At 74.1% G+C, this 110,921-nt stretch carries 113 protein-coding genes; 49 read left to right on the top strand and 64 right to left on the bottom strand.

Annotated elements, in window-relative coordinates; all coding sequences use genetic code 11:
• Window positions 1–69 precede the first annotated feature (69 nt).
• Both ACWEPX_RS17235 and ACWEPX_RS17230 read right to left on the bottom strand, forming a co-directional pair.
• A complete protein-coding gene (locus tag ACWEPX_RS17235) occupies window positions 70–1,419 on the bottom strand; it encodes a phosphomannomutase/phosphoglucomutase (RefSeq protein WP_451898162.1) in 1,350 nt (449 codons plus the stop codon).
• A 58-nt stretch (window positions 1,420–1,477) separates the two neighbouring features.
• Window positions 1,478–1,837, bottom strand: coding sequence for a DUF3499 domain-containing protein (locus ACWEPX_RS17230; RefSeq protein ID WP_189209799.1), 360 nt, complete (start codon window positions 1,835–1,837; stop codon window positions 1,478–1,480).
• A 108-nt stretch (window positions 1,838–1,945) separates the two neighbouring features.
• On the opposite strand from ACWEPX_RS17230, the gene ACWEPX_RS17225 reads away from it, so the two are divergent.
• Window positions 1,946–2,410 carry a metallopeptidase family protein gene (locus ACWEPX_RS17225; RefSeq protein ID WP_451898161.1) on the top strand — a complete coding sequence of 155 codons (465 nt, stop codon included), beginning with the start codon at window positions 1,946–1,948 and terminating at the stop codon, window positions 2,408–2,410.
• Here the strand turns inward: ACWEPX_RS17225 and ACWEPX_RS17220 are convergent.
• Complete coding sequence (locus ACWEPX_RS17220) at window positions 2,407–5,691, bottom strand: glycosyltransferase (protein WP_451898160.1); 3,285 nt, start codon at window positions 5,689–5,691, stop codon at window positions 2,407–2,409. The two genes, ACWEPX_RS17225 and ACWEPX_RS17220, sit on opposite strands and share 4 nt — an antisense overlap.
• A 142-nt stretch (window positions 5,692–5,833) precedes the next feature.
• A complete protein-coding gene (locus tag ACWEPX_RS17215; protein ID WP_451898159.1) occupies window positions 5,834–6,145 on the bottom strand; it encodes a WhiB family transcriptional regulator in 312 nt (103 codons plus the stop codon).
• Between the two features lie 228 nt (window positions 6,146–6,373).
• Between ACWEPX_RS17215 and ACWEPX_RS17210 the strand changes: the two genes are divergently transcribed.
• From ACWEPX_RS17210 to ACWEPX_RS17190, 5 genes are read left to right on the top strand one after another with little or no spacing between them, the layout of a single operon-like run.
• On the top strand, window positions 6,374–7,123 hold the full coding sequence (locus ACWEPX_RS17210) for a site-2 protease family protein (protein ID WP_451898158.1): 750 nt from the start codon (window positions 6,374–6,376) through the stop codon (window positions 7,121–7,123).
• A 35-nt stretch (window positions 7,124–7,158) separates the two neighbouring features.
• The gene (gene cofD / locus ACWEPX_RS17205) at window positions 7,159–8,157 is read left to right on the top strand and encodes a 2-phospho-L-lactate transferase (protein ID WP_451898157.1); all 999 of its coding nucleotides are present in this window, start codon (window positions 7,159–7,161) and stop codon (window positions 8,155–8,157) included.
• Complete coding sequence (locus ACWEPX_RS17200) at window positions 8,150–9,478, top strand: coenzyme F420-0:L-glutamate ligase (protein ID WP_451898156.1); 1,329 nt, start codon at window positions 8,150–8,152, stop codon at window positions 9,476–9,478. The genes cofD and ACWEPX_RS17200 overlap by 8 nt, the downstream gene beginning before the upstream one ends.
• Entirely contained in the window at window positions 9,475–10,011 is a 537-nt protein-coding gene (locus tag ACWEPX_RS17195) for an NUDIX hydrolase (protein WP_451898155.1), read from the top strand. Before ACWEPX_RS17200 ends, ACWEPX_RS17195 begins: the two co-directional genes overlap by 4 nt.
• 7 nt (window positions 10,012–10,018) lie before the next feature.
• A complete protein-coding gene (locus ACWEPX_RS17190) occupies window positions 10,019–10,381 on the top strand; it encodes a GntR family transcriptional regulator (protein WP_451898154.1) in 363 nt (120 codons plus the stop codon).
• Window positions 10,382–10,390: 9 nt separating this feature from the next.
• On the opposite strand, the gene ACWEPX_RS17185 is transcribed toward ACWEPX_RS17190, so the two are convergent.
• Window positions 10,391–11,299, bottom strand: a complete 909-nt coding sequence (locus tag ACWEPX_RS17185) for a DNA-3-methyladenine glycosylase family protein (protein ID WP_451898153.1) — start codon at window positions 11,297–11,299, stop codon at window positions 10,391–10,393.
• A 43-nt stretch (window positions 11,300–11,342) separates the two neighbouring features.
• Between ACWEPX_RS17185 and ACWEPX_RS17180 the strand changes: the two genes are divergently transcribed.
• Both ACWEPX_RS17180 and ACWEPX_RS17175 read left to right on the top strand, forming a co-directional pair.
• Window positions 11,343–12,440: a mannose-1-phosphate guanylyltransferase gene (locus ACWEPX_RS17180; RefSeq protein WP_451898152.1), complete on the top strand. Its 1,098-nt coding sequence runs from the start codon at window positions 11,343–11,345 to the stop codon at window positions 12,438–12,440.
• Window positions 12,441–12,522: 82 nt separating this feature from the next.
• Window positions 12,523–12,885, top strand: a complete 363-nt coding sequence (locus tag ACWEPX_RS17175) for a hypothetical protein (protein ID WP_451898151.1) — start codon at window positions 12,523–12,525, stop codon at window positions 12,883–12,885.
• On the opposite strand, the gene ACWEPX_RS17170 is transcribed toward ACWEPX_RS17175, so the two are convergent.
• From ACWEPX_RS17170 to ACWEPX_RS17160, 3 genes are read right to left on the bottom strand one after another with little or no spacing between them, the layout of a single operon-like run.
• Window positions 12,882–13,739: a glycosyltransferase family 2 protein gene (locus ACWEPX_RS17170; RefSeq protein WP_451898150.1), complete on the bottom strand. Its 858-nt coding sequence runs from the start codon at window positions 13,737–13,739 to the stop codon at window positions 12,882–12,884. The genes ACWEPX_RS17175 and ACWEPX_RS17170 overlap by 4 nt on opposite strands.
• 20 nt (window positions 13,740–13,759) lie before the next feature.
• A complete protein-coding gene (locus ACWEPX_RS17165) occupies window positions 13,760–14,911 on the bottom strand; it encodes a glycosyltransferase family 4 protein (protein WP_451898149.1) in 1,152 nt (383 codons plus the stop codon).
• 50 nt (window positions 14,912–14,961) lie between these two features.
• Window positions 14,962–15,984 (bottom strand): glycosyltransferase, encoded by a 1,023-nt coding sequence (locus tag ACWEPX_RS17160; protein ID WP_451898148.1) that lies wholly within the window; start codon window positions 15,982–15,984, stop codon window positions 14,962–14,964.
• 23 nt (window positions 15,985–16,007) lie between these two features.
• Here ACWEPX_RS17160 and ACWEPX_RS17155 point away from each other — a divergent pair, with 23 nt between their 5' ends.
• The 3 genes from ACWEPX_RS17155 to ACWEPX_RS17145 all read left to right on the top strand — a co-directional run bounded on the left by ACWEPX_RS17155 (window position 16,008) and on the right by ACWEPX_RS17145 (window position 21,115).
• Window positions 16,008–16,877, top strand: a complete 870-nt coding sequence (locus ACWEPX_RS17155) for a glycosyltransferase family 2 protein (RefSeq protein ID WP_451898147.1) — start codon at window positions 16,008–16,010, stop codon at window positions 16,875–16,877.
• A 131-nt stretch (window positions 16,878–17,008) separates the two neighbouring features.
• Window positions 17,009–19,504 (top strand): glycosyltransferase, encoded by a 2,496-nt coding sequence (locus ACWEPX_RS17150; protein ID WP_451898146.1) that lies wholly within the window; start codon window positions 17,009–17,011, stop codon window positions 19,502–19,504.
• A 531-nt stretch (window positions 19,505–20,035) separates the two neighbouring features.
• Entirely contained in the window at window positions 20,036–21,115 is a 1,080-nt protein-coding gene (locus ACWEPX_RS17145) for a glycosyltransferase family 4 protein (RefSeq protein ID WP_451898145.1), read from the top strand.
• Window position 21,116: 1 nt separating this feature from the next.
• Here ACWEPX_RS17145 and ACWEPX_RS17140 read toward each other — a convergent pair whose 3' ends face one another.
• The 4 genes from ACWEPX_RS17140 to rfbB all read right to left on the bottom strand — a co-directional run bounded on the left by ACWEPX_RS17140 (window position 21,117) and on the right by rfbB (window position 25,126).
• A complete protein-coding gene (locus ACWEPX_RS17140; protein ID WP_451898144.1) occupies window positions 21,117–22,544 on the bottom strand; it encodes a M28 family peptidase in 1,428 nt (475 codons plus the stop codon).
• Window positions 22,538–23,104: a carbohydrate-binding protein gene (locus ACWEPX_RS17135; protein WP_451898143.1), complete on the bottom strand. Its 567-nt coding sequence runs from the start codon at window positions 23,102–23,104 to the stop codon at window positions 22,538–22,540. Before ACWEPX_RS17135 ends, ACWEPX_RS17140 begins: the two co-directional genes overlap by 7 nt.
• A 166-nt stretch (window positions 23,105–23,270) precedes the next feature.
• A complete protein-coding gene (gene rfbD / locus ACWEPX_RS17130) occupies window positions 23,271–24,146 on the bottom strand; it encodes a dTDP-4-dehydrorhamnose reductase (protein ID WP_451898142.1) in 876 nt (291 codons plus the stop codon).
• Window positions 24,143–25,126, bottom strand: coding sequence for a dTDP-glucose 4,6-dehydratase (rfbB, locus tag ACWEPX_RS17125; protein ID WP_451898141.1), 984 nt, complete (start codon window positions 25,124–25,126; stop codon window positions 24,143–24,145). Before rfbB ends, rfbD begins: the two co-directional genes overlap by 4 nt.
• A 161-nt stretch (window positions 25,127–25,287) precedes the next feature.
• Here rfbB and ACWEPX_RS17120 point away from each other — a divergent pair, with 161 nt between their 5' ends.
• The 4 genes from ACWEPX_RS17120 (at window position 25,288) to ACWEPX_RS17105 (ending at window position 29,534) form a co-directional block, all read left to right on the top strand.
• Window positions 25,288–26,817, top strand: coding sequence for an LCP family protein (locus ACWEPX_RS17120; protein ID WP_451898140.1), 1,530 nt, complete (start codon window positions 25,288–25,290; stop codon window positions 26,815–26,817).
• A 103-nt stretch (window positions 26,818–26,920) separates the two neighbouring features.
• On the top strand, window positions 26,921–28,090 hold the full coding sequence (locus ACWEPX_RS17115) for an LCP family protein (RefSeq protein WP_451898139.1): 1,170 nt from the start codon (window positions 26,921–26,923) through the stop codon (window positions 28,088–28,090).
• 8 nt (window positions 28,091–28,098) lie between these two features.
• A complete protein-coding gene (locus tag ACWEPX_RS17110; protein WP_451898138.1) occupies window positions 28,099–28,761 on the top strand; it encodes a TIGR03089 family protein in 663 nt (220 codons plus the stop codon).
• Window positions 28,758–29,534, top strand: coding sequence for an SDR family NAD(P)-dependent oxidoreductase (locus ACWEPX_RS17105; protein WP_451898137.1), 777 nt, complete (start codon window positions 28,758–28,760; stop codon window positions 29,532–29,534). Before ACWEPX_RS17110 ends, ACWEPX_RS17105 begins: the two co-directional genes overlap by 4 nt.
• A 311-nt stretch (window positions 29,535–29,845) precedes the next feature.
• On the opposite strand, the gene ACWEPX_RS17100 is transcribed toward ACWEPX_RS17105, so the two are convergent.
• Both ACWEPX_RS17100 and ACWEPX_RS17095 read right to left on the bottom strand, forming a co-directional pair.
• Window positions 29,846–30,352, bottom strand: a complete 507-nt coding sequence (locus ACWEPX_RS17100; protein WP_451898136.1) for a DinB family protein — start codon at window positions 30,350–30,352, stop codon at window positions 29,846–29,848.
• A 68-nt stretch (window positions 30,353–30,420) separates the two neighbouring features.
• Window positions 30,421–31,575 carry a right-handed parallel beta-helix repeat-containing protein gene (locus ACWEPX_RS17095; RefSeq protein WP_451898135.1) on the bottom strand — a complete coding sequence of 385 codons (1,155 nt, stop codon included), beginning with the start codon at window positions 31,573–31,575 and terminating at the stop codon, window positions 30,421–30,423.
• 157 nt (window positions 31,576–31,732) lie between these two features.
• Between ACWEPX_RS17095 and ACWEPX_RS17090 the strand changes: the two genes are divergently transcribed.
• Both ACWEPX_RS17090 and ACWEPX_RS17085 read left to right on the top strand, forming a co-directional pair.
• Window positions 31,733–32,086 carry a hypothetical protein gene (locus ACWEPX_RS17090; RefSeq protein ID WP_451898134.1) on the top strand — a complete coding sequence of 118 codons (354 nt, stop codon included), beginning with the start codon at window positions 31,733–31,735 and terminating at the stop codon, window positions 32,084–32,086.
• Window positions 32,087–32,182: 96 nt separating this feature from the next.
• Window positions 32,183–33,400 carry a helix-turn-helix domain-containing protein gene (locus ACWEPX_RS17085; protein ID WP_451898133.1) on the top strand — a complete coding sequence of 406 codons (1,218 nt, stop codon included), beginning with the start codon at window positions 32,183–32,185 and terminating at the stop codon, window positions 33,398–33,400.
• 19 nt (window positions 33,401–33,419) lie between these two features.
• Here ACWEPX_RS17085 and ACWEPX_RS17080 read toward each other — a convergent pair whose 3' ends face one another.
• From ACWEPX_RS17080 to ACWEPX_RS17065, 4 genes are read right to left on the bottom strand one after another with little or no spacing between them, the layout of a single operon-like run.
• Window positions 33,420–34,574: an acyl-CoA dehydrogenase family protein gene (locus tag ACWEPX_RS17080; RefSeq protein ID WP_451898132.1), complete on the bottom strand. Its 1,155-nt coding sequence runs from the start codon at window positions 34,572–34,574 to the stop codon at window positions 33,420–33,422.
• 51 nt (window positions 34,575–34,625) lie between these two features.
• Window positions 34,626–35,114, bottom strand: a complete 489-nt coding sequence (purE, locus tag ACWEPX_RS17075) for a 5-(carboxyamino)imidazole ribonucleotide mutase (protein ID WP_451898327.1) — start codon at window positions 35,112–35,114, stop codon at window positions 34,626–34,628.
• Window positions 35,115–35,146: 32 nt separating this feature from the next.
• Window positions 35,147–36,322: a 5-(carboxyamino)imidazole ribonucleotide synthase gene (locus tag ACWEPX_RS17070; protein ID WP_451898131.1), complete on the bottom strand. Its 1,176-nt coding sequence runs from the start codon at window positions 36,320–36,322 to the stop codon at window positions 35,147–35,149.
• Window positions 36,323–36,339: 17 nt separating this feature from the next.
• Complete coding sequence (locus ACWEPX_RS17065) at window positions 36,340–37,167, bottom strand: GGDEF domain-containing protein (RefSeq protein ID WP_451898130.1); 828 nt, start codon at window positions 37,165–37,167, stop codon at window positions 36,340–36,342.
• Between the two features lie 159 nt (window positions 37,168–37,326).
• On the opposite strand from ACWEPX_RS17065, the gene ACWEPX_RS17060 reads away from it, so the two are divergent.
• Genes ACWEPX_RS17060 through ACWEPX_RS17050 form a run of 3 tightly spaced genes read left to right on the top strand, consistent with a single transcriptional unit; the run spans window position 37,327 to window position 40,751 of the window.
• Complete coding sequence (locus tag ACWEPX_RS17060) at window positions 37,327–39,621, top strand: sigma-70 family RNA polymerase sigma factor (RefSeq protein WP_451898129.1); 2,295 nt, start codon at window positions 37,327–37,329, stop codon at window positions 39,619–39,621.
• 57 nt (window positions 39,622–39,678) lie between these two features.
• Complete coding sequence (locus tag ACWEPX_RS17055; protein WP_451898128.1) at window positions 39,679–40,218, top strand: GtrA family protein; 540 nt, start codon at window positions 39,679–39,681, stop codon at window positions 40,216–40,218.
• A 26-nt stretch (window positions 40,219–40,244) separates the two neighbouring features.
• A complete protein-coding gene (locus ACWEPX_RS17050; protein ID WP_451898127.1) occupies window positions 40,245–40,751 on the top strand; it encodes a GtrA family protein in 507 nt (168 codons plus the stop codon).
• Here the strand turns inward: ACWEPX_RS17050 and ACWEPX_RS17045 are convergent.
• Both ACWEPX_RS17045 and ACWEPX_RS17040 read right to left on the bottom strand, forming a co-directional pair.
• Window positions 40,748–42,025, bottom strand: a complete 1,278-nt coding sequence (locus ACWEPX_RS17045; protein ID WP_451898126.1) for an ATP-binding protein — start codon at window positions 42,023–42,025, stop codon at window positions 40,748–40,750. The genes ACWEPX_RS17050 and ACWEPX_RS17045 overlap by 4 nt on opposite strands.
• 2 nt (window positions 42,026–42,027) lie before the next feature.
• On the bottom strand, window positions 42,028–42,702 hold the full coding sequence (locus tag ACWEPX_RS17040; RefSeq protein WP_451898125.1) for a response regulator transcription factor: 675 nt from the start codon (window positions 42,700–42,702) through the stop codon (window positions 42,028–42,030).
• Window positions 42,703–42,735: 33 nt separating this feature from the next.
• On the opposite strand from ACWEPX_RS17040, the gene hisN reads away from it, so the two are divergent.
• On the top strand, window positions 42,736–43,506 hold the full coding sequence (gene hisN, locus ACWEPX_RS17035) for a histidinol-phosphatase (protein WP_451898124.1): 771 nt from the start codon (window positions 42,736–42,738) through the stop codon (window positions 43,504–43,506).
• On the opposite strand, the gene ACWEPX_RS17030 is transcribed toward hisN, so the two are convergent.
• The 10 genes from ACWEPX_RS17030 to ACWEPX_RS16985 form a co-directional block, all read right to left on the bottom strand.
• Complete coding sequence (locus tag ACWEPX_RS17030; protein ID WP_451898123.1) at window positions 43,492–43,761, bottom strand: hypothetical protein; 270 nt, start codon at window positions 43,759–43,761, stop codon at window positions 43,492–43,494. The genes hisN and ACWEPX_RS17030 overlap by 15 nt on opposite strands.
• A complete protein-coding gene (locus tag ACWEPX_RS17025) occupies window positions 43,758–47,000 on the bottom strand; it encodes a glycohydrolase toxin TNT-related protein (RefSeq protein ID WP_451898122.1) in 3,243 nt (1,080 codons plus the stop codon). Before ACWEPX_RS17025 ends, ACWEPX_RS17030 begins: the two co-directional genes overlap by 4 nt.
• 2 nt (window positions 47,001–47,002) lie before the next feature.
• On the bottom strand, window positions 47,003–47,311 hold the full coding sequence (locus ACWEPX_RS17020) for a WXG100 family type VII secretion target (RefSeq protein ID WP_451898121.1): 309 nt from the start codon (window positions 47,309–47,311) through the stop codon (window positions 47,003–47,005).
• Window positions 47,308–47,742, bottom strand: coding sequence for a YbaB/EbfC family nucleoid-associated protein (locus ACWEPX_RS17015; RefSeq protein ID WP_451898120.1), 435 nt, complete (start codon window positions 47,740–47,742; stop codon window positions 47,308–47,310). Before ACWEPX_RS17015 ends, ACWEPX_RS17020 begins: the two co-directional genes overlap by 4 nt.
• 1,105 nt (window positions 47,743–48,847) lie before the next feature.
• The gene (locus ACWEPX_RS17010; RefSeq protein WP_451898119.1) at window positions 48,848–50,152 is read right to left on the bottom strand and encodes a M20 family metallopeptidase; all 1,305 of its coding nucleotides are present in this window, start codon (window positions 50,150–50,152) and stop codon (window positions 48,848–48,850) included.
• 193 nt (window positions 50,153–50,345) lie between these two features.
• Window positions 50,346–50,609 (bottom strand): hypothetical protein, encoded by a 264-nt coding sequence (locus tag ACWEPX_RS17005; RefSeq protein ID WP_451898118.1) that lies wholly within the window; start codon window positions 50,607–50,609, stop codon window positions 50,346–50,348.
• A 35-nt stretch (window positions 50,610–50,644) separates the two neighbouring features.
• Window positions 50,645–51,334: an alpha/beta fold hydrolase gene (locus ACWEPX_RS17000; RefSeq protein ID WP_451898117.1), complete on the bottom strand. Its 690-nt coding sequence runs from the start codon at window positions 51,332–51,334 to the stop codon at window positions 50,645–50,647.
• Window positions 51,335–51,364: 30 nt separating this feature from the next.
• Window positions 51,365–52,348: a methylmalonyl Co-A mutase-associated GTPase MeaB gene (gene meaB / locus ACWEPX_RS16995; protein WP_451898116.1), complete on the bottom strand. Its 984-nt coding sequence runs from the start codon at window positions 52,346–52,348 to the stop codon at window positions 51,365–51,367.
• Window positions 52,341–54,521 carry a methylmalonyl-CoA mutase gene (gene scpA, locus ACWEPX_RS16990; protein ID WP_451898115.1) on the bottom strand — a complete coding sequence of 727 codons (2,181 nt, stop codon included), beginning with the start codon at window positions 54,519–54,521 and terminating at the stop codon, window positions 52,341–52,343. The genes meaB and scpA overlap by 8 nt, the downstream gene beginning before the upstream one ends.
• Window positions 54,518–56,314, bottom strand: a complete 1,797-nt coding sequence (locus ACWEPX_RS16985; protein ID WP_451898114.1) for a methylmalonyl-CoA mutase family protein — start codon at window positions 56,312–56,314, stop codon at window positions 54,518–54,520. The genes scpA and ACWEPX_RS16985 overlap by 4 nt, the downstream gene beginning before the upstream one ends.
• A gap of 153 nt (window positions 56,315–56,467) precedes the next feature.
• On the opposite strand from ACWEPX_RS16985, the gene ACWEPX_RS16980 reads away from it, so the two are divergent.
• The gene (locus ACWEPX_RS16980) at window positions 56,468–58,120 is read left to right on the top strand and encodes a serine/threonine-protein kinase (protein WP_451898113.1); all 1,653 of its coding nucleotides are present in this window, start codon (window positions 56,468–56,470) and stop codon (window positions 58,118–58,120) included.
• Here ACWEPX_RS16980 and ACWEPX_RS16975 read toward each other — a convergent pair.
• The 6 genes from ACWEPX_RS16975 to ACWEPX_RS16950 form a co-directional block, all read right to left on the bottom strand.
• Window positions 58,095–58,847, bottom strand: a complete 753-nt coding sequence (locus tag ACWEPX_RS16975) for an ESX secretion-associated protein EspG (protein WP_451898112.1) — start codon at window positions 58,845–58,847, stop codon at window positions 58,095–58,097. The two genes, ACWEPX_RS16980 and ACWEPX_RS16975, sit on opposite strands and share 26 nt — an antisense overlap.
• A 9-nt stretch (window positions 58,848–58,856) precedes the next feature.
• Window positions 58,857–60,092 carry a PPE domain-containing protein gene (locus ACWEPX_RS16970; RefSeq protein WP_451898111.1) on the bottom strand — a complete coding sequence of 412 codons (1,236 nt, stop codon included), beginning with the start codon at window positions 60,090–60,092 and terminating at the stop codon, window positions 58,857–58,859.
• On the bottom strand, window positions 60,089–60,427 hold the full coding sequence (locus ACWEPX_RS16965; RefSeq protein ID WP_451898110.1) for a transcriptional regulator: 339 nt from the start codon (window positions 60,425–60,427) through the stop codon (window positions 60,089–60,091). Before ACWEPX_RS16965 ends, ACWEPX_RS16970 begins: the two co-directional genes overlap by 4 nt.
• Window positions 60,428–60,557: 130 nt before the next feature.
• Complete coding sequence (locus ACWEPX_RS16960) at window positions 60,558–61,070, bottom strand: GNAT family N-acetyltransferase (RefSeq protein ID WP_451898109.1); 513 nt, start codon at window positions 61,068–61,070, stop codon at window positions 60,558–60,560.
• A 39-nt stretch (window positions 61,071–61,109) separates the two neighbouring features.
• Window positions 61,110–61,511: a DUF1707 SHOCT-like domain-containing protein gene (locus tag ACWEPX_RS16955; protein ID WP_451898108.1), complete on the bottom strand. Its 402-nt coding sequence runs from the start codon at window positions 61,509–61,511 to the stop codon at window positions 61,110–61,112.
• A gap of 37 nt (window positions 61,512–61,548) precedes the next feature.
• Window positions 61,549–63,309, bottom strand: coding sequence for an acetyl/propionyl/methylcrotonyl-CoA carboxylase subunit alpha (locus ACWEPX_RS16950; RefSeq protein WP_451898107.1), 1,761 nt, complete (start codon window positions 63,307–63,309; stop codon window positions 61,549–61,551).
• Window positions 63,310–63,441: 132 nt separating this feature from the next.
• Here ACWEPX_RS16950 and ACWEPX_RS16945 point away from each other — a divergent pair, with 132 nt between their 5' ends.
• Entirely contained in the window at window positions 63,442–64,119 is a 678-nt protein-coding gene (locus tag ACWEPX_RS16945) for a hypothetical protein (protein ID WP_451898106.1), read from the top strand.
• Window positions 64,120–64,174: 55 nt separating this feature from the next.
• Here ACWEPX_RS16945 and ACWEPX_RS16940 read toward each other — a convergent pair whose 3' ends face one another.
• The 6 genes from ACWEPX_RS16940 to ACWEPX_RS16915 all read right to left on the bottom strand — a co-directional run bounded on the left by ACWEPX_RS16940 (window position 64,175) and on the right by ACWEPX_RS16915 (window position 69,791).
• Window positions 64,175–65,515 (bottom strand): dicarboxylate/amino acid:cation symporter, encoded by a 1,341-nt coding sequence (locus ACWEPX_RS16940; protein ID WP_451898105.1) that lies wholly within the window; start codon window positions 65,513–65,515, stop codon window positions 64,175–64,177.
• Between the two features lie 46 nt (window positions 65,516–65,561).
• On the bottom strand, window positions 65,562–65,645 hold the full coding sequence (locus ACWEPX_RS16935; protein ID WP_451898326.1) for a putative leader peptide: 84 nt from the start codon (window positions 65,643–65,645) through the stop codon (window positions 65,562–65,564).
• Window positions 65,646–65,715: 70 nt separating this feature from the next.
• Window positions 65,716–66,333 (bottom strand): Maf family protein, encoded by a 618-nt coding sequence (locus ACWEPX_RS16930; protein ID WP_451898104.1) that lies wholly within the window; start codon window positions 66,331–66,333, stop codon window positions 65,716–65,718.
• A gap of 11 nt (window positions 66,334–66,344) precedes the next feature.
• On the bottom strand, window positions 66,345–67,898 hold the full coding sequence (locus tag ACWEPX_RS16925; protein WP_451898103.1) for a DHA2 family efflux MFS transporter permease subunit: 1,554 nt from the start codon (window positions 67,896–67,898) through the stop codon (window positions 66,345–66,347).
• A 43-nt stretch (window positions 67,899–67,941) separates the two neighbouring features.
• Entirely contained in the window at window positions 67,942–68,157 is a 216-nt protein-coding gene (locus tag ACWEPX_RS16920) for an acyl-CoA carboxylase subunit epsilon (RefSeq protein ID WP_451898102.1), read from the bottom strand.
• A complete protein-coding gene (locus tag ACWEPX_RS16915; protein ID WP_451898101.1) occupies window positions 68,154–69,791 on the bottom strand; it encodes an acyl-CoA carboxylase subunit beta in 1,638 nt (545 codons plus the stop codon). Before ACWEPX_RS16915 ends, ACWEPX_RS16920 begins: the two co-directional genes overlap by 4 nt.
• Window positions 69,792–69,992: 201 nt before the next feature.
• On the opposite strand from ACWEPX_RS16915, the gene ACWEPX_RS16910 reads away from it, so the two are divergent.
• The 3 genes from ACWEPX_RS16910 to ACWEPX_RS16900 are packed head-to-tail and all read left to right on the top strand — an operon-like array spanning window position 69,993 to window position 72,297.
• The gene (locus tag ACWEPX_RS16910) at window positions 69,993–70,814 is read left to right on the top strand and encodes a biotin--[acetyl-CoA-carboxylase] ligase (RefSeq protein WP_451898325.1); all 822 of its coding nucleotides are present in this window, start codon (window positions 69,993–69,995) and stop codon (window positions 70,812–70,814) included.
• Between the two features lie 39 nt (window positions 70,815–70,853).
• Window positions 70,854–71,372, top strand: coding sequence for a PH domain-containing protein (locus ACWEPX_RS16905; protein WP_451898324.1), 519 nt, complete (start codon window positions 70,854–70,856; stop codon window positions 71,370–71,372).
• Complete coding sequence (locus tag ACWEPX_RS16900; RefSeq protein WP_451898100.1) at window positions 71,359–72,297, top strand: hydroxymethylglutaryl-CoA lyase; 939 nt, start codon at window positions 71,359–71,361, stop codon at window positions 72,295–72,297. Before ACWEPX_RS16905 ends, ACWEPX_RS16900 begins: the two co-directional genes overlap by 14 nt.
• Before the next feature lie 4 nt (window positions 72,298–72,301).
• Here the strand turns inward: ACWEPX_RS16900 and ACWEPX_RS16895 are convergent, their stop codons facing one another.
• Window positions 72,302–72,871, bottom strand: coding sequence for an AMIN-like domain-containing (lipo)protein (locus ACWEPX_RS16895; protein WP_451898099.1), 570 nt, complete (start codon window positions 72,869–72,871; stop codon window positions 72,302–72,304).
• A 77-nt stretch (window positions 72,872–72,948) separates the two neighbouring features.
• Window positions 72,949–73,413 (bottom strand): gamma-glutamylcyclotransferase, encoded by a 465-nt coding sequence (locus ACWEPX_RS16890; RefSeq protein WP_451898098.1) that lies wholly within the window; start codon window positions 73,411–73,413, stop codon window positions 72,949–72,951.
• Window positions 73,414–73,528: 115 nt separating this feature from the next.
• Here ACWEPX_RS16890 and ACWEPX_RS16885 point away from each other — a divergent pair, with 115 nt between their 5' ends.
• Window positions 73,529–74,932 carry an NAD(P)H-quinone dehydrogenase gene (locus tag ACWEPX_RS16885; RefSeq protein ID WP_451898097.1) on the top strand — a complete coding sequence of 468 codons (1,404 nt, stop codon included), beginning with the start codon at window positions 73,529–73,531 and terminating at the stop codon, window positions 74,930–74,932.
• Window positions 74,933–75,116: 184 nt separating this feature from the next.
• Window positions 75,117–75,257, top strand: coding sequence for a hypothetical protein (locus ACWEPX_RS16880; protein ID WP_451898096.1), 141 nt, complete (start codon window positions 75,117–75,119; stop codon window positions 75,255–75,257).
• 55 nt (window positions 75,258–75,312) lie between these two features.
• Here the strand turns inward: ACWEPX_RS16880 and glpK are convergent, their stop codons facing one another.
• Both glpK and ACWEPX_RS16870 read right to left on the bottom strand, forming a co-directional pair.
• Window positions 75,313–76,827 (bottom strand): glycerol kinase GlpK, encoded by a 1,515-nt coding sequence (gene glpK, locus ACWEPX_RS16875; protein WP_451898095.1) that lies wholly within the window; start codon window positions 76,825–76,827, stop codon window positions 75,313–75,315.
• Window positions 76,828–76,844: 17 nt separating this feature from the next.
• Window positions 76,845–77,591, bottom strand: coding sequence for an MIP/aquaporin family protein (locus ACWEPX_RS16870; protein ID WP_451898094.1), 747 nt, complete (start codon window positions 77,589–77,591; stop codon window positions 76,845–76,847).
• Window positions 77,592–77,783: 192 nt separating this feature from the next.
• Here ACWEPX_RS16870 and ACWEPX_RS16865 point away from each other — a divergent pair, with 192 nt between their 5' ends.
• Window positions 77,784–79,520 (top strand): glycerol-3-phosphate dehydrogenase/oxidase, encoded by a 1,737-nt coding sequence (locus ACWEPX_RS16865; protein WP_451898093.1) that lies wholly within the window; start codon window positions 77,784–77,786, stop codon window positions 79,518–79,520.
• Window positions 79,521–79,527: 7 nt separating this feature from the next.
• Here ACWEPX_RS16865 and ACWEPX_RS16860 read toward each other — a convergent pair whose 3' ends face one another.
• Together ACWEPX_RS16860 and ACWEPX_RS16855 are read right to left on the bottom strand one after the other, a co-directional pair.
• Window positions 79,528–79,992, bottom strand: a complete 465-nt coding sequence (locus tag ACWEPX_RS16860; protein ID WP_451898092.1) for a GNAT family N-acetyltransferase — start codon at window positions 79,990–79,992, stop codon at window positions 79,528–79,530.
• On the bottom strand, window positions 79,967–80,602 hold the full coding sequence (locus tag ACWEPX_RS16855) for a MerR family transcriptional regulator (RefSeq protein ID WP_451898091.1): 636 nt from the start codon (window positions 80,600–80,602) through the stop codon (window positions 79,967–79,969). Before ACWEPX_RS16855 ends, ACWEPX_RS16860 begins: the two co-directional genes overlap by 26 nt.
• A 102-nt stretch (window positions 80,603–80,704) precedes the next feature.
• On the opposite strand from ACWEPX_RS16855, the gene ACWEPX_RS16850 reads away from it, so the two are divergent.
• Genes ACWEPX_RS16850 through ACWEPX_RS16835 form a run of 4 tightly spaced genes read left to right on the top strand, consistent with a single transcriptional unit; the run spans window position 80,705 to window position 84,465 of the window.
• Complete coding sequence (locus tag ACWEPX_RS16850) at window positions 80,705–81,616, top strand: hypothetical protein (protein WP_451898090.1); 912 nt, start codon at window positions 80,705–80,707, stop codon at window positions 81,614–81,616.
• Window positions 81,613–82,035: an ABA4-like family protein gene (locus ACWEPX_RS16845; protein ID WP_451898089.1), complete on the top strand. Its 423-nt coding sequence runs from the start codon at window positions 81,613–81,615 to the stop codon at window positions 82,033–82,035. The genes ACWEPX_RS16850 and ACWEPX_RS16845 overlap by 4 nt, the downstream gene beginning before the upstream one ends.
• 10 nt (window positions 82,036–82,045) lie before the next feature.
• Window positions 82,046–82,852, top strand: a complete 807-nt coding sequence (locus ACWEPX_RS16840) for a purine-nucleoside phosphorylase (protein WP_451898088.1) — start codon at window positions 82,046–82,048, stop codon at window positions 82,850–82,852.
• Window positions 82,849–84,465, top strand: coding sequence for a phospho-sugar mutase (locus ACWEPX_RS16835; protein ID WP_451898087.1), 1,617 nt, complete (start codon window positions 82,849–82,851; stop codon window positions 84,463–84,465). The genes ACWEPX_RS16840 and ACWEPX_RS16835 overlap by 4 nt, the downstream gene beginning before the upstream one ends.
• Here the strand turns inward: ACWEPX_RS16835 and ACWEPX_RS16830 are convergent.
• A complete protein-coding gene (locus ACWEPX_RS16830; RefSeq protein ID WP_451898086.1) occupies window positions 84,462–85,508 on the bottom strand; it encodes a cobalamin-independent methionine synthase II family protein in 1,047 nt (348 codons plus the stop codon). The two genes, ACWEPX_RS16835 and ACWEPX_RS16830, sit on opposite strands and share 4 nt — an antisense overlap.
• A 144-nt stretch (window positions 85,509–85,652) precedes the next feature.
• On the opposite strand from ACWEPX_RS16830, the gene ACWEPX_RS16825 reads away from it, so the two are divergent.
• Window positions 85,653–86,102: a flavodoxin family protein gene (locus tag ACWEPX_RS16825; RefSeq protein WP_451898085.1), complete on the top strand. Its 450-nt coding sequence runs from the start codon at window positions 85,653–85,655 to the stop codon at window positions 86,100–86,102.
• 117 nt (window positions 86,103–86,219) lie between these two features.
• Complete coding sequence (locus ACWEPX_RS16820; RefSeq protein ID WP_451898084.1) at window positions 86,220–87,716, top strand: FG-GAP-like repeat-containing protein; 1,497 nt, start codon at window positions 86,220–86,222, stop codon at window positions 87,714–87,716.
• Between the two features lie 252 nt (window positions 87,717–87,968).
• Here ACWEPX_RS16820 and ACWEPX_RS16815 read toward each other — a convergent pair whose 3' ends face one another.
• Window positions 87,969–88,091 carry a hypothetical protein gene (locus ACWEPX_RS16815; RefSeq protein WP_451898083.1) on the bottom strand — a complete coding sequence of 41 codons (123 nt, stop codon included), beginning with the start codon at window positions 88,089–88,091 and terminating at the stop codon, window positions 87,969–87,971.
• Window positions 88,092–88,225: 134 nt separating this feature from the next.
• Between ACWEPX_RS16815 and ACWEPX_RS16810 the strand changes: the two genes are divergently transcribed.
• Together ACWEPX_RS16810 and ACWEPX_RS16805 are read left to right on the top strand one after the other, a co-directional pair.
• Complete coding sequence (locus tag ACWEPX_RS16810; protein WP_451898082.1) at window positions 88,226–88,900, top strand: polysaccharide deacetylase family protein; 675 nt, start codon at window positions 88,226–88,228, stop codon at window positions 88,898–88,900.
• Between the two features lie 43 nt (window positions 88,901–88,943).
• A complete protein-coding gene (locus tag ACWEPX_RS16805; protein ID WP_451898081.1) occupies window positions 88,944–90,179 on the top strand; it encodes an extracellular catalytic domain type 1 short-chain-length polyhydroxyalkanoate depolymerase in 1,236 nt (411 codons plus the stop codon).
• On the opposite strand, the gene ACWEPX_RS16800 is transcribed toward ACWEPX_RS16805, so the two are convergent.
• The 10 genes from ACWEPX_RS16800 to ACWEPX_RS16755 form a co-directional block, all read right to left on the bottom strand.
• Entirely contained in the window at window positions 90,176–90,556 is a 381-nt protein-coding gene (locus ACWEPX_RS16800) for a type II toxin-antitoxin system death-on-curing family toxin (RefSeq protein ID WP_451898080.1), read from the bottom strand. The two genes, ACWEPX_RS16805 and ACWEPX_RS16800, sit on opposite strands and share 4 nt — an antisense overlap.
• Window positions 90,553–90,759, bottom strand: coding sequence for a ribbon-helix-helix protein, CopG family (locus tag ACWEPX_RS16795; protein ID WP_451898079.1), 207 nt, complete (start codon window positions 90,757–90,759; stop codon window positions 90,553–90,555). The genes ACWEPX_RS16800 and ACWEPX_RS16795 overlap by 4 nt, the downstream gene beginning before the upstream one ends.
• A 29-nt stretch (window positions 90,760–90,788) precedes the next feature.
• The gene (locus ACWEPX_RS16790) at window positions 90,789–91,298 is read right to left on the bottom strand and encodes a DUF3558 family protein (protein ID WP_451898323.1); all 510 of its coding nucleotides are present in this window, start codon (window positions 91,296–91,298) and stop codon (window positions 90,789–90,791) included.
• A 60-nt stretch (window positions 91,299–91,358) separates the two neighbouring features.
• Window positions 91,359–91,880: a DUF3558 family protein gene (locus ACWEPX_RS16785; RefSeq protein WP_451898078.1), complete on the bottom strand. Its 522-nt coding sequence runs from the start codon at window positions 91,878–91,880 to the stop codon at window positions 91,359–91,361.
• Complete coding sequence (locus tag ACWEPX_RS16780; protein ID WP_451898322.1) at window positions 91,877–92,401, bottom strand: DUF3558 family protein; 525 nt, start codon at window positions 92,399–92,401, stop codon at window positions 91,877–91,879. Before ACWEPX_RS16780 ends, ACWEPX_RS16785 begins: the two co-directional genes overlap by 4 nt.
• Window positions 92,402–92,406: 5 nt before the next feature.
• Window positions 92,407–92,919, bottom strand: a complete 513-nt coding sequence (locus ACWEPX_RS16775; protein ID WP_451898077.1) for a DUF3558 family protein — start codon at window positions 92,917–92,919, stop codon at window positions 92,407–92,409.
• The gene (locus tag ACWEPX_RS16770) at window positions 92,916–93,848 is read right to left on the bottom strand and encodes a hypothetical protein (RefSeq protein ID WP_451898076.1); all 933 of its coding nucleotides are present in this window, start codon (window positions 93,846–93,848) and stop codon (window positions 92,916–92,918) included. The genes ACWEPX_RS16775 and ACWEPX_RS16770 overlap by 4 nt, the downstream gene beginning before the upstream one ends.
• A 14-nt stretch (window positions 93,849–93,862) precedes the next feature.
• Window positions 93,863–94,147 carry a hypothetical protein gene (locus ACWEPX_RS16765; RefSeq protein WP_451898075.1) on the bottom strand — a complete coding sequence of 95 codons (285 nt, stop codon included), beginning with the start codon at window positions 94,145–94,147 and terminating at the stop codon, window positions 93,863–93,865.
• A gap of 67 nt (window positions 94,148–94,214) precedes the next feature.
• Window positions 94,215–94,838, bottom strand: a complete 624-nt coding sequence (upp, locus tag ACWEPX_RS16760) for a uracil phosphoribosyltransferase (protein WP_451898074.1) — start codon at window positions 94,836–94,838, stop codon at window positions 94,215–94,217.
• 10 nt (window positions 94,839–94,848) lie between these two features.
• Entirely contained in the window at window positions 94,849–95,625 is a 777-nt protein-coding gene (locus ACWEPX_RS16755; protein ID WP_451898073.1) for a methyltransferase domain-containing protein, read from the bottom strand.
• Window positions 95,626–95,647: 22 nt separating this feature from the next.
• On the opposite strand from ACWEPX_RS16755, the gene ACWEPX_RS16750 reads away from it, so the two are divergent.
• The 10 genes from ACWEPX_RS16750 to ACWEPX_RS16705 all read left to right on the top strand — a co-directional run bounded on the left by ACWEPX_RS16750 (window position 95,648) and on the right by ACWEPX_RS16705 (window position 103,818).
• The gene (locus tag ACWEPX_RS16750) at window positions 95,648–96,286 is read left to right on the top strand and encodes a DUF1707 SHOCT-like domain-containing protein (RefSeq protein WP_451898072.1); all 639 of its coding nucleotides are present in this window, start codon (window positions 95,648–95,650) and stop codon (window positions 96,284–96,286) included.
• Between the two features lie 44 nt (window positions 96,287–96,330).
• Window positions 96,331–97,290 (top strand): deoxyribose-phosphate aldolase, encoded by a 960-nt coding sequence (deoC, locus tag ACWEPX_RS16745; RefSeq protein ID WP_451898071.1) that lies wholly within the window; start codon window positions 96,331–96,333, stop codon window positions 97,288–97,290.
• 1 nt (window position 97,291) lies between these two features.
• Window positions 97,292–98,722, top strand: a complete 1,431-nt coding sequence (locus tag ACWEPX_RS16740) for an aldehyde dehydrogenase family protein (protein WP_451898070.1) — start codon at window positions 97,292–97,294, stop codon at window positions 98,720–98,722.
• Complete coding sequence (locus tag ACWEPX_RS16735) at window positions 98,715–99,575, top strand: aldehyde dehydrogenase family protein (RefSeq protein ID WP_451898069.1); 861 nt, start codon at window positions 98,715–98,717, stop codon at window positions 99,573–99,575. Before ACWEPX_RS16740 ends, ACWEPX_RS16735 begins: the two co-directional genes overlap by 8 nt.
• 60 nt (window positions 99,576–99,635) lie before the next feature.
• The gene (locus tag ACWEPX_RS16730) at window positions 99,636–99,959 is read left to right on the top strand and encodes a hypothetical protein (protein ID WP_451898068.1); all 324 of its coding nucleotides are present in this window, start codon (window positions 99,636–99,638) and stop codon (window positions 99,957–99,959) included.
• Entirely contained in the window at window positions 99,956–101,059 is a 1,104-nt protein-coding gene (locus ACWEPX_RS16725) for a bifunctional WXG100 family type VII secretion target/C40 family peptidase (RefSeq protein ID WP_451898067.1), read from the top strand. The genes ACWEPX_RS16730 and ACWEPX_RS16725 overlap by 4 nt, the downstream gene beginning before the upstream one ends.
• Window positions 101,056–101,595 (top strand): MOSC domain-containing protein, encoded by a 540-nt coding sequence (locus tag ACWEPX_RS16720; RefSeq protein ID WP_451898066.1) that lies wholly within the window; start codon window positions 101,056–101,058, stop codon window positions 101,593–101,595. The genes ACWEPX_RS16725 and ACWEPX_RS16720 overlap by 4 nt, the downstream gene beginning before the upstream one ends.
• A gap of 30 nt (window positions 101,596–101,625) precedes the next feature.
• Window positions 101,626–102,000, top strand: a complete 375-nt coding sequence (locus tag ACWEPX_RS16715) for a YbaB/EbfC family nucleoid-associated protein (RefSeq protein WP_451898065.1) — start codon at window positions 101,626–101,628, stop codon at window positions 101,998–102,000.
• Entirely contained in the window at window positions 101,997–102,506 is a 510-nt protein-coding gene (locus tag ACWEPX_RS16710; protein WP_451898064.1) for a YbaB/EbfC family nucleoid-associated protein, read from the top strand. The genes ACWEPX_RS16715 and ACWEPX_RS16710 overlap by 4 nt, the downstream gene beginning before the upstream one ends.
• Window positions 102,507–102,597: 91 nt before the next feature.
• On the top strand, window positions 102,598–103,818 hold the full coding sequence (locus ACWEPX_RS16705) for a primosomal protein (RefSeq protein WP_451898063.1): 1,221 nt from the start codon (window positions 102,598–102,600) through the stop codon (window positions 103,816–103,818).
• Here the strand turns inward: ACWEPX_RS16705 and ACWEPX_RS16700 are convergent.
• Complete coding sequence (locus tag ACWEPX_RS16700) at window positions 103,808–104,896, bottom strand: adenosine deaminase (RefSeq protein WP_451898062.1); 1,089 nt, start codon at window positions 104,894–104,896, stop codon at window positions 103,808–103,810. The two genes, ACWEPX_RS16705 and ACWEPX_RS16700, sit on opposite strands and share 11 nt — an antisense overlap.
• Window positions 104,897–105,132: 236 nt before the next feature.
• Between ACWEPX_RS16700 and ACWEPX_RS16695 the strand changes: the two genes are divergently transcribed.
• Window positions 105,133–106,389 (top strand): hypothetical protein, encoded by a 1,257-nt coding sequence (locus ACWEPX_RS16695; protein WP_451898321.1) that lies wholly within the window; start codon window positions 105,133–105,135, stop codon window positions 106,387–106,389.
• A gap of 87 nt (window positions 106,390–106,476) precedes the next feature.
• Here the strand turns inward: ACWEPX_RS16695 and ACWEPX_RS16690 are convergent, their stop codons facing one another.
• The gene (locus tag ACWEPX_RS16690; RefSeq protein ID WP_451898061.1) at window positions 106,477–107,985 is read right to left on the bottom strand and encodes an MFS transporter; all 1,509 of its coding nucleotides are present in this window, start codon (window positions 107,983–107,985) and stop codon (window positions 106,477–106,479) included.
• Between the two features lie 66 nt (window positions 107,986–108,051).
• Here ACWEPX_RS16690 and ACWEPX_RS16685 point away from each other — a divergent pair, with 66 nt between their 5' ends.
• Window positions 108,052–108,789: a TetR/AcrR family transcriptional regulator gene (locus ACWEPX_RS16685; protein WP_451898060.1), complete on the top strand. Its 738-nt coding sequence runs from the start codon at window positions 108,052–108,054 to the stop codon at window positions 108,787–108,789.
• A gap of 1 nt (window position 108,790) precedes the next feature.
• On the opposite strand, the gene ACWEPX_RS16680 is transcribed toward ACWEPX_RS16685, so the two are convergent.
• Together ACWEPX_RS16680 and ACWEPX_RS16675 are read right to left on the bottom strand one after the other, a co-directional pair.
• Window positions 108,791–109,411 (bottom strand): TetR/AcrR family transcriptional regulator, encoded by a 621-nt coding sequence (locus ACWEPX_RS16680; RefSeq protein WP_451898059.1) that lies wholly within the window; start codon window positions 109,409–109,411, stop codon window positions 108,791–108,793.
• A gap of 4 nt (window positions 109,412–109,415) precedes the next feature.
• Window positions 109,416–109,949, bottom strand: a complete 534-nt coding sequence (locus ACWEPX_RS16675) for a D-alanyl-D-alanine carboxypeptidase family protein (protein ID WP_451898058.1) — start codon at window positions 109,947–109,949, stop codon at window positions 109,416–109,418.
• Between the last annotated feature and the right edge of the window lie 972 nt (window positions 109,950–110,921).

Here is a 110,921-nt window from a genome sequence, read left to right as displayed (position 1 = left end):
CCTCGATGTCCAGTGTCTCAAGCGCCGGTTTCCGGCGCGGTGCCGGTGCGCGCGGGGGGCTGGCCGCGCTCAGGCGCGCACGATCGCCAGCACCTCGTCGCGCAGCGCGGCGACCGCGGCCGCGTCCCGGGCCTCGACGTTGAGCCGCAGCAGCGGCTCGGTGTTGGAGGCGCGCAGGTTGAACCACGACCCGTCGGGCAGGGTGACGGTGAGCCCGTCGAGCTCGTCGACCTCGACGCCGTCGCGGGCGCCGAACTCGGCCTTGATCGCGCCGATGCGGCCCTGCTGGTCGGCGACCGTGGAGTTGATCTCGCCGGAGGCGGCGTAGCGGGCGTAGGCGCTGGTCAGCTCGGACAGCGGCCGGTCCTGCTCGCCCAGGGCGGCCAGCACGTGCAGCGCGGCGAGCATGCCGGTGTCGGCGCGCCAGAAGTCGCGGAAGTAGTAGTGCGCGGAGTGCTCGCCGCCGAAGATCGCGCCGGTGCGGGCCATCTCCTCCTTGATGAAGGAGTGCCCGACGCGGGTGCGCACCGGCACGCCGCCGTGCTCGCGGACGATCTCGGGCACCGCGTGCGAGGTGATCAGGTTGTGGATGATCGTGCCGCCGGGGTCCTTGGCCAGCTCGCGCACCGCGACCAGCGCGGTGATCGCGCTGGGCGAGACCGCCTCGCCGCGCTCGTCGACGATGAAGCAGCGGTCGGCGTCGCCGTCGAAGGCCACGCCCGCGTCCGCGCCGACCTCGCGGACCTTGGCCTGCAGGTCGACGATGTTCTTCGGGTCCAGCGGGTTGGCCTCGTGGTTGGGGAAGGTGCCGTCGAGCTCGAAGTACATCGGGGTGACCTCAATGGGCAGGCCGTCGAACACCGAGGGGACGGTGTGCCCGCCCATGCCGTTGCCCGCGTCGACCACGATGCGCAGCGGGCGGGAGCCGGAGAGGTCGACCAGCGTGCGCAGGTAGGCGGCGTAGTCGGCCAGCATGTCCTGCTCGGTGACCGTGCCCCGGGGGCCGTCGGCGTCCGGGATCCCGGCCTCGACGTCGGCGCGGATCTGGGCCAGGCCGCTGTCCTGGCCGACCGGGGCGGCGCCCGCGCGGCAGAGCTTGATGCCGTTGTACTTGGCCGGGTTGTGGCTGGCGGTGAACATCGCGCCGGGCAGGTCGAGCTTGCCGGAGGCGAAGTACAGCATGTCGGTGCTGGCCAGGCCGATCAGCACGACGTCGACGCCCTGGGCGGTCACCCCGTCGGCGAAGGCGGCGGCCAGGCCGGGCGAGGAGTCGCGCATGTCGTGGCCGATCACGACGGCGGGCCCGCCGACCAGTCGGGCGAAGGCCGCGCCGGTGGCGCGCACCAGCTCGGCGTCGATCTGCTCACCCACCACACCGCGGACGTCGTATGCCTTGAAGACCCCGGACAGGTCGCGCACGTGGTACTCCCCTGGTCGGCTGCGTGTGCCGGATGGAGCCTACCGATTTCGCTACCGGTCAGTCCGATACCGGGTCGGGGAGCACCCGCAAGTGGCCCCGGCGGGGGCCGCTGGGACCGGGCTCGGGCTCGGGCACCGGGCGGTCGACCCGGCCCGCCTCGCGCACGGCCTCGGCCAGCGCGGTCAGGTCGTCGACGCTGGGCTCGGGCATCGCGAACTCGCCGTCGTGGCGCACGACCTCCCAGCCGCGCGGGACGGTCAGCCGCAGCGCGTGCTCCTCGCAGAGGTCGTAGCTGTGCGGCTCGGCGTAGGTGGCCAGCGGGCCGACGACGGCGGTCGAGTCGGCGTAGGCATAGGTCAGCGTCGCGACGGCCGGGTTGATGCACCCGGTTCGCGAACATCGACGCACGCTCCGCACGATCGCTGACGATAGCGCTTCCGGGGGCCGCCGCGCCGCAATAGCTCCCGCGACACGCCCCGATGCGGCCATCCGGGGCAGTCGGGGGCGGCCGCTACCCTTCTGGACGTGGTCACCGCCCGACGTTCCCGCCGCTCCCGCGGCCGCAGGCACCGCGATCGGCACGGGCGCGGCCTGCGCGGCCCGCTGATCCCGTCGTCGCTGCCCGCGGCCAGCACCCGGGCGGAGAAGTTCGACGCGGTGGTGCTGGAGGCGCTGGAGCCCATCGAGGCCCGCTGGCGCACCGAGCTGACCAAGCTCGACGTCGCCGTGGACGACGTGCCCGAGGTCCCGACCGGCGAACCCCCGGACGGCCTGATCGCCGACGCGGGCGTCCCCCTGTCCCGCCTGGTCCGCGCGGGCGTGGACCGCCGCGGCCAGCCGACCCGCGCGCGCGTGGTCCTCTACCGCCGCCCCCTGGAAGCCCGCGCCAAGGACGGCGCCGACCTCGCCGACCTCGTCCACGACGTCCTGGTCGAGCAGATCGCCGCCTACCTGGGCCTGGACCCGGGCGTCGTCGAGGGCGGCGACTAGTCCGGCCGCCTCCCCGGGATCGCCGTCAGCACGGTGAACAGGACCACCGCGCCCTGGACCAGGAGCAGGACGCCGCGCAGGGCGGCGGGTTGTTCGACGGTGACCAGGGCTGAGCGGGTGGGGAGGGGGACGGCGACCTGGTGGTTCCAGGCGCGGGTGGTGGGGACCTGTTCGCCGTTGACGGTGGCTGTCCAGCCGGGTTCGTCGTTGGCGCTGATGACCAGGAGCCTGCCCTCGGGGCCGTCGGAGACGCGGGCGGCGGCGGTGGGCGGGGTGGCGTCGACGGCGACCACGCCCTCCGCGCCCGCCGAGGTCGGGGGGACGCCGCCGGTGACGGCGGTGCGGGCCAGCTCCGGGGAGAGCAGGGTGGCCGGGCCCGCGGTGAGGCGGACGCGGTAGACCGGGCGGCCGTCGGTGGTCGGCGGGGCCGGGCCGACGAGGTCGCCAGCGGCGGCCTGGAAGCCCGCGTCCTCGGGCAGCACGATGAACAGCACGCCCGCCGCGGCCGCCCTGGCCACGGCCGGGCGCACCAGCGCGCCGTCGCCGCTGCGCAGGTCGGCGGCCCAGTCGGCGAGCCGGGCCACCGCGGCGGGCGGGGGTGCGAGGTCGTCGTCGCCGAAGGCGGGCAGCCGGCCCGCGGTCAGCCGGGGGTGGTCGTCTGCGGTCAGCACCCAGCGCTGGGTCTCGGCCAGCTCCGCGGTCAGCGGGGCGGTCAGCCGCGGGCCGCCGTCGGCGGCGAGCGGACCAGCCCGGCCCGCCACGACCACCCCGCAGGCCAGCGCCCCCAGCGCCGCGACGCCGAGCACCGCGACCGGCCGCGCGAACGACACCTTGCCGCCGGTGCGGCACAGCCCGACCAGCGCCAGCACGAGCCCCCAGCCCGCGATCAGCAGCGGCGTCCCCGTCCAGCCGCGTTCGGGCTCCAGGCCGCCGAGCGGCGTCATGGGCACGACGTGGACCAGCGCCACGGCCAGCGCGCCCAGCAGCGCCAGCCCGAGGCCGGGCAGCACGGCCCGGCTCGGCCGGACCGCGACGCCGACGAGCACCGCGAGCACCACGACCGCGCCGAGGTAGGGCCACGCGCCCGGCCCGCCTGCCGAGAGCGCCAGCAGCTCGGGCAGCCCGACGCCCGGGGTCGGCACGGGCGCGCCGAAACCGTGCACGACCACGCCGGGATGCTGGATCACCACGGCGGGCCAGGGCAGCAGCAGCGCCAGCGGCATCAGCACCAGCAGGAACAGCGCCGCGCCGCGGCGGCGGCCGTCGCCGGGCACCAGGACGAACCCGCCCAGCGCCACCACGACCAGCACCAGGTGGGCCAGCGGCGCGAACGCGCCGACCACGGCCAGCCCGGCCGCCGTCGCGGCCGCGGTCGACAGCCAGCGCCCGCCCGCCGCAGGCCGGGCCAGCAGGGCGATCACCCCGGCGGTGACCAGCGGCAGCAGGATGTGCACGACGACGGCGTCGATCCTGCCCTGGGCCACGGCCGCCGACGCGGGCGGCAGCAGCGCGTAGCCGGTGGCCAGCAGCGCCCGCACCCAGCGGCGCACCGGCGCGCGGCGGGTGGCCAGGTAGGCCGACAGGCCCGCCAGCGGCAGGTCGGCCAGCAGCAGCACGGCCACCGCGGCCTGCGCCCCGCCCAGCGGCGCCAGGACCACGCCCAGCGCCCCCACCACCGCCAGCGCGGCGGGCGCCGGGGCGGCCGTGCCGCCCGCGACGCCGTGCCAGGCGGCCAGGTACTGCTCCCACACCGAGCCCAAGTCGCCGACCGGGAGCAGCCGCCCGCCAGCGAGCGGGAGGCCGAGCCGGGCGTGGTTGACCACGAGCGCAAGCCCGACCAGCCCGGCGAGCAGCAGCAGCGGCGGGGACAGCAGGAGCTGGCGGACGACCCGGCCGCGGTCGACCGACACCAGCACGAGGTCGGGCGCGGGCGGCGGCCCGCTTCCGTCGCGCGGGGTCGGCGACGGCCGCGGGCGCGGGCTCGGCCGGGGAACCTCGGCGTCCGGGATCGACGCCGGGATCGACACGGCCACGGCGCGACTCGGCCGCCGCAGCCCGGCGTGGCGGGGCCGCCCGGACGCGCCCGCGGGCAGCGCCTGCGGGCCGGTGGGCGGCTTGCGCAGCTCGGTGGGCGGCGGCAGCCACGCCGACTCCTGGGGCAGCCTGCCCAGCGCGGCGTCCGCGGCGACCCGCCGCCGCACCAGCGTGGCGACCACGCCGCGCGCGGTGTTGCGCAGCCGGGTCAGCCTGCTGGTGAACAGCCCGGGCACCGGTCCCGGCCCGCCGCTGACCGCGCGGGCGGCGCGGCCTGCCCGCAGCCCGGCCCGCCCGCCCAGCACATAGGACAGCGCGCGCAGCTCGGCCCGGCTCTCCGCCAGCCGCCGCTGCATGGCGAAGCCCAGCGCCCGCAGCAGGCATAACGCGGTCAGCCGGGGCACCCCGATGAGGAACGAGAGCAGCCCGCAGTTGACCAGGAACGTGCGCAGCCCCATCGCGCGGTCCAGCGCCATCCCGCCCAGCCCGGCCACCTCGGTGTCGACCCCGCGCAGCTGCGCGGCCACCGCGCGGGCGTGCCGGATGCGGGCGGACGGGACACAGAGGACGATCCGCCCCGACCGGTTGACCCGCCAGCCGAAATCGATGTCCTCGCGCAGGGCGGGCACGGCCCGGTCGAAGCCGCCCAGCTCCTGCCAGACCGCGCGGCGCACCAGCATCCCGGCCGAGGACACCGCGAGCGCCTCGGTGCTCTGCTCGAACTCCCGGCCCAGCCGGGTCCAGTCCAGTTCGGATGGTCCGATGCCGGTCTGCCGGTGCCCGGACGCATCGGTGGACAGCCCGGCGCCCACCACCATCCGCGGGTCGCGCCAGTCCACGGCCACCGGGCCGAGCACCGCGGCCGATGCGGCGATGTCGGCGGCGTCGAGCAGGTTGGCCAGGCAGTCCGGCTCGGGCGCGGAATCGTCGTGCAGCAGCCAGATCCAGCCGCCCGGGTCGCCCCAGCGCTCCACGGCGTGGTCGACCGCGGCGTGCACGGCGTCGGTGTAGCCGGTGGTCCGGTCGAGGGTGAGCACGCCGTCGAGCACCCGGTCGGGTCCGGTGGCCGCGGCGGCCAGCAGCTCGGGGGTCTCGTCGGCGGAGCCGGTGTCGACGGCGACGACGTGCCGCGGGCGGGGGGTGGCGTGGCGCAGCGCGGAGAGCGCCAGCCGCAGCCACTCGGCTCCGTCGTGGCAGACCAGCACGGCCAGCACCGGCACCGTGGTCACGTGGGGCCTGGGCGGCACGGCGCGCACACCTCCCGTGGTCGGGTGGCCCCACCGGCCACTGCCGACACGGTAGTTCGGCGCCCCGGCGGCGCGTGCCAGGGGGAGGCGATCCGCGGGCGCCCACCGGCCGCCGCCGCCCCGGCCGCCGGTCAGCCGGGCGTCAGACCGCCCGCTTCTTCAGCTTCCTGCGCTCCCGTTCGGACAGCCCGCCCCAGATGCCGAAGCGCTCGTCGTGCGCCAGGGCGTACTCCAGGCACTCGGCGCGCACCTCGCAGCCGAGGCAGATCCGCTTGGCCTCCCGGGTCGAGCCGCCCTTCTCCGGGAAGAACGCCTCCGGGTCGGTCTGCGCGCACAGGGCGCGCTCCTGCCACTCCTGTTCGTCGGCCTCGTCGCCGAAGCCGGGCAACCCGGCCTCCTGGCGTTCCCACTCCGCCGGCTGCACGACGTTGCCCCTGTCTCCGAATCCCTGCATTGCGCCCGCCTCCTCGCCTTCCGCACTCCCCGGCTGGCGGATGCCATAGGCCGTCCCCGTGGCGAATGACATCGATGTGATTACACCCGTGTCGCGGCGGCGGGTCAAGCGAAGCCCCCAGGTGGGTGATGAGGTATGCGCGGCCTACACCCATTCGGGTACCAGCGGAAACACGGCCAGATACCACTCCGGCGGCCCGAGTTCCGCGAAACTTGCCACACTGGAGGCGTGCAGAGATCAGCGATCCGCCCCTCGCCCGTGTTCCTCGGCCTACTCGCCGTCACCGTCGGGGGCGCGCTGCTCACCCTGCTCGACGACGACACCGCCGTCAAAGCCGGGGTCTTCCTGCTCGTGCTCGGCGGGTGGGCGGTCTCGCTGTGCCTGCACGAGTTCGGCCACGCCATCGTCGCCTTCCGCGGCGGCGACCGCGAGGTCTACTTCAAGGGCTACCTGACGCTGGACCCGCGCCGCTACAGCGACCCCGTCCTCAGCCTGCTGCTGCCGCTGCTGCTGCTGGCCGTCGGCGGCATCCCGCTGCCCGGCGGCGCCGTGTGGATCAACCACTACGCGCTGCGCTCCCGAGCGGTGGAATCACGGGTGTCGCTGGCCGGGCCGCTGGCCAACCTCGCGCTCGGGGTGCTGCTGGTGCTGGCGGTCGCGGTGTTCTCCCCGCCAGCCAACCTCGCCGCGGGGCTGTCCTTCCTGGCGCTGCTCCAGCTGGCCGCCTTCGTCCTCAACATCCTGCCGGTGCCCGGCCTGGACGGCTGGGGCGCGCTGGAGCCCTACCTGTCCCACGACGCGCGGCGCATCGGGGCCAAGGCCCGGCCGTGGGCGCCGCTGATCCTGTTCGCCGTGCTCATCGGCATCCCCGGCGCGTCCGCGGTGTTCTGGGACGTGGTGCTGTCGGCCTACGGGGCCATCGGCGGCGACGCGCTGCACGCCGGGATCGGGCAGGGGCTGTTCTTCTTCTGGCGCTGACCCCGGTTTCACCCCGGCGTGGGAGGATCGCGCGCGTGAAGGTTGTCGCAGTCGTCGGCGGGGTCGGTGGAGCCCGGTTCCTGCTCGGCGTCAAACACCTGTTGGGGCTGCCCGCCGTCGGCGAGCCGCCGGAGCCGTCCGCGCACGAGATCACCGCGATCGTCAACACCGCCGACGACATGTGGCTGCACGGGCTGCGCGTCTGCCCGGACCTCGACAGCTGCATGTACACCCTCGGCGGGGGGATCGACACCGAGCGCGGGTGGGGTCGGGCCGACGAGACCTGGACCGTGGGCGCCGAGCTGGCCGCCTACGGCACCGAGGGGACCTGGTTCAACCTCGGCGACCGGGACATCGCCACCCACCTCGTGCGCACCAGGATGATGCGCGCGGGCTACGAGCTCTCCGACATCACCGCCGCGCTGTGCGACCGCTGGAAGCCGGGCGTGCGGCTGCTGCCGATGACCGACGACCGGGTCGAGACGCACGTGGTGATCGACGCCCCGGACACCGGCGAGCGCAAGGCGGTGCACTTCCAGGAGTGGTGGGTGCGCTACCGGGCCGAGCCGCGGGCGCAGTCGATCGTGCCGGTGGGCGCGGACGAGGCGACCCCGGGCCCGGGGGTGCTGGAGGCGATCGAAGGCGCCGACATCGTGCTGATCGCGCCGTCGAACCCGGTGGTGAGCGTCGGCTCGGTGCTGGCGGTGCCGGGCGTGCGCACGGCGCTGCGCAAGACGGACGCCCCGGTGGTCGGCCTGTCGCCGATCGTGCGGGACAAGGCGGTGCGCGGGATGGCCGACGCCTGCCTGTCCGCGATCGGGGTGCCCACGACCGCCGAGGCCGTCGGCCGCCACTACGGCTCCCGGGCGTGCTCGGACCAGGGCATCCTCGACGGCTGGCTGGTGCACACCGGCGACGCGGCGGACGTGCCGAACGTGGCGGTGCGCGCGGTGCCGCTGCTGATGTCCGATGTGGACGCGACCGCGGCGATGGCGCGGGCGGCCTTCGACCTGGGCGGGGTCGACGTTGGCTGAGCACGGCGCCCGCGGGAAGGTCGAGGTCCTGCCGGTGCCCGGCCTGCCCGAGTTCCGCCCCGGCGACGACCTGACCGGCGCGATCGCGGCGGCGGCCCCCTGGCTGCGCTCGGGCGACGTGGTGGTCGTCACCAGCAAGGTCGTGTCCAAAGTGGAAGGCCAGCTCGTCGCGGTGCCCGCCGACCCCGAGGCCCGCGAGCAGCGGCGGCGCGAGCTGGTGCGCGAGGAGGCGCGGCGGGTCGTCGCGCGCTACCGCAACTCGCTGATCACCGAGAACCGGCTGGGCATCGTGCAGGCGGCCTCGGGGGTGGACACCTCCAACGTCGCCCGCGGCGAGGTGGCGCTGCTGCCGGTCGACCCCGACGCCAGCGCCGCGGCGCTGCGCGCCGGGCTGCGCGAGCGCCTGGGCGTGGAGGTCGCCGTCGTGGTGACCGACACGATGGGCCGGGCGTGGCGGGTGGGCCAGACCGACGCGGCGATCGGGGCCAGCGGGCTGGCCGTGCTCGCCCCGTACGCGGGCGAGGTGGACGGCCAGGGCAACGAGCTGGCGGTGACCACGATCGCGGTGGCCGACGAGATCGCCGCGGCCGCCGACCTGGTGAAGGGCAAGCTCGGCGGGATGCCGGTCGCGGTGGTCCGCGGGCTGGAGATCGGCGGCGCGGGCACGGCCCGCGACCTGCTGCGCCCGGTCGAGCACGACCTCTTCCGGCTCGGCACCGACCTGGCCGTCGAGCAGGGCCGCCGGGAGGCCGTGCTGCTGCGCCGCTCGGTGCGGGAGTTCGCGCCCGACCCGGTCGACCCCGCGGTGCTGCGCCGCGCGGCCGCCGTCGGGCTGACCGCCCCCGCGCCGCACCACACGCGGCCGGTGCGGTTCGCGCACGTGACGACCAAGCGCGAGGTGCTCCTGGACGCGATGCGCGCGGCCTGGCGGGCGGACCTGGCCGCCGACGGCTGGTCCGCGGCGCGGATCGACCGGCGGGTCGCGCGCGGCGACCTGCTGTACCGGGCCCCGGAGATCGTGCTGCCGTTCCTGGTCCGCGACGGCGCGCACCACTACCCCGACGAGCGCCGCGCGGCCGCGGAGCGGTCGATGTTCACCGTCGCGGGCGGTGCCGCGGTGCAGGGCTTCCTGGTGGCGCTGGCGGCCGAGGGCCTGGCGTCGTGCTGGGTGTCGTCGACGATGTTCTGCGCCGACGTGGTGCGGGACGTGCTCGGGCTGCCCGCCGACTGGGAGCCGCTGGGCGCGGTCGCGGTCGGCCACCCGCTGGAGCCGCTGGCCCCGCGCGACCCGCGGCCGGGCGAAGGCTGGGTGGAGCTGTGACGCTGCACGCGGACGTGGTGTCCACCCTGGACTCGTGGGCGCCTGCCGACCCGGCGCAGGAGTCGCTGCGGCAGGCGTACCTGGGCTACCTCGCGGCGCTGCCGGACGCCTGCTGGCGGTCGTGCGCGTCGGGCCACATCACCGCGTCGGCGCTGGTGTTCGACCACACCGGGACGCAGGTGCTGCTGACCCTGCACCCGCGCGTGGGCCGCTGGCTCCAGCTGGGCGGGCACTGCGAGCCGCTGGACACCTCGCTGGTGGGCGCGGCGCTGCGGGAGGCCGAGGAGGAGTCCGGGATCGCCGGGCTGACCATCGACCCGGTGCCGCTGCACCTGGACGTGCACCCGATCACCTGCTCGCTGGGCGTGCCGACCCGCCACTTCGACGTGCGGTTCGTGGTGCACGCCCCGGCCGGGGCGGCCGCGGTGCGCTCGTCGGAGTCCACCGACCTGCGGTGGTGGCCGGTCGACGCCCTGCCCGCCGACCCCGGCGGGGTGGCCGGGATCGGCCGGATGCTGGCGGCCCTGCGATGATCACTCCATGATCACCCTGGACCCGGCGTCCCCGGTGCCGCCGTACGAGCAGGTGCGGGCGGGCCTGGCCCAGCGCATCGCCGAGCGGTCCCTGGCGGTCGGGGCGAAGCTGCCGACCGTGCGGGCGCTGGCCGCGGAGCTGGGGCTGGCGGTGAACACGGTGGCGCGGGCGTACCGGGAGCTGGAGGAGGCGGGCCTGGTCGAGACCCGGGGCCGGGCGGGCACCTTCGTCGCCTCCGCGGGCAACCGCCCGCGCGAGCTGCTCCTGGCCGCCGCGGACGACTACGCGGCCCTCTGCCGCCGCTACGCCATCGCGCCCGAGGAGGCCAGGGCCATCGTGACCGCGGCGCTCGACCGGCACCTGAGCTAGACCGGTCCGCTAGATCGACCGGTAGTCGCGCGGCGAGAAACGCGGGCCGTAGCGGGGTTTGCCCAGGCCCGCGGCGGTGATGTAGCAGACGGCGCGGTGGCGCTGGGGCGCGTAGGGGGCGAGGACCTCCAGCATCCCGGCGTCGTCGACGCGCCTGCCCAGGATCGCGTGGCCGACGATGTGCGCGAGGTGGTAGTCGCCGATGCTCACCGCGTCCGGGTCGCCCCAGGCGCGCTGGGCCACCTCGGCCGCGGTCCAGACGCCGATGCCGGGGACCTTGCGCAGCCACATCCGGCCCTCCGCGCCGCGCAGCTCGGCCGCGCGCTCCAGGCGGTCGGCCACCTGGGCGGCGGCGATGATCGCGCGGCGGCGACCGCCGTCCACGCCCGCCTTGTGCCACTCCCAGTCCGGGATGGCCAGGACCGCGGCAGGCGTCGGTGGCACGCGCATGCCCTCGGGAACCGGACCGGGGGCCGCGACCCCGAAGCGGCGCGCGAGCCAGCGCCACGAGCGGTGCGCCTCGGTCCCGGTGACCTTCTGCTCCAGGATGGCCGCCAGCAGCACGTCCCACACCCGCCCGGTCGAGCCCAGCCGCAGCCCCGGCCTGCCCCGGCGGACCTCGGCGACCAGCGGGTGGTGGGCGACGAAGCCTGCGTCGTCGTCATCGGCGCCCAGCAGCGCGGGAACCCCGTCGACCAGCGCGTCCGCGCCCGGGCCCCACGCCGAGGCCAGCACCTCGCCGGAGACCGCGCGCAGGCACAGCGTCCCCGGTCCGGCCGGGGTGTTGGCCGCCAGCCAGGTGCCCCGCGCGTCGACCTGGAACGCCGGGTCGCCGGGGCCGCGGCGCAGCGGGCGCACCACGGCGGCGAGGTCCAGCGCGCCCACCGGGGTCCAGCTGCGGTCGAGGAGGGCGGTCACCACCGGAGGCTACCCGTTAGGCTTGCCGGACAGCACCGAGAGGATGTCCGTGACCGACCTGCACGTCGTCGTGCCCGCCGGGGGGAGCGGCACCCGCCTGTGGCCGCTGTCGCGCGCCGGGCGCCCGAAGTTCCTGCACCCGCTGACCGGCACCGACCGGTCCCTGCTGCAGGCCACGTTCGACCGGCTGGCCCCCATCGCCGGACCCGCCGGGGTGCACGTGGTCACCGGGACCGCGCACGCGGCCGCGGTGGCCCGCCAGCTCCCCGAGGTGCCCGCGGCGAACATCATCGTCGAGCCGCTGGCCAAGGACTCCTGCGCGGCGATCGCGCTGGCCGCCGCGGTGATCGAGCGGCGCAGCCCCGGCGCGGTCATGGCCTCCTTCGCCGCCGACCACCTCATCGCCGACACCGCCGAGTTCGCCCACACCGTGGGCCGGGCGGTCGACGGGGCGCGCGAGGGCAGGCTGATGACCATCGGCATCACGCCCACCCGCCCGGAGACCGGCTACGGCTACCTGCGGTGCAGCCAGCAGGCCGAGCGCTCGGTGATCCAGCCGGTGCTGGAGTTCAAGGAGAAGCCGGACCTGGAGCTGGCCACCCGCTACGTCGAGTCGGGCAGCTACCTGTGGAACGCCAGCATGTTCGTCTGGCGCTGCGCGGTCTTCCTCGACCAGCTGCGCGCCCGCCGCCCGGACGTCGCCGGGCCGATCGATCGGATCGCCGCGGCCTGGGACACCGACGACCAGGACGCTGTCCTCGCCGAGGTGTGGCCGACGATCCCCAAGGTGGCCGTGGAGTACGCGGTGATGGAGCCCGCCGCCGCCGACGGGCTGGTGGCGACCGTGCCCGGGGACTTCGGCTGGAGCGACATCGGCGACTTCGACACCCTCGGCGACCTGCTCGGCGTGGACGTCGCGGGCGCGAGCGCGGTCGGCGACCCGGCGAAGGTCGTCGCCGTGGACAGCGCGGGCAGCGTGATCGTCCCGTCCGGGGGGCGGCTGGTGGCGGCGCTGGGCGTCGAGGACGTGATCGTGGTCGACACCGCCGACGCCGTGCTGGTGTGCCGCCGCGACCGCGCCCAGGACATCAAGCGGCTCACCGAACTCCTGCGCGACCGCGGAGCCACCGATTTCCTCTGATTTCCCGGTAAGTCCCGCTGACGCCGCGTGGCGATCGGGCTACCCTGGCACCAGCACTCCCGGTCGGCAGGAAGGGCGCGGCATGGACCCCCGCGAGCGAGCCGAAGCCATCCTGGCCAGGGCTCGCGCCCGCGGCGCGTACGTCGTCACCCCCGACAGCGCCACCAGCCCGATGGACGCGGCGGCCACCATCCAGATCCCGCGCATGGTCGTCCGCAACGCCGACCAGGACCCCGAGGTGACCTCGGTCTTCCCGATCGCCGACGAGCTGCCCGCGATCGCCCAGGAGGCGGCGACCCAGTCGCTGGCGTCCCCGCCGCGGCCGACCGAGCGGCTGCCCCGGCAGGCCCCGCCCGCCGAGGAGGTCGGCGGCATCCTGCCCACCACCAAGCAGCCCGGCGCCGACCGCTCCAGCCTCAGCCGACGCCTCGACGGCGGCCTCTAGCGCGACTGCGCCTTCAGCCGCAGGGCCAGGCCCGCGCGCACCGCGCCGCGCACCGGGGCCCACTTCCACCCCGGGTGGCGGTCGGCGATGAACCGGTAGGCGCTCTCGTGGTGCACGGCGAGCATGTGGTTGGACACCTTCGCCGTGGACGCGCCCTGGATGTGCATGACCTCGGCCGAGGGCACGTACACGTTCTGCCAACCCGCGCGGGAGAGCCGCTCGCCGAGGTCGACGTCCTCGAAGTACATGAAGTAGCGGGAGTCGAAGCCGTCGACGGAATCCCACGCGGCGCGGCGCAGCAGCAGGCACGAGCCGGACAGCCAGCCCGCCTCGCGCTCGCGCGGCACCCGGCCGAGCTGCTTGTACTCCCTGGTCCACGGGTTCGACGGCCACACCATGCCGAGCAGGCCGTGGCCGATGCCGCGGCCCAGCGACGGGACCTCGCGGGCGGAGGGGTAGACCTCGCCGGACTGCCCGGTGATCAGCGGGCCGAACGCGCCCCCGCGCGGCCAGCGGTCGGCGGCGGCGAGCAGCTCGTCGAGCGCCCCCGGCCGCCACTCCAGGTCCGGGTTGCACACCACGACCCAGCCGTGCTCGCGGGAGAGCTCGGCGACGCCGCGGTTGGCCCCGCCGCCGTAGCCGAGGTTGCCCCCGGTGCGCACCAGGGTGACGTTGTCCCGCTCGGCCGCCGCGGCCTCCGGTGCGCCGTCGGTGGAACCGTTGTCCGCCAACACGACCCGCACGGGGCGGGTGGTCGCCTTGGTCAGCGTCTCAAGGCACCGGGCCAGGGTCGCGCCGGGCGAGTACGTCACGATGACCACGGCGAGGGCGTCGCCATAGCTGGTGTCGGTCACAGTCGGACATCCTGCCAGGCTCAGCGCGAGCGCCGGTGCGCGGCGTGCGCGCGGGCGTAGACCTCGCGGTGCCGCTCGGCTGAGGCGCCCCAGGTGAACTCCTTGGCCCGCTCCTGCGCGGCCGCGGCGAGCACCGCGCGGCGGGCCGGGTCGTCGAGCAGGTCGGCGATGGCGGTGGCGATGTCGCCCGCGCCGACGCCGCAGTAGGCCACGGCGTCGCCGCCGACCTCGGGCAGGGAGAGCCTGCGGGTGGTCAGCACGCACGCCCCGCACGCCATGGCCTCCAGCACCGGCAGCCCGAACCCCTCGCCCAGCGACGGGTAGGCCACCAGCGCGGCGCCGCCGAGGAACCCGGCCAGGCCGTCGAAGGGCAGGTACCCGGCGCGGATCACCCGCAGCCGGTGCGGCACGGCGTCCAGCGCGCGCTCGATCTGGTGGTCCCAGCCGGGCTGCCCGGCCAGCACCAGCGCGGGCGGGTCGGGGCGGCCCCGGCAGGCGGCGGCGAAGCCGCGGATGAGGGCGGGCACGTTCTTGCGCGGCTCCAGCGCGCCGAGGAACGCCACGTACTCCTGGTCGCCGAGGCCGATCGCGGCGCGCGCGGCGGCGACCTCGGCGGGCGAGGGCGGGTGGAAGCGCTCGGTGTCCACGCCGTGCTGGATGATCTCCATGCGGTCGCGGGCGGCCCCGGCGACGCGCACCAGTTCGTCGGCGGTGGCCGCGCTCGGCACGACGCAGCGCCCGGCGCGCAGCAGCGCGGCCTTGGTCCAGGCGCGGAAGAAGCGGGCCTTGATCGAGTGGTGCAGCACCGGGTCGGTGAAGAAGGTGGCGTCGTGCAGGGTGACCACCGAGGCGGCGGGCCCGGCCAGCGGCATCGTGTAGTGCGGGGAGTGCAGCACCTGCGCGCCGAGCCTGCGGGCCAGCCGGGGCAGCGTGGTCTGCTCCCAGGTCAGCCGGGCGGTGCGGGCGGTGACGGCCTCGGCGGCCGGGACGATGCGCGAGTGCGGGGCCAGCGTGCTGTAGAGCACGGCGTCGCGCGGCTGGCAGACGATGCTGAGCGCGGCCCCGTCGGCGTCCAGGGCGGCGGCGAGGGAATCGACGTAGCGGCCAACGCCGCCGCGGTCGGCGGGCACGGCGGTCGCGTCGATCAGGACACGCGGATCGGCCGTAGACACGCGGGCTAGCGTACGGCGTGCCCGCCGGGGGATCTCCCGAACGGGGGAATTCACCGCAGGTGGATCGACCACACCCGGGCGGCGGCCGCGGCCCAGGTGAACTCCGCGGCCCTGGCCCGCGCCCGGGCGACCCGCTGCGCCGGGGCGGCCAGCGCCTCGTGCAGCGCACGGGCGAGGTCGGCCGGGTCGCCGCGGCGGGCGACGGCGCCGGTGCCCGCGGCGACCTCGACGAGCGCGGGGTCGTCGGAGTGCGCGACCGGCACGCCTGCGGCCATCGCCTCCAGCAGCGGCAGCCCGAACCCCTCGGCGCGGCTGGGCGCGGCGAAGGCGGACGCGCCCGCCAGCGCGGCGGCCAGCTCGGCGTCGGTGACGCGGCCGAGCGCGCGCACCTCCACCCCCGCGCGGGCGGCCAGCGCGGCGAGGTCGACCCCGCCCCAGCCCGGCGCGCCCGCGACGACCAGCGGCAGGCCGACGGCGGGCATGGCCTCGACCAGCACGTCCAGCCCCTTGCGCGGCTCGACGGTGCCCACGGCCAGGACGTACTCCGGCGGCAGGTCCAGGTGCGCGGCCGGGGCCGGGAGCGCGGTGACGCCGTGGCCGACCACGTGCACCGGGGCCGGGCCGGGGGCGTGGCGGGCGAGGTCGGCGGCGACGGCGCGGGTGGGGACGACGACCGCCCGGGCGCGGGCGACCGCGCGGCGGATCATGCGCCGGTGCCAGGCCGCGCCGCGCGGGGTCAGCGTCTCGGGGTGGGTGAAGGGGACGGTGTCGTGGATGGTGACGACCGCGCCGTCGGGGGCCAGCGGGGTGGTCGCGTGCACGCTGGCCGCGCGCGGCCGCGGCGGGAGCCCGCGCTCCCAGGCGAGGGTGAGCGCCCGGCGCGGCAGGGGCAGCCTGCGCGTCGGGACGACCTCGGCGGCGGCGGTGTCGCGGTGGCAGGCGGTGACCCCGACCACCTGCCAGCCCGGCGGCGGCGCCGCGGCGAGGGCGGCGGCCAGCTCGCGGGTGTAGCGCCCGGTGCCGCCGGGCACCGGGGCCAGCAGCTGCTCGGTGATGACGGCGAGCGTGGGCACCGGGCCAGGGTACGGTCGTCGCCGTGGATGCCCGCACGACGGTCGTCGTGGTCACCTGGCGGGGCCGCGACCACATCGCCGCCTGCCTCGCCGGGCTGGCCGCCCAGACCCGTCCACACCGGACTGTGGTGGTGGACAACGCCTCCGACGACGGGACCGCCGACGTGCTGGCGGCCAGCGGGGTCGAGGTCGTGCGGCTGCCGGTCAACGCGGGCTACGCGGGCGGGCTGGCCGCGGTGCGCCCGACGACGGAGTTCACCGCCTGGCTCAACGACGACGCCGTCCCCGACCCGGACTGGCTGGCCCGCCTGGAGGCCGCCCTCGACGCGCGCCCGGACGCGGCGGCCGCGGCCGCGCACCTGCTCCGCCCGGACGGCGGCACGCAGTCGGTGGGCATCCGGCTGACCGCCGACGGCTACGGCTACGACAGCCCGACCGCGCCGGTCTTCGGCTTCTGCGGGGGCGCGGCGCTGCTGCGCACCGCCGCGGCCGGGCGCGTCCCGGCCGAGTTCTTCTGCTACTACGAGGACACCGACACCGCGTGGCGGATGCGGCTGGCGGGCTGGGACGTGGTGAGCGTGCCCGAGGCCCGGGTCACCCACGCCCACGGCGCCAGCTCGGCGATCGGGTCGGCCCGGTTCCACCTGTGGAACGAGCGCAACCGCTTGCGCACCCTCTTCCGCTGCGCCCCGCGCCGGGTGGCCTGGGCCCAGCTGGCCCGCTTCGCCGCGCTGACCGCGGTCCTGCCGCTGCGCCGCGCCCGGCCGGACGCGCCCAACTTCCGCGTCGGGCTGCGGGTCCGGGTGCTGGCCGAGGTCCTGCGCCGCCTGCCCCGCCCGCACGGGACCCCCGCCGACCGCGCCCGGGTGTGGCGGGAGTGGGCCGGGCGCTAGACGCCCTGGTCACCGGCCGCGCGGCAGGCGCGGCGCCCGAGGACGCCCGCTGGCTGGAGGCGTCGGCGAGTCATCACAGCCTGCGATGAGGCACCCTGTGCGTAGCAAGCGTGGGCGTGAGGAGGCAGGCATTGGCACAGGGGGTGCTGCCCGAGCTGTCGGTCGTGGTGGTCAACTACAAAGGGGCCGAGGACACCGTGGCGTGCCTGCGGGCCCTGCGTGCCGACCTCGACTACCCGGCCGACCGGCTGCAGGTGATCTGCGTCGACAACGCCTCCGGGGGTGACGACGCCGACCGCATCGCCGCGGTCGAGGGGGTCGAGCTGGTCCGCAGCGACGAGAACCTGGGGTTCGCGGGGGGCTGCAACCTCGGGGCGGCCCACGCCCGCGGCCGGGTGCTCGCCTTCATCAACAACGACGCCCGCCCGCACCCGGACTGGGCCAAGGCGGCCGTGCGGGCGCTGGCCGAGCACCCCGACGTCGCCTGCGTGGCCAGCAAGGTCCTGGACTGGGACGGCGAGCGCATCGACTTCGTCGACGGCGGGCTGACCTGGTTCGGCATGGGCTACAAGCGGCACGCGGGCCAGCCCGACGACGGCGCCCACGACGCCCCCCGGGACGTGCTCTTCGCCACCGGCTCGGCGATGTTCGTGCGGACCAGCGTGTTCGCCGAGCTGGGCGGGTTCGACGAGCGGTTCTTCATGTTCTACGAGGACGTCGACCTCGGCTGGCGGCTGAACCTGCGCGGCTGGCGGGTGCGCTACCAGCCCGACTCGCTGGCCTTCCACCGCCACCACGCCTCGATGTCCAAGGTGGACGAGGCCGAGGCGCGCGAGGTGTACCTGCTGGAGCGCAACGCCCTCGCCGCGCTCTACAAGAACCTCTCCGACGCCACGCTGGCCAAGGCGCTGCCCGCGGCGATGGCGCTGGCCGTGCGCCGGGCCACCGCGCGCGGGGAGATCGACCCGGCCCAGCTGGAGATCCGCGACCAGCCCATCCAGCGCGAGATCCACCCGACGGCGCTGGCGGGCGTGGTCGCCATCGACCAGTTCGTGGAGATGCTGCCGTCGCTGACCGCGTCGCGGGAGGCCGAGCAGGCCGCGCGGGTGCGCTCGGACGCCGACCTGGTCCCGCTGATGCGCAAGGCGCTGGAACCGGCCTACCCGCTGCCGCGCTACCTGGCCGCCCACGACATCCTGGTCGAGGCGTTCGGCCTGGAGGCGGCCTTCGGCGGCAAGCGCAGGGTCCTGGTCGTCACCGGCGACGCGATCTCCGAGCGGATGGCGGGCCCGGCGATCCGCGCCTGGAACATGGCCGACGTGCTGGCCGCCGAGCACGACGTGCGGCTGGTGACGGTCAACCCGGTCTGCACCCCCGGCGACGCGCCGTTCCCCGTGCTCGGCGTGCGCCGCCGCGACCTGTCCGCCCAGGTCGACTGGGCCGACATCGTGATCCTGCAGGGCCACGCCCTGGAGCTGGCCCCGGAGCTGAAGAAGCCCGGCTCGACCAAGATCGTCGTCTGCGACGTCTACGACCCGATGCACCTGGAGCTGCTGGAGCAGAGCAAGGACCAGGGCGCGGAGACGATCGCCGAGCAGCGCGAGCTGGACCTCATCGGCGTGACCAAGGTGCTCAACGCCCAGCTGGAGCGCGGCGACTTCTTCATCTGCGCCTCCGAGCGCCAGCGCCACTTCTGGCTGGGCCACCTGATGGCGCTGGGCAGGCTCACCCCGGACATCTACGACACCGACCCGACCCTGCGCTCCCTGCTGGACGTGGTGCCCTTCGGCCTGCCGGGCAAGCCCCCGCAGCAGACCAGCTCCCCGATCAAGGGCCCGCTGGTCGGCGGCTCGGACCGGGTCGTGCTGTGGGCGGGCGGGGTCTACTCCTGGTTCGACCCGCTGACCCTCGTCCACGCGATGGCCGAGCTGTCCACCCGCCGCCCGGACGCCCGGCTGGTGTTCCTCGGGATGAAGCACCCCAACCCCGAGGTCCCCGAGATGGACATCGGCGCCCGCGTCCGCTCCCTGTCCGCCCGCCTCGGCCTGACCGGCTCGTCGGTGTTCTTCAACGAGACCTGGGTGCCCTACGAGGACCGCCAGAACTGGCTGCTGGACGCCGACTGCGGTGTCACCACGCACTTCGAGCACGTGGAGACGACCTTCGCCTTCCGCACCCGCGTCCTGGACTACCTGTGGGCGGGCCTGCCCATCGTCACCACCGACGGCGACTCCTTCGCCTCCCTGGTCCGCCGCGAGGGCCTGGGCGTCGTGGTCCCCTCCGAAGACCCCAGCGCCCTGGCCGACGCGCTGGAGAAGGTCCTCTACGACACCGACTTCGCCACCGCGTGCCGCGACCGGATCGCGGTGGTCCGGGAGAGCTTCACCTGGGAGAACGTCCTGGCCCCGCTCACCGCCTTCTGCCGCAACCCCCACCCGGCCGCCGACCGCCTCCCCGGCGCCTCCCCCCTGGTCACCCGCCCACCCCTGGGCGTCTCCGCCCGAGTCCGCCGCGACCTCACCCTCGTCCGCGAATACCTCGACACCGGCGGCCCCACCGAACTGGCCCGCCGAGCCGCAGGCCGCCTCCGCCGAGTAGCCCGAGAACGCCTAGGAGGCCACCGATGACCGGCGCGAGGGAAGCGGACCGAGACAGGGCAGGGGAACCGCCCGAGCAGGGAAACCGGAGCAGGGAGAGGGCAACCCCGGCAACGAACCAGGCACCAAGCAGAACCCGTGAGCCGGACTGGGAAACGGCACCCGCGAACCAGCAGCCAACAGCAGCACCGCAGGGGAAGCCGACGAGGAAGCAAAAGCCCCACCCCCCACGAAACAGCACGCGCCCCACCCCAAGTGTCCGATGGGGTGGACTCGCATTCGCGGGGAGCGAAACGCCGCTAAACTGGCCAGGGCGTGAACGGGCCTCGCCCGCCCTCACCGCTCTTCACGCCCAAGCGGCGTTTCGCTTAGGGGTCCCCGCGAATGCGAGTTCACCCCATCGGACCCCCACGCAAGCCGCGCGCCGCCACAAGGCCACAACCACACCCCCGCAAGCCACGAACCACCACAAGGCCACAACCACACCCCCAACGCAACCCGCGCACCGCCACAACATCGCAACCACACCAACGCAAGCACCCACAGCCCAGGACCACCCGCATGGCTGACCTCCGCACCCTCATCGACGGCACCCCCCTCCTAGGCCCCCGCACCGGCGTAGGCCGCTACACCGCCGCCCTGGCCGAGGAACTCGCCGCCGCCCCCGGCGTCTCCATGCGCGCCGTCGCCTTCACCATCCGCGGCTGGCGGGCGCTGCGCCGCGTCCTCCCCCACGGCTCCCAGGCCCGGGGCATGCCCGTGCCCGCGCGGCTGCTGCGCAAGGCCTGGCTCAAGGCGCCCTTCCCCCCGGTCGAGCTGTTCGCGGGCCTGGCCGACATCGTGCACGGCACCAACTTCGTCCTGCCCGCCGCCGTCCGCGCCCGGGGTGTGCTCACCATCCACGACCTGGCCTTCCTCGACGCCCCCGAGGAGTTGCCGCCCAGCGACGCGAACCTGCCCGAGCTGGTGGCGATCTCCGCCCGCCGCGCCCGCATGATCTGCGTGCCGACGCAGGCGGTGGCCGACCGGGTGGTCGAGCGGCTCGGCGTGCCGAGCGAGAAGATCGCCGTGACCCCGCTGGGCGTCGACCTGGCGTGGTTCACCGCCCGGCCGCCGAACGACGCGCTCGCCGAGCGGCTGCGGCTGCCGTCGGAGTACCTGCTGTTCGTCGGCGGCGCAGGCCCGCGCAAGGCGCTGCACTGGCTCCTCGACGCCCACGCCGCGACGCCCGCGCTGCCCCCGCTGGTGCTGGCCGGACCCGGCCACACGATCACCTCCAACCGCGTGCTGTCCACCGGCTACCTGTCCGAAGTGGACCTGCGCGCGGTGGTGGCCGGCGCGTCGGCGCTGGTGCTGCCCTCCCGGGACGAGGGCTTCGGGCTGCCGGTGCTGGAGGCGATGGCCTGCGACGTGCCGGTGGTCTGCACGGACGTGCCCGCCCTGCGGGAGGTCGCGGGCGGGCACGCCACGCTCGTGCCGTACGAGGACACCGAGGCCCTGGCCACGGCGCTCACCGCGGCCCTGGAGAACCCCCCGTCGCCCGCGACCCTGGCCACCCGGCGCTCGCACGCCGCCAACCACACCTGGCGGCGCTGCGCCGAGCTGACCATCGCGGCCTACCGGACGGCCCTCACCAACTGAATCAGCAGGCCCCGAGGTCCTTCCACACCGCCCAGGAGCCCGCGGCGCCCGGTTCGGCCCCGGTGGAGTACCAGGTCGACTCCCACAGCCTGCCGTTGTGGGCGACCCGGTCGCCGGGGGCGTAGGCCGTCGCCGCGTTCCACGCCGCGCCGTCGCAGCCGCCCGGTGGGGTGCCGACGGTGACGCCGAGCTGCGCGGTGCGGTCGGCGTCCGGTCCGTCCGCGGCGATGGTGACCTGCGCCGATCCGCTGGCCGCGGCCGACGCGGTGAGCGTGAGCGTGGCCGAGCCGCCGGTCTGGATCGACGACGGGCTGAACGCGGCCGTGACCCCCGGGGGCAGCCCGCTCGCGGTCAGCGCGACGGTCTGCGGGTTGCCCGAGGTGACCCGGGTCGAGACCGTCGCCGTCACGGTCTGCCCCGGCTGGAGGCTGACCGAGGTCGGGCTCACCGACAGGGCGTAGTCGTTGTCGGCAGGCGGGTTCTCGTCGGAGACCGCGAGCGTCCACAGCGCGTGGGCGATCGCGTCGCTGGCGTTGTTCAGCGGCGTGTCGGCGACGTTGGACAGGTTGTCGCACGAGCGGTGGTAGCAGGCGTCGAACGCGGCGTTCGCCGTGCCGCCCCACTTGCGCTGCTGGGCGGCCGTCTTGCGCGAGCCCGCGCCGGTGAACAGCCCGCCGACCGGGATGCCGTAGCGCTTGAACGAGGCGTGGTCGGAGCGCCCGTCGCCCTCGGTGTCGGGCTCGGTGGCGATGCCCAGGGACTGGAAGTACCCGTCGAAGAGGGCCTTGATCGAGGCCACGTCGTCGTAGACGAAGTAGCCCCAGTTGCGCGAGCCCACCATGTCGAAGTTGAGGTAGGTGGCGATCTTCGACCGCTCGGCCGCGGGCAGGGTGCTGGTGTAGTGCTGCGAGCCGCGCAGGCCGGACTCCTCGTCGGCCCACCAGCCGAAGCGCACGTGCTTGGCCAGGCCGGGGTTCACCCGGGCCAGGGTCAGCGCGACCTCCAGGATGGCGGCCGAGCCGGACCCGTTGTCGTTGATGCCCGCGCCCGCGGACACGCTGTCCAGGTGCGAGCCGAGCATGATCACGCTGTTCGGGTCGCCGCCGGGCCAGTCCGCGATCAGGTTCTGCGCCTGGCCTGCGCAACTGGTGCAGGTCTGCCTGCGCACGACGTACCCGGCCGCGGTCAGCTTCTGCTCCACGTAGGACACCGAGGCGGCGTAGCCGCTGCCCGCCCGGCTGCCGCCGTTGCGCTGGGCGATGTCCTGGAACTGGCTCAGGTGCGCCCGGACGTTGGCGACGCTGATGTCCGGCGCGGCGAGGGTCCGCGCCGGGGCGGGCGGGGCGGCCTGCGCCGCAGGGGCCACCAGCGCCAGGCCGGTGCACGCGACCAGGAGGCCGCGGAGGATCTTCGAGGTGTCCATCAGCATGCTCCCAAGTCCTTCCAGGCCGCCCAGGAACCGGGCGCGCCCGGGACGGCTCCGGTGGAGTACCACGTCGACTCCCACCGGTGGCCGTTGTGCGAGACCACCTGGCCGGGGGTGTAGGCCGTCGTCGCCGACCACGGGGTGAGGCCGCCGCAGCCCGGCGGCTCCTCGCCGTCGCCGACGACGAGGGTGAACTCGACGGTGCGGTCGACGTCCGCGCCGTCGGCGGTGATGGTGATGCGCGCGGTGCCCTCGGGGGTGGCCGCGGTGGTGGTGATCAGCAGGGTGGCCCAGTCACCGGACAGCATCGCCGCCGGGGTGAACGTGGCGGACGCGCCCGCGGGCAGCCCGCCTGCCCGCAGCGCCACCTGCTGCGCGGCGCCCCCGGTGACCCGGGTCTCGACGTTGACCTTGGCCGACTGGCCGGGCTCGATCGCCTCCTGGGCCGAGCCCAGCGCGATCGAGAAGTCGTTGGCGACGGTCTGGGCGGCCGCGGGCGCGGCGACGAGCGCCAGGCCCGCGACCGCGGCTAAGCCCGCGCGGAGCATTCGGGGAACGGTCATCGGCATCTTCCTTCACGTGCAGGGAAATGCCGAGTAAAGGTCTAGACCTAAACCGGGTCAATGCGCCGATCGGGTCACCCCCTTCGCCCGCGCCCGCGCGCGAAGGGGGATGACCAGCGGGTTTGCCTACCGGCGCCAGCCGGCGTGATGGGGAACTGGTATGCCGTCATCCACTGTGGAAGCCCGCGGCGAACGCCGCCGACAGCGCCTCGCGCCAGGGCCGCAGCGGGGTCAGCCCGGCCTCGGCCCACGCCGCGTTCGACAGCACCGAGTACGCCGGGCGCTTGGCCGGGGTCGGGTAGTCGGCCGTCGAGCACGGCGAGATCCGGTCGGGGTCGGCGCCCAATTCGGTGAACACGGCCCTGGCGAACTCGAACCAGGTCGTCTCGCCGCCGCCGGTGCAGTGCAGCACCCGCGACTTCGGCGCGTCCCCGCCCGCGATCCGGCCCGCCAGCTCGACCAGCCCGGCGGCCAGATCGGCCGCCCAGGTCGGCGAACCGCGCTGGTCGTCCACAACGGACAGCTTGTCCCGGGTGGACTCCAACCGCAACATCGTCTTGACGAAGTTCGACCCGTAGGCGCTGTAGACCCACGAGGTGCGCACGACCCACGCCCGCGCGCCGGAGCCGAGGACGGCGTCCTCCCCGGCCAGCTTGGTCAGCCCGTAGGTCGACTGTGGACCGACGGGGGAATCCACCTCGTAGGGCTCGGACGCCTCGCCGGAGAAGACGTAGTCGGTGGAGACGTGGATCAGTGGCACGTTGCGCGACGAGCAGGCCGCCGCCAGCACCCGGGGCGCGTCGGCGTTGACCGCGAACGCCCGCCCGGGCTCGGACTCGGCCTTGTCCACCGCGGTGTACGCCGATGCGTTGATCACCACGGCCGGGGCGGCCAGCGACGAGACCGCCTCGATGACCGCGCCCGCCGAGGTCACGTCCAGCTCCGCGGAGGTGGGCGCGTGCACCGCGACGCCCGGCACGTCGGCCAAGGACCGGCCCAGCTGCCCGCCGCCCCCGGGCACCAGCAGGTTCAGCACGGTCACACCCCGGCCCGGGTGCGCAGCGGCTCCCACCACGACCGGTTCTCCCGGTACCACGCCACCGTCTCGGCCAGGCCGACGTCGAAGGGCACGCGCGGGGCGTAGCCCAGCTCGGTGGAGATCTTGGTGATGTCGACCGAGTAGCGCCGGTCGTGGGCCTTGCGGTCGATCACCGGCTGCACCATCGACTCGTCGGCGCCGGTCGCGGCCAGCAGCCGCGCGGTCAGCTCCCGGTTGCTCAGCTCGATGCCGCCGCCGATGTTGTAGACCTCGCCGGGCCTGCCGCCGTCGGCGACGAGCTGGATGCCGTAGCAGTGGTCGTCCACGTGCAGCCAGTCGCGGACGTTCATGCCGTCGCCGTAGAGCGGGACCTTCCGCCCGTCGAGCAGGTTGGTGGTGAACAGCGGGATGACCTTCTCGGGGAACTGGTACGGCCCGTAGTTGTTCGAGCACCGGGTGATGCAGACGGGCAGCCCGTGGGTGCGGTAGTACGCGCGCGCAATCAGGTCGGAGGACGCCTTGGACGCGCTGTAGGGGGAGTTCGGCTCCAGCGGGTGGGTCTCCGGCCAGGACCCCACGTCGATCGAGCCGTAGACCTCGTCGGTGGAGACGTGGACGAACTTGCGCACCCCGGCGTCCAGGGCGGCCTGCAGGAGGGTCTGGGTGCCCAGCACGTTGGTCCTGATGAACTCCGCCGACCCGGCGATGGACCGGTCGACGTGGGACTCCGCGGCGAAGTGGACCACCAGGTCGACGCCCTTCATCAGCGACGACACCAGCAGGGCGTCGCAGATGTCGCCGTGCACGAAGCGCAGCCGGGGGCTGTCGGCGACCGGGGCGAGGTTCGCCCGGTTGCCCGCGTAGGTGAGCAGGTCGAGCACCACGACCTCGGCGTCGGCCAGGCTCGGGTACGCCCCGCCAACGGCCTGCCGCACGTAGTGCGAGCCGATGAAGCCCGCGCCGCCAGTGACCAAAACCCGCATGTCCGTCCCATCCGATCGTCGTCCCTGCGCGCCCCGATCCTCGCACGCGAGGCAACCGGGGAGGCCGTCACAGCGTGTTATCGGTGAAGGCGGGCAAACACTTACGAGTGGATTCTCGGTAAATTGGGGCGACGGGCAGGTGGGGGACGGGGAGGACGCGCGTGGACGAGCGTGCCCAGGAGGCGTGGTTACGCGGCGGCCGGGCGCTGGTGCGCGGCGTGGCCGCGCTGGCCTCCGTCGCGGTCCTGGCCGCCACGGCGTACGGCTGGGCGACCGTCGGCGACGTCGACGCCAACACCGTCACCACCGACGTCATCCCGGTCGAGGTGGCCGAGTCCGGGCCCGAGCCCCTCGACGGCGCCGTCGACCTGCTGCTGGTCGGCATCGACAGCCGCACCGACGCCCACGGCAACCCGCTGCCGCGCGAGGTGCTGGACATGCTCAACGCCGGTGAGTCCGACGGCGAGCGCAACACCGACACCATGATCCTGGTGCACATCCCGGTCGACGGCAGGCGCGCGGTGGCGTTCTCCTTCCCCCGCGACTCCTGGGTCGACATCGGCGAGGGCTTCGGCAAGCGCAGGCTCAACTCCGCCTTCGCCTACGCCTACAACGACACCCGCAGGACGCTCATGGAGCAGGGCGTCGAGGACCCCGACGAGCTGGACAAGCGCGCCACCGTCGCGGGCCGCAAGAACCTCATCGCCGCCATCGAGCGGCTGGTCGGCCCGGAGCTGACCATCGAGCGCTACGCCGAGGTCAACCTGGCCAGCTTCTACGAGGTCACCAAGGCCATCGGCGGCGTGGAGGTGTGCCTGAACGAGCCGGTGGACGACTGGCGCTCCGGGGCCCGGTTCCGGGCGGGCAGGCAGACCGTCGCAGGCCGGGAGGCGCTGGCCTTCGTGCGCCAGCGCTACGGCCTGCCCAACGGCGACCTCGACCGGATCGTCCGCCAGCAGGTGTTCCTGGGCGCGCTGGCGAACAAGGTGCTCTCGGCGGACATGCTGACCAGCCCGGCGAAGGTCCGCGAGCTGGTCTCGGCGGTGCAGCGCTCGGTGGTGCTGTCCAACGGCTGGAACCTCAGCCGCTTCGCCGCGCAGATGTCCGGCCTGGTCAGCGGCAACATCGAGTTCCACACCATCCCCACCCAGGGCGACGCCAAGATCGGCGGGGCCGCGGTGCTGCAGGTCGACCCGGACGAGGTGCGCGCCTACGTCCAGCAGGTGACCGGGATGGCCGACCAAGCCGCTGCCACCAGCACGACCAGCACCACCGGCACCTCCAGCCCGCCGACCACCACCAGTTCCCCGGGCGTGCCCGCCGCGGGCACCACGGTCGAGGTGCGCAACGCCTCCAACACCTTCGGCCTGGCGCGCGACGTGCTCAAGACCCTCACCGACCTGGGCTACACCTCCGGCGGCGTGGGCGACGAGCCGGTGCGCAGCGGGTCGGTCATCCAGCACGCCCCCGGCGAGCAGGACCGGGCCAGGACCGTCGCCGGGTCGCTGGGCGGGACCTTCACCTACGCCGCCGACGCCGCGCTCACCAGCGGGCACGTGCGGGTGGTGCTGGGCACCGGCTACCAGGTCGCCGACTTCGGCGGCCGGGAGATCCTGCGCAAGCCCCCCACCCAGACCACGACGGGCAGGCCGACCGCGGTCGCCGCGGGCTCGGTCCCCTGCGTGAACTGACGCCCTCATCACGATCGGTGATCGGTCACCCGTGCGGGCTGTCGAATCCGCGCGCCCGCGGGTACCGGTTGTCTAGGCTTCGACTGGGGCGAGGGAGGGGATCGTGACGGACAAGGCGGGGGTGCGCCGCGGCCTGCTGTGGACCGGGCGCGGGGTCGTCGCGCTGGTGTCGGCGGCCGTGCTCGCGGCGATGGCCGTGGTCTGGGCCCGGATCGACACCTTCCAGGAGAAGGTGACCACGACCGACGCGCTGGTCGTCGCCCAGGAGGGCCCGGACGCCCCGCCCGCCGACGACGGCGCCACCGACATCCTGCTCGTCGGCAGCGACACCCGCACCGACCTGCAGGGCAGGCCGCTGTCGGCGCAGGTGCTGCGCGAGCTGCGGACCGAGGCCACCGACACGGTCAACACCGACACCCTGATCCTGCTGCGCCTGCCCAAGGGCGGCGGCAAGGGCTTCGCGGTCTCCATCCCGCGCGACACCTACGTCGCCGTGCCCGGCCACCGCGACGAGAAGATCAACGGCGCGTTCGGCGTGGTCAAGGCGCTCAAGGCGCAGGCGATGGTGGACGCGGGCGAGGCCGACCGGGCCAAGATCGAGCGCGAGTCCGACAGCGCGGGCCGCACGGCGCTCATCCAGGCCGTGCAGGGCCTGACAGGGGTGCGCGTCGACCACTACGCCGAGATCACCCTCTACGGGTTCTACCTGCTCACCGAGGCCGTCGACGGCGTGGACGTGTGCCTCAACCACGGCACCAGCGACCCCGACTCCGGGGCCAGCTTCCGGGCGGGCCAGCAGACCGTGCGCGGCGGGGACGCCGTCGCCTTCGTCCGCCAGCGCAAGGGGCTGCCGCGCGGCGACCTCGACCGCATCGTGCGCCAGCAGACCTTCCTCGCCTCGGCGATGAACAAGGTGCTCAGCGGCGGCACGCTGACCGACCCCGACCGGCTCTCCGCGCTGGAGGACGCGGTCTCCCGGACCGTCGTGATGGACCCGGGCCTGCACTTCCTCGACCTGGTGAACCAGGCCAGGGCGCTGGCGTCCGGCCAGGTGGAGTTCGTGACCATCCCGGTGACCGGGGTCGGGGCGCGCAACGACCGCGGGCAGAGCATCATCACCGTGGACGTGCCCGCCGTGCGCGCCTACATCGCCGCGCTGCTGTCGGACAGCCCGCCGCCCAAGCCGACCCCGCCCGCGATCCAGGGCGAGAGCCTGATGGGCGGCAAGCTGCTGCGGCTCAACGCCCGGGCCGCCGCCCCCTGCGTCGACTGAGGAACCCGATGAGCCTGACCACCCACCTGCTGTCCCGCCTGTCCCCCGCCCGCCCGGCCGTCACCCACTACGACGACGCCGCGGGCACCCGGGTCGAGCTGTCGGGGGCCACCCTGGCCAACTGGGCGGCCAAGACCGCCAACTGGCTCGTCGACGAGCACGACGTCGAGCCCGGCGACCCGGTGGCCGTCCGGCTGCCCGCGCACTGGCAGACCGCGGGGGTGCTGCTGGGCGCGTGGTGGTGCGGGGCGGACGTGGTGGCGGGCGGCGACGCGCGGGTCACCTTCGTCGCGCCGGGCGGCTCCGGCTCGGGGGTGCTCGCCGCGGTGTCGCTGGACCCGATGGGCCGCGACCTCGGCGGCCCGGTCGGCGCGGCGCTGGACTTCGTCGGCGAGGCCCGGCTGTGCGGCGACGACTTCCTCGGCGGGCCGGTGCCCGACGACGCCCCGGCGCTGGCCGGGATGCCGGTGGCCGAGGTGCTGGCCGCCGCGCGGGCGCGCGGGCTGCCCGACGGCGCCCGCGTGCTGTCCACGATGGACTGGACGGTCCCCGATGGGGTGCTGGCCGCGGTGGTCGCCCCGCTGCTGGCGGGTGGTTCCGTGGTGCAGGTGAGCAATCCGGCGCGGCTGGACGCGCACCGGGCCGCGGAGCGTACTACCGTCGACCTATGACCCGATCGTTCGCCGACAAGGTCGCGGTGGTGACGGGCGCGGCGTCGGGGATCGGCGCGGCCCTCACCCGGCGGCTGCTGGCCGAGGGCGCCCGCGTCGCCGCGTCCGACATCGATGAGCTGCCGGAGACCGGCGCCCACCGCTACCGGCTCGACGTGTCCGACCGCGACGCGATCTACGCCCACGCCGCCGAGGTGGCCGCCGAGTTCGGCCGGGTGGACCTGGTGGTCAACAACGCGGGCGTGGCGCTGAAGGGGACCGTCGCGCAGATGTCCGATGAGGAGCTGCGCTGGATCATGGACATCAACTTCTGGGGCGTGGTGCACGGCACGCGCGCGTTCCTGCCCCACGTCCTCGCCGCGCGCGGGTCCATCGTCAACATCTCCAGCGCCTTCGGGCTGATCGCGGTGCCGTCGCAGAGCGCCTACAACGCCTCCAAGTTCGCCGTGCGCGGCTTCACCGAGGCCCTGCGGCAGGAGCTGCTGGGCACTGGCGTCGGGGTCACCTGCGTGCACCCTGGCGGGATCAAGACCAACATCGCGCGCAAGGGCCGCACCTCGCTCGCCGAGGAGAAGGCGGACTTCAACCGCGCGCTGGACAAGATCGCGATGACGACCCCGGACGCGGCCGCCCGCACGATCCTCAACGCCGCGCGGCGCGACCGGGCGCGCGTGCTCGTCGGCCCGGACGCCTACGTGATCGACCTGCTGCCGCGGCTACTCGGGTCGTTCTACCAGCCGCTGGTGACCAAGTTCTTCCGCGCCCGGTCCTGACGCGCCCGGTACTGACGCGCCTGGTCCTGACTCGACCACCCGGTCGGCTTCGGCCGCCGGGTGCTGCCACCGCGGGCCGCAGCCGCGGGGGCACGGGTGCTCCATCTCGCGCAGGACGAACCCGTCCGCGGTGGGGATCGCCTGCTGCCAGCGCAGCAGCCCCAGGCCGTCGCAGTGCGGACAGGTGCTCACCTCGCCAGGGTCACAGTGGATCGACCGCGCCGCAAGGTCGTCCCGCCCCGCTGGACCGCATCGGCGGCGAATGGACGACCACCGGCGTCCGGCGGCGCAACGCCGGTGGTCCATTCGCGTCACCCCATCGACTTCTGCCCGTCCAGGGACTCCCTGATGATGTCGGCGTGCCCGGCGTGCTGGGCGGTCTCGGCGACGATGTGCAGGAACACCCGGCGGGCCGACCACACCGCGCCCGGCTCGAACCAGGGCGCCTCCGGCAGCGGGTGGGACAGGTCGAGGTCGACGGTCGCCACCAGCTCGTCGGTCTCCCGGGCCACCTCGGCGTACCAGTCGAGCACCTCGGCGAGCGGGCCGGTGAGGGTGAACATCTCGGCCCACTGGCCCGGGTCGCCGGAGAAGTCCATGACCTGCGGGCCCTCGACGATGAACCGCCGCCACTGCAGCTCGGTCCCGGCGACGTGCCGGATCAGCCCGCCGAGGGTCAGCTCGCTGTCGGTGGTGCGGGTGCGGGCCTGCTCGTCGGTGAGGCCCTGCACGGTGTGGCGCAGGAAGAACCGGGCCTTGCCCAGCGCCTGGAGGATGTCCGCGCGCTCGCCGGTCAGGACGGTCTCGGTGGTGGTCATCGTGTTCCCCTTCTCATTCGCTGGTACCCACTGTATGGACCCTTGCGGACAGGTTCGGTCCGCAAGGCTCAGCGGATCCGCCACGTGCCGCCGGTGTCCGGACTGTCCGGTTCGGACACGCGCACCGAGCCGTCCGGGAAGGCGGTGAGGGTGTCGGATACCCGCGTGGCCACCGCGGGCCTACCCACCGGAGACGGGATGCGGCCGACGTAATCCCCGAGCCCGACCCGGACCAGCTGGCCGCGCAACCGGCCCTCGCCGCCGTCGACGAGGTACTCCAGGCCGGGGGCGAAGTCGCTGCCGGTCATGTCCAACCGGGACCACGGGATCATCGGATGGTTGTTCCCGGCGACCGCGATCTCGCCGATGTGCGCGCCCCAGCGGAAGGGCGTCCGGTACCCGTCGATCCGGTTGCCGGTGATGACGGCGCTGGCGTCGCGCCCCGGCAGCCCGCCGATCACCAGCCCCTCCCGCGGCGCGACCCGCATCCCGCGGGCGCTGATGGAGTTCCCGGTGACGACGCACCGCGTCGGCACGGTCGTCCTGGTCTCGTTCCCGACCACCAGGGCGACGCCCCGCGGGCAGCCGACGACGGTGTTGCCGCTGACGAGGATGCCGTCCCCGCCGTGGGTGTCGATCCCCTCCCAGTCGACCTGGCGCACCACGGTCCCCACGACCGAGCAGTCCCGCGACCGCGCGGCCTCGGTGTTGCCCGAGTCCGTGAACGCGACGCCGTAGGTGTTCACCACCCCGGGCGTCAGCGGCGCGTCCGCGATCGTGCAGCCCTGCACGGCCACCCGGTCGCCGGACAGCACCATCACCCCCGCGTACAGCACCCCGCGCACCACCACGCCGCGCACCTGCGAGTCGACGCACCACTCCAACCGGATCGCGTCGCCCCGCGACTCCCCCAGCCTGCAATCCCGCACCACCACCCCCGCCAGGGGCGCTTCCTGGCTGCCTGCCAGGTGCACCAGCCGCTGCCCCTTCTCGAACCCCGCCGCCAGCCCGCCGCCCTCCACCCACAGCTCCGCCAGCTCGACGCCGCCCACACCCCCGACCCACGCGGGCCCCGACGCCACCCGGTACCGCCCACCCCGCACCCGCGTCCCCGCGACCCCGACCACCAGCGGCTCAGCCAGCTCGACCGCGAGATCGGCGACGATGTCCCCGCCGTCGAGCAGCGCAGCGCGGAGGTCGGCCTCGGTGGTCACCGTCGTCATCCGCTGAGCCTCACCGAACCCCCGCCCGACTCCGGCCCATTCCCGCCGACGGTGGGCGTGTCCCCCTGCCCCCGAACGGGTGATGTGACGGGCGCGTTGACAAGGGGTAAACGCCGAACCCCCGACCTTTCCTACCGTCCGACGCGAGGAGGTGGCCATGGAATCCCCCACCCGACCGGTGAAGGGCGTCCTCGACGTCCTGCAGCAGATGAGCCAGGACGGCTGGTCCTTCGCCTACCCGCAGGACGAAACCGGCCAGATCATCGCAGGCTACGCCATCCGCACCTGGCCAGACGGCTGGTGGGACGGCCTCGTCCTGCACTCCGAACACCACGCCGAAGCCATCCGAGCCAACCCCGACAACCACATAACCTGGCACCACGACGGCCCCGCCCTCACCGTCACCCACGCCGTCCACACCCTCCCCCCACCGACCCCCAACCCGGCCGCGCCCACCACCCCCCACCCCCAACCCCACCTACCCACCACCCTGCTCCGCTGGGCCAGATGACGTTGGCAGGCAAGCAATGCGCGGCAAGTGGCTAGTCTCGATCTCGGCAGGCCGCCGGACCACCACGGCGGAGGGCCTCGGCGAAGGGGTGTCCCCGTGGACCTCGACGACTCCAGCATCGGCCGTCGCGTGCGCGAGATCCGCGCGTGGCGGAAGGTCAGCCTGACGGCGGTCGCGGGCTTGGCGGGGATGTCGCCCGGCTACCTGTCCCGCATCGAACGCGGGCTGCGGCCGGTGACCAAGCGGGCGACGCTGGAGGCGCTGGCCTCCGCACTGCGCGTCGACCCGGCCGAACTGGTCGGCAAGCCGTACCCGCCCAACGATGAGTGCTCCGCTGTCGCGCGGGCGGCGATCGGGCCGCTGCTGGACGCGCTGGAGTGGCGACCCGGCGAGGTCCCGGACGTCCCGCCGCGCCCGTGGGCGGCGGTGCAGGCCGACGTCGACCGGCAGGAGCAGCTGCGGTCGGCGGCCGACCTGGCAGGCCAGGCCGAACTGGTCCCGGGCCTTGTGCTCGACCTGCTGGCCGCGGCCGCCGTGCCGGGCAGGCGGCGCCCGGCGCTGCTGGCGCTGCTGCGGCTCTACGACAACCTCGGCGGGCTGCTGCTCGCCCTCGGCGCGCCCGGCGGCGCCCTGCTGGCCGTCGACCGGGTGGGGCAGGTCGCCGAAGAGCTCGACGACCCGGTGTGGCTGGCGGTCGCCGAGTGGTCCCGGGTGCAGCGCCACCGCGGGGCGAACCGGGAACGGCAGCACCGGCTCGCCGTCCGCGCGCTGGACCGGGCCCCCGCGACGCGCCCGGAGACCGTGGGCATGCTGCACCTCAACGCCGCGCTGTCCGCCGCGGTGCTCGGCGACACCGCAGGCGCCGCGACCCACCTCGACGAGGCCGAAGCCCTGGCCGAGTCGATGGACGTCGACGTGAGCCCCTGGCCGGGCGGGGGCATGATGCTGTTCGGCCGCACCAACGCGGCCATCTGGCGGGCCGCCATCGGCGCGGAGATCGGCGAGCACGCCTGGCTGCACGACCGGCCTGCACCGCGGGGCCTGACCGCGATCTCGGTCAACCGCCAGTCGGCGTTCTGGGTCGACTACGGCCGCACCCTGCTCACCGACCGGCAGCGCCACCGCCAGGGTTTCGCGGCGTTGCTGCGCGCCGAGGGGATCGCCCCGCAGCACTTCCGCAACAACCCCTACGCCCGCGAAGCGGTGGCGGGTCTGCTCAGCAGCCCCAGCCCACCGGCAGGCGCGGCACGCGAGCTGCGCGGGCTGGGGTGGCGAATGGGGCTAGCCCAAAGGGATGAGGCAGCAGCCGGGTGAGACCGGCTGCTGCGAGCGTCTACCCCTTGAGCAGCGCCCGCGCCATCACCATGCGCTGGATTTGGTTGGTGCCCTCGTAGATCTGGGTGATCTTCGCGTCGCGCATCATGCGTTCTACGGGGAAGTCGCGGGTGTAGCCTGCGCCGCCGAAGAGTTGGACGGCGTTGGTGGTGACCTCCATCGCCGTGTCGGAGGCGAAGGTCTTGGCGGCGCTGGAGGCGAAGCTGCCGTTCTTCTCGCCGCGTTCGACCTGGGCGGCGGCGGCGTAGACGAGGTGGCGGGCGGCTTCGATCTTCATCGCCATGTCGGCCAGCATGAACTGGACGCCCTGGAAGTCGGCGATCGCGCGGCCGAACTGCTTGCGGTCCTTGACGTAGGCGATCGTGGCGTCGAGGGCGCCCTGGGCGATGCCGAGTGCTTGGGCGCCGATGGAGTGGCGGGTGTGGTCGAGGGTGCGGAAGGCCAGGCGCAGGCCCTGGCCGGGTTCGCCGATGATGCGGTCGGCGGGGATGGTGCAGTCCTCGAAGTAGATCTCGCGGGTCGGGGAGCCCTTGATGCCGAGCTTGCGCTCCTTGGGGCCGACCACGAAGCCCGGGTCGTCCTTGTGGACCATGAACGCCGAGATGCCGTCGGCGGGCTTGGCGGCGTTCGGGTCCGACACGGCCATCACCGTGTACCAGGACGACTCGCCCGCGTTGGTGATCCAGCACTTGGTGCCGTTGAGCACCCAGTGGGAGCCGTCGAGCCGGGCGCGGGTGCGCATGGACGCGGTGTCCGAGCCCGCCTCGCGCTCGGAGAGGGCGTAGGAGGCCATCTCGCCCGCGGCGATGGCCGGGAGGACCTGCCGCTTGAGCTCCTCGGAGCCGCCCAGGATGAGGTTCATCGTGCCGAGCTTGTTGACCGCCGGGATGAGCGAGGACGAGGCGCAGACGCGCGCCACCTCCTCGATGACGATGTTGGTCGCCACCGAGTCCGCGCCCTGGCCGTCGTAGGCCTCGGGGATGTGCGGGGCGGCGAACCCGGCCTTGGCCAGCGCCGCCGACGCCTCGCTGGGGTAGCGCTCCTGCTCGTCGACGTCGGCGGCGTGCGGGGCGATCTCCTTCTCGGCGAGGTCGCGCACGGCCTCGCGCAGCGCGTTGTGCTCGTCGCTGAGCTGGTAGAGACCGGCGTCCACTGTTACCTCCCGGTAGCCACGAAGTCCGGCCACCAGGTTAGCAACCGTTTACTAGGATGTCCTTGTGTTGTGACGCACCGACGTCCGCAGCGCTTCGTCCTTCTCCAGCACCAGCCGCTCCAGCGACGCCTGGAATTCCGCCATCCGGGCGGCCAGGTCCTGATCGGCCGCGGCGAGCATCCGCACCGCGAGCAGGCCCGCGTTGCGCGCCCCGCCGATGGACACCGTCGCCACCGGGATCCCCGCGGGCATCTGGACGATCGACAGCAGCGAGTCCATGCCGTCGAGGTGCTTGAGCGGCACCGGCACCCCGATCACCGGCAGCGTCGTCGCCGAGGCGACCATGCCCGGCAGGTGCGCCGCGCCGCCCGCCCCGGCGATGATCACCCGCAGCCCGCGGCCCGCGGCCGACTCGGCGTAGTCCATCATCCGCCGCGGGGTGCGGTGCGCGGAGTAGACGCCCACCTCGTGGGGCACGTCGAACTCGTCCAGCGCCGCGGCCGCGGCCGACATGACCGGCCAGTCCGAGTCGCTGCCCATGATGATGCCGACGAGAGTCACGGTTGGCGCTCCTAGTGGATCTGGTGGCCGTCGAGCCAGACGGCGTGGGACAGCCAGTGGGCGGCGAGCTTGGCCCGGGCCCGCACGTCGGCCAGGTCGGCGCCGAGCAGCGTCACGTGCCCGACCTTGCGCCCGGGCCGCTCCTGCTTGCCGTAGCAGTGCACGCGCGCGTCGCGGAACCGCGCGAACAGGTGGTGGATGCGCTCGTCGAGCCCCATCGGCGGCGCCTCGGGCGCGCCGAGCACGTTCGCCATCACCACGAAGGGGGCGACCATGTCCGTCGCGCCCAGCGGGTAGTCCAGCACGGCCCGCAGGTGCTGCTCGAACTGCGAGGTCCGCGCGCCCTCGATGGTCCAGTGCCCGGAGTTGTGGGCGCGCATCGCCAGCTCGTTGACGACGATGCCGTCCTCGGTCTCGAACAGCTCCACGGCCAGCACGCCCACCACGTCCAGCTCGTGCGCTACCCGCAGGGCCAGCTCCTGCGCCTGCTGCTCCAGCTCCTCGCTGAGGCCGGGCGCGGGCGCGATCGTCTCCACGCAGATCCCGTCCACCTGCACGGTCTCCACCACCGGCCAGCACGCGCCCTGGCCGAACGGGGAGCGGGCCACCAGCGCGGACAGCTCCCGGCGCATGGCCACCTTCTGCTCGACCAGCAGCGGCCGACCGGCCAGCGAGGCCACCACCTCGGGCGCGGTGTCGGCGTCGAGCATCCAGACGCCGCGGCCGTCGTAGCCGCCGCGCGCGGTCTTGAGCACCACCGGCCAGCCGTGGGCGTCGCCGAACTTGAGCACGTCGTCGACGCCGCTCACCTCGGCGAACTCCGGCACCGGCACGCCCATCTCGGCCAGCCTGCGGCGCATGACCAGCTTGTCCTGGGCGTGCACCAGCGCGTCGGGGCCCGGGCGCACGACCACGCCGTCGGCGGCCAGCGCGCGCAGGTGCTCGGTGGGCACGTGCTCGTGGTCGAAGGTCAGCACGTCGCAGCCCGCGGCGAAGGCGCGCAGGGCGTCGAGGTCGGTGTGGCTGCCCAGGGAGATCGCCGGGGAGACCAGCGCGGCGGGGTCGTCGGCCGACACGGCCAGCACGTGCAGCGTCTGGCCGAGGGCGACCGCGGCCTGGTGCGTCATGCGCGCCAGCTGACCGCCGCCGACCATCCCGACCACGGGCAATCCGGTGCGTTCGTCCACGGTCCGAGGAGAGTACGTCACGCCCGCCCGAGCCGGTCCACCAACTCCCGCGCGACGTCCTCCGAGCACGGCAGCCGCTCCACCCGCAGCCGCGGCGTGCGCAGGGCGCGCAGCGCGGGGTCGACCGCGAACCGCTCGGCGACCAGCGCCCGGGTGCGGGCGGCCCGCTCGGCCAGGCCGCGGCCGCGCTCGGCCAGCACCGCGGCCACCGACGGGCCGAGCACGGCCAGGCTCTCCCCGCCGTCGAACACCTCCCGCAGCACGTCGCCGACCAGGGCCATCGCCATCAGCCGGGGCCAGCCCGCGGTCCGCGACAGGTCGACGGAGACCACGATCAGCACGTGCGTGTCCGCCGCCGGGACCCCGCAGCGCAGGCCCGCGCGGTAGACCTCGCCCAGGCGCACCCGCAGGTACTCCGGGGTGGCCAGGCCGGTCAGGTTCTCCGTGGCCGCGACCGCGCCGAACTCCCCCATCGCCGCGTCCGCCCACGCCAGGGCGAGCACCCGCAGCAGCGGCGCGGGCGTCGCGTCAGGATCGGCCCCGACCAGCCCGACCGACGGCGACTCCAGCACCGCGTGCAGGGCGGCGAGGTCGCCCAGCGCCTCGTCCAGCCCGGCCCCCGAGCGCGCCCTGGCCCGGCCGAGGCCGTCGAGCGCGCCGGCCATCCCCCGCCCGGACACCACCGCCAGGCACACCTCGTCGACCTCGGGCAGCCCCCAGTCGCTGGGGAAGCGCCACCCGGCCGCCAGGCTCGCCGCGCGCCAGCGGGACCGCAGCTCGCGCACCAGCCGGTCGACCCCGTCGGCGTCACCGCGCCAGGTGGAGCCAGCCTCACGTACGGCCACGCGCTGTCCTCTCCCTCGACCGCCCGGATGGGTGACGGCAGGCGGCGGCACTCGTGACGCGGCTGCCGCGGGATAACGTGACGGCTCCACACCGATCCGTCACACTGGGCATCCGCGCGCGGCCAGGCGGGCGGAATCCCGGCCCGGGAGGGGAGGACCGTGTCGACCGTTCCCGCGGACGTCGATGGCCCCAGCGACGCCGATCTGCTCGAATCGGTGCGCGGTGGCGCCGTGTCCGACTACGGCACCCTGTACGAGCGGCACGTGGCCGCGGCCTACAACCTGGCCAGGCAGCTCACGCGCTCCCCGGCCGAGGCCGACGACCTGGTCTCCGAGGCGTTCGCCAAGGTGCTCGACACCCTCCGCCACGGCCGCGGGCCCGAGTCGGCCTTCCGGGCGTACCTGCTGACCGCGCTGCGCCACACCGCCTACGACAAGACCCGCCGGGACCGCCGCGTCGAGTTCTCCGACGACGTCACCCAGGTGAGTGGTGTCGACCCGGCCGCGGTGAGCGTGCCGTTCACCGACACCGCGGTCGCGGGCCTGGACCGCTCGCTGGCCGCCCGCGCCTTCGCCCGGCTGCCCGAGCGCTGGCAGGCCGTGCTCTGGCACACCGAGATCGAGGGCCAGTCCCCCGCCCAGGTCGCCCCGCTGCTCGGCCTGACGCCCAACGGCGTCTCCGCGCTGGCCTACCGGGCCCGCGAGGGCCTGCGCCAGGCGTACCTGCAGGTGCACCTGGCCGAGACCGACGCCCAGAGCTGCCGGGCGGCGACCGAGCGGCTCGGCGCGTGGGTGCGCGGCGGGCTGGCCAAGCGGGAGACCGCGCAGGTGGAGGCCCACCTCGACCAGTGCGACCGGTGCCGGGCGCTGGCCGCCGAGCTGGCCGACATCAACGGCGGCCTGCGGGTGTTCATCGCGCCGCTGGTGCTGGGCACGGGCGCGGCCGCGGCGTACCTGGCCGCGGCCAAGGCGACCGCGGCGGGCGCCGTGGCCGCAGCCGGGGCGGGCGCGTCGGCCAGCGGGGTCGCGGGCGCGATCAGCGGCGCCCCGCGGCAGGTCCTGGGCGTGGCCGCCTCCGGCGTCGCGCTGGTCGCGGCGATCGCCGTCGGCCTCACCGGGGGCAGCGCCCCACCGGTCCCGGCCGTCGCCGCGCCGCCCCCACCGGTCACCACCCAGGCCCCGCAGCCCACTGCTCCGCAGTCCCCGCAGCCCTCGCCCGCGCCGTACCGACCCAGCCCTGCCCCGCAGCCGCCCGCGCCGCAGCCGCAGCAGCCCCCGCCCGCCGACCCGGTGCCGCCGCACGCCCCGGCCCCGGTCCAGCCGCCGCCCGAGCCCGCCCCCGAGCCCACCCCCGGCCCGCCGAGCCTGGCGACCGACCCGCTGGAGCCGGTGGCCCTCGTCGTCGGCGGCGGGCCTGCCGACCTGCCGATCACCGTGCGCAACACCGGTGGCAGCGTGTCCGAGCCGGTGGTGGCCACGCTGGCGCTGCCGCGCGGCGTGCGGGCGGTGGAGGGCCAGCGGCTGGGCGCGGAGCCGCTGCTGCGGCTCAACGCCGCCCCGCAGACCGGGACCGTGCGCTGCCCCGGCGGCTCGGGCACGGTCACCTGCACCAGCGGCGACGGCCTGCTCCCCGGGGAGTCGGTGACCCTGGTGTTCCGCCTGGTCGCCACGCCCGGCTCGGCGGGCAGCACGATCACCGGGTCGGTCACCGCGGGGTCGGCCATCCGGCTGTCGATCTCGGTGCCCATCCAGGTGCGGGAGAAGCCCGACGGCATCCGGCTCACCGCCGACGCCCACAACGACGGCTGGTTCGAGACGATCTGGCCGTGGGGCCGCGACATCATCCTCACCGTGCGCGCCCGCAACACCGGCGAGAGCACCAAGCCCATCGAGATCACCGCGGACGTGCCCGGCAAGCAGATCTCGGGGCCGGGGATCACCTGCGCCACCGACCGCACCACCACGACCTGCCGCACGCGCGACGCGGTCGAGCCGGGCGAGGGCGTCCGGCTGCAACTGCGGGTGCGCCGCCACTTCGACCACCCGAACGACCTCACCTGGCGCGACATCACCGTGACCGGCACGCTCGGCACGGCGGTCCAGACCGTCCGGCTCAAGGTCCCGCCGTTCGGCCCGTGGTGGCCGCAGGTGCACCCGCCGCACCCGCCAGCCCCGGCCGACCCGCCCGCCCCGCCGGTCCCCCCGACCCGGCCGGAGGCCACCGGGGCCCCGACCGCGCCGCCGAGCGCCCCCGCGCCGCCCGCCGAGCAGGCGCCCGCGACCGCCGTGCCCCCGGCACCCAGCCCGACGACCTCGACGTCCACGACCGCCCCCACCACGACACCCCCGACCACGACGACCGCGCCCAGCACGACCACACGGCGCGGTAAGGGGGAATCCCGTTCCGACTGCCGGGGCAACCAGGGACGGGGCCGTTCGGGCGCATCCTGCTGAGCGCCCGGTGGGGGCTCGATCACGACCGGTGATCGGGGCTGGTTAGACTCCGCCCACATGGCCGTCGTCGAGACCGTGCTGGCCCGCCTGCCGGAGCCGGTCCGGGCCGCTCTGACCAAGCACCGCGAACTGCTGCGCTTCGCCGTGGTCGGGGGCGTGTGCTTCGTGGTGACGAACGCGGTGAACTACGCCCTCAAGCTCACCGTGCTCACCGACAACCCCGTGACCGCGCTGGCGATCGCCGTCATCATCGCCACCATCGTGTCCTACGTGCTCAACCGCGAATGGTCGTTCAGCACCCGCGGCGGCCGGGAGCGCCCGCACGAGGCGGCGCTGTTCTTCCTCATCAGCGGCATCGGGGTGGCGATCAACTCCGCGCCGCTGGCGGTCTCGCGGTACCTGCTGCACCTGAAGGTGCCCGAGGTGTCGCGGTTCACCCAGGAGATCGCCGACTTCGCCTCCGGCATCGTCCTGGGGACGCTGCTGGCGATGGTGTTCCGCTGGTGGGCGTTCAAGAAGTGGGTGTTCCCGCAGGCGGACGTGCGAGCCGTGCGCAGGTTGCGCGCGGTGACCGGTCCCACTGAACGCGCTGCCTGACTAGCGCCTTTCCGTAGACTGCGGCGGTGTCCGTAGTCGAGTCCGTGCTCGCCAGGGTGCCCGAGCCGCTGCGCCGGGTGCTGCTCAAGCACCGCGAGCTGCTGAAGTTCGGGATCGTCGGCGGCACGACGTTCGTCATCGACAACGCGATCTGGTACCTGCTGAAGTTCACCGTCCTGGGGGACAAACCGGTCACCGCCAAGGCGATCGCGGTCATCATCGCCACGATCGTGTCCTACATCCTGAACCGCGAGTGGTCCTTCCGCTCCCGCGGCGGCCGGGAGCGCCACCACGAGGCGGCGCTGTTCTTCCTCATCAGCGGCTGCGGCGTGGCCATCAACCTGATCCCGCCGTACGTGTCCCGCTACGTGCTCGACCTGGAGACCCCGCACGTGAGCCTGCTGGTGCAGGAGACGGCGGACTTCATCAGCGGCTCCATCATCGGCATGCTGCTGGCGACCGGCTTCCGGTTCTGGGGCTTCCGCAAGTGGGTCTTCCCCGACCAGCTCCGCGAGCACCGCAGCTACGACTAGCGCGGGATCTTCTCGGCAGGCCAGCTCACCCCGGTGAAGTCGCCCGCGCGCGGCATCCGCAGGAACACCGAGAACGTCGCCGGTTTGGCCGTCGACAGCTCCAGCCTGCCGCCGTCGGAGTCCACCAGCGCCCGGGCCAGCGCCAGGCCCAGCCCGGTCGAGCCCGCGCCGGAGACGCCCCGGTCGAAGATGTGCGGGGCCAGCTCGTCGGGCACGCCCGGGCCGTTGTCGGCCACCTCGACCACCACCGTCTCGCCGCTGACCCGCGCGGTCAGGGTGACCGTGCCGCCGCCGTGGCGGTGCGCGTTGTCCAGCAGCACCCCGATCGCCTCGCGCAGCCGCGCGGGCGTGGCGCGCACGATCAGGTTGGGCTGCAGGCGAAGGCGCAGCGTGCGGCCGTCGACGCGCAGCGGCTTGCGCCACTCCTCGGCGATCGCGGTCAGCTCGCGGGCCAGGTCGACCGGCTCGGCCCCGCCCGCGCGGGCCACCCGGGCGGCGGCCAGCAGCTCGTCGAGCACCTCGGCCAGCCGGTCGGCCTGGGCCAGGCCCGCGCGGGCCTCGCTGGCGGTCTCCTCGTCCGGGGCGCCCGCGAGGTTCTCCAGCCGCAGCTGCAGGGCGGTGAGCCTGCTGCGCAGCTGGTGGGACACGTCGCCGACGAGGTCGCGCTCGCGCTGGATGAGGTGGGCCAGCGCGGTGGCCGAGGTGTCGAGCGCGTCGGCGACCGAGTCGAGCTCGGCCAGGTCGTAGCGGGTGCTGTCGAGCCGGAAGTCGCCCGCGCCGAGCCTGCTGGCCCGGTCGGCGACGTGCCGCAGCGGCCGGGCCAGCCGCCGCGTGGTCACCGTCGCCACCACCGCGCCGATGCCCACCGTCGTCACGATCACCAGCGCCACCAGCAGGGCGACCTGCGTCTGCCGGGTGCGCATCGGCCCCGCCGACACCGACAGCCGCACCACCCCCTGCTGCACCATCGACACCTCTTCGGTCACGGCGTCGCCGACGATCGCCGGGCCGAGGAACCGCTCGCCCTGGCCGGGCAGGGTCACCTCCAGCCGCCCGCCCTCGGGCACGGCGACGGCGACCTTGCGCAGCTCCACCCGGCGCCCGCCCGCGATCTCGTCGTCCAGCCGGGTGGCGATCCCCTGGGCGCGGGCGGCCAGGTCGTCGCGGGTGATCTGCTCGACGATCTGCAGCGCGGTGTAGCCCAGCGGGATGCCCAGCGTGCACGCGGTCACCAGCACCGCGAGCATGATCGCCAGGAGGATGCGGCGGCGCACGCCTAGTCCGCGTTGAACCGGAAGCCGACCCCGCGGACCGTGGCGATGCGCCGCTCGGCCACCCGCGGCCCGACGTCGCCGAGCTTGCGGCGCAGCCAGGACATGTGCATGTCCAGCGTCTTGCTGCCCTTGAGCTCGGGGTCGCTCCACACCTCCGACAGGATCTCCTCGCGGGTGACGACCTGGCCCGCGCGCTGGATCAGCACGCGCAGCAGCTCGAACTCCTTGTTCGCCAGGTTGATCTCGACGCCGTCGACGGTCACCACCCGCGCGGCCAGGTCCATCCGCACGCCGTTGACCTCGATCGCGCCCGGGGCCTGGCGGCGCAGCAGCGCCCGGATGCGGGCCAGCAGCTCGGCCAGCCGGAACGGCTTGGCCACGTAGTCGTCCGCGCCCGCGTCGAGGCCGACGACGAAGTCCACCTCGTCGGCGCGGGCGGTGAGCATCAGCACGGGGATGCTCCGCCCCGCGGCCCGCAGCCGCCTGCACACGTCCAGCCCGTCCAGGCCGGGCAGGCCGAGGTCGAGCACCAGGAGGTCGAGGCCGCCCGCGCTGGCCAGGTCCAGCGCCCGGTGGCCGTCGCCGACGACCACGACGTCGTAGCCCTCCCGGTGCAGCGCCCGGGACAGCGGTTCGGCGATGGCCGTGTCGTCCTCGGCCAGTAGCACCACGCTCACGCCCCCCAGCGTAGGCGTGACACGATCTCGGGCGTGTCCCGCGACCTCAACTTCGCCATCCGGTTGGCCGACGCGGCCGACGAGATCACCGTCACCCGCTTCCAGGCGCGCGATCTGGTGGTCACGCGCAAGCCGGACCGCACCCCGGTCACCGACGCCGACACCGCCGTGGAGGACGCGGTCCGGGCGCTGATCGCCGCGGAGTTCCCGCGCGACGCGGTCGCGGGCGAGGAGCGCGGCGGGGCCGTCGGGGCGGGCCGGACCTGGGTGCTGGACCCGATCGACGGGACCAAGAACTTCCTGCGCGGCGTACCAGCGTGGGCGACGCTCATCGCCCTGGTGGAGGACGGCGTGCCGGTGGTGGGCGTGGTGAGCGCGCCCGCGCTGGGGCGGCGCTGGTTCGCCGCGCGCGACCACGGCGCGTGGGTCGGCGCGGGCGGCGAGGCCGTGCGGATGTCGGTGTCGGCGGTGGCCGCGCTGCCGGACGCCTACCTGTCCACCACGCACCTGGGGACGTGGGTGGAGCACCACTCGCGGGAGAAGTACCTCGACCTGGTGGACGCCTGCTGGGAGAACCGCGCCTTCGGCGACTTCTGGTCGCACTGCCTGGTCGCCGAGGGCGCGATCGACGTGGCCGCGGAGGCCGTGGTCAACCCGTGGGACGTCGCCGCGGTCCAGGTCATCGTCGAGGAGGCGGGCGGGCGCTTCACCGACCTCGGCGGCGCGGCCCGCTTCGACGGCGGCTCGGCGCTGTCGACCAACGGCCTGCTGCACGACGCCGTGCTCGACCTACTTCGCCGCTGACGGCAGCACCCCCACCGCGCCGCGCACGACCTGGGACCAGACCAGGCGGCCGAACAGGTAGTGGCAGGCGACCTGCTCGTTGCTGAACCGGGCCCAGTCGTAGCGGTTGCCCTGCTCGCGCCAGAACACCTCCCAGGCGTCGCCCGCGGGGTCGCGCAGCAGGCACCAGGTGTTGTCCACCTCGGCGCCGATCGACACGACCTGCTCGGGCACGCCGACCGCGCGCAGCCACTCGGCGATGGTTTCGGCGTTCACTGCCCGTCCTCCGTGATCTCGACCAGGTACCCCAGCGCCACCAGCTCGACGGCCGAGCGGGTCGTGCGCAGCCGGATGCCGCCGCCGCGCTGCCCGAACCACGGCGCCGACGCCGCCCGCCACACCGGCAGCGGCCGCGCCACCCGGTACCGGCGCAGCGCCCGCAGGTGGTCCGGCGGCAGCGACCGCTCGGCGAAGGGCGTGCCGTCGGGGGCGAAGACGCGGCCCTCGGGGGTGCCCAGGCGGTCGACGACGGCCCCCGGCTGCAGGACCACGGGCTCGCCGTGCGCCGCCCCGCCCTCGGGGTACTGCTCCCCCGGCGGCCAGGCGTACTCGGCCCGGCGGGCGCCGTCGGCTGCCTTGACGAGGAACCGCCGGTCCCAGTCCCGCTCGTGCAGCCCGCCGAGCGGGTCGTACCCCTCGGCGAGGTGCGCCGGGTCCGTGCCTTCGGTGCGGGTGACCGGGGCGGGGGTGGTGGCATCGACGAGCCGGGCGTCGGGGTGGTCCTCCGGCGGGAACCGCAACCCGGCTGCGTAGTCCACCTCGGCTTGCGGCGCAGGCAACTGCTCATGCGGCTCATCAGCGACCTGCGGCAGGTAGCCGATGGGGAACAGATGCAACAGGAACAACGACAGCGCGTCCCGATCCGCCTCCCCGATCGCCGCGCCCGCGAAGACGCCGGGCAACCGGGCGAGCTGGTTCCCATCGCTGTGCCGGGGCGCGGGATGCTGCTCCCGCACTGCGACCCCACCCATGCCTGCGATGGGGATGGCGAGGCCGACTGCGTCGGGTTGATCGCTTGAGGGCTGCCCCCACGGATCGGCGACCCAAGCGTCGCGCTGATCGCCTGCCGCCCACTGCTCGGCCCACTGGTGGGCACCCGCCTGACCAGCCGCACGCTGATCAGCCCCCCACTGCTCCGCCGCCCGCTGATCAGCGGCGCGATGGTCTGCGGCTCGCTGATCGGCGGCATGCTGGTCCACAGCAGCCGGACCGGCAGCCCACCCGTCCATCGCACGCTGGTCTACAACTCGCGGATCTATAGCGCGCTGGTCAAGGGCGCTGTGGTCGGCAGCAGGCCGATCCGCAGCAGGCTGGCCCACGGCGAGCTGATCGGCAGCAGGCTGCCCCTCGGCGAGTTGGCCCTCGGCGAGTTCGTCCGCGGCGAGTTGGTCGGCGGCTTGTTCGTCCGCGCTGCGGTTGTCGCCGCCGCGGTGGTCGCCACTGCGGCTGTCGCCGGTGCGGGGGTCGTTGGAGCGGGGGTCGGTTCGGGGGTCGCTTGGGCGGGCTTCGGTGGGGCGTTGGGGGGTGGAGCGGTCGGAGGGGCGTTGGTCGGCGGGGCGGGTGTCGGTGGGTGGGAGGGTGCCGGGGTGGGCGCGGGGGCCTGGGAGGGTCGGGCCGCCGGAGGGGGTGGGGCCGGATAGGGGGGCCGCGGCGGTGCCTGGGGTGCCGAGCGCGGCGGGGTTGGCGGTGGTGAGCGGGGCCGCGGGTGCGGCGGGCTGCGGCTGGCCTGGGGCCACGGGCGCTTGCGGCGCGTCGAGGACGGCTGCGGAGGCGGCGTGCACGGCAGAGTCGACCACCGGCATGCCCGCGGGCGGGGTCGGCAGGTCCATCGCCCACTCGTCGGCGGGTCCGACGACGGCCCCGGGAACGGCATCCGCCAGCCCGCGCGCCGCATTTCCAGCGGTGTCCACCACCGCATCGGTCATCCCGCGAGCGGCATTCTCCACCCCACCGACGGCCTCCCCGCGCACCACATCCGCGACGCCCTGCGCCGCGTTCCCCACCGCATCGGTCACGCCACCGGGACCAGCCACCGCCTTGCCCACCGCATCAACCACACCACCAGCGGCGTTCCCCACCCCCTCGCCGACCCCGCGCGTGACATTCCCCAACGCATCGGTCAGCCCACCGGGCCCACCAGCGGCATTCCCCACCGCGTCGGTAAAGCCCCGCGTCGCATTACCCAACGCATCCGTTAGACCACCAGGACCACCAGCGGCATTCCCCACGGCATCCGTGAAGCCCCGCGTGACATTCCCCAGGGCATCCGTCAGCCCACCGGACCCACCAGCAGCGTTCCCGACCGCGTCAGTGAAGCCCCGCGTCGCATTGCCCAACGCATCCGTCAGACCGCCAGGACCAGCAGCCGCATTCCCCACCGCGTCGGTAAAGCCCCGCGTCGTATTGCCCAACGCATCCGTCAGGCCACCAGGACCAGCAGCGGCATTCCCTACCGCGTCGGTGAAGCCCCGCGTGACATTCCCGAGCGCATCCGTCAAGCCGCCAGGTCCAGCGGCGGCATTCCCCGCTGCGTCAGTGAAACCCCGCGTCGCATTGCCCAGGGCATCGGTCAAGCCGCCAGGTCCAGCGGCGGCGTTCCCCGCCGCATCCGTGAAGCCTCGCGTGACATTCCCCAGCGCGTCCGTCAGCCCCGCAGGCCCGCCAGCAGCGTTCCCCGCGTCGGTGACACCGCGCGTCGCATTGCCCAGCGCATCGGTCAGGCCGGCGGGCCCGGCAGCGGCATCCGTGAAACCGCGCGTGACGCCGCCCGGGGCGGCAGGGCCTGCGTTCCCCACCGCATCGGTGTAGCCGCGGGTGGTGTCGCCTAGAGGGGCGGCGGAGCTGCCGGGGACGGTGATCGCGCCGATCAGCGGGGCTGCCGGGCGGGGGTCGGCTCCGCGGGGGTCGACGGGCAGGCGGGCGCCGGGGCTGGCGTTGGCCACCTGGCGGACCGAGGTCACGTCCGGGCCGTTGGGGGCTACCGCGCTGACCAGCGTGTCGGTCACCGCGGCGATGTTCGCCGAGGTCGCCGCCACCGCGGTGTCGATGCCCAGCAGGGCCGTCGGGGTGCCTGCGGCACGGGCGGCCTGGGTGTTGCGGGCGAGGTCGACCAGGTTGCGGACGATCTCCACCTTCGCCGCGCCGACCTGGTCGGCCGCGCGTTCCAGGCGGTCGGCGGCGGCGAGGCAGCCGCGGGCGGTGACGGTCAGGTGACCCGCGTCGGGGCCGACGAAGCCAGACCAGTGGGCGCGGGCGGCGTCGGCGGCGTCGCCTGCGAAGGTGCCGAGGGCAGCGCTGGCGGCCGCGTCGGCGTCACCGGAGAGGGTGGTCATCCGGGCGGCGGCCTCGCGCCAGGCGGCGGCCGCCTCGCGCATGCGGTCCTCGTCGGCCTGCGGCCAGGCGACGCCGGTGGCGGCGGCGACCTCGGCGAGTTCAAGGGGCAGTTCGATACCCATCGCTACTCCCCGATGGCCTGGACGTTGTCGGTCTCCGCAGCTTCGTACTCGGCGGCGGTGTCGGCGAATCGGCCGCCCACCTCGCCCAGCCTGCCGGGCAGCGCGTCGAGGTCGCCGAGGGTCGCCTCCGCGCCGGGGGCGTGCGCGGCGGCGAAGCTGGCGCCGACGGCGTCGTCGCCCCAGCAGCCGCCGAGGGCGGCGAGGCGGTCGGCGAGGTCGCGGTGGATGGCGCCCGCGCGGGCAGCCAGCTCGGAGAACTCGCCCGCGCGGCGGGCGAGGCCGTCGGTGTCGACGCGGAAGCCGTCGGTCATCGGGCGTCTCCCCGCTCGTCGGACTCCAGCCAGGTGGCGCGCTCGAAGTCGAACTCCTCGACCGGCGGGGCCAGCTCGGCGGCGGTCAGATCGGCCGTGCCGCGGCGCAGCGCCGCCGGGTCCGTCCCGGCGGGCAGCACCGGGGCCATGACCTCATCGGCGGCCCGCGCGGCCAACCCGGCCGCATCCCCCACGACCCCGACCACAACCCCGGCCAGCGCGGACGGCTGGTGCACGCGATAGGCGTCGTCCCGGATGGTCAGCCCGACGAGAGCCCCGTAGGCCGACACCGTGGCCGTCACCGTCCCGCACGCGCTGGTCGCCGACTTCGCAACCGCGCCCAGGATCCGGTGCACCTCGGCCAACTGGTCGCGGCTGCGCCGGTACCCCGCGAGCAGCTCATCGACCTGGGCCCGATGCTCGGCACCCATCGCCACCTCCGCCGATCAGCCGGACAGACTCCGGTCGCACATTGGACGACCGGGCCACCCCACCGGTTCCGCGGATTCCAACCCACCACACGGGAGCGTGGCCCCTGTCCCGCCAGCGAGACCGCCCCGACCGCGCTCGTGGGCCGGGAAAGGGGCGAAGCCCCGCCCACCTCGGGGGACAAGCCAACCTAGACGTCGGGCAAGCTATCGATCAGACGTTCGACGTGTCAACCGAGTTTCCGGCGACCGGAGATGTCGCGCGCTTGCGGTTCGGCAGTGGTGGGTCGCCGGGCAGGTCGGAGTCGGTGTCGGGCGGTGTCGGCGCGGAGGGGGAGCGCGGGCGGGTGTCGGACGGCGTTGGTGCGGAGGAGGAGCGCGGGCGGGGCGTCGAGGCGGAGTTCGAGCAGGGGGAGGTGGCCTGCGGGGATACGCGGTCGATGAGCTGGCGACGAGGTCGGTGATGGTGATCGCCTCGCGGACCGGCCTCGGTGCCGAGTTGCACGCAGGTCGACCTCGGAGATGGCGCCGGTGTTGGTGAGCGTGCCGGTGACGGTCAGCGTCCGCGCGGAGGACTGCACCCACGTGCGGGGACAGCGTGTCGATCTCGATGCGGAGCGCTGGTCGCCGGCGACGGCTAGCGTCGTCGGGCGTGGGGCGTTCGCAGACGCGGTGAGGGCCGGGGTCGCGCGGCTGCGGTTCGGCGGTGGTGTGGTCGCTGGGCAGGGCGGAGCTGGTGTCGGCACGGAGGAGGGGCGCAGGCGGGGGCGAGGCGGAGTTTAAGCAGGGCGAGGTGGCCTGCTCGAAATGCGCCGGGTCACCTGCCGGAGGGCGGCCGCGTTCCGGGGGGCGGCTGTTCGTGCCAGCTCGCGGCGCGGACGCACCCGCTGGGGTGCTTGTCTGATCCCGCTGCGGTGCCTGACGGATGGGTGGGGACGGATAGGTGGGGTTGAACCGCTTGCCCGGCGACACCGCAGTAGCTCTACAGCCTGCTGATAGCGCTCGCGGGCGCAGGGACAAAGGGGCGAAGCCCCGCCCACCTCGGGGGACAACCCGACCTAGACGTCGAGCAAGTTATCGATCAGGCGTTCGACGTGTCAAGCGGGTTTCAGGTGGTGGGCCAGGTGAGGGCGGTCAGGGCCGTGTGGGTCATGACGCGGATGCCGGTGAGGAGGGCTCGTTCGTCTAGTTGGAAGGTGGGTTGGTGGAGGTCGCGCATGGGGCCTTCGCCGTCCCAGACGCCTAGGCGCATGAAGCTGCCGGGGACGTGTTCGAGGTACCAGCCGAAGTCCTCGCCGCCGGAGGATTGCTTGGTGCCTGCGAGGGCGTCCTCGCCGAGAGCGGTCTCGATGGCGGCGCGGAGCATCTGGGTGCTCTCGCGCTCGTTGATGACCGGGGGGACGCCGCGGCGGTGCTGCAGCTCGAAGCCGACGCCGGTGGGGGCCAGCAGGGCCTGGACCAGGCCCGCGACCAGCGGCTCCAGGTCCACCCAGACGTCGTGGTCGCCGGTGCGGAGGGTGCCGCGCAGCACGCCCTCCTGGGGGACGGCGTTGGGCGCCTCGCCCGCGTGGACCGCGCCCCAGACCAGGACGGTGCCCGAGCGCGGGTCGACGCGGCGGGACAGCAGGGCGGGCAGGCCGGTGATGACGCTGCCCAGGGCGTGCACCAGGTCGGCGGTCAGGTGCGGGCGGGAGGTGTGGCCGCCGGGCGAGGTGAGCCGCAGCTCCAGCAGGTCGGTGGCCGAGGTGATCGCGCCGACCCGGGTGCCGACCCGGCCGACCTCGACGCGCGGGTCGCAGTGCAGGCCGAAGATGCGCTGCACGCCGTCGAGCCCGCCCGCGTCGATGACCTCCAGCGCGCCGCCGGGCATGACCTCCTCGGCGGGCTGGAAGATCAGCCGGACCCGGCCGGGCAGCGGCGGGCCGGAGGCCAGCGCGATGCCGGTGGCCAGCAGGATGGCGGTGTGCGCGTCGTGGCCGCAGCTGTGGGCCGCGCCGGGCGCGGTGGAGGCGTAGGGCAGGCCGGTGTCCTCGGCCATCGGCAGGGCGTCGAGGTCGGCGCGCAGCGCCACGCAGCGGTCGCCTTCGCCGATGTCGCAGATCAGGCCGGTGTTGCCGGGCAGCAGCCGCGGTTCGAGGCCGTAGGACTTCAGCAGCCCGGCGACCAGCTCGGTGGTCGCGTACTCCCGGCGGGACAGCTCGGGGTGGGCGTGGATGTGCCGGAACCAGGCGAGCACGTCGGCGGTGTTGGCCGCCAGCCAGTCGTCCAGCCAGGCCGGTCCGCGTCCTGCTCCTAGATCGTCCACACCGGGCATACTGACGCCCGTCGGTGTGATCAGCACGGTGGACCGCCCTCCGCGGGCTCCTCGACCCGGGTCTGCGGGCATGTCGGGCCGCGATTCCAACACTGTCACGCGACCCCTCCAGTGACCTGCTGAGACGTGGTTCCGCTGCTCATTTGCAGTCAATAGTGCACCATGGCCCGCTGACATCGCCGCGATTTCGCATCCTGGGCTGCCGGACGGCATCGTCGAAGCGGTGAGCGGCGGCGCGGGCTTCGTCCCGACTGGTCTGTTGATCAAGACGATCGGCCGGTGAACCGCAGGGCTACTTCTTGGCCCGCTTGCGCCGCACCCGGTTGCCGTAGACGACGAGTCCGACGAGGACGAGCGCGGTCACGGTGAAGACGACCTTGCGCCGGGAGTCGGCGGCGTCCCCCTCGGTCGGCGGGTTCAGCGTCGGCCCCGGCGGCGCGGTGGTCGTCTGCTGCGCGACCGGGCGCTCGGCGGGCGCTGCCGTCGCGGTCGGCCCGAGCGCCACGGCGCCGAGCAGGGTGACGCCGAGCAGCGCTGCGGCCAGCAGGCGGGACACGCGACCTCCAGGTGACGGCGGTGATCACGCCAAGCCTAGCCCGGTGGTCGCCCCGCCGCGGGTAGGCCGATCGCATGATCCGCGAGCAGGAGCTCGATCAGCTCATCGGGTCGGGACAGGGCGTTGAGGTGCCCACCTGGGACGACCTCCGCGGCCAGCCCCAGCCGCTCGCGGGCCAGGCGGCGCTGGAAGTCGACCGGGAAGAACCGGTCGTGCGCCCCGGCGATCACCCGGGTGGGCACGGCGGGCCAAGCGTCGACCGCGCACGGCTGGCCGAAGGCGATGTCGGCCTCGTCGCGGTCCTCGCCCAGGACCTCCGGCGGCACGTCGTGGAGGAAGTAGGTGGCCAGGTCGAACTCCTCGGGGTAGCCGCCCGCCCGCGCCGCGGCCCGGCGCGCGGCCTCCGAGCCGGTGTTGCCCCACCACTGCCCCGGGGTCTCGCCCGGTGCCGGGATCATGGCGTTGACCAGCACCAACTCTGCGACGGGGTGCTGCGCGCAGGCCATCACCGCGGGGAAGGCCCCCAGCGACTGGGCGACCACCACGTCGTCGCCGCGCAGGGCGGCGAGCACGGCGTCGCGGTACTGCGGCAGCCCGGCGTCCGGGTCGGGCCCGGGCAGGTCGACCGCGACGGCCTCGTGGCCGCGGGCGACCAGGCCGGGCAGCACCCGGCTCCAGTACGAGGGCGCGCCACCGGCGCCGGGGACGAGCACGAACCGCGTCATGCCCCACACCTACCGCACGGCCCCGACAGGTCAGCCGCCGAACAGGTCGAGGATCCGCTCGGCGGCCAGGGTGGGCGTCAGCTCGCCCGCGCGCACCCGCCGCTCCAGCTCGGGGGCCTCGGCGCGGACGCCGGGGTGCTCGCGCAGCCGGGTCAGCAGGGTGTCGCGCACCAGCGCCCAGGTCCAGTCCACCTGCTGGCGGCGGCGCTTCTCGGCCAGCTCGCCGGACTCCGCGAGCGCCCGGTGGTGCGCCTGGACCTGCTCCCACACCGCGTCCAGGCCGATGTTCTCCGCACCGCTGCACGTCAGGACCGGGGTCGTCCAGCTCGCGGCGGGGTCGCGCATCAGGCGCAGCGCCGAGGCCAGCTCCCGGGCGGCGCGCCGGGCCTCCTGGGCGTGCTCGCCGTCGGCCTTGTTGACCGCGATGACGTCGGCCAGCTCCAGCACGCCCTTCTTGATCCCCTGCAGCTGGTCGCCGGTGCGGGCCAGGGTCAGGAACAGGAAGCAGTCGACCATGTTCGCCACCGCCGTCTCCGACTGGCCGACCCCGACGGTCTCCACCAGGACGGTGTCGTACCCGGCGGCCTCCATCAGCACGATGGTCTCCCGGGTCGCCTTGGCCACCCCGCCGAGCGTCCCCGAGGTGGGCGAGGGCCGGATGAACGCCGCCGGGTCCACCGCCAGCCGCGCCATCCGGGTCTTGTCGCCCAGGATCGAGCCGCCGGTCCGGGTGGACGACGGGTCGACGGCCAGCACGGCGACCTTGCGGCCCTGGGCGGTCAGGTTGGTGCCCAGGGTGTCGATGAACGTGGACTTGCCCACGCCCGGCACGCCGGTGATGCCGACCCGGTGCGCCCCGCCCGCGTGCGGCAGCAGCTCGACCAGCAGCCGCTGGGCCAGCGCGCGGTGGTCGGGCCTGCGCGACTCCACCAGGGTGATCGCCCGCGACAGCAGCCCGCGGTCGCCTGCGAGCACGCCCTCGGCGTACCGGTCGACGTCGACGGTCCTACCCAAGCCGGTGCCCGTGCTGCTCGGCGAGCTTGCCCAGCAGCTCGGCGGCCGCGTCGGCGATCACCGTGCCGGGCGGGAAGATCGCCGCGGCCCCGGCCGCGCGCAGGTCGTCGTAGTCCTGGGGCGGGATGACGCCGCCGACGACGATCATGATGTCGTCGCGGCCCAGCTCGGCCAGCTCGGCGCGCAGCGCGGGGACCAGGGTGAGGTGGCCCGCGGCCAGCGAGTTCACCCCGACGATGTGCACATCGGCCTCGACGGCCTGGCGCGCGACCTCGGCCGGGGTGGAGAACAGCGGGCCCACGTCGACGTCGAAGCCCAGGTCGGCGAACGCGGTGGCGATCACCTTCTGGCCGCGGTCGTGCCCGTCCTGGCCCATCTTGGCCACCAGGATGCGCGGGCGGCGGCCCTCGGCCTCGGCGAAGGCGTCCACGACAGCCCGCGCGGAGTCCACTGTGGACGACTGGCCGACCTCTTCCCGGTACACCCCCGAGATGGTACGGATCTGGGCGGCGTGGCGTCCCCACACCTTGCCCAGCGCGTCGGAGATCTCGCCGACGGTGGCCTTGGCGCGGGCGGCCGCGATGGCCAGCTCCAGCAGGTTGCCCCCGCCCTCGGCGGCCCGGGTCAGCGCGTGCAGCGCCGACTCGACCGCGCCCGCGTCGCGCTCGGCCCGCAGCCGCTCCAGCTTGGCGATCTGCTGGGCGCGCACACCCGCGTTGTCGACCTTGAGCACGTCGATGCGCTCGTCCTCGGCCAGCCGGTACTTGTTGACCCCGATCACCGGCTGGCGGCCGGAGTCGATGCGGGCCTGGGTGCGGGCCGCGGCCTCCTCGATGCGCAGCTTGGGGATGCCCGCGTCGATCGCCTTGGCCATCCCGCCCGCGGCCTCGACCTCGGTGATGTGGCCCCACGCCTTGGCGGCGAGGTCGGCGGTCAGCCGCTCGACGAACGCGCTGCCGCCCCACGGGTCGATCACCCGCGTGGTGCCGGATTCCTGCTGGAGCACCAGCTGGGTGTTGCGGGCGATGCGCGCGGAGAAGTCCGTCGGCAGCGCCAGCGCCTCGTCGAGGGCGTTGGTGTGCAGGGATTGCGTGTGGCCCTGGGTGGCGGCCATCGCCTCCACGCAGGTCCTGATGACGTTGTTGTAGACGTCCTGCGCGGTCAGCGACCAGCCGGAGGTCTGGCAGTGCGTGCGCAGCGACAGCGACTTGGCCGACTTGGGCTCGAACCGCTTGACCAGCTTGGCCCACAGCAGCCGGGCCGCGCGCAGCTTGGCGACCTCCATGAAGAAGTTCATCCCGATCGCCCAGAAGAACGACAGCCGGGGGGCGAAGCGGTCCACGTCCAGCCCCGCGCCCATGCCCGCCCGGATGTACTCCACGCCGTCGGCCAGCGTGTAGGCCAGCTCCAGGTCGGCGGTCGCCCCGGCCTCCTGCATGTGGTAGCCGGAGATCGAGATGGAGTTGTACTTGGGCATGTGCTGGGAGGTGTAGGCGAAGATGTCGGAGATGATCCGCATCGACGGCCGGGGCGGGTAGATGTAGGTGTTGCGGACCATGAACTCCTTGAGGATGTCGTTCTGGATGGTCCCGGCGAGCTGCTCGGGGGCCACCCCCTGCTCCTCGGCCGCCACGACGTAGAGCGCCAGCACGGGCAGGACCGCGCCGTTCATGGTCATCGACACGCTCATCTTGTCCAGCGGGATGCCGTCGAAGAGCGTGCGCATGTCGTAGATGGAGTCGATGGCCACGCCCGCCATGCCGACGTCGCCCGCCACGCGCGGGTGGTCGGAGTCGTAGCCGCGGTGGGTGGCCAGGTCGAAGGCGACCGACAGGCCCTTCTGGCCCGCGGCGAGGTTGCGGCGGTAGAAGGCGTTGGACTCCTCGGCGGTGGAGAACCCGGCGTACTGGCGGATGGTCCACGGCTGGTTGACGTACATCGTCGGGTACGGGCCGCGCAGGAACGGCGCGATGCCCGGGTAGGTGTCGAGGAAGTCCAGCCCCGCGAGGTCCTCGGCGGTGTAGACCGGCTTGACCGGGATGCCCTCCGGGGTCTCCCAGGCCAGCGCGTCGGCGCCCTTGCCGGTGGCCGCCTGCAGCGCGGCGGCCCACGCGCCGGGCTCGACCGGCGCGGGCTCGCCCAGCTCGATGCCGCTGAAGTCGGGGATGCTCATGCCGGGACCTCCAGGTCGGCGTGGATCTGGCGGAGGACGGCGATGGCGTCGCAGCCGGTGTGGACGAAACCGTCCACTTGGTACTCGTCCGACGGTTTGCCCGCCAGCAGCACCTTCCGCGCGCCCGCCGCGCGCAGGGCGGCGACGGCGTCGGCGGCCTGCTCCGCGTAGGCATTGTCGGTCCCGCAGAGGCAGACGACCGCGGAGCCGTCGTAGCGCTCCACCGCGTCGGCGGGGGTCTCGATGCCGCCCGCCTGGAAGAGGTTGGCCGCGAAGGTCGCGCGGGCGGTGTGGGCGGCGACCGGGCCGAGGGTGGCCAGGAAGACGCGCGGGCGCGCCCCGGTGGCGGCCAGCGCGCGGTCGGAGCGGTCGCGCAGGTCCTCGAACTCCTCGGCGTAGCGGTGCACCGGGAGGCCGCCTGCCGGGGCGGCGGGGGCCGGGGGCCGCTCGACCGGCTGCTCGGCCAGGTGGGGGAACTCGCTGACGCCGGTCAGGGCGTCCACGCGGTGGGCCAGGTTGTCCCGGCGGGCCGCCCAGGTCTCGGCGATGCGGTCGGCGACGAGGCCCGACCCCTGCGCGGCGACGATCCCGCCGTGGCGCTCGATCTCGGTGAACCACGCCCACGCGGCGCGGGCGAGGTCGTCGGTTAGGCGCTCGACGTACCAGGAGCCGCCCGCGGGGTCGATCACCCCGGCCAGCCGCGACTCCTCCAGCAGCACCGACTGGGTGTTGCGGGCGATGCGCCGGGCGAAGGCGTCCGGCAGGCCGATGGCGGCGTCGAAGGGCAGCACGGTGACCGCGTCCGCCCCGCCGACGCCCGCGCCGAAGCAGCCCAGCGTGGCGCGCAGCATGTTCACCCACGGGTCGCGGCGGCTGAGCATCGCGGTGGCGGTGACGGCGTGCTGGCGCTGCGGCGCGGTGAACCCGCTGACCTCGCCGACCCGCGCCCACAGCCTGCGCGCGGCCCGCAGCTTGGCGATGGTGAGGAACTGGTCGGCGGTCGCGGCGAAGCGGAACTCCAGCAGCTCGGCGGCGCGGGCGACGGGCAGGTCCTCGGTCAGCGCCCGCAGGTAGGCCACGCCCGCGGCGATGGCGGCGCCGAGCTCCTGGGCGTCGGAGCCGCCGGCGTCGTGGTACGGCAGGCCGTCGACGGTGATGGCGCGCAGGTTCGGGTATTCGGCGGCGGATGTGGCCAGCGACGCGGCGGCGGCGAGGTCGGGGGCCGTCGCGGTGCGCGCCTGGTGGCCGATCGGGTCGGCGCCCAGGCTGCCGCGGGTCTCGGCGGCGGGCACGCCCTTCTCGGCGTGCACGCGCAGCAGCTCGGCCGCGGCGTCGGCGAACTCCGCGCCCGCGTCCAGGGTGACGGGGGCGAGGTCGAGGTGGACGTCGGCGAGCACGTCGGCCAGCCGGGCGACCGGGATGCCGGACCCGCCCGCCACCAGCCAGAGCGAGCTGACCCCGTTCTCCAGGTCGGCGAGGACGGCCGCGGCGGTGGTCGCCGGGTCGGCGTGGCGCTGGCGCACGTCCCACCCGCCGCGCACGTGCCCGTCGGGGCGCGCGCCGCGGGTGTAGGGCGGCAACCCGGGCATCCCCGCGGCGGGGGCGGCGTCGGCGGCGGTGTAGAGCGGCGCGATCTCGATGCCGTCGTAGGTCCGGGCGGCGAGCACCGCCTCGACCGGCTGGTCGCCGAGCGCCGCGCCGGACTTGCGCAGCACCCCCGCGACCAGCTCCCGCCACTGCTCCCGGCTGGCCGCCGGGTGCTCACCTGCGAGAACGAGGCCATCGGCTGTCATGCCCCGCAATGCTACGGAAACCACCGGCATCCGGGCTGTGACGCTAATGACGATTAACGATGCAGCCCCGTGTGGCGGCTGCCACGGCCCCCGCAGCCCGCATCGGCGCGGATCGGTCGGGCAGGGCCCGGGGAGGCGGTTCCATCAGGGACAATGGCCGCCGTGTCGACCTCCGAGCAGCGCCTCATCGCCGGGCGGTACCGCGTGCGCGGGATGGTCGGGCAGGGCGCGATGGGCGTGGTGTGGTCGGCCTACGACGAGCACCTGCGGCGCCCGGTCGCGGTCAAGGAGGTGCGGCGGCAGCCGGGGGTGCCCGACGCCGAGGCCGCCGAGCTGCGGGAGCGCACGCTGCGCGAGGCGCGGGCCATCGCGGCGCTGGCGCACCCGAACGTCGTCACGCTGCACGACGTCGTGACCGAGGGGGACGAGCCCTTCGTCGTCATGGAGTACGTGCAGGCGCTGAGCCTGGCGCAGCTGCTGCGGCTCAACGGGCCGTGCACCGACGTGCAGGCCGCGGTGATCGGCTCGGCCGTGGCCGCCGGGCTGCTGGCCGCCCACGCCGCGGGGATCACCCACCGCGACGTCAAGCCCGGCAACGTGCTGGTCGGCGCGGACGGCACGGTCAAGCTCACCGACTTCGGCATCGCCCGCAACGTCTCGGAGCGGACCCTCACCCGCAGCGGGATCATGCTCGGCTCCCCCGCCTACATCGCCCCCGAGGTCGTCTCCGGCGACAAGGCCACCCCGGCCGCGGACCTGTGGGGCCTGGGCGCGACCCTCTTCGCCGCCGTCACCGGCCGCGCCCCCTACGACCCCGACGCCCCCGTGATGGAGACCCTGCACCGGGTCGTGGACGACGACGTGCCGGTCCCCGACTACGACGGGCCGCTGCTGCCGGTGATCACCGGGCTGATGGTCAAGGACCCCGCCGCCCGGATGCCGCTGCAGGAGGTGCGCGAGCTGCTGCACCCCCTGCACCCGGGCCCCGGCCCGTCGGTCTTCGCCGACCTCAAGACCTCCCCCGAGGAGGCCACCACGGTCGTCACCCGGCCTGCGCCCGAGCCCGAGCAGGCCCCGCAGCCGCCCGGGGAGACCAGCGCGCCGCTGGCCCCGGCCCCCGGCCCGCTGCCGTTCGCCCCGGCCGTGCGCACCCGCGGCGCGCTGGCCGCCGCGGTGCTCACCCTGGTCGCCGCGCTGCTGTTCGCAGGCGGGGCCGCGGGCGGGTTCGCGCTGGCCAGGGTCGCAGGCGGGGAGCCGGTGCTGCCCAGGGCGGCGACGACGACCACGCCCGCCCCGGAGGCCCCGCGCACCGAGCTGGTCGAGCGCACCGCCGACGCCTCGACGCTGGCGGGCGAGCAGGGCGGGGCCTTCGCCGTGCCGGTGCCGCGGGACTGGGTGCGCTTCGTCGAGCAGCGCACCCACGAGACCCTGCCGAACAGCACCCGCGTGCACTGGGTCGCGCCGACCGGCACGGCCGAGGTGGTCGTCGAGCGGTTCCCGGAATTCGTCCCGAAGCACCAGATCGAGGACTACCTGGGCTATCTCGCCGCGCGCGTCCCGGCCTACCGGCTGGTGGGCGAGACCCCGCTCGGCGGCGCAGGCCGCAGGCTGACCTTCCGCACCGTCGAGTCCTTCCCGAAGTCCCCCGGCGGCCCGGCCCCCGACCTGACCCGGGTGACCTTCGCCGACGTCCAGCCGGTCGGGGCCGACCTGTGGGTGGTCTCGCTGACGGTGCCGATCGAGCAGGAGGACTCCGCGCGGTCGACGCTGTTCGCCGAGGTCAGCGCCGGATTCCGGGTGGGGTAGCCGCGACCAGCTCGCCCAGGTGGTGGCGCAGCGCGCGGGGGTCGGCCGGGCTGATCGTCGTCCAGTTCTCCCCGTCCGGGTTGGGCGTGCGCAGCTGGAGGTAGCGGCCCGCGGCGGTGTCGAAGAAGCTCAGCGTGCGCGGCACGCGGTGGCGCTTGCCGTAGCGGTCGCGGTGGGCGGCGCCGAACTGGCCGCGCGCGGTCAGCGGGGTGATCATCTCGGCCAGCTGGGCCGCGTCGTCGGCGCGCACGCCGCGCCCGCGCAGGGCGGCGGCCAGGTCGGGGGCCGAGGCCGCGGCGGCCAGGTCGGCCGTGGGCAGGGTGACCGAGCGGCCGGGGCCCGCGGGCAGCGGGGAGAGCACCGACAGCGCGTGCCTGGGCAGGCCGTCGTCCACCCAGTCCAGCCGCAGCACGTCGCCGGACAGGGCGGCCAGCACGGCCCGGCCGTCGGCGGCGGCCGCCAGCGCCCGCACCGCGCCCGCGCCCCACACCCGCACGTCCACAGCGGACTCGGGACGGACCAGCACGGCCAGCATCGCCGCCAGGTCCGGGTCCACGTGCGGGTACTCGGCCAGGCCGCGGGCGGCGAGCCCGGACCACGCCGCGGCGACCAGCCGGGCGCGCTCGGCCTCGGTCCGCCCGGGCGACGGCACCCGCAGCACGACCGGGAACTCCTCGACGCCCAGGTGCTCGCCGAGCACGTCGAACTCGACCGCCGTAAGCTCCACCGGCTGCCGCTAGCCCCCGATCACCGGCGGCGGGAGCTGGTGCTGCTCGCCGTCGACGCTGACGTCCTCGGTCACGCCCTCCGTCGCGCCGAGGTCGCGCCTGCGCCCGCTGACCGCGCGGACCGGGGCGACCTCGCCGTCGGCGAACCACTGGCTGGACCCGATGGCCTCCGGGCCGAAGCGGCGCATGGCGACCTTGTCCGACGAGCCGACCGGCGCGGCGGCCCCGCCCGCAGGAGCGCCCGCGGCGCCTGCGTGCGGGGACAGCGGGGCGGGCGGCACGGCCGACGAGGTCGCCGAGGCGTGCGGGGCGGACCCGGTGTGCGGGGTCGGCTCGGGCGCGCCGATCGCGGTCGCGCCGACCGCGGGCGCCCGCCGCTCCCGCTGCCGGTCCTCGCCGCGGCCCGCGCCGAAGGCGATCGGGGCGGCGGCCAGCGGCGGGGCCGCGGGGGCCGGGGGCGCGCTCGCCGCGGCCGCGGGCGGCGCGAGCGGGCGCGGCGGCAGCGCCGTCGGCGACGCGCCGGAGCTGTGGGTGAACGGGCCGCCGAACTCGCGGTGCGGCGGGCCGGGCTGGGGCCGGTGGTGGTCGGGGCCGCCGCCGTGCCCGCCGCCGCCGATCCCGCCGACGGCGAACGAGGCGTGCGTGCCCAGCTTGACGCCCCGGCCCTTGCCGCGGTGGCCGCCGCCGCCGCGGCGCACCCCGGCGGGCGCGGCGAAGGGCTCCAGCGGGGCGAGGTTCTGCTTGGTGCCCGCCTCGTAGGCCGCCATGACCTCCACGGCGCGCTGCTCGCCCGCGGCCCGCGCGGCCTCCACCGGCTCGGCGTCGTCCTGGGTGGTCACGACCTGCACCGCGGGCGGGACGGCGGGGTCGGGCTCCGTCGCGGGGGTTTCCGACGGCACCGGCATGTCGGCGCGGGCCTTGGCGATCAGGTCGCCCTGGGTCTCCACGGCGACGCGCATCGCGGCCGCGCCCTCGGAGGTGGTCTTCGCCCACCCGGCCATCGGGGCGAGCCGGTCGTAGGCCGCCCCGGCGGCCCGACCGACCCAGCCGGTGCCCGCCGCGCCCAGCGCGGTCTGCAGCTGGTGGCCGACCTCGTCGAGCGCGGAGGCCAGCTCGGCCCAGCGCCGCGACGGCCCGGCCGACGCCGCCGGACCGGGGCCGTCGTGCAGCATCCGGTACAGCTCCTCGTGCGTGAAGCCGCGCCAGCGGGCCGCGTCCTTGGACTGTCCCGGCGATTCGCTCATGCGCCACCCTCGGTCGTGTGGGACACGGTGGCCTGGTTGTCGTCCTCCAGGCCCTGGTACTGCTCCGCGGTCTTGTCGAGGTTCTCGACCGCCGCGTCGAGCTGCTCGCGGTAGGCCAGCAGGGCCTCCAGCGCGGCGCCGTCCACCTCGACCGACAGCGCGTTGACCGCGCGCGCCGCGTCCGCGCTCACCGGGTCGCCCGCCCAGGGCGTGGTCCGGATCTCGGCCGCCACCAGCTCGATCTGCCGGTCGACGGCGGTCAGCGCGGATAGGAACGCGCGGCGCAGCTCGGGCACCGCGCCCGGCTCGACCGTCAGCAGGTGCTGCTCCGCCATGCCGCCTCCCCCGTCACCATCCGTGGTGCGCCCACTCTATCGAGTGGCCACCCTCGGATTCGACCGTTGGCCTACTCTTTTCCTGACGCTCACCGGCGCGTCCCGGCTCCCTGGAGATCGCGGCCGTGGCTCAGCCGTTACCCAGCGCCAGCGTCGTGGTCCCGTCCACCGCGTCGACCTCGGTGAACCCGAGCTTGGCCGCCACCCTCGCGGAGGCGGCGTTGGCCGTCTCGTGCCGGTAGAGAATCTTGGTCAGGCCCAGCGCGCCGAAGCCGAAGCGGATCACCGCGCCCAGCGCCTCGGTCGCCAGCCCCTGCCCGCGCGCGGCCGGGTGCGTCCAGCAGCCCGCCTCGGCCACCCCCGCCGCCAGGTCGACCTCCTTGAGCAGCACCTCGCCGAGCAGCGCGCCGGTCAGCTGGTCGGCGACGGCCCAGGAGAAGCGGGTGCCCGCCGCCCAGTCCCGGGCCCGCTGCTCGATGTAGGCCCCCGCGGAGGCCAGGTCGTGGACGGCGACGTGGGACAGCCAGCGCCTGCTGACCGGGTCGCTGAAGCCCGCCAGCACGGCCGGGCGGTCGTCGATGCGGTCGTCGGCCCGCAGGGCGCGCAGGTAGTACTTCCCCGCGTTGATCTCCACCGGTTCCACGAGGTCAACCTACCCGCGGACGCCGACAGCCCCCGCGGGTCAGTGCCAGCGCTGCCGCCGCCGGTGCGCCACGGCGATGATCACCAGCGGGATCACCAGGAACGGCGGGAAGAACCGGAAGACGAACACCCCGACCAGCAGGATCGCCACCCCGGCGAGCGGCCACACCACGTCCGGCAGCCGCCGCACGGGCGGCGGGGCGGGCTGCGCCGGGACCGGCGCAGGCGCGGCCAGCGGGCCGAAGCGCGGCCGCGGCTCGGGTAGGTCGGCGAAGAGCGCGGCGAGGTCGCCGCGGGTCTTGGCGGTGGCCACGTGCGCCGAGCGCTCGCCGTACTCGTCGACCGAGAGCCTGCCCGCGGCCATGTGGTCCCCCAGGGAGGTCAGCGCCGACTCCCGCTCGGCGTCGCCGACGCGCAGGTCCTGCCACGGGGTGGGGGTCACGTACCCGATCGTACGTAACCGCGGGCTGAGAACCCTCTCAGTCCTTGATCTCGCAGATAACGGTTCCGGTCGTGACCGATTCGCCAGCGGCCACCGCCAAGCCCGCCACCGTGCCCGCCTTGTGCGCGGTGACCGGGTTCTCCATCTTCATCGCCTCCAGCACGACGATCAGGTCGCCCTGGGCCACCTGCGCGCCGTCGGCCACCGCGACCTTGACGATCGTGCCCTGCATGGGGGCGGCCACCGCGTCGCCGGAGACCGCGACGGCGCCCTTGCCGCCCGCCCGCCTGCGGGGCTTGGCCTTGGCCGCCGCGCCGCCGCCGCCGGAGCCCAGGGCCAGCGTGCCCGGCAGGCTGACCTCCAGCCTGCGGCCGCCGACCTCCACGACGACGCTCTGCCGCGGCTCGGCCTCGGCGGCCTCCGCCCCGCCGCTGAACGGCTCGACGGTGTTCTCCCACTCGGTCTCGATCCACCGGGTGTGGACGGTGAAGTCCTCGGCGAAGGCCGGGTCGCGCACGATCGCGCGGTGGAACGGGGTCACCGTGGCCATGCCCTCGACCACCAGCTCGTCCAGCGCGCGGCGGGCCCTGGCCAGGGCCTCGGTGCGGTCGGCCCCGGTGACGATCAGCTTGGCCAGCAGCGAGTCGAACTGCCCGCCGATGACGGTGCCGGACTCCACCCCGGAGTCCACCCGCACACCCGGGCCCTCCGGGGCGATCCACTTGGTCACCGTGCCGGGGGCGGGCAGGAAGCCGCGCCCGGCGTCCTCGCCGTTGATGCGGAACTCGATGGAGTGCCCGCGCGGGGTCGGGTCCTCGGTGAAGCGCAGCGGCTCGCCCGCGGCGATGCGGAACTGCTCGCGGACCAGGTCGATGCCGGTGGTCTCCTCCGAGACCGGGTGCTCGACCTGCAGCCGGGTGTTGACCTCCAGGAACGAGATCGTCCCGTCGAGGCCGACCAGGTACTCCACGGTGCCCGCGCCGGAGTACCCGGCCTCCTTGCAGATGGCCTTGGCCGAGGCGTGGATCGCGGCGCGCTGCTCGTCGGTCAGGAACGGGGCCGGGGCCTCCTCGACCAGCTTCTGGTGCCGCCGCTGCAGCGAGCAGTCGCGGGTGCCCACGACGATGACGTTGCCGTGCTTGTCGGCCAGCACCTGGGCCTCGACGTGGCGCGGCTTGTCCAGGTAGCGCTCGACGAAGCACTCGCCGCGGCCGAAGGCGGTGACCGCCTCGCGCACCGCGGAGTCGAACAGCTCGGGGATCTCCTCCAGCGTGCGCGCCACCTTCAGGCCGCGCCCGCCACCGCCGAACGCGGCCTTGATCGCCACCGGCAGCCCGTGCTCGGCGGCGAAGGCGACGATCTCGTCGGCCCCGGCGACGGGCTCCTTGGTGCCAGGCACCAGCGGCGCGCCCGCGCGCATGGCGATGTGCCGCGCGGTCACCTTGTCGCCGAGGTCGCGGATGGCCTGCGGGTCCGGGCCGACCCAGACCAGCCCGGCGTCGATCACGGCCTGGGCGAAGTCGGCGTTCTCGGAGAGGAAGCCGTAGCCGGGGTGCACGGCGTCGGCCCCGGCGCGCTTGGCGGCGTCGAGCACCTTGTCGATGGCCAGGTAGCTCTCGCCCGGGGTGGCGCCGCCGAGGGCGAACGCCTCGTCGGCCAGCCGCGTGAACACCGCGTCGCGGTCGGGGTCGGCGTAGACCGCCACGCTGGTCAGCCCGGCGTCCCGGCAGGCCCGGATGATCCGGACGGCGATCTCGCCCCGGTTCGCGATGAGGACCTTGGTCAGGGCCTTGGACACGCCGTTCCTCCTTGATGTCGCGCGGGCTGTGGGGCAGTTTACGGGCCGGTAGCCATCCCGGAACCGAGAGCAACCCCACATCGGGGCAAGTACTGTCCCTCGTACGGAGCAGTGCGCAGGAGGTGAGCGGCTGTGGCGAGGCGCACCCCCCGGGCCGTGCTGGCGACGGCGGCGCTCGGCGCGCTGGTCTTCGCCGCCGCGGTGACGGGCGCGGCGCTGACCAGGACCGAGCGGCCCGCGGCGCAGCCCCCCACCCCGCCGCCCACGACGACCACCGGCGCGGGCGCGGACGGCGGCTGCCTGCGCGAGCCGTGCCGGGTGCTGGGCGCGGCCACCCTCGGCGACACCCGGGTCGAGCTCGTCGCCGACTCCGGCGCGGAGACCGGCAGGCTGCGCATCGGCGGGCCGGGGACGAGCCGGGTGGTGGAGATCAGCGAGATCGGCGAGCTGCTGCCCGCGGGCGCGCTGCAGTGCTACCCGGCGTCGATCTCGGCATGCCTGGTGCGCGCGAGCGGGGAGCGCGGGCTGACCGGGAAGGTCGTGGTGGGCCGCTCGGGGAAGTGGAGCCCGCTGGAGCGGCCCTACCTGTCGACCGCGGGCTACCTCGCGCTCAACGACATCCTGGCCGACTCCGGGCCGGAGGTCGTGGCCGCGCAGTGCGCCACCGAGGCGTGCGACGAGGTGTACGCGCAGGTGTTCACCCTGGCCGGGGCCGCGGTCGGGTGCACGGGGACCTACCCCTCCGTCCAGGACCTGCCCGGCTACCCGGCGGTCTCCGAGCCCGCGGCCCGGCTGCTGCCCTGCGGCTGAGACGGCCTCGGCCGCCCCACCCGGGGCGGGTGGGGCGGCCGAGGGGTCGAGCGGGTCAGGCCGGGACCGGGGTGCGCTCCCGCGGCCCGTCCAGCAGCGGCGGCTCGCTGGGCCGGTGCAGCACCTCGTCGTCGAGCAGCCCCTCGCCCCTGGCCACCAGGACCGGGACGGTGATCTGCCCGGCCACGTTGGTCGCGGTGCGGATCATGTCCAGGATCGGGTCGATGCCGAAGACGATCGCCACGCCGGTCGCGATCAGCTCCGGCGGCAGGCCGATGGTGCTCAGGGTCAGCGTCAGCATGGTGAACCAGCCGGTGGTGCCCGCCGTGGCGAAGGCGCCGAACACCGCGACGGCCACGATCCCGACGTACTGCCAGACGCTGAGCTGGTAGCCGAAGATGTTCGCGATGAAGATCGTCGCGATGGCCGGGTAGAGCGCGGCGCAACCGTCCATCTTGGTCGTGGTGCCCAGCGGGACGGCGAAGCCCGCGTAGCCGGGCTGCACGCCGAGGTCGACGGCGGTCTGGCGGCTCAGCGGCAGCGTCGCGCCCGAGGAGCGGGACACGAACGCGAACTGCAGCGCCGTCCACGCCTTGGCGTAGAAGGTCAGCGGGCTCACCCGGCCGACGAACTTCAGCAGCAGGGGGTAGACCACGAACAGGATCAGCGCGCAGCCGATGTAGATGACCGCGATCAGCGACAGCAGCGGCTTGACGAACTCGTTGCCGTAGGTGGCGAAGGCGTTGCCGATCAGGCCGAGCACGCCGATCGGGGCCAGCCGGATGATCCAGCCGAGCAGCTTCTGGATGATGTCGAACACCGCGCGGTTGACCGAGACGAACGGCGCCGCCTTGTCGCCCAGCGCGAAGGTCGCAACGCCGACCAGCACGGCGACGAAGACGACCTGGAGCACCTCGCCGTCGGCGAACGCGGAGAACAGGTTGCTCGGCACCAGTCCGTTGAGGACGGTCAGCCAGTCGCCCTGGTCGCGGGCGGCCAGCTTCTCCACGGCCTCGGCGCTCGGGGTGACGGTCACGCCGCTGCCCGCGCCGGAGATCAGGCCGATGGCGATGCCCAGCAGCACCGCGATGAGCGAGGTGATGCCGAACCACATCAGCGTCTTGCCGCCGAGGCGGGTGGCGGTGCGGGCCCCGCCGAGGCCGCGCAGGCTGGTGAAGCCGACCACGATGGCGGTGAAGACCAGCGGGATCACCGTGAACTGCAGCAGGGAGGTGAAGACCGAGCCGATGGTGTCGAGCGTGGTGGCCAGCCACTCGGCTTCGGTCGCCTTGGCGATGACGCCGAGCACGGCGCCGATGACCAGACCGGCCAGGACGGCCAGGCCGAAGTACAGGGTGCGCCGGTTGCCGGATCGCGGCGGGGCGGCAGAGGACATGTGCTGCTCCAGAGGAGGGAGGCCGATGCGGTGGTGGGGCAGGGCTTCAGCGCGGACACAACGAGCTGGCCTGCCGCCGCAAGTCGACGTGCAGGCGCTCCGTCAGCGCGGTGACACGAATGGACCTCATCACCTGCATCAAACCAGTGGCGCCCGGTTTTCCTTCCCCGCCGAACGGGTGACCGCCGCCACGCCGCCGGTCAGCGCGGCCGGGCCGCCCACAGCGCGGTGACGGAGCTGCCCAGGTCGGCCAGCAGGCGGCGGACCAGCGGCAGGCTGATGCCGATCACGCTGGACGGGTCGCCGTCGATGCCGTCGACGAACCAGCCGCCGAGCGCGTCGAGGGTGAACGCGCCCGCGACCTTCAGCGGCTCGCCGGTGGCGATGTAGGCGTCGACCTCGGCCTGCGTGGGCCGGCCGAAGCGGATGAGCGTGCGCTCGGCCCCGGTGGCGGCCGCGACCACCGCCCCCTCCCGCACCCGCAGGAGGGCGTGGCCGGTCAGCAGCTCGCCGGTGCCGCCCGCCATCCGCGACCAGCGCTCGCGGGCGACCTCCGCGGTCGCGGGCTTGCCCACCAGCTCGCCGTCGAAGTCCAGCATGGAGTCGCAGCCGATGACCAGCGCGTCGGCGAACTCGCCCGCGACCTCCCGGGCCTTGGCCTCGGCCAGGGCGGTGACCACGGCGTCGGGCTCGGCCTCGCCCAGGCGGGCGATGATGGCGTCCTCGTCCACGCCGGACACGCGCACGAGGGGATCGGCGCCCGCAGCGCGCAGGACGTTGAGCCGGGCGGGGGACTGGGAGGCGAGTACGAGCTGCACGGCGGACCAGCCTAGTTGCGCCGGGCCAGCGCGGGCGTGCGCAGGCCGGTCGCGGCGAACATGCCCAGCACCAGCACGATGACCGGCAGCACCAGGGTCGCCTTGGCCGCGTTGGTGAAGCCGAGGTCGAAGGCGGCGGTGGCCAGCTCGCGCACCCGCTCGGCGATCGACGGCGACCAGTCGGCGGGCACGGCCGGGCCCTCGCCGCCGAACTGGCTGGCGGTGTTGGCCGCGGCGCTGATCCGCTCGACGAACTCGTCGGCGTAGCGCGGCGGGAGCAGGCCTGCGTACTCCCGGGCCGCCGCGGGCACCGAGAAGCTCAGGCCCAGCTGGAGCAGCACCCCGGTGGACGCCGAGCCCAGCACGCCGCCGACCTGGCGGGAGGTGTTGAACACCCCGGACGCGGCCCCGGCCAGGTCGGGCGCGACGCCCAGGGTGGCCGCGGCGGTCAGCGGGGAGAAGACCAGGCCGATGCCCACCCCGGCGACGACCAGGCCGGGGATGAGCGCCAGCGGGTCGGTGTCCGGCTCGGCCTGGACGGCCAGCACGACCACGCCCGCGGCCAGCGCGCCCAGCCCGCCGGTCACCAGCGGCCGCGCCCCCACCCGGCCGACCAGCCTGCCCGCGGCGATCGCGGCGATCCCGGCCCCCACCGCCATCGGCGCGCAGAGCAGGCTCGCGGCCAGCGGGTCCATCCCCAGGACGGTCTGCACGTAGATCACCAGCGGCAGGAACAGCCCGGTGGTGGCGAAGCCGAGGGCGGCGTGGGTCAGGTTGGCCGCGCCGAAGACCGGGTTGGCGAACAGCGCGACCGGCAGCAGCGGCGACGGCGTGCGGCGCTGGTGGATGAGGAAGCCGCCGAGCAGCAGCAGCCCCGCGCCGATGATCCCGACGATGCCCGCCGCCCACTGGTAGTGCTGGCCGTTCTGCAGGCCGAAGACGAGCGCGCCCAGCCCGGCCGAGGCCAGCAGGGCGCCGGTGGTGTCGAAGCGGACCCGCCCCTGCGGGCGCCAGTCGGGCAGCATGAGCGCCCCGACGAGCAGACCGGCGACGCCGATGGGCAGGTTGAGCAGGAAGATGGCCTGCCAGCCGACGTGCTGCACGAGCAGCCCGCCCGCGACCGGCCCGGCGATCGTGGCCACCCCCGACACCGCGCCCCAGACGGCGATCGGGGCCGCCCGGCGCTCGGGCGGGAACAGCCGGGAGATGAACGCCAGCGTCTGCGGGGTCATCAGCGCCGCGCCGAGCCCCTGCGCCGCGCGGGCGGCGATCAGCGAGCCCGCCGAGGTCGCCAGCCCGCACCACAGCGACGCGGCCAGGAACAGGCCGAGCCCGACCAGCAGCACCCGCTTGGGCCCGTACCGGTCGCCGAGGCGGCCGGTGACCAGCAGCGGGACGGTGTTGGCCAGCAGGTAGACGCTGTTGACCCAGATGACCTGGTTGAGCGTCGCGTCCAGCCCGGTGAGGATCGCCGGGACGGCCACCGTGACGATGGTCGAGTCCAACATCACCAGGAAGAAGCAGGCGCACAGCGCGGCCAGCCCCACCCACGGCCGTTCCCTCATGCCCTCGCGCCCCTCCCGAGTCCTCCGGCAGGGAGCGTACGGGTCAGTGCGGCAGGCCCGATGCCCGCCAAGCCCCCGGGCCGTGGTCCAGCGGCCTGCGGATCTGGGGGACGCGCGCGGCCCACGGCGACGCGGGCGGCCGCTCCCCCTCGTCGCCGCCAGCCGCCGCCAGCAGCAGCACGGCGGTCAGGGCGGCCAGCTCCTCGTCGGTCGGGTTGCCGCGCTCGACCCGGAACGCGGGCTCCTCCGCGGCGCTCACAGCGGGATGTTCCCGTGCTTCTTGGGCGGCAGGCTCTCCCGCTTGTCGCTGAGCATGCGCAGCGCCCGGGCGACGTAGCCGCGGGTGTGCGAGGGCGGGATCACCGAGTCGACGTAGCCGCGCTCGGCGGCGACGTACGGGTTGAGCAGCGCCTCCTCGTACTCGCGGTCCAGCTTGGCCCGCAGCGCGTCGACGTCCTCCCCGGCCTCCAGCGCAGCCTGGAGCGTGCGCCGGTGCAGGATGTTGGACGCCCCGGAGGCGCCCATGACCGCGATCTGGGCGGTCGGCCAGGCCAGGTTCACGTCCGCACCGAGGTGCTTGGACCCCATGACGTCGTACGCGCCGCCGTACGCCTTGCGGGTGATGACGGTGACCAGCGGGACGGTGGCCTCGGCGTAGGCGTAGATCAGCTTGGCGCCGCGGCGGATGATGCCGCCGAACTCCTGGTCGGTGCCGGGCAGGAAGCCGGGCACGTCCACGAAGGTCAGCACCGGGATGTTGAAGGCGTCGCAGGTCCGCACGAACCGCGCGGCCTTCTCCGATGCGTCGATGTCCAGGCAGCCCGCGAACTGGGTCGGCTGGTTGGCCACCACGCCCACGCTGCGGCCCTCGACCCGGCCGAAGCCGACGATGATGTTCGGGGCGAACATCGGGTGCACTTCCAGGAACTCGCCCTCGTCCACCACGCGGGTGATGACCTCGTGCATGTCGTAGGGCTGGTTGGCCGAGTCCGGGATCAGCGCGTCCAGTTCGAGGTCGCTGGCCTGCACGTTCTCGGCGACCGAGCCGTCCTCGGCGAAGCCGGGGAAGACGGGGGCGTCGGAGAGGTTGTTGGAGGGCAGGAAGCTCAGCAGCTCCTTGACGTAGGAGATCGCGTCCTCCTCGTCGGCGCCCATGTAGTGCGCGACGCCGGACTTGGTGTTGTGCGTGCGGGCGCCGCCCAGCTCCTCCAGCGTCACCTCCTCGCCCGTGACGGTCTTGACCACGTCGGGGCCGGTGATGAACATCTGCGAGGTCTTGTCGACCATCACGATGAAGTCGGTGAGCGCGGGCGAGTAGACGTGCCCGCCCGCGTTGGCCCCCATGATCAGCGAGATCTGCGGGATGACGCCGGAGGCGCGGACGTTGCGGGCGAAGATCTCGCCGTAGAGGCCGAGGGAGACCACGCCCTCCTGGATGCGCGCCCCGCCGCCCTCGTTGATGCCGATGATCGGACGACCGGTCTTGATGGCCAGGTCCATCACCTTGACGATCTTCTCGCCGTACACCTGGCCGAGCGACCCGCCGAAGACGGTGACGTCCTGGCTGAACACGCACACCGGCCGCCCGTCGACGGTGCCGTAGCCGGTGACCACGCCGTCGCCGTAGGGGCGGTTCTTCTCCAGGCCGAAGTTGGTCGAGCGGTGCCGGGCCAGCTCGTCGAGCTCGACGAACGACCCGGGGTCGAGCAGCATGTCGATCCGCTCGCGGGCGGTCATCTTGCCCTTGGCGTGCTGCTTCTCCACCGCACGCGCGGAGCCCGCGTGCACGGCCTCCTCGTAGCGGCGGTAGAGGTCCGCCAGCTTGCCCGCCGTGGTGTGCGGATCCGGCTCCTCGTCCCGCACCTGTCCGATCGGCTCGGTCGCGCTGCTCATGGGAGGACACCCTAGCGACGCCAAACCGTTTCGGCCCTTAGGCGTAGCTCACATCACCGGGTGGTGCGCACCCCCGCCGCGCACTTCCTCGATTCCGCTGACAACCGCGCTTGACCTCCAGCGCGGTGGAGGTTGGAAGGTGGGCGCGCCCGGCGGACCGCTCACCGCTCCGACCGGCCGCCGGGCACCGGGAGCTCTACGCTGGGCGGCATGGCCGCTCTCGACGCCGACGCCCTGCGCGCCGCCCTGGTCGACCCCGACGGGCCCTACGCGGCCCTCGACGTCGTGCCCACGACCGGCTCCACCAACGCCGACCTGATGGCCAGGGCCGCCGAGGCCGACGACCGGACGGTGCTCATCGCCGAGGAGCAGACCGACGGGCGCGGGCGGCGGGGGCGGGAGTGGGTCTCGCCGCCGGAGTCGGGCCTCTACGTCTCGGTCCTGCTGCGCCCCGACGGCGTGCCCGCGGCCCGCTTCGGCGCGCTGTCGCTGGTCGCCGGGGTCGCGCTGATCCGCACCGCGCGGCACATGGGGGTGATGGCCGCGCTCAAGTGGCCCAACGACCTGCTCATCGGGGCATCGATGGCCAAGGCGGCTGGCATCCTCGCCGAGGTCGCCGTCGGGGAGCCGCCCGCGGTCGTGGTCGGGATCGGGGTCAACGTCGGGCGGCTGCCCCGCGACGTGCCCGCCGGGCCGGGCGGCCTGCCCGCCACCTCCTTCCAGCAGGAGGGCGCCACCGCCGACCGGGCCGAGGTCGCCGTCGCGCTGCTGCGCTGCTTCGCCGAGGTCGAGCGCTCCTGGCGCGGCGCTGGCGGGGACCTGGCCACCTCCGGGCTGCTCGCCGAGTACCGCGCCAACTGCGCCACCCTGGGCCAGCGGGTCCGGGTCGAGCTGCCGGAGAACTCCGCCCGCCAGGGCCTGGCCGTCGAGGTCGACGGGGACGGGCAGCTCGTGGTCGACGTGGACGGCACGGCGCGGACGATCTCCGCGGGCGACGTCGTCCACCTGCGCGCCCTGGCCTAGTACGGTTACCTCCGTCAAGGCGTGAACGGAGGGACCACCGTGGCCTACCCCGACGACCTGCTCAGCGACGGCGAAGTCGTCGTGATCCACAAGCACCCGCACTGGAAGATGCTGCTGGTGCCCTACCTGGCCCTGGTCGTCGTGCTCGGCCTGGGCATCTGGGGGGCCGTCCTGGTCCAGGACCTGTCCTGGGCGACCATCGCCTGGATCATCATCGGCGCGGTCGCGCTGGTCCTCATCGTCTGGCTGTTCTTCGTCCCGTTCGTCCGCTGGCGCACGACCCACTTCATCGTGACCACCGACCGGGTGATGGCCCGGGAGGGCGTGGTCAACCGGACCGGGATCGACATCCCGCTGCGGCGCATCTCCAGCGTCCGCTTCGAGCACGGCATCATCGACCGGATCGTGGGCTGCGGGACGCTGATCATCGAGTCCAGCGCGCAGGAGCCGCTGGAGTTCGACGACATCCCGAACGTGGAGAAGGTGCACACGCTGCTCTACCGCGAGGTCAACGACAACCCGCACGACGACTTCCGGGCGATCGATGGGCGCGCGTGAGGTCGGACTCCCCCAGGTGGTGCCGGGGGACCTCCCCGAGCGGGTGACCATCTGGGAGGTCGGGGCGCGCGACGGGCTGCAGAACGAGCAGGCGGTCGTCCCCGTCGACGTCAAGGTCGAGTTCCTGGCCCGGCTGGCCGACGCCGGGCTGACCACGCTGGAGGCCACCAGCTTCGTGCACCCCAAGTGGGTGCCCCAGCTCGCCGACGCCGCCGAGGTCCTGGCCGCGCTGTCGCCTGTGGACGGTGTGCGCTACCCGGTGCTGGTGCCCAACGAGAAGGGCCTCGACCGGGCGCTGGCCGCGGGCGTGCGGCACATCGCCATCTTCGGCAGCGCCACCGAGACCTTCGCCCGGCGCAACCTCAACCGCGCCCTCGACGAGCAGTTCGCCATGTTCGAGCCGGTCGTGGCCAGGGCGGTCGCCGAGGGCGTCGACGTGCGCGCCTACGTGTCGATGTGCTTCGGCGACCCGTGGGAGGGCCCGGTCCAGCCCGCCCAGGTCGCCGCGGTCGGCGCGCGGCTGATGGCGATGGGGTGCTCGCAGCTGTCCCTCGGCGACACGATCGGGGTGGCCACCCCGGGCCACGTCGAAGCGGTGGTCGCCGCGGTGACCGGGGCCGGTGTCCCGGTCGATGCGGTGGCCGTGCACTTCCACGACACCTACGGCCAGGCGCTGTCGAACACCCTGGCCGCGCTGCGCCTCGGGGTGACCACAGTGGACTCCAGCGCAGGCGGGCTCGGCGGCTGCCCCTACGCCGAGTCCGCGACCGGCAACCTGGCCACCGAGGACCTGGTGTGGATGCTCGACGGCCTGGGCATCCAGACCGGTGTCGACCTCGACAAGCTGGCCGACACCAGCGCCTGGATGGCGACGCGGCTGGGGCGCCCCAGCCCGTCGCGGGTGGTCCGCGCGCTGCGCGGGTGAGCGGTTACGACCAGCGGTGCGCGACGTCGACGACGATGCGCGAGCCGCTGCCGGGGCCGTCCAGGACGAACGCCCGGAACGGCAGCCGGGCGCGCACGCCCAGCCCGATGGTGGTCTGGCCCTCGAACGAGCCCGCCCACGCCACCTGGCGGAAGGTGTCCCACCCGGTGACGTCGACCAGCTCGCGGCGGTTGGCCGGGGTGTAGGTCGGGTTGCCCGCGCTGTCGTAGGCGGGCGCGATGGCCACGACCTGCAGCTTCGCCCCGCCGCGCAGCGGGACGACCTGGCCGGAGCCGTCCTCGGTCACCTCGTCGACGTACTCGACGCGGAACCCGTCGGCCCCCGGCGCGCGGACGTCGAGCACCAGGCGGTCCCAGCACTCGTGCCTGCCGCCGCGCACGCCGGTGAGCGCGCCGGTCTCGGTGGGCGCCGCCGCCTTGGGCAGCGACCCCCAGGAGAGCCCGCAGTAGCCCTCCGTCGCCGTCGCGGAGGACGTGCCGACCACCGCGAGCGCCGCGGCCGCGCCGATGGCCGCCACGGCGGCGGCGGCGCGTCTGGCCCAGGTACCTCGCATCACAATCCCCTCCCTGGGATTGATGGGAGCGTGACTGCTGTCACGTAGGAGGAGACGTGCGGGGGCCGCGCCGGTTGTCAGCTGGTGGGGGCGGGCCCGATTCCGTTGCACGGCCGTGTCCTGAGGTCGGCCACGTAGTCGCTGGGCGCGCCCGCCGCCTCGGCGGCGTCGGCGATCACCCCGAGGTAGCGCGCCGAGGGCAGGCCGCCCTCGTAGTCGTTGAGGACGTAGAGCCAGGCCAGCACCGAGCCCTCCATCGTCTGCACCCGCAGCCTGATCTTGGAGTGCAGGCCCATCTCGGCGCCTTCCCACTGGTCCAGGTTGTTCTCGTCGTCCTCGACCACGTCGTAGATGACGACGAAGACCTGGGAGCCGGGGTCCTCGACGATGGTGGCGAGCGCGCCCTCCCAGCCGAGGTCCTCCCCGCCGAAGGTCAGGCGCCAGCCGACCAGCCACCCGGCGCCCACCATCGGCGAGTGCGGGGCGCGCTTCATCATCTGGGCCGGGTCCATGTTCGACCCGTAGGCGGCGTAGAGCGGCACGCCGGACAGCCTAGCGAGTGCGAGCGGTGCGGGCAGGCGGGCGCGCGGGTTGGCGTTCGGGCCCGGTGCGCGCCCGCCTAGGCTGTGAGCGGACGCGACCAGCATGGAGGGCCTTGTGACCAGCATCGTGATCATGGGTGGAGGACCGGCGGGCTACGAGGCCGCCCTGGTCGCCGCGCAGCACGGGGCCGAGGTCACCGTGGTCGAGCGCGACGGCCTGGGTGGGGCGTGCGTGCTCTACGACTGCGTCCCGTCCAAGACCTTCATCGCCTCGGCGGCGGCCCGCTCGGCCTTCCGCGACGCCGACGAGCTGGGCATCGGCACCGACGACGTGGACTCCACCGTGCACCTGCCGGTCGTGCGCGGCCGGGTGCGCGGCCTGGCGCTGGCCCAGTCGGCCGACATCCGCAACCGGCTCCAGCGCGAGGGCATCCGGCTGCTGACCGGCACCGCCCGGTTCTGCGACGACCGGGCGGGCATGGCCGCCCACCGGGTGGCCGTGACCGGCCCGGACGGGGCCACCGACGTGCTCGACGCCGACGTCGTGCTGGTCGCCACGGGCGCGACGCCGCGGGTCATCCCGGGCGCGGAGCCCGACGGCAAGCGGGTGCTGGACTGGCGGCAGATCTACGACCTGGAGGAGTTGCCCGAGCACCTGGTGGTGGTCGGCTCCGGGGTGACCGGGGCGGAGTTCGCCTCGGCGTTCATCGAGATGGGCGTCAAGGTCACCGTGATCTCCAGCCGGGACCGGGTGCTGCCGCACGAGGACGCCGACGCCGCCGTCGTGCTGGAGGACGTCTTCGCCGAGCGCGGGACGACGCTGGTCAAGCACGCCCGGGCCGAGCGCATCGACCGGGACGACAGCGGCGTGGTCGTGCACCTCAAGGGCGGGGAGACGGTGCGGGCCAGCCACGCGCTGATGACCGTGGGCTCGGTGCCGAACACGACCGACATCGGGCTGGAGCGGGTGGGCATCACCCCCGGACCGGGCGGGTTCATCCCGGTCGACCGGGTGTCGCGGACCTCGGTGCCCGGCGTCTACGCCGCGGGCGACTGCACCGGCGTGCTGATGCTGGCGTCGGTGGCCGCCATGCAGGGCCGCATCGCCATGTGGCACGCCCTGGGCGAGGGCGTCGCGCCGATCAAGCTCAAGACGGTCGCGGCGAATGTCTTCACCCACCCGGAGATCGCCACCGTCGGCATCAGCCAGCAGGCCATCGACTCCGGCGAGGTGCCCGCGCGCACCATCATGCTCCCGCTGGCCACCAACGCCAGGGCGAAGATGGAGGGCCTGCGCCGCGGCTTCGTCAAGCTGTTCTGCCGCCCGGCGACCGGCGTGGTGATCGGCGGGGTGATCGTGGCCCCGAGCGCCAGCGAGCTGATCCTGCCGATCGCGCTGGCGGTGCAGAACCAGCTGACCGTGGACGACCTCGCGCTGACGTTCTCGGTGTACCCCTCGCTGTCGGGCTCGATCACCGAGGCCGGGCGCAGGCTCATGCGCCACGACGACCTGGACTGACGCCGGTGGCGGGAGCTTGATCGAGAATTCGCCCGGTCGAGCGATGGCGTTGTCGATCAAGCCGGTAGCGTGACCCGGTGCGTGATCGATACATCACAAGGATGGGTGAAGGCGCTCAACGACCTTCCCCGCAACTGGCGGTTGCCGGTACCCCTGATCCAACCGATCAGTGATGGAGGCGAACATGTCCCGTCGCACCGAATGCCCCGAATGCCTCGGCTCCGGCCTCGCCCCGAACCGCAAGGACTTCTGCCGCCGCTGCGGCGGCATCGGCCAGGTCCCCCGGCTGCGCGCGGCGCGCCAGCGCTGCCCGGGCGCCGCTTGAGGCAGCGCGGCGCCCCCGCAGGGCGCGACTGCGGGGGCGTCGCGGGCGAGGGTGGTCAGTCCTCGTCATCCAGCCAGTCGAAGGTGCGGGTCACCGCCTTCTTCCACTTGCGGTACGTGCGCTCGCGCTGGTCGTCGGACAGCTCGGGCGTCCACTCCTTGTCCTTGGCCCAGTTGTTGCGGATGTCCTCCTCGGAGGACCAGAAGCCCACGGCCAGGCCCGCCGCGTAGGCAGCGCCGAGGGCCGTGGTCTCGGCGACCACCGGGCGGATGACCGGCACGCCGAGGATGTCGGCCTGGAACTGCATCAGCAGCTCGTTGGCCACCATGCCGCCGTCGACCTTCAGCGCGGTCAGCGGGACGCCGGAGTCGGCGTTCATCGCGTCGATGACCTCGCGGGTCTGGAAGGCGGTGGCCTCCAGGACCGCCCGCGCCAGGTGGCCGCGGGTGACGAACCGGGTCAGGCCGAGGATCGCGCCGCGGGCGTCGGAGCGCCAGTAGGGGGCGAACAGCCCGGAGAAGGCGGGGACGAAGTAGCAGCCGCCGTTGTCCTCGACCTGCCGCGCGTGCTCCTCGATCTCCGCGGCGCTGGAGATCATGCCCAGGTTGTCCCTTATCCACTGCACCAGCGACCCGGTGACCGCGATCGAGCCCTCCAGGGCGTAGACCGGGTCGCTGGAGCCGATCTTGTAGCAGACCGTGGTGAGCAGGCCGTTCTCGCTCATCACCTGCTCGGTGCCGGTGTTGAGGAGCACGAAGTTGCCGGTGCCGTAGGTGTTCTTGGCCTCGCCCGGGGACAGGCACGCCTGGCCGAAGGTCGCCGCCTGCTGGTCGCCGAGGATGCCCGCGATCGGCACCCCGGCCAGCGCGGCGCGCTCGCGGACCTTGCCGTACACCTCCGACGACGAGCGGATCTGCGGCAGCATCGACAGCGGCACGCCCATCTCCGCGGCGATGTCGGCGTCCCAGTCCAGTGTGGACAGGTCCATCAGCAGCGTGCGCGATGCGTTGGTCGGGTCGGTGATGTGCACCCCGCCGTCGACGCCGCCGGTCAGGTTCCACAGCACCCAGGTGTCCATGTTGCCGAAGAGCAGGTCGCCCGCCTCGGCGCGCTCGCGGGCGCCGTCCACGTTGTCCAGGATCCAGCGGATCTTCGGGCCGGAGAAGTACGTCGCCAGCGGCAGGCCCGTCTTCGCCCGGTACCGCTCCTGGCCGCCGCCGAGCGCGCCGAGGGAGGCGGCGATGCGGTCGGTGCGGGTGTCCTGCCAGACGATGGCGTTGTAGACCGGCTCGCCGGTGCGCCGGTCCCACACCAGCGCGGTCTCGCGCTGGTTGGTGATGCCCACGGCGGCGATGTCGGTCAGGTGCAGGTCCGACTTGGCCAGCGCGCCCGCGGCGACCGCGCGGGTGTTCTCCCACACCTCCCTGGGGTCGTGCTCGACCCACCCGGCGCGCGGGAAGATCTGCTTGTGCTCGCGCTGATCGATCGCGACCACCTGCCCGTCGTGGGAGAAGATCATGCACCGGGTGGACGTGGTGCCCTGATCAATCGCCGCCACGTACTTCGTCATGCGTGCCGCCTTTCTCGTCAGCCGGGCAGGATCTGCGTCAGGAGCCCGGCCAGCACCGCCCCGACCAGCGGGCCGACGACGGGCACCCAGGAGTACCCCCAGTCGGCGCCCGCCTTGCCGCGGATCGGCAGCACCGCGTACGCCAGCCGGGGGCCGAGGTCGCGGGCGGGGTTGATGGCGTAGCCGGTCGGGCCGCCGAGCGAGTTGCCGATGCCGACGACGACGAACATGACCGCGGCGTACCCGAGCGCGGAGTTGCCGAAGTTCGGCACACCGCTGCCGTCGGCGGTGATGGTCGGGGAGGTCAGGATCCACAGCACGAGGATGAACGTGCCGATGACCTCCGTGAGCGTGTTCCAGGGCTTGTTGGGCACCGTGGGCGAGGTGCAGAAGATCCCGCGCGTGTTCTGCGGTTCGTCGTGGGTGTCGAACTGGAGCTTGTAGGCCGCCCAGGCCAGCACCGCGCCGATGAACGCCCCGACGAGCTGCCCGATGAAGTAGGCGGGCACCGCCGACCACTCCAGGTCGCCCGCGGCCAGCAGCCCGACGGTCACCGCGGGGTTGATGTGCGCCCCGGTCGGCGCGGCGATGCTGGCGCCGACGAAGACCGCGAACCCCCAGCCGAAGTTGACCAGCAGCCAGCCGCCGTTGAAGCCCAACGACCGGCGCAGCACGGTGTTGGCCACGACGCCGCAGCCGAGCAGGGTCAGCGCCGCGGTGCCCAGCAGCTCCCAGAGCAGGATTTCGCCGAAGTCGAGGTCCACGCCGGTCTCCCCTCACGTGGTGGGCGGGCTCCCGCGCGGGCGAGGCGTCGGTGCCTACCCTGAGTGATCTCGGACGCTACCTCTCGACGCACGAGCTGTAAATCCCACCGCCCCCGCCCGCCGCGCGCAGGTCGAGCCGGGAGCCCGGCGCGGCGGTAGCGTGGGACGCGGAGACGATGCGGAGGTGGCGACGTGGGCGGGCAACACTCCACAGCGGACCGGTTCGGCGGCGTGCTCGGGCCCGCGGAGCGGGAGCGGGCCTGGGCGGAGCTGGCGCAGCGGCGCTTCGACGTGGTGGTCGTCGGCGGCGGGGTCGTGGGGACCGGGACCGCGCTGGACGCCGCGACGCGCGGGCTGCGGGTGGCGCTGGTGGAGGCGCGCGACCTGGCGTCGGGGACGTCCAGCCGCTCCAGCAAGCTGTTCCACGGCGGGCTGCGCTATCTGGAGCAGCTGGAGTTCGGCCTGGTCCGGGAAGCGCTGCGCGAGCGCGAGCTGATGCTCACCCGGCTCGCGCCGCACCTGGTCAAGCCGGTCAGCTTCCTCTACCCGCTGACCAACCGCATCTGGGAGCGGCCGTACACCGCGGCGGGCCTGTTCCTCTACGACACGATGGGCGGCGCCCGCAGCGTGCCCGGCCAGAAGCACCTGACCAGGGCGGGCGCGCTGCGGCTGGTGCCCGCGCTCAAGCGCGACGCGCTCATCGGCGGCATCCGCTACTTCGACGCCCAGGCCGACGACGCCCGCCACACCATGACCGTCGCCCGCACCGCCGCGCACTACGGGGCCGTGGTGCGCACGTCCACCCAGGTCGTCGGCTTCCTCAGGGAGGCCGACCGGGTGACCGGGGTGCGCGTGCGCGACGTGGAGGACGGCCGGGAGGCCGACGTGCGCGCCGAGGTGGTGATCAACTGCACCGGGGTGTGGACCGGCGAGCTGCAGCGGGTCTCCGGCAGCCGCGGCCGGTTCCGGGTGCGGGCGAGCAAGGGCGTGCACATCGTCGTCCCGCGCGACCGGATCATCGCCGAGTCGGGGCTGATCCTGCGCACGGAGAAGTCGGTGCTGTTCGTGATCCCGTGGCGCAACCACTGGATCGTGGGCACCACCGACACCGACTGGAACCTCGACCTGGCGCACCCGGCCGCGACGCGCGGCGACATCGACTACATCCTCGACCACGTGAACACCGTGCTGGCCCGCCCGCTGACCCACGACGACATCGAGGGCGTGTACGCGGGCCTGCGGCCGCTGCTGGCCGGGGAGAGCGAGGAGACCTCCAAGCTCTCCCGCGAGCACGCCGTGGCCCGGGTGGCCCCCGGCCTGATCGCGATCGCGGGCGGCAAGTACACGACCTACCGGGTGATGGCGGCCGACGCGGTGGACGCCGCCGCGGTCGACCTGCCGGGCAGGCTGCAGCCCAGCATCACCGACCAGGTCCCGCTGCTGGGCGCGGACGGCTACCACGCGCTGGTCAACCAGGCCGACCTGCTGGCCGCCCGGCACGGCCTGCACCCCTACCGCGTCCGCCACCTGCTCGACCGCTACGGCTCGCTGCTGCACGAGGTCCTCGCCCTCGCCCAGGACCGGCCCGACCTGCTCAAGCCCCTAGAGGGCGCCCCGGACTACCTGCGCGTGGAGGCGGTCTACGCCGCCAGCCACGAGGGCGCGCTGCACCTGGAGGACGTCCTGGCCCGCCGCACCCGGGTGAGCATCGAGTACCCCCACCGCGGCGTGGAGACCGCCCGCGAGGCCGCCGACCTGGTGGGCGAGGTCCTGGGCTGGGACGAGGCGACCCGCGAGCGCGAGGTGGCGCTCTACCTGGCCAGGGTGGAAGCCGAACGCGCCTCGCAGACCCAATCCGACGACGAGGCCGCCGACGCCAGCCGCGTCGCGGCCCCCGAAGCCCGCGCAGGCCTGGTCGAACCGCTCTGACCGCGGCTCAGGGTCGGGGTGGGATGGGCAGGCGGAGGACGAGTTCGTCGTCGTCCACCTCGCCGGTGGGGTGGAAGCCGAGGGAGCGGTAGAAGGGCAGGGGTTCGCCGTCGCCCGGGACGTAGCTGGTGACCAGTTCGGTCGCGCCTGCGTCGCGGATGAGGTCGACGACCAGGGCGAGGGCGGCGCTGCCGTGGCCCTTGCCCTGGTGGCGGTGGTCGACCAGCAGGCGCCAGAGGAAGAACGGGCCGAGGAAGCCGCGGTCCGGCGGGACGTCCCAGCTGAGCATCACGAAGCCGACCGGCTCGTCGCCCGCGTAGATCGCGCGGTACCAGGGGTTGGCGCCGGGGTTGGCGGCGGCGTCGGCGAAGGACTTGGCGACCGAGGCGACGAAGCGCTCCTGGTCGGGGCGCACGCGCAGGGCGGTGACGGCCTCCCGGTTGTCCTCAGTGATCTCCCGCAGGCTGATCATCGGCTCCCCCGTAGCGCTTGTGCGATTCGACGGTCTGCGCGATCCGGCGCAGCGCCAGCAGGGCGGTGTCGCCCAGCAGCGTCCCGACCACGACGCTCTCCAGCATCCGGTCGACGTCCATCCCGGTGACGTAGTCCAGGTCGGCCGCCGCGATGGCCCGGCACGCCCGACCGTACGCCACCAGGTTCGGCACGAGGTCGTGGCCCAGGTCGCGGGCGGCGGCGACGACCGCGGCCAGCGTGCGCACCGACGGGTGCCCGCAGGCGTCCTCCCAGCCGAGTTCGGCCAGCACGCCCTCGGCCACCGCGAGCGCGTCCGGGTCGACCTCGTCGGGGGCGTTGATCAGGCTCTTGGAGACCTGGCCCATCAGGTGGTCGCGGTCGTCGTCGGGGGCGTCGACGGCGGCCACGATCTCCCCGACGGTGGCCAGCGACAGCCCGCCCAAGTCGACCATGGCCCGGATAAGACGGAGCCTGCGGACGTGCGACTCGTCGTAGCGGGCCTGGTTGCGACCGGTGCGCTCACCCGCGGGGAGAACGCCTTCGCGCAGGTAGAACTTGATCGTCGGGACCGGGACGCCGCTGACCCGGCTCAACTCGGCGATGCGCACGCCGCTCCTCCTCCGGGCACTCCAGGGTTGCCCCCACCGAATGGATAGGGTAACTATCGACAGTAGAGAGTTCCGCTATCCATCTGTCACAGGGGCCCCACGATGCGCACCGCCTTAGCCGCTTGGAACCGTCCGTTCATCGTCTTCACCGTAGTCATGACCGCCGTCGCCGCCGTCTCCGCAGGTGGCCTGCTCGTCGACGACCGGGTGCTCGTCGGCGCGCCCATCTGGCTCAAGCCGCTGAAGTTCGCGCTGTCGTTCATGCTCTACGGCCTCGCATGGGCCTGGCTCATCTCCTTGCTGCCCAAGCGCTCCCGGGTCCTGTCGGCGGCATCGGCGGTCATCATCGCCACGGCGGCGATCGAGATGGGCATCCTGCTCACCCAGACCATCCGCGGCCGGGAGAGCCACTTCAACAGCACCACCGAGCTCGACGGCGCGCTGTTCGAGCTGATGGGCCTGACGATCATCGTCTTCTGGGTGGCCACGCTGGTCGCCTCGGTCGTCATCGGCGCCCGCCGGATCGCCCCGCGCCCGGAGAACCTGGCCATCCGGCTGGGCCTGGGCATCTCGCTGGTCGGCATGCTGCTCGGCGTGCCGATGACCACCCGCGACAGCCTGCGCGAGGGCTTCTCCGGCACCCACTCCGTCGGCGTGGTGGAGGGCGGCCCCGGCATGCCGCTGACGGCGTGGAGCACCACCGGCGGCGACCTGCGCATCCCGCACTTCGTCGGCCTGCACGCCCTGCAGGTCCTGCCGCTGGTCGCGCTCGCGCTGGCCGTGCTGGCCGCCCGGCACGCCGTGCTGCGCGCCGAGGAGGTCCGCTACCGGATGGTGTGGACGGCGGGCGTCGTCTACTGCGGCCTGATCGCCCTGGTCACCTGGCAGGCGTTCCGCGGGCAGCCGCTGCTGTCCCCGGACTGGCTGACCCTGGCGGGCCTGGCCGTCCTCATCGGCGCGGGCGCGGCGGGGGTCTCCTGGGCGCGGTCGGCGCGGGAGCTGGTGGCCGCGTGACGTCCCTGCTGTTCGACCTCGCCTTCTACGTCACCGTCCCGTTCTGGGCGCTGATGATCTTCGCGCCGCGCTGGTCGGTGACCCAGCGCGTGGTGGCCAGCCCGTGGATCGTGCTGCCCGGCGTGCTCATCTGGATCGTCCTGGCCGTCCCGATCTTCCCGGAGCTGTGGTCTGCGGTGTCGAGCCCGTCGCTCGACGGCCTCAAGGACCTGCTCGCCGACGACCGGGCGGTCGCGCTGCTGTGGGCGCAGATCCTGGCCTGGGACCTGTTCCTCGGCCGCTGGGTCTACCGGGAGTCGCGCAGGCTGGACCTGCACCCGCTGCTGATGGGGCCGCTGCTGGCGGCGCTGATCCTGCTCTCACCGCTGGTGCTGCCGGTGTTCCTGGCGTTGCGCGCACGGCGCAGGGCCGCCGCGTAGGCTCGCCGCCGTGACCGACATCGAGACTGACCCCCTGGGTGCTGCCGCCCTCGCGGCGCGGGAACTGGCCGAGCGGACCGGGATCGAGCGCCACGACCTGGCGCTGGTCCTGGGCTCGGGCTGGCGCCCGGCCGCCGACGTCCTCGGCGAGCCCACCGCCGAGCTCCCGCTGGCCGAGCTGCCGGGCTTCCTCGCCCCGACCGTGGCCGGGCACGGCGGCACCGTCCGCTCGGTCGACGTCGACGGGCGCAAGGTCCTGGTCACCCTCGGCCGCACGCACCTGTACGAGGGCGTCCACATGAGCCGCGTCGTGCACGGCGTGCGGACGGTCGCGGCGGCGGGGGCCAAGACGGTCATCCTGACCAACGCCGCGGGCTGCCTGATGCCGGAGGCGCGGATCGGCCAGCCGGTGCTGATCAGCGACCACATCAACATGACCGCCCGCTCCCCGCTGGTCGGGGCCGAGTTCGTCGACCTGACCGACCTCTACTCCCCCCGCCTGCGGGCGCTGGCCAAGGAGATCGATCCGACGCTGGTCGAGGGCGTCTACGCCGGGCTGCCCGGCCCGCACTTCGAGACCCCGGCGGAGATCCGGATGCTGCGCGGCTGGGGGGCCGACCTGGTCGGCATGTCCACGGTGCTGGAGGCGATCGCCGCCCGCGCGCTGGGCGTGGAGGTCTTCGGCCTGTCGATGGTGACCAACCTGGCCGCGGGCATGACCGGCGAGCCGCTGGACCACCTGGAGGTGCTGGAGGCGGGCCGCCGCTCGGCGACCGCGCTCGGCGGGTTCCTCCGCGAGCTGATCGCCCGCTCATGAGGCTGACGCCGGAGCTGCGCGACCGCGCCTTCCGCTGGATCGCCGACGACCCGTCCGAGGCCGACCGGGCGCAGCTGCAGGCCGTGCTGGCCGCGGCGATGGGCGGCAGCGCCGAGGCGGCGGCCGAGCTGGCCGACCGGATGGCCGGGCCGCTCACCTTCGGCACCGCTGGCCTGCGCGGTCCGGTCCGGGCCGGTCCCAACGGGATGAACCGCGCCGTCGTGATCCGCACGACGGCGGGGCTGGCCGCCTGGCTCACCCGGCAGGGGCTGTCCGGGACCGTCGTGGTCGGCCGCGACGCCCGGCACGGCTCGGTCGAGTTCGCCGCCGACGCCGCCGCGGTGCTGGCCGCGGCGGGCTTCGCGGTGCGGGTGCTGCCCGGCCCGCTGCCGACCCCGGTGCTGGCCTTCGCGGTCCGGCGGCTCGGGGCGGTGGCCGGGGTGCAGATCACCGCGTCGCACAACCCGCCTGCGGACAACGGGTACAAGCTCTACCTGGGCGACGGCACCCAGATCGTGCCGCCTGCCGACCGGGAGATCGAGGCGGCCATCGCCGCGGCGCCCGCCGCGGTCTCGATCCCGCGCGCGCCCGAAGCGGTGTCCACCGTGGACATGCTCGACGAGTACCTGGACCGCGTGGTCACCCTGCCCCGCGGCACCGCGCGCACGCTGCGCGTGGTCGCCACCGCGCTGCACGGCGTCGGCGCGGGCCCGCTGTCGCTGGCCCTGCACCGCGCCGGGTTCACCGACGTGGCGCTGGTGGCCGAGCAGACCGAGCCCGACCCGGACTTCCCCACCGTCGGCTTCCCCAACCCGGAGGAGCCGGGCGCGACAGACCTGCTGCTGGCCAGGGCCGCCGAGGTGGGCGCGGACCTGGCCATCGCGCTCGACCCCGACGCCGACCGCTGCGCGCTGGGCGTGCCCGGCCCGCAGGGCTGGCGCATGCTCACCGGCGACGAGACCGGCGCGCTCCTGGGCGCCCACCTGCTCGCCGACGCGCCGCCGGACGCCCTGGTCGCCAACACGATCGTGTCGTCGTCGCTGCTGGAGTCCATCGCCCGCGCCCGCGGCGTCCGCTACGACGCCACCCTGACCGGCTTCAAGTGGCTGGTCCGCGCGGGCGACGGCCGCGGCACCGGTCTGGTCTACGCCTACGAGGAAGCTCTCGGCCACTGCTGCGACCCCGACCACGTCCGGGACAAGGACGGCATCTCCGCCGCCGTGCTGGCCTGCGACCTCGCCGCCACCCTGAAGGCGGCGGGCCGCACGCTCACCGACGCCCTCGACGACCTCGCCCGCGAGCACGGCCTGCACCTGACCCGTCAGGTGTCGATCCGGGTGACCGACCTGGCCCGCATCGGCGCGCTGATGGCCGCCCTGCGGGCCGAGCCGCCCACCGCCCTCGGCGGGACCGCGGTCACCGCCGAGGACCTCCTGCCCGCCGCCGACGTGCTCCGCTTCCGCGGCGACGGCCTGCGGGTGGTCGTCCGGCCCTCGGGCACCGAGCCGAAGGTGAAGGCCTACCTGGAGGTCGTCGCCCCGCACGACCGCGCCGACGAGGCGCACGAGCGGATGGCGGCCCTGGTCGCGGAGATGTCCGAGCGGCTGGCCTAGAGCCCCAGCGCGGCCGCGGCCAGCCGGGTGCCGCGCACCCGCGCGTCGATCTTGGCGAAGGCCAGGTCGCGCGAGGTCGACGTGTCGTCGGCGAACGGGGAGAAGCCGCAGTCGTCGCAGGTGCCGAGCTGGTCGACGGGGATGTGCCGGGCCGCGGCCAGGACCCGGTCGCGGACCTCCTCCGGGGTCTCGACGGTGGGCGAGATCGGGTCGGTCACGCCGACGAACACCCGGATGCCGGGGCGCAGGTTGTCGGCGATGACCTGCAGCACCCGCTCGGGGTCGGCCTCGCTGGCGAGCTGGACGTAGAAGTTGCCCGCCTTGAGCCCGAACAGCTTGGGCAGCAGCTCGGCGTAGTCGACGTCGGCGCTGTGCGTGGAGTCGTGGTCGCCGCCCGGGCAGGTGTGCACGCCGATGCGGGCGCGCTCGTCCTCGCTGAACCGGCCGAGGACCTCGTTGTTGAGGTCGATGAAGGCGTCGAGCACGCCGCCGCTGGGGTCGAGCTTGAGCGAGAGCCGCCCCTCGGTGAAGTCGAGCTGCACCGCGTGCGCCCCCGCCGCGAGGCAGCCGCGGATGTCGGCCTCGGCCTCGTCGGCCAGGTCGGCCAGGAACGCCTCGCGGGGGTAGCCGTCGATGCCGTCCGGCGGGTAGAGCAGGCTGAGCGCCGACGGGGCGATGACGGCCTGCTTGACCGGCCGGTCGGTGAGGGCCATCGCGGCGCGCAGGTAGGTCTCCGCGCGCGTGCGGTACCGGAAGGGCCCGGCGGTCAGGCACGGGAGCTGGCGGGTGTGGCCGTCGGCGAAGGGGATGACCACCCCGCTCGGGTCGAGGGAGTCCAGGCCCGCCAGCGGGTAGGTGAGGAAGCTGGGCTTGCTCTGCTCGCCGTCGACGAGCACCGGGCAGTCCAGCTTCTCCAGCTGGGCCAGGGTGTCCGCCGTGGCCTCCTGCTGCAGGCGGGCGAGGTCGGCGTCCCCGCGGGACAGCGCCTCCTGCAAGGCCCGGGGGCGGGGGATGCTGCCGATCGGCTCGGTGGGAATGATCATGGTGCGGACGCTAGGGCCGCGCCGGCCCGGGGGGCAGGGCGCCGGTCCAACACTGCCCGATCGCAGCAGGATGTTGACCCGAACGAGCTACCTGCCACGCAACGACCCGGCAGGCGCGCGCGCCGCCGTCCCTAAGCTGGCCGCATGCCGACGCTGCTGATCGTGCACCACACGCCGTCGCCCGCGCTGCAGGCGATGTTCGAGGCCGTCGTCGCAGGCGCGTCCGACCCGGAGCTGGCGGGCGTCACCGTGGTGCGCAGGGCCGCCTTGGCGGCGACCGCCGTCGACCTGCTGGCCGCCGACGGCGTGGTGGTCGGCACGCCCGCGAACATCGGCTACATGAGCGGGGCGCTCAAGCACTTCTTCGACACCGTGTACTACCCCACCCTCGACCAGGGCCGCGGGCTGCCGTTCGGCTGCTACGTCCACGGCAACGAAGGCGTCGAGGGCGCGGTCGCCAGCGTCGAGCGGATCGCGGGCGGGCTGGGCTGGAAGCGGGTGTTCGAGCCGGTCACCGTGCTCGGGACGCCGACCAAGGACGACATCGAGCGCTGCTGGGAGCTGGGCGCGACGGTGGCCGCCGGGCTGCTCTAGCGGCCGGTCACGGTCCGAAGGGGACGCGGCACGCAGCGAACCGGGAGAAACGGACAGGCCCGCGGGAGCGATGTGGGCAGCGACGTCCCGCGTTCCCCACGAAAGAGGTAGTCCCGCATGCCCAAGCGCGCCCGGGTGGCCGCCGCCATCACCCTGGCCACGGCAGCCGCCGTGGCCATCGCGCCGCCCGCCGCGGCAGCGCACCCCATCACGTTCGCGCCGCGGGTCGACTACCCGACGGGCAACCACCCGGAGTCCGTGCTCTCCGCAGACCTCAACGGCGACGGCAGACCCGACATCATCACCGCGGACCGCTACCAGTACGAGCTGAGCATCCTGCTGGGCGCCGGCGGCGGCGCGTTCGGCTCGGCCGCGTCGGTCTACCCGGGCCCCGAGCCCACCGGCCTGGCGGCGGCGGACTTCAACGGCGACGGCAAGGCCGACCTGGCCGTGACCACGACCGGCGAGGTGTCGGTGCTGCTGGGCAACGGCGACGGGACCTTCGCCCAGCGCGCCGGCTACCCGGTCGCGGGCGGCGCGGAGGGCATCGCCGCGGGCGACCTGGACGACGACGGCGACGCCGACGTGGTCATCTCCCGGCCCGAGGGCATCACCGTGCTGCTCGGCGCGGGCGACGGCACCCTCGCGGCCGGGACCGACCTGCCGGGCGGGGGCTACTCGCGCGGGATCGTCCTGGCCGACCTCGACGGCGACGGTGCCACCGACATCGCCACCGCGGGCTTCTCCAGCGGCACCGCGTCGGTCTACAAGGGCGCGGGCGATGGCACCTTCGCCGCGCCGCTGGCGTTCCCGGCGGGCACCAACCCGATCGACATCGCCGTGGGCGACTTCGACCGCGACGGCGTGCTCGACCTGGCGACGGCCGACCACGGCAGCGGGACGGTCACCGTGCTGTCCGGCCCGTCGTACGCCGCCCCGGTCGCCATCGCGGTCGGCCCGAACCCCTACGGCGTCGCGGTGGCCGACCTCGACGGCGACGGCGACGCCGACCTGGCCGCCACCGTCGCGGGCGCGGACTCGGTGGCCGTGCTGGGCAACGGCGACGGCACCTTCACCCCGGCGACCACGCTGGGCGTCAACACCTGGCCGACCGAGATCCACGCCGCCGACCTCGACGTCGACGGCCGCATCGACCTGGTGACCACGAACCGGCACGCCGACGGCATCTCGGTGCTGCTCAACCGCACCGCGCCGCCGGTGCCCGCCGCGGCCGACGTGTCGGTGAAGCTGACCGCGCGGCCGTACATCGGGCTGTTCGTCTCCGAGGTCAACTACACCCTGACCATCCGCAACTCCGGCCCCGACGCCCTGGAGTCCGGCGCGGTCACCCTGGCGATCCCGCGCAACGTCCGGATCAAGCCGGGCGCGGGCTGCACGGTCGCCGAGTCCGTCCTGTCCTGCTCGACCGGCCCCCTGGCCGTGGACGGCGCGGTGACCCGCAAGTTCTCCTCCCCGGTGAACCCGTTCGCAGTCACCACGACCAAGCTCACCGCCGAGCGCACCACGAGCACCCCAGCCGACCCCAACCCGGCCAACGACAAGTCGTCGGTGGAGTGCGCCGCCTTCGGCATCATCCTGGTCTCCTGCCGCTGACCTCCCGACGCCCGCCCTCGCGCAACCGCTGGTTGCCCGGGGGCGGGCTTTCGTCTCCCAAGCCTCCCGGCGAACTGGCGAGGGGCGCCCGCGCCGACGTCGCCCCGATCAAGGTCACCGTCGAGTATGGACATTTCACCGTACGGGAGATCAACAGCAGTCGGGTCGCGCTCGCGTTGGGGGTCCCTACGTCCGAGTGGTTCGTGATCGGCAGGCCAGGGGGCTTCACCTGCGGAGCGCAGGGACGGACCACTACCCCGCCGTGCGGATGGAGGTCTGGGACGGCGAGCCCGCCCATGACTCGGCCTTTCGCGGCGAGCAGCGCCGCATCGACAGCCCGCTGCGGTGGGCTGCCTCGGCGATCGAGTAGGTCACGGGGCGACGGTTGGGGCTGGAGCGCGCACCGGGTCAAGCCGCTCGTGCGCCGTTCATCCGGCGGTGGGGGGCATTCGGCGCGAAAGATATTCGTGGTGTTGCCCGTCACACCGGGCGGGGGCAATAGTGAATGAATGTCCCGGAAACGATTTCGGAAAGCGTTGGCCGCCACCGCGCTCGTCATGGCGGCCCTGGCCATTCCCGCCCAGGCAGCCCCTGCTAGCTGCGCAAACGGCTATGTCGCACTCACCTTCGACGACGGACCGAATCCCGCGACCACGCTTCGGCTGCTCGCGGCGCTGGACGCGGCGGGCGTCCGCGCGACATTCTTCACCGTCGGACGCAACATCGACGCGAATCCGCAACTCCAGCGGATCACCGCCGATGCGGGCATGTGGATCGGCAACCACTCCTACACCCACCCCGACCTGACGGCGCTGCCCCGGCAGGAGGCGTTCGCCGAGCTGGTGAAGACGCAGGTCGCCACCATCCGGGCGATCCGGCAGCGGCCGACGCTGTTCCGCCCGCCCTACGGCGCGACCGACGACGGGGTCCGGGCGGTGGCGCGGCGGCTGGGGATGACCGAGGTGCTGTGGACGGTCGACTCGCGCGACTGGGCGGGCGTGCCCGTCGAGGAGATCCGGTCGCGCGCGGCCGCGCTGGGCCCGGGCGGGATCATCCTGCTGCACGACGGCATCCAGAACACCATCGACGCGGTGCCGCTGATCGTGTCCGACCTGGCCGAGCGCGGCCTGTGCGCGGGCCGGATCGCGGTGCGCGGCGGCCATCCGGTGGCGGTGGCACCGTGAGGCGGCTGGTCGCCGCGGTGACGGCCGCGCTGGCGGTGGCACCGTGAGGCGGCTGGTCGCCGCGGTCACGGCGGCCCTGGCGGCGGCTGCCCTGGTGGTCGCCGCACCGGGCGCGCAGGCGGCGGTGCTGGTGGAGGTGACCTCCTTCGGCCCCAACCCGAGCAACCTGCGGATGCACCTGTACGTGCCGGACTCGGTGCGCCAGCGGCCCGCGGTGCTGGTCGCCTCGCACTACTGCACCGGAACCGGCCCGGCCTTCCACTCCGGCACCGAGTTCGCCCGGCTGGCCGACCAGCACGGCTTCATCGTGATCTACCCGTCGGCCAACCGCAGCGGCAACTGCTTCGACGTGTCCTCCCGGGCCACGCTGACCCGCGACGGCGGCGGCGACTCGCAGGGGATCGTGTCGATGGTGCGGCACGTCATCTCCCGCTACGGCGCGGACGCCGCCCGCGTCTACGCCACGGGTGTGTCGTCCGGGGCGATGATGACCAACGTGCTGCTGGGCGCCTACCCGGACGTGTTCGCCGGTGGCGTCGCGTTCGCGGGCGTGCCGTTCGGGTGCTTCGCCACCGCCGACGGGTCGTCGTGGAACAGCCAGTGCGCGCAGGGCCAGCTCATCCGGACCGCCCAGCAGTGGGGCGACCTGGTGCGCGCGGCCCACCCGGGCTACACCGGCCCGCGGCCGCGCATGCAGCTGTGGCACGGCACCGCCGACGACACGCTGCGGTACCCGAACCTCGGCGAGGAGATCAAGCAGTGGACCGACGTCCACGGCCTCTCCCAGACGCCGACCTCGACGGACCACCCGGCGACGGGCTGGACCCGCACGCGGTACGCCGACAAGGTCGAGGCGATCAGCATGCAGGGCACCGGGCACAACCTGCTGTCCAGCGGGATGGCGGCGCGCGCCCTGGAGTTCCTGGGTCTGACCAGCGGTCCGCCGCCGGTCACCACCACCACGGCCGCCGGTTCGGGCTGCACGGTGACGTATGCGATGACGACGTGGAACAACGGGTTCACCGCGTCGGTCACCGTATCGAGCACGACGCCGGTCAACGGGTGGACGCTGGCGTTCACGCTGCCGCCCGGCCAGGCGGTGACCAGCGCGTGGAACGCGACCGTCGCGCCGAGCAGCGGGGCGGTGCAGGCGCGCAACGTGCAGTGGAACGGGTCGATCCCGGCAGGCGGGTCGGCGTCCTTCGGGTTCCAGGCGACGCACAGCGGCAACACCGCCCAGCCGTCCTCGTTCGCCCTGAACGGCACGCCCTGCGGCTAGCCCTTGGGCAGCGCCCACGCCCGCAGGCGCTCGGCGACCTCGCGCACCTCGACCGCGCCGCGCCCGACCTCCCGCACGAGGTCGAGCGCGGCGTCGGTGCCGGCGTCGATCCAGTAGCCGTTGAGGTCGCACATGGTCACCGCGGCGACCCAGCCCAGCCGCCAGTTCCCCTCGGCCAGCGGCCGGGTCCGCACCACGGAGTCGAGCAGCGCCGCGGCCTTGAGCCACAGCGAGTCGTAGGCCTCCACGCCGAGCACGGTCGCCCGCGGCCGGTGCGCCGCGGAGTCGAGCAGCCCCAGATCCCGCACGACCAGGTCGCCCCCGGTCACCGCGGCGGCCAAGACCAGCAGGTCGCCAGCGTCGAGGTAGGCGGTCAAACCGTGCCGATCCGGTCCAGCAGGGTGCGGTAGCGCGGCAGGACCCGGCCCAGGACCTCGCCGAGCTGCTCCTCCTTCTGCATCCTGGCCCAGCGCTCGTTGAGCGCCAGCCGCAGGACCTCCTGCTTGGACCGCCCCTCGGCGGCGGCCAGCTCGTCGAGGCGCGCGTTCTCCTCGTCGGTCAGCCGCAAGGTCATGGCCATGCGAGGGATGGTACCACCGTGATACCAGCTCAGACCCGTCCGGCGACGTCCTCGGCGACCTTCACCGCACTGGGGCAGAGATCCCCGCCGGAGCCGTCCATCGTCCCGTACATGACCATGTAGCCCTGGTTGGGCGCGGTGCGCACGTAGACGTCGCACGCCTTCTCCTGGCCGTTGGTCAGCTGCGCGGCCGGGAAGCCGCCGATGGTGCTGCTCACCCGGTCGGGGGCGCCCCGCACCTCCACCAGCGGGTCGTGGTCGCCGATGAGCCGCAGCATCACCTTCCGCTTGGCCCCGGGATCGATCCACATGCAGACCGCGACCCCGCGGTTCTGGCCTGCGGTGGTGATCCCCACGCCTGCGAGCACGTCCTTCCCGACCAGCTCGCACCCCTTGCCGACGTAGCCGGTGATGTCGGCGGTGGTCTCCGGCGCGGCGGTCGTCGTCTCCGCGGTGGTGGTCGTGGTGGTCGGCTCTGCGGTGGTCGTGGGCGGAGCCGCCTGCTCACCTGAGGTGGAGCAACCCGCGAGAACGACCAGAGCACCAAGAGCAACAGCAGCCTTACGCTCACCGCACCGTACCCCGCCAGCGCGCCGCGTTCACCCGGCCCGCACCCGCGCAGCCAACCCCTCAGCGACCTCCCACGCACCCCCACACGCATCCACCACCTGATCGAGCGCCCCGTACAGCACCTTGAACCCCTGCCCCGGCGCCGTCCTGACCCAGATCTCGCACACCATGTCCGGCTCCAGCGCGATCAACACCCCGGCGAACCCCCCGACCACGACATCCCGCTGCCCCCCGCGCCCCTGCACCTGCTCAAGCGGATCCCCACCAGGCTTAACCGAAACACTCAACCCAATCCCCGACGCCCCATCCTCTTCCCACGTGCACGACCGCTCCCCATCCCCGGTATACGCAAACCCCTCCACCCCAACCCCCCAACGCTCCCGCACACCCTTATCCACAAGCGCGCACGGCTCGATACCCATCAATGGATCAACGAACGCAGCCTCGGCCACCGTTGTAGGAACGGTCGTCGTAGCAACCGGCCGAGGAATTTCCTTCTCAACCTGACTGCACCCGGTCAGCAATACCACCAACACCAGAAATACCTTCATCCCCGCACCTTCGCAGCAATCCCTTCGGCCACCAACCTGACTCCCCCGCAGGGATCAGCAACACTCCCGTCCGCCGCCCCGAACCCCACGACGAGTCCCTGCCGCGGCCTCGTCTCCACGTGGAACTGGCAGTACTTCTCCCGATCCCCCGGCCGGATCTGCGCAGCGAACCCGCCCACATCGACGCTCTCCACCCCAGAACCGCCCCGCACCGAACCCAACGGATCCCCCGCACTCACCACCGCCACCCACAACCCCACCCCCAGCGCCCCACCCTGCTCCCAATCACACGCCTTCCCCCCGGGATACTGGGCCGAGAACCCCTCCACCTCCACCCCGAGCCGCCGCAGCACATCACGATCAACCAAGCCGCAGGGATCGTCGACGAACGTCGCCATGTCCACGGCGGCCGTGACCGGGGCGGTCGTCGGGGGTGACGGGACCGGCTCGTCGGGCGGCGAGCACGCCGCAGCGAGGACCAGAGCCCCGATCAGGGCTGCGGAACCCTTCCGGCACAGCATCGCGCTCACCCCTCCCGCACCCGGGCGGCAAGGGACTCGGCCACCTTCCGCGCACCCCCGCAGGCGTCGAGCACCCGGTCCAGCGCCCCGTACACCACGCTGAACCCCTGATCCGGCGCGGTCTGCACGTAGACGTCGCACACGTGCTCCCCAGCCAGCTCGATCGCCGGAAACCCGCCCACCTCCCCCGCCAGCGCCCCCCGTTGACCGCGCACCCCCGCCAACGGGTCCACCTCGGCCTCCACGCTCACCCCGAGCCCAACCCCCGCCATCCCCTCCCGCTCCCACCGGCACACCCACGCCCCGCGCTCGGTGTAGGGAACACCGGCCACATCAACACCCAACTCCCGCCGCATGGCCTGGTCCACCAGCTCGCAAGGAGCCCCCACCAGCAGCGGCGCCACCCCTGCCACCGGAGGCGGCGCACTCCCCGACGGCGGACTCGGCACCGGCCCCTCAGCCTCCCCCGCACCACATCCGGTCAGCACAACCAGCACCAGCAGTCCAACCGCCCTCATACCGCCCCCAACCGCCTACTCACCACGCTGTGCGGGTTCGGGGCCTGCGCCTGCTCCACCAGCGGCCCGAACCGCTCGACCGGCCGATAGCCGCTGGCGAACACCTCGTACCGGAAGTCCGGGCTGGACGGGCGGTAGGACGCGGGCAGCGGCTCCAACAACGCCACCGGCGTCTCCACCATCGACCCCGCCTCCCGCCTCACCCACCCCTCGATCTGCCCCAGCGCTTCGGCGAAGTCCTCGCGCAACGCCTGCCTGCCCGCGAGGTAGCCCTCCACCACCTGGGGTGCGCCCGACTGCTTCAGATTGATCTCCAGCTCCGCCGCGACCACGCTGACCGCCGTCTGGATGCCGCTCTTGGCGAGCGCGGCCGGGTTGTTCCCGAACAGGTCGATGACCCCGTTGACCAAGGTCGACACCCGTTTGGTGTCCGCTTCGGCGGTGCGCACCTCCTGGGCGGCCATCTCCTGCTCGCAGGCCCGGACCGCCCCCTCGGCGAGCTCCAGGTAGTTGCGGCGGGCCCGGACGGCGACCGCGAGCATCATCCCCAGCGCCAGCAGCGCCCGCTCCACGAAGGCGGCGTGCCCGACGAGGAACTTCTCGATGAAGACCATCTGGTCGTGGAAGCGGTCGGCGGCCTCGCCTGTCCAGTTGGTGGCCAGCCAGGTGGCGGCTTGGGCGAGGTCGGCGTCCGCCTGGTCGTTGGCGGCCAGGGAGCGCCAGACGGCCAGCATCCGGTCGGCTTCGTCGATGATCTTCTGCGGGTCGAGGGCGGCGAAGTCGGCGGCGTCGAGGACGACGGAGTCGACCAGGGTTCGGTCGTGGTCGGGGCCGAAGGTGCCCACCGGGCCCAGGCCCGCGGCCAGGTACATCTCCACGATCTTCTCGCCGAGCCGCAGGGCTGCGAGGCCGAGGTCGGTGTCGCTCACCCACGCGGCCCCGCTCACCGGCCGTCCGCCTTCCGGTAGCTGGCGATGATCTCGCCGAGGACCTGCGCGGTGTCGTCGATGCGCTGGCCGCCGAGCCACAGGCGCGTGCCGAGGATGTCGGTGAACTCCGCGTACGCGCGCTGCATCGGGTCGGCGGCGGCGAACTCGCCAGGGCCTGCGAGTCCTTCGTGCGTCGTCACCACCCGGTGCTGGGCGCGCACGGCGTCCGCCAGGCTGGGCAGCACCTCATTCGCCACGGGGGCGAGCTGGTCCAGGTGCGCCTCGAATGAACTGGTCATCTTTCCTCCCCTGGCCCGAGACGGGAGGAGTGATCAGGCGGTTCCGCGGGTCACCCGAAGGGTGGAGCTAAACGGCTCCGTACTGGCGGTCACCGGCGTCGCCGAGGCCGGGGACGATGAAGCCGGAATCGTTGAGGCGTTCGTCGATGCTGGCGGTGATCAGGCGGACGGGGAGGCCGGATTCCTGGAGGTGTTGGACGCCCTCGGGGGCCGCCAGGACGCAAATCGCGGTGACGTCGGTGGCGCCCCTCTCCACCAGGAGGCGAATTGTGTGGGCCATTGAGCCGCCGGTTGCCAGCATGGGGTCGAGGACGAATACGGGGCGGTTGGCGAGGGATTCCGGGAGGGATTCCATGTACGGGGTCGGCTGGAGGGTGGTTTCGTCGCGGGCCAGGCCGACGAAGCCCATCTGGGCTTCGGGGATCAGGCGGTGGGCCTGGTCGGCCATGCCGAGGCCCGCGCGCAGGACCGGGACGAGGAGCGGGGGGTTGGCCAGCCAGTGGCCGTCGGTGCGGGCGACGGGGGTGTGGATGCGCTCGGTGCGCAGCGGGGCGTCGCGGGTGGCCTCGTAGACCAGCATGACCGTCAGCTCGTGCAGGGCGGCGCGGAAGGTGGCGTTGTCGGTGCGGGCGTCGCGCATCACGGTGAGGCGGGACTTGGCCAGGGGGTGGTCGACTGTGCGGACGTCCATTCGCCGGAATCTAGTCGCGGACGGCGATGACCGCGAACATGGTCACGGACATGAAGAAGTCGCCCGCCGCCGCGCCCGCGCGCAGGTCGGCGAGGAAGGCGTCGCGCTGGGGCTCGGTGATGGCTCCGCGGGCGACGGTGGCGGCCAGGGCGGTGCCCAGCAGGTCGGTGTCGACCTCGGGCTGGACCAGGGCCGCCGAACCGATGTCGACCACGCGCAGGCCCGCCGCGGTGAGCTGGCCGGGCAGCCGCCGGGCGGCGTGCGGGTTGGCGCTGAAGCGCAGCATCGTCGCCATGAGGGCGGCGGCCACCTCGGGGTCGCCGGGGTGGGTGATGGCGGTGGCCCAGTCGCTGTCGAGGACCGCGGTCCGCCCACCCGGGCGCAGCACGCGGGCGATCTCGGCGGCGGCCTGCGCGGGCGACGCGAGGTGCTGGAAGACGCGCTCGCAGCGCACCGCGTCGAAGCTGGCGTCGGGGAAGGGCAGGTGGTGGGCGTCGCCCTCGACGAAGTGGTCGCCGTGCCTGCCCGCGGCCACCGAACGCATGCCCGGGTTGGGTTCCACGCCCACGGCGTCGGCCCCGGCGGCCCGCAGGGCGGCGACCTCCGAGCCGGTGCCCGAGCCCACGTCGAGGACCCGATCGCCGGGGCGCACGGCCAGCGCCTGCTGGGCCCAGGCCCGCAGCCGCACCACGCCCGCCATCGCGGCCTGCCGGTCGAGCACCGCGACCAGCCGGGCGAGGTCGGCGTCATCGATCCGGTCCGCGCGGAACGAGGGGGGCTGCGCCATGCCTCACTGTAGGCTCACCCACGTGAGCGATCTGCCCGCCGTTCCCGGTCCCCATGAGATGCGCGCGTCCAACGCCGACCGGGAGCGCTTCGCGAAGATCCTGCACGACGCGATGGCCGAAGGCAGGCTGACGGTCGGCGAGCTGGAGGAGCGCCTGGACCGGGTGTACGCGGCCAAGACCTTCGGCGACCTGGAACCGCTGGTGCGCGACCTGCCCGGCACCCACGTGCGGCCCGCGCCCGCCGCCGTGCCGGTCTCGCCGCGCATCGGCGGCCGGGGGACCTCCTCCAGCGCCGTCGCCATCATGTCCGGGTCCGAGCGCAACGGCCCGTGGACGATCCCGCCCACCTTCAGCGCCGTGGCGATCATGGGCGGGGTCGAGATCGACCTCGAGCACGCCAGCTTCGAGGCCCAGGAGACCGTCATCCAGGCGTTCGCCCTGATGGGCGGGGTCGAGGTGCGGGTGCCCGAGGGCATCACGGTGCACGTGACCGGCGGCGGGTTCATGGGCGGCTTCGAGAACAAGGTCTACACCCAGGGCCCGCCCGGCGCGCCCGTCGTGCGGGTCACCGGGTTCGCCATGATGGGCGGGGTCGAGGTCAAGCCGTGCCGCAAGCCGAAGAAGCGCAAGCGCGACGACGTCGCCGAGATCGAGGACTGACGCCTTGCGCTACGCGCCGGTAACGGCGGCCTAGACTCGTCGGCATGGCCGACCTCGTGACCAGCCCCCCGCCGGAGTTCGTCGACGCGACCCGCGACGACACGGCGCTGCGGCGCTTCCTGCACGGCTTGCCGGGCGTCGACCAGGTCGGGGTGGAGCAGCGCGCCGCCGGGCTGGCCACGCGCAGCATCAAGAAGGCCAGCAAGCTCTGGGCCATCGACACCGCCATCAGCATGGTCGACCTGACCACCCTCGAAGGCGCCGACACCGCGGGCAAGGTGCGCTCGCTGTGCGCCAAGGCCCGCAGGCCCGACCCCGAGTTCCCGGACGTGCCGCAGGTCGGCGCGGTCTGCGTCTACCCGGACATGGCGGCCACCGCCGTCGAGGCGCTGGCGGGCTCGGGCATCGGCGTGGCCAGCGTCGCCACCGCCTTCCCGTCCGGCCGCTCCAGCCTGGCCATCAAGCTGGAGGACACCCGCATGGCCGTGGCCGCGGGCGCGACCGAGATCGACATGGTGATCGACCGGGGGGCCTTCCTCTCCGGGCGCTACCTGGCGGTCTTCGAGGAGATCACCGCCGTCAAGGCCGCCTGCGGGGACGCCCACCTCAAGGTCATCCTGGAGACCGGGGAGCTGGCCACCTACGACAACGTCCGCCGCGCGTCCTGGCTGGCGCTGCTGGCGGGCGGCGACTTCATCAAGACCTCGACCGGCAAGGTGTCCCCCGCCGCGACGCTGCCGGTCACCCACGTGATGCTGCAGGCCGTCCACGACTGGCACGCCGCCACCGGCCAGCACCGGGGCGTCAAGCCCGCGGGCGGCATCCGCACCACCAAGGACGCCATCCGGTACCTGGTCGCCGTGCACGAGGTGGCAGGCCCGGCGTGGCTCGACCCGCGCCTGTTCCGCTTCGGCGCGTCCAGCCTGCTCAACGACCTGCTGATGCAGCGGCGCACCCAGCTGACCGGCCACTACAGCGGCCCCGACTACGTGACGGTGGACTGAGATGACCTGGGACTACGCGCCCGCGCCCGAGTCGCGGGCGATCGCGAACCTCAAGCCGAGCTACCGGATGTTCGTCGACGGGCAGTTCGTCGACGGCGAGGGTGAGCCGCTGAAGTCGGTCAACCCGGCCACCGAGGAGGTGCTGGCCGAGGTCGCCACCGCCAGCGCCGCGGATGTGGACCGCGCGGTGAAGGCGGCGCGGCGCGCCTACGACAAGGTCTGGGGCCGCATGCCCGGGGCCGAGCGGGCCAAGTACATCTACCGGATCGCCCGGATGATCGCCGAGCGGGCGCGCGAGCTGGCCGTGCTGGAGAGCCTGGACAACGGCAAGCCGATCAAGGAGTCCCGCGACGTCGACGTGCCCACCGCGTCGGCGCACTTCTTCTACCACGCGGGCTGGGCCGACAAGCTCGACTACGCGGGCTACGGCCCCGCGCCCCGGCCGCTGGGCGTCGCGGGCCAGGTCATCCCGTGGAACTTCCCGCTGCTGATGGCCGCCTGGAAGATCGCGCCCGCGCTGGCCTGCGGGAACACCGTGGTGCTCAAGCCAGCCGAGACCACCCCGCTGACCGCGCTGGTGCTCGCCGAGATCATCCAGCAGGCCGAGCTGCCCCCCGGCGTGGTCAACATCCTGCCCGGGGCCGGGGACACCGGCGCCGCGCTGGTCAACCACCCCGGCGTCGACAAGGTGGCGTTCACCGGGTCGACCGAGGTCGGCAAGGTCATCCAGCGGTCGCTGGCGGGCACGGGCAAGAAGCTGACGCTGGAGCTGGGCGGCAAGGCGGCCAACGTGGTCTTCGACGACGCCCCGCTCGACCAGGCGGTCGAGGGCATCGTCAACGGGATCTTCTTCAACCAGGGCCACGTCTGCTGCGCCGGGTCGCGGCTGCTGGTGCAGGAGTCGGTGGCCGACGAGCTGCTGGCCAAGCTGCGCACCCGGGTGGCCACCCTGCGCGTGGGCGACCCCCTGGACAAGAACACCGACATCGGCGCGATCAACTCCGCCGCGCAGCTGGCCAAGATCGAGGAGCTGGTCGCCTCCGGGGAGGCCGAGGGCGCCCAGCGCTGGACCTCGCCGTGCCCGGTGCCGGACAAGGGGTTCTTCTTCGCCCCGACGGTGTTCGCGGGCGTCAGCCAGGCCATGCGGATCGCCCGGGAGGAGATCTTCGGGCCGGTGCTGTCCGTGCTCACCTTCCGCACCCCGGACGAGGCCGTGGCCAAGGCCAACAACACCCCCTACGGGCTCAGCGCGGGCATCTGGACGGAGAAGGGCTCGCGCATCCTGTGGATGGCCGACCGCATGCGCGCGGGCGTGGTGTGGGCCAACACGTTCAACCGGTTCGACCCGACCGCGCCGTTCGGCGGGTACCAGGAGTCGGGCTTCGGCCGCGAGGGCGGCCGCGCGGGTCTGGAGGCGTACCTCGATGTCTGATCGGCTCACGGTGTCCAAGACGTACAAGCTCTACCTGGGCGGGGCGTTCCCGCGCTCGGAGTCGGGGCGGACCTACCCGGTGGCCGACGCCCGGGGCCGGTTCCTGGCCAACGCGGCGCAGGCCTCGCGCAAGGACCTGCGGGAGGCGGTCGTCGCCGCGCGGGGCGCGTTCGGGAAGTGGTCGCGGGCCACGGCCTACAACCGGGGGCAGGTGCTCTACCGGGTCGCCGAGGTGCTGGAGGGCAGGCGCGAGCAGTTCTGCGCCGAGGTCGCCGCGGGCGAGGGCGTGCCTGCCAAGCGCGCGTCCGCGCTGGTGGACGCGGCCATCGACCGCTGGGTCTGGTACGCGGGCTGGACCGACAAGGTCGCCGCCGTGCTGGGGTCGGCCAACCCGGTGGCGGGGCCGTACTTCTCGTTCTCGGTGCCCGAGCCAACGGGCGTGGTGGGCGTGCTGGCGCCGCAGGGGTCGTCCCTGCTGGGGCTGGTCAGCGTGCTCGCGCCGGTGCTGGCCACGGGCAACACCGCGGTCGTGGTGACCAGCCAGGACCGGCCGCTGCCCGCGATCACCCTCGGCGAGGTGCTGGCGACCTCGGACGTGCCGGGCGGGGTGGTCAACCTGCTGACCGGGCACACCGCCGAGCTGGCCCCCTGGCTGGCCGCGCACGCCGACGTCAACGCCATCGACCTGGTGGGCACCGACCCGGAGCAGCGCGCCGAGCTGGAGCGGGCGGCGGCGGGGACGGTCAAGCGGGTGCTGCGCGCGGCCGAGCCGGACTGGACCGCCGAGCCCGGGATCACCCGGCTGCGCGCGTTCCTGGAAACCAAGACCGTCTGGCACCCCATGGGTGTCTAATCCGAGGGAGCCTGCGAGCTGGGGCGTGCGTCGAACCGCACGACCAGAGGGGAGTCGCTGATGGGCCAGTCGGATGTCGGGGGGTACTACGGCGAGGAGGACGCCTTCCACGCCTACACCGCGGGGCTGCGGCCGCTGGCCGACGAGCTGCGCGGGAGCGCGGACGGGCTGGACGTCGCCGACGGCGCCTTCTCCAAGATCGGTGACGAGGTGGGCCTGACCGCGGCGCTGCGGGCGGCCGGGGAGCGCCAGGCGGGCGGGGTGCGCGGCCTGGCCGACGCCTACGGCGGGATCGCCGACGCGGTGGCCAACACCTGGACCAACTTCGAGTCCGTCGAGGACGACGAGGCCCGCAACCTGCGCCGCGCGGCAGGTGGGGCATGACCGCGCGCGACCTGCTGGAGCCGCTGGTCCAGCCCGCCGCCACCGCCCAGCGCCACCTGGCCACCGACGACGCCGCGATCGACCGGGTGGGCGCCCGGCACGGCACCATCGCGTCCACTGTGGACACGGTTGGGTACGACGCCGACCGCCGCGCCGCCGCGCTGCGCACCGGCTGGACCGGCCAGGGCGCGGTCCGCCACCAGGAGGACGTGGCCCTCCAGTCCTCGACCAGCCGCGCGCTGTCGACCTACAGCGCCGACGTGCAGGCCGCGGTGCGCGAGGCGGGCGAGATCCTCAAGGTCGGCCAGCGGACCAACCAGGCCCAGATCGACGAGTTCAACCGCAAGGCCGCCGAGCTGCTCTCGGCCGCGGCCGCGCTGCGCCAGGCCGGGGACACCGCGGGGGCGCAGCGCAAGCTGGCCGAGCTGACCCGCTACGCCGCCCAGCTCACCGGCGACACGGCGACCAACCTGGAGGGCGTGATGACCCGCCTGGGGGCGGTCGTCACCAAGCTGACCGGGGACACCGGGACGACGGCGGCCTCGTCGGCGGCCACGCAGGCCCCGCCCGCCGCCTACAACGACCGCTCCGGTGCGGGCGGTGGAGGCGGCGGGGGCGGTGGCGGTGGCTACTCCGGCGGCGGGGGCGGCGGGGTCGTCACCAAGCGGCGGCTGCCGGTGGCCATCCCGCCGCAGCCGGGCACCGGGGTCAAGATCAACCTGCCGGACGGCAGCGTGGTCGAGGCCCCGAACGAGACCGCCGCCCGCGCGGTGCGGGCCGCGCTCACCCAGCTCGGGGTGCCCTACGTCTGGGGCGGGACCGCCCCGGGGGTGGGGCTGGACTGCTCCGGGCTGACCCAGTTCGCCTACGGCGAGGGCGGCCTGGAGATCCCGCGCACCTCCCGGGAGCAGGACATCGGCGCCGAGGTCCCCTCGGCCGACCAACTGCTGCCCGGCGACCTCATCTGCTGGGAGGGCCACGTGGCGATGTACATCGGCAACGGGCAGATCATCGAGGCGGGCGACCCGGTGCAGATCGGGCCGCTGCGCACGACCAACGCCGGGATGCCGTTCGTCGGCTTCTACCGGCCCACCGGGTGAGCGCCCGCGTCGCCGCCGTCTGCCGCGACGGCGAGCACCGGTTCAGCAAGGCGGTGGTCCCGGAGATCACGCTGCTGGCGGGCCTCGGCGTCGAGGGCGACGCGCACGCCGGGGTGACCGTGCGGCACCGGTCCCGGGTGGCCGCCGACCCGACCCAGCCCAACCTGCGCCAGGTCCACCTCACCCCGGCCGAGCTGTTCGACGAGGTGGCCGCCGCCGGGTTCGCCGTCGAGCCCGGCGAGCTGGGCGAGAACATCACCACGCGCGGGATCGACCTGCTGGCCCTGCCCACCGGCGCGCTGCTGCGCATCGGCGGCGACGCCGTGGTCGAGGTGACCGGGCTGCGCAACCCGTGCGCCCAGATCGACGGCTTCCAGCCCGGCCTGCTCAAGCAGGTCGTGCGCCGCGAGGGCGGCCGGGTGGTGCGCAAGGCGGGGATCATGGGCGTGGTCCGCGAGGGCGGCCGGGTCGAGCCGGGGGACGGGATCCGGGTCGAGCTGCCGCCGCTGCCGCACGTCCCGCTCGAACGGGTCTGACCGGGCGGTCACCGGGCGTAGGGTTGGCGCGTGGACATCGACATCGACCGCGAGCTGGACTCGGTGGCCGGGAAGGTCGAGCGGACCAGGGCGCAGGCGCAGGGCCGGGTGGGGCCGGTGAGCGGGCGGGCCACCAACGGGGACGTGACCGTCGAGGTCAAGCCGGGCGGGCTGCCCACCGGGATCACCATCTCCCCCCGCGCCCTGGCGATGGGCGCCGACGCGGTGGCCGCGCAGGTCATGGCCGTGGCCGCGCACGCCACCCGGCGCGCGGGCGGGGCGATGCACGCCGCGCTCGCCCCGGTGCTCGGCCCCGGGGGCGAGAAGCACCTCATCGACCTGGGCTACGAGCCCCTCGACGAGGACGACGACACCGACTACGACGACCCCCTGGGCAGGCGATGACCGGCCGCGAACCCGTCGAGCGCAGCACGCGCCGGCTCATCGAGGACAGCCGGGCCCGCCAGGAGGCCCTGGCCAACGTGGAGAAGGTGCTGGCCGAGGTCACCGGCACCGCCTACGACCACTACCAGACGGTGCGCGTCACCGTGGACGGCCGCGGCCGGATGCTGGAGCTGTGGCTGCGCCCCGACGCCGTGCGCTGGGGCCCGGACCTCGGCGGGCTCATCGTGCAGGTGGCCCACGCGGCGATGGCCAACGCGACCCAGGCGGGCTACAACCGGCTGGCCCCGCTGCTCGGCGACGACCTCACCCGGGCCGTCGAGCTGATCTCCGGCCACGCCGCCCCCGCCCGCCGCGGCGAGCGGCCGAGCATCACCGCCGAGGAGTTCCAGCGCAGGCGCGACGCCCGGCTCGCCGACCAGCGCGGACCCCACCAGCAGGCCGGGGCGGACGACGACGGCGACGACCCGCTGTCCCTGGACCTGTCGTTCCTGCGCTCCGACCGCTGAGAAACCGGGTGGGAGGCTAGCTGCGCCCGTGTGATCCTTACCCCGTAGGCTGCCGACGCACCCGAGCGCTGCCCGACCAGGAGGACCTGCGATGGCTCAGGACATCGTCCCCATTGAGCTGGGGTTGCCCAAGGGCGACCTCGTCACCCTGTGGGCCCCGCGCTGGCGGGAGGACGGCGAGGAGTGGGAGGCCTTCCTCGGCCACGACGAGGACCTCTACGCCTTCCCCGACACCGCCCACCTGGCCGCCTTCGTGCGCACCGCGGAGGACCACGACCTCATCGACCACCCGGCGTGGAACCACGTGCCCGCGCTCAGCGTGGCCGAGCTGATGCCCGCCGACGCCCACCAGTACGACCTGGTCGGCGTGCCCGAGCTGGTCGCCGAGGAGCCGGACACCTGGACCATCGGCGAGCTGGCCGAGATCGTGTCCATCATCCGGTCGCTCGCCGACGTGTGCGAGCTGGACGAGGTGCACGAGATCCTCGACTCCGCCGACGGCTTCGCCGTGCTCGACCAGGGCACCTACCCGTTCACCGGGCGCGACGGCGAGCGGCTGTGGAACGACCTGGCCAAGACCGTCGTGGACAAGTGGGACGACCTGCTCGACGCGCTCGACGAGGTGGTCACCGTCCCCGAGGTCGCCGGGCCGGAGCTGGACAAGGCCGCCGCCGAGCTGGCCGCCTTCCAGGCCGAGCAGGAGGCCGAGGCCGAGGAGGCCGACGACGAGGCCGCCGAGGCCGAGGACGACGCGCCGGTCGGCTTCTGGGCCGAGGTCGGCATCGACCCGATCAAGATCATCACCGACGGGTCGGAGTACTACACGCTGCGCTGCTACCTCGACGACAAGCCGATCTTCCTCGGCGCCGACGGCAAGATCGAGGTCACCACCTCGGCGCGGGCGCTGGCCAAGCACCTGGCCGTCGGCGACTTCGCCGACAACGACCTGGCCAAGGTCTCCACCTGGGCCGAGGTCGCCGCCAAGGCCAACGAGGGCGAGCTGGAGATCGAGGTCGACGAGGACAACACCTACGTGCTGCAGGGCCTGGCCGACGACCTCGGCGACGGCATGGACGCCGTCGACCCCGTGCAGCTCGACCTGGCGGTCGAGCTGCTCACCGACGCCGCGGAGTGGGCCGGGGACGACAGCGTCAACGCCGCGCTCAACCAGTCCGAGAGCCTGGGCTGGCTGGTCTCCTTCATCCTGGCCCCGGACCCGACCCGGCTCGCCCCCAGCGCGCCGTTCGACGCCGAGTCCGCGGCCTGGGCGAAGCTGGTCCAGGACTTCGAGGACCGCCTCGTCACCCGATGAGGGCGGCGTACCCGGGCTTGATCACGGTGTTGATGACCTCCAGGCGCTCCTCGAAGTCGATGAACGCCGACTTCATCGCGTTCACCGTGAACCACTGCAGGTCCGCCCAGCCGTAGCCGAAGGCGTCGACCAGCGCGGCCATCTCGCTGGAGACCGTGCAGCCGCTCATGAGGCGGTTGTCGGTGTTGACCGTGACCCGGAAGCGCAGCCGGGCCAGTAGTCCGATCGGGTGGTCTTCGATGGTCGTCGCCGCGCCGGTCTGGATGTTGGAGGTCGGGCACATCTCCAGCGGGATGCGCCGGTCGCGGACGTAGGCGGCCAGCCTGCCCAGGTGCGCCCGGCCGTCGCCGTCGATCTTGATGTCGTCCACGATGCGCACGCCGTGGCCCAGCCGCTCGGCGCCGCAGTGCTGGATGGCCTCCCAGATCGACGGCAGCCCGAACGCCTCACCTGCGTGGATGGTGAAGTGCGCGTTCTGCTGGCGCAGGTACTCGAAGGCGTCGAGGTTGCGGGTGGGCGGGAAGCCCGCCTCCGGGCCCGCGATGTCGAAGCCGACCACGCCCGCGTCGCGGTAGCGCACGGCCAGCTCGGCGATCTCCAGCGAGCGGGCGTTCTGTCGCATCGCGCACAGCAGCGTGCCCACGCGGATCACCCGGCCCGCGGCGGCGGCGCGGCGCTCGCCCTCGCGGAAGCCCGCCTGCACGGCCTCCACGATCGCGTCGAGGCCCAGCCCCGCCTCGGTGAACAGCTCGGGGGCGTAGCGCACCTCGGCGTAGACCACGCCGTCGGCCGCCAGGTCCTCGACGCACTCGGCGGCGACCCGGACCAGGGCGTCCTCGGTCTGCATGACCCCGCAGGTGTGGGCGAACCCCTCCAGGTAGCGCACCAGCGAGCCGGAGTCGGCCGACTCCCGGAACCAGGCGCCCAGGGCGGCGGCGTCGTCGTGCGGCAGGCCGCGGTAGCCGCCCGCGTCGGCGAGCTCCAGGACGGTGGCGGGGCGCAGGCCGCCGTCGAGGTGGTCGTGCAGCAGGACCTTGGGCGCTCGGCGGATCGTGTCCGGGGTGAGGGGGGTCGACATGGCCATACGGTACTCACGTCCGCGGCCACCCGTTCGGGTAATGGGCCACCTACCGGCAGTCGCGGCTCGGTCCGCCGATCGGCCCAACACCGCGTGTTATGAATACATCAACAGCAACGGGTGGTGTAAGAGCGGCTTCCGGCAGTGGTTAGGCTCGCACCCGTCTCCACATCCCCTCCCCCAGGACGAAGGTCACCTCCGTGAACGAAAACAACCACACGGTGTCGTTCGACCGGATGCGCAACATGCTCACGCGCGCGGCCGAGATCCGTGAGAGCGAACAGCAGCAGATCTTCGACGCCCTGGACGAGATCCACGCGCGCCTGTCGCCGCTGGAGTCCATCGGGGCGGTGCGCAAGCGCCTGTCGGAGATGCCGGACCGCTCCGAGACCGCCGTGCTGGCCGAGCGGCTGGACGCCGCGCTGCGCAAGCTGGAGGCCCAGGACACCGCGATCGCGGCGCTGACCCGCGCGGTCGAGGGGATCGTGGACAAGCTCGCCACGCCGTTCGCCCAGCTCGACGGGCGGCTGGACGGGGTGGCCGGGCGCTTCGAGGGCGTCGCCGGGCGGATGGACGGCCTGGAGGACAAGCTGGCCAACATCCACCGCCGCATCGACGAGCTGGACCACCACCTCGACAAGCAGGACGGCAAGCTCGACGCGCTGCCGGGCAACGTCCACGGCCCGGTCCGCGAGCGCGTGGAGATCATGGAGACCGCGCTGCGCGGGCGGCTGGACGAGGTCGACGAGGGCGTGCACGAGCACCTCGACGGCACCAAGGACGCGCTGGCCCGCCAGATCGCCGAGACCGCGGACGCGGTGTCGGGCAAGGTCGCGGGGTCGGCGGAGTCGGTGACCGCGCGGGTGTCCGACGCCCAGGCGAAGGTGTCCGAGGCCGTCGGCGCGGCGGGTGACTCCCTGCACGCCAAGCTCGACGCCGCGGCGACCGCCCTGGCCGAGACGCGCGCGGCGCTGGGCGAGACCGGCACTTCCGTGCACGGCAAGCTGGACGAGGCGACGGCGGCGCTGCGCGATGCGCTGCGGGAGACCCAGGAGACCGTCGACGCCAGCGACCGGCTGGAGGGCCTGGCCGAGCGCCTGGAGAAGGTCACCGCCCGCCTGGACGAGATGGCCACCCGCCTCGACGCGGTGGAGGACGGCTTCGCCGGTCGCATCAGCGAGCTGAGCGGCGCGATCAAGTCCGAGTTCAGCAAGGTCGACGCGACCCTGACCAAGCAGCCGGACGCCACGTCGGTGGAGTCGCTGGTCCGCAGGAGCAACGAGGAGTCCGTGCGCCGCATCGGCGGCCACCTGGACGAGGCGATGGCCACCTTCGCCGAGCTCATGCTCGGCGGCGGCCAGCCCACCCCGCCCCCGCCGACCACCCTCCCCCGGCAGAACCCGCGCAGGCGCACCAACGGCGCCAAGCCCACCAAGGCCATCGAGAAGCGCGAGGACGACACCGAGGACAACGACGTCGCCGCAGGCGCGTAACCACGGACGACCGCGAGGCCGCACCCCGATCGGGGTGCGGCCTCGCGCCGTTTCCGGCGGCTCTCCCGCGCTCGGGCGCGGCAAGGCTCAGGCGGGGGCCGGGGCGGGCTTGGGGGCCGGGACGGTGCGCAGGGCTCGGTAGGCGGGGACGACCAGGAGGAGGACGATCACGCCGCCCGCGATGGCCGTGGCCGTCATGCCGCTGACGAAGGCCTCCTTGGCGTTGGCCAGCAGGGCGGCCCCGTCCGGGACCGCGGCGGCGACGGCGACGGCGCCGCCGAGGGTGTCCTGGGCGGTGGCGGCGGCGTCGGCGGGCAGGTCGGCGACGGCGGGGGCCATCGCGCGGTGGTAGACGGCCGCGCCGACGGTGCCGAGGACGGCCATGCCGAGCGCGCCGCCGAGTTCGCTGCCGGTCTCGGCGATGGCCGACGCGGAGCCGACGTGCGTCTCCGGGACCGTGGACAGGATGCGGTCGCCGGTGAGCATGGTGGTCATCAGCACGCCCGCGCCGACCAGGCCGGAGGCGGCCAGGACCAGCCAGAGCCCGGTGTCGACGCCGACCGCGGCCATGATCGCGAAGCCGACGACCAGCACCAGCAGCCCGCTGGCGACCAGCGGGGCCAGCCGCATCCGCTGGGACAGCACGCCCGCCACCGCCATGCCGACGCCGATGACCGGCATGACCGACAGCGACCACAGGGCCGCCTCGAACGGGCGCATGTCGAGCACGACCTGGAGGTACTGGTTGGTGAACAGCGACGCGCCGATGAAGCAGAACATCGCAACGAGGTTGATCCCGACCGAGGCGCCGAAGGTGCGCTCGCGGAACAGGGCGATGTCCAGCACCGGGTTGGGGAAGCGCCGCAGGTGGCCGATGAACACCGCGATCATGGCCAGGCCCGCGACGAGCGCGACCACCGGCAGGACGGCGAAGCCCTCCACGGCGATCTTCTTCATCCCGTAGACCACCGCGAGCATGGCGACCACCGACAGCACCGCGCCGAAGTAGTCGAACCGGCCGCGGACCTGCCCGCGCGACTCCGGCAGCAGCATCGGGCCGAGCACGAGCAGCAGGGCCATCGCGGGCAGGTTGATGAGGAACGCCGAGCCCCACCAGAAGAACTCCAGCAGCAGCCCGCCGACGATCGGGCCGAGGAATGCGCCGGTGGTCAGGCCCGCCGTCCACACCGCGATGGCGGCCTTGCGCTTGCCGTCGTCGGGGAACAGGGTCTTGATCAGCGACAGGGTGGACGGCATCAGCGTCGCACCCGCCACGCCCAGCAGGGCGCGGGCCAGGATCAGCAGTTCGGCCGTCGGGGCGAAGGCGGCGGCCGTGGACGCCGCGCTGAACGCCGCGGCGCCGATGAACAGCAGCTTGCGGCGGCCGATGCGGTCGCCGATGGCCCCCATCGTGATGAGCCCGCCCGCGAGCGTGAAGCCGTAGGCGTCCATGATCCACAGCTGCTCCGGGCCGCTGGGCCCGAGGTCGGCGCTGATGAACGGCAGCGCGAAGAACAGCACGCTCAGGTCCATCGAGATCAGCAGGCAGGGCAGGACGAGCACGGCGAGGCCCGCCCAGGCGCGTCGGTCTGACATCAGGTGCAATCCCCTCTAACTGCGTATGACATACGCACTATTGCGTAGGTTATACGCAGAAGTAGGATGGTCGTCAACCACGTCGAGCGGGAGACGATGACCGAGCTACCGAGCTACATGGCCGCTGCCTGGGGGAAGCAGGGGCGGCCCAACCGCGGACCGAAGCCCGCTTTGAGCCTGGAGCGCATCGTCGCCGCGGGCATCGCGCTCGCCGACGCCGAGGGCCTGCCCGCGGTGTCGATGAGCCGGGTCGCGGCGGCGGCGGGCGCCAAGCCGATGTCGCTGTACCGCTACGTCCAGTCCAAGGACGACCTGCTCCTGCTGATGATCGACCAGGCGGGCGGGCCGCCCCCGCCGATCGACGCCCCGGACTGGCGCGGCGGGCTGACCCGGTGGGCGCAGGCGTACCTGGACCTGCTGCGCGCCCACCCGTGGATCGTGCGGGTGCCGATCCACCGGCCGCCGTCGACGCCGAACCAGCTGCGCTGGATGGAGGCGGGGATGCGGGCGATGCCCGGCTTCCCGCCCGAGCAGAAGGTCGGCGTCATCCTGCTGCTGAGCGGCTACGTGCGCAGCTACGCCATGCTGACCGCCGACGTCGCGGCAGCCAACGAGAACGAGCAGGCGATGATGACCGAGTACGGCGCCGTGCTGCGCGCGGTGGTCGACCCCGCGGAGTTCCCCGAGCTGACGGCGGTCGTGGCCGCGGGCGTGTTCGACTACAACCCCGACGAGCCCCCCGACTACGACTTCCACTTCGGCCTCGACCGCATCCTCGACGGCGTGGCCCAGATCCCCCGGTGAGTCAGCGCCTGCGCAGCTTCGCCCGCAGCGCCCGCCGGGCGACCGGCCCGAGGTCGTCGACCACCTCGACCAGCACGGCGAGGCGGTCCAGGGCGTCCAGCGCGGCCGCCGCGCCTTCGGCGTCCACCCCGTCGTAGAGCTCCAGCCCGATGAAGGACGCGCTGACCGCGCGCGCCAGCCCGGGGACGTCCAGCGCGGCGGCCACCGGCGACTCGGCCAGCAGGCGGGTGAGCGCTGCCTCGACGGGGGCGGTCCACAGCCGCAGCGCCTCGGCGGCCGCGGCGGCCAGGCGGGGATCGGCCTGCGCGCCCGCGAGCACCTGGGCCAGCACCATCACGTTGCCGTTTGCGCGCTCCTCGGCGTGCACGCTGCGCCCGAGGGCGAGCAGGCCGCGCAGGTCGCCAACCTGCTCAAGGCGCTCGGCGAAGGGCCGCACCCGCGCCTCGGTCGCAGCCAGGCAGGCGGCCTTGAGCAGATCGTGCACCGTGCCGAAGTGGTAGAAGACCAACGCCTGGTTGACCCCCGCCGCAGCCGCGATGGCCCGCGCGGTCGCACCCGCGAAGCCCTGGGCGCGGATGGTCTCGATGGTGCCGTCGATCAGGCGCTGGCGGGTGTCGGCCACCCCATCACCGTAGCTCCACCCTGGACAGACCCGGATGGGGCAGCCGCGGCGGCGCACCACCCGCGTGGAACTCGAAGTGCCACCACTCGTTGTCGTACACCCGGAAGAGCCCGAACCGCCCCCCGAACCGCTCCAACCACCGCGCCCCCTCCATGGGCCGCACATCAACCGCGGTCCCCGCCACATGCCGCGACTCAGCCGCAGGCAGCACCCGCCGCCGAGCCCCCGCGACGGACCCGCGCAGCCGCACCTCCGCGTCAAACAACCGCTCCTGCACCTGCGCGGTCCTGAACCCAGACGTGACGCCGATCAGCACCCCAGCCCGCCACAACGCCTGTGTGCGTGCGGCTGTGACCGCAACCCGGGTGGCGTGCGTCAACCCGTTGAGATCCTCGGCGGGATACCGCAACGCAAGCGCCCACCGCGCCGCCGTCTCCAACACCCGCCCCGGCGCAACCACCCAGGCAACCGGCACCAGGACAACAGCCACCCCCCGCGTAACCACCCGATACACCCAGTCCCGCAGTCGATCCGTCATGGCTCCCCCAAGCTTTTGAGCGGTTGCTCAAACGATAGCGGAGGTTTGAGCAGTCGCTCAAGTGCCGAGGACGCACAAGGTCGGCGGAGGTGAGAGGTGGGGCGAGGAGGGCCGGGACGGCGAAGGTGAGCGGTGAGGAAAGTGAATGGGCGAGGGTGGTCGGGGCGCGGGTGGCGGGGGCGGGGATGGCCTGGGGCGAGAAAGGTGAGGGCGAGGTGGCTGGGGTGGGGTGGTGGAGAGCGAGGAGGGTCGAGGGCCAGGGTGGTCGGGCGAGGAAGGCGGGGTGGGGGTGAGGGTGGTGGAGGGCGAGAAAGGTGGAGGACCAAGGCGGCCGGCGGTGAGGCAGTGGAAGCCAGGGCGGCGGAAGCCAGGACGGCAGGGGGGCACAGGTGGGCGGAGGGCCACGGCGGCGAAACAGGACGGCTGGGGGCGAGTGAGCGGCGAGCGTGGCGGGAGATGAGAGTGGCCAGGGGTGAGGAAGGTGAGGGCGAGGGTGGTGGCGGGGGGCAACGAAGGTGGACGGCCAAGGTGGCTGGGAGCGAGGAGGGTGGAAGGCCAAGGCTGCGGGAGGCCAGGGCCGCCGGGGCAAGGAAGGTGAGCGGTGAGGGTGGCGGCGGATGAGAGGGGTTGGAGACAAGGAAGGTGCGGGGGGCGGTGGCGAGGAGGGCGGAGGGCCAGGGCGATGGAGAGCGAGGGCGGTCGGGGGCGAGGATGGTGGAGAGCGAGGATGGCTGAGGCGGGCGGGAGTGGTCGGGGCGAGGGTGGTGGGAGAGCGAGGGCTGTCCGGGGCGAGGACGGTCGGGGCGGGGTAGCGGAGAACGAGGATGGCCGAGGGCGGGAGTGGTCGGGGCGAAGGTGGTGGGAGAGCGAGAGCCGTCCGGGGCGAGGACGGTCGGGGCGGGGTAGCGGAGAACGAGGATGGCCGAGGGCGGGAGTGGTTGGGGCGAAGGTGGTGGGAGAGCGAGAGCCGTT

It is taken from the genome of Actinokineospora sp. NPDC004072, from assembly GCF_053604195.1.
Note: the sequence above shows the minus strand (reverse complement) of the source record. Positions and strands in the feature narration are given on the sequence as shown.

What these genes read in the sequence shown, in the direction of transcription:
- ACWEPX_RS16735 (WP_451898069.1), top strand. Translation starts at nt 98,715, where the DNA reads ATGTCTGATCGGCTCACGGTGTCCAAGACGTACAAGCTCTACCTGGGC.
- ACWEPX_RS16740 (WP_451898070.1), top strand. Translation starts at nt 97,292, where the DNA reads ATGACCTGGGACTACGCGCCCGCGCCCGAGTCGCGGGCGATCGCGAAC.
- ACWEPX_RS16980 (WP_451898113.1), top strand. Translation starts at nt 56,468, where the DNA reads ATGGCCGCCGTGTCGACCTCCGAGCAGCGCCTCATCGCCGGGCGGTAC.
- ACWEPX_RS17055 (WP_451898128.1), top strand. Translation starts at nt 39,679, where the DNA reads ATGGCCGTCGTCGAGACCGTGCTGGCCCGCCTGCCGGAGCCGGTCCGG.
- ACWEPX_RS16860 (WP_451898092.1), bottom strand. Translation starts at nt 79,992, where the DNA reads ATGATCAGCCTGCGGGAGATCACTGAGGACAACCGGGAGGCCGTCACC.
- ACWEPX_RS16935 (WP_451898326.1), bottom strand. Translation starts at nt 65,645, where the DNA reads ATGAGGTCCATTCGTGTCACCGCGCTGACGGAGCGCCTGCACGTCGAC.
- ACWEPX_RS16725 (WP_451898067.1), top strand. Translation starts at nt 99,956, where the DNA reads ATGACCGCGCGCGACCTGCTGGAGCCGCTGGTCCAGCCCGCCGCCACC.
- deoC (WP_451898071.1), top strand. Translation starts at nt 96,331, where the DNA reads ATGGCCGACCTCGTGACCAGCCCCCCGCCGGAGTTCGTCGACGCGACC.
- ACWEPX_RS16835 (WP_451898087.1), top strand. Translation starts at nt 82,849, where the DNA reads ATGAGGCTGACGCCGGAGCTGCGCGACCGCGCCTTCCGCTGGATCGCC.
- ACWEPX_RS16810 (WP_451898082.1), top strand. Translation starts at nt 88,226, where the DNA reads ATGTCCCGGAAACGATTTCGGAAAGCGTTGGCCGCCACCGCGCTCGTC.
- ACWEPX_RS16785 (WP_451898078.1), bottom strand. Translation starts at nt 91,880, where the DNA reads ATGAAGGTATTTCTGGTGTTGGTGGTATTGCTGACCGGGTGCAGTCAG.
- ACWEPX_RS16780 (WP_451898322.1), bottom strand. Translation starts at nt 92,401, where the DNA reads ATGCTGTGCCGGAAGGGTTCCGCAGCCCTGATCGGGGCTCTGGTCCTC.
- ACWEPX_RS17015 (WP_451898120.1), bottom strand. Translation starts at nt 47,742, where the DNA reads ATGGGTGCCGAGCATCGGGCCCAGGTCGATGAGCTGCTCGCGGGGTAC.
- ACWEPX_RS17215 (WP_451898159.1), bottom strand. Translation starts at nt 6,145, where the DNA reads ATGCAGGGATTCGGAGACAGGGGCAACGTCGTGCAGCCGGCGGAGTGG.
- ACWEPX_RS16900 (WP_451898100.1), top strand. Translation starts at nt 71,359, where the DNA reads ATGGGCGCGCGTGAGGTCGGACTCCCCCAGGTGGTGCCGGGGGACCTC.
- ACWEPX_RS17145 (WP_451898145.1), top strand. Translation starts at nt 20,036, where the DNA reads ATGGCTGACCTCCGCACCCTCATCGACGGCACCCCCCTCCTAGGCCCC.
- ACWEPX_RS16755 (WP_451898073.1), bottom strand. Translation starts at nt 95,625, where the DNA reads ATGGCGCAGCCCCCCTCGTTCCGCGCGGACCGGATCGATGACGCCGAC.
- ACWEPX_RS16915 (WP_451898101.1), bottom strand. Translation starts at nt 69,791, where the DNA reads ATGAGCAGCGCGACCGAGCCGATCGGACAGGTGCGGGACGAGGAGCCG.
- ACWEPX_RS16985 (WP_451898114.1), bottom strand. Translation starts at nt 56,314, where the DNA reads ATGACAGCCGATGGCCTCGTTCTCGCAGGTGAGCACCCGGCGGCCAGC.
- ACWEPX_RS17135 (WP_451898143.1), bottom strand. Translation starts at nt 23,104, where the DNA reads ATGACCGTTCCCCGAATGCTCCGCGCGGGCTTAGCCGCGGTCGCGGGC.
- ACWEPX_RS16965 (WP_451898110.1), bottom strand. Translation starts at nt 60,427, where the DNA reads ATGGCGGAGCAGCACCTGCTGACGGTCGAGCCGGGCGCGGTGCCCGAG.
- ACWEPX_RS16675 (WP_451898058.1), bottom strand. Translation starts at nt 109,949, where the DNA reads ATGACGGATCGACTGCGGGACTGGGTGTATCGGGTGGTTACGCGGGGG.
- ACWEPX_RS17025 (WP_451898122.1), bottom strand. Translation starts at nt 47,000, where the DNA reads ATGGGTATCGAACTGCCCCTTGAACTCGCCGAGGTCGCCGCCGCCACC.
- rfbB (WP_451898141.1), bottom strand. Translation starts at nt 25,126, where the DNA reads ATGCGGGTTTTGGTCACTGGCGGCGCGGGCTTCATCGGCTCGCACTAC.
- ACWEPX_RS17110 (WP_451898138.1), top strand. Translation starts at nt 28,099, where the DNA reads ATGAGCCTGACCACCCACCTGCTGTCCCGCCTGTCCCCCGCCCGCCCG.
- ACWEPX_RS16710 (WP_451898064.1), top strand. Translation starts at nt 101,997, where the DNA reads ATGACCGGCCGCGAACCCGTCGAGCGCAGCACGCGCCGGCTCATCGAG.
- ACWEPX_RS16850 (WP_451898090.1), top strand. Translation starts at nt 80,705, where the DNA reads ATGCGCACCGCCTTAGCCGCTTGGAACCGTCCGTTCATCGTCTTCACC.
- ACWEPX_RS17020 (WP_451898121.1), bottom strand. Translation starts at nt 47,311, where the DNA reads ATGACCGACGGCTTCCGCGTCGACACCGACGGCCTCGCCCGCCGCGCG.
- ACWEPX_RS16830 (WP_451898086.1), bottom strand. Translation starts at nt 85,508, where the DNA reads ATGATCATTCCCACCGAGCCGATCGGCAGCATCCCCCGCCCCCGGGCC.
- purE (WP_451898327.1), bottom strand. Translation starts at nt 35,114, where the DNA reads ATGGGCAGCGACTCGGACTGGCCGGTCATGTCGGCCGCGGCCGCGGCG.
- ACWEPX_RS16880 (WP_451898096.1), top strand. Translation starts at nt 75,117, where the DNA reads ATGTCCCGTCGCACCGAATGCCCCGAATGCCTCGGCTCCGGCCTCGCC.
- ACWEPX_RS17000 (WP_451898117.1), bottom strand. Translation starts at nt 51,334, where the DNA reads ATGACGCGGTTCGTGCTCGTCCCCGGCGCCGGTGGCGCGCCCTCGTAC.
- ACWEPX_RS17175 (WP_451898151.1), top strand. Translation starts at nt 12,523, where the DNA reads ATGGACCCCCGCGAGCGAGCCGAAGCCATCCTGGCCAGGGCTCGCGCC.
- ACWEPX_RS16690 (WP_451898061.1), bottom strand. Translation starts at nt 107,985, where the DNA reads ATGTCAGACCGACGCGCCTGGGCGGGCCTCGCCGTGCTCGTCCTGCCC.
- ACWEPX_RS16825 (WP_451898085.1), top strand. Translation starts at nt 85,653, where the DNA reads ATGCCGACGCTGCTGATCGTGCACCACACGCCGTCGCCCGCGCTGCAG.
- scpA (WP_451898115.1), bottom strand. Translation starts at nt 54,521, where the DNA reads ATGAGCATCCCCGACTTCAGCGGCATCGAGCTGGGCGAGCCCGCGCCG.
- ACWEPX_RS16795 (WP_451898079.1), bottom strand. Translation starts at nt 90,759, where the DNA reads ATGGCCATGACCTTGCGGCTGACCGACGAGGAGAACGCGCGCCTCGAC.
- ACWEPX_RS16705 (WP_451898063.1), top strand. Translation starts at nt 102,598, where the DNA reads ATGGCTCAGGACATCGTCCCCATTGAGCTGGGGTTGCCCAAGGGCGAC.
- glpK (WP_451898095.1), bottom strand. Translation starts at nt 76,827, where the DNA reads ATGACGAAGTACGTGGCGGCGATTGATCAGGGCACCACGTCCACCCGG.
- ACWEPX_RS16685 (WP_451898060.1), top strand. Translation starts at nt 108,052, where the DNA reads ATGGTCGTCAACCACGTCGAGCGGGAGACGATGACCGAGCTACCGAGC.
- ACWEPX_RS16970 (WP_451898111.1), bottom strand. Translation starts at nt 60,092, where the DNA reads ATGAGCGAATCGCCGGGACAGTCCAAGGACGCGGCCCGCTGGCGCGGC.
- ACWEPX_RS17100 (WP_451898136.1), bottom strand. Translation starts at nt 30,352, where the DNA reads ATGACCACCACCGAGACCGTCCTGACCGGCGAGCGCGCGGACATCCTC.
- ACWEPX_RS17095 (WP_451898135.1), bottom strand. Translation starts at nt 31,575, where the DNA reads ATGACGACGGTGACCACCGAGGCCGACCTCCGCGCTGCGCTGCTCGAC.
- ACWEPX_RS16700 (WP_451898062.1), bottom strand. Translation starts at nt 104,896, where the DNA reads ATGTCGACCCCCCTCACCCCGGACACGATCCGCCGAGCGCCCAAGGTC.
- ACWEPX_RS16820 (WP_451898084.1), top strand. Translation starts at nt 86,220, where the DNA reads ATGCCCAAGCGCGCCCGGGTGGCCGCCGCCATCACCCTGGCCACGGCA.
- ACWEPX_RS16765 (WP_451898075.1), bottom strand. Translation starts at nt 94,147, where the DNA reads ATGACCAGTTCATTCGAGGCGCACCTGGACCAGCTCGCCCCCGTGGCG.
- ACWEPX_RS17190 (WP_451898154.1), top strand. Translation starts at nt 10,019, where the DNA reads ATGATCACCCTGGACCCGGCGTCCCCGGTGCCGCCGTACGAGCAGGTG.
- upp (WP_451898074.1), bottom strand. Translation starts at nt 94,838, where the DNA reads ATGGACGTCCGCACAGTCGACCACCCCCTGGCCAAGTCCCGCCTCACC.
- ACWEPX_RS17090 (WP_451898134.1), top strand. Translation starts at nt 31,733, where the DNA reads ATGGAATCCCCCACCCGACCGGTGAAGGGCGTCCTCGACGTCCTGCAG.
- ACWEPX_RS17140 (WP_451898144.1), bottom strand. Translation starts at nt 22,544, where the DNA reads ATGCTGATGGACACCTCGAAGATCCTCCGCGGCCTCCTGGTCGCGTGC.
- ACWEPX_RS16775 (WP_451898077.1), bottom strand. Translation starts at nt 92,919, where the DNA reads ATGAGGGCGGTTGGACTGCTGGTGCTGGTTGTGCTGACCGGATGTGGT.
- ACWEPX_RS16730 (WP_451898068.1), top strand. Translation starts at nt 99,636, where the DNA reads ATGGGCCAGTCGGATGTCGGGGGGTACTACGGCGAGGAGGACGCCTTC.
- ACWEPX_RS17180 (WP_451898152.1), top strand. Translation starts at nt 11,343, where the DNA reads ATGTCCGTGACCGACCTGCACGTCGTCGTGCCCGCCGGGGGGAGCGGC.
- ACWEPX_RS16940 (WP_451898105.1), bottom strand. Translation starts at nt 65,515, where the DNA reads ATGTCCTCTGCCGCCCCGCCGCGATCCGGCAACCGGCGCACCCTGTAC.
- ACWEPX_RS16895 (WP_451898099.1), bottom strand. Translation starts at nt 72,871, where the DNA reads ATGCGAGGTACCTGGGCCAGACGCGCCGCCGCCGCCGTGGCGGCCATC.
- ACWEPX_RS16695 (WP_451898321.1), top strand. Translation starts at nt 105,133, where the DNA reads ATGCGCAACATGCTCACGCGCGCGGCCGAGATCCGTGAGAGCGAACAG.
- ACWEPX_RS16925 (WP_451898103.1), bottom strand. Translation starts at nt 67,898, where the DNA reads ATGAGGGAACGGCCGTGGGTGGGGCTGGCCGCGCTGTGCGCCTGCTTC.
- ACWEPX_RS17105 (WP_451898137.1), top strand. Translation starts at nt 28,758, where the DNA reads ATGACCCGATCGTTCGCCGACAAGGTCGCGGTGGTGACGGGCGCGGCG.